Source organism: Parcubacteria group bacterium (assembly GCA_041660065.1).
In the GTDB taxonomy this organism is placed as follows: Bacteria; Patescibacteriota; Minisyncoccia; order Moranbacterales.
The window spans coordinates 57,672-173,014 of sequence record JBAZXC010000002.1; the positions used below are offsets into that span (position 1 = coordinate 57,672).

A 115,343-nucleotide genomic window follows, 5' to 3' on the forward strand; every position below is an offset into this window, starting at 1 on the left:
CTTCATCATAGGATTTTAAACTCATCGGCTCAATACCGGTACTATAGACATTATGCGAGTTTTCAAAAAACATCAGTGGAAAATTTCCCCAATCCTGCAAAAAGACCTTGTCCCTTCCCGTTGAATGCTCTTGTACCCATTGCGCCGCTTGCCGGGCGGGTGAATAATCATATTGCTGGGCAAGCGCATAGATATTGATCCCTGTATTCAAAAAAAGTATACCACAATACAATCCTATGCCAAATTTTAGAAACGTACCGAAAGAGCGTTCCATCGTGACTTTTTCGGTCATACCGATAAATGTCACCAAGAACGCCACAAGGACAAATGCGATCGGAATAAAAAAATCAAAGACACGTCCACTCATCGTAATTGTGGCTGACATCATGCTGATCATCGATACAAAAAGCGCGTAGATCCAGATCACCTGTTTTTTGTCCGTTTTTTGCAAAAAAGAATCCCCGTGCTTTTTTTGTGTTACATAGATAAAAATAACGGCGATACTGCTAAGAACGATCAGGAGGAGGAGCATTTTTTCTTCGGCAAAGTAATTCATAAAATCCTTTGATGCCATTTCCCCACCGCCAATCGACTGTGCGTTGCCGGTCTGCACATCTGTCTGCGCAGTCGTTTGCAGACTGATAATATTACCCGCCCACAAAAATAGCGACTGCGGAAATCCCGGAAAAAATGCCATGCCCACAACCGTTGCAAGTGCCGTGGATGCAATATTTCTCAAAAACATCTTATGCTCCGTCAAATATCGCGCAATTTCCACAACACCGACAAAAAAGATCGGCATGAAATATGTGGATTGATGCCACAACACATGAAATATGCACACCAGGAACAATTGCTTATACTTCCTTTCAACCGCAAAATATAATTCCAAAAAGATCAATCCAACCGCCAAAACAAACGCGCGACCCAATAGCAATCGCTCGATGAAATACATGGAGCTAAATAATGCCACGATAAAAAAGAGAGGATATCGCACATGCGCTTTTCGCAAGACATAATAGATTAAAGCAAGTGCCGCACTGAGATAAAATGCATCCGCAATATACAACCCCAGCAACCAATCGTGAAAATATGTAAATGGAATCAGCGACACTTGAAATAACGTTGCCGCATAACGACTGCCACTATCAGAATGCGACAAAAGATAGATCCAATCAAAATGATTTACGGCGTTCAATCCTTCCGTTCGAAGCAGATATGCATACTTGAAGTGAAAATAATGATCATCCATGCGCGGATCACCCGCCGCATATGCATAGATCAACGATATACTCACAAATATCCCCAAAAATACGACGAAAGCTGCACTGAGAGGATGAAGACTCCAGTGCTTTTTTATACGATCCCACAACATAAATTTATCATTAAAGCATGTATCCTGCACCAAAAAACTCTATCTACTTGCTGTTTACCATAAACAGCAAGTAAGAACAATCTTTTTGTACTAACAACCTGCGAAAGTTGTCGATGTTTCTGTAACTGTTGCACTTGTACAACCACCTGCTTCATTTGCATTTGCTGTAACAGTAAGTCGGAATGTACCACCTGCACACTGGTTGCCAATGGCGATGCTGCTGATAACCGGTGAAGCTGGATATGTTGCCTGTACTGCCGGGCTACAAATTTCTGCACCTGAAGTAGTTTGCAATGCGCCACCCACCTGATCACAACACAAAATTGCTGCTGGAGCAATTGATGATGCTGATGATTTGAATGATGCTTGTTTTGCTTTATTACGTGCACTGTTCAACGATACCAAAACAATAGATGCCAAGATACCGATGATCGCGATCACGATCAAAAGTTCAATCAATGTAAAACCTTTTTTCATCTATATGTCACCTCCATTCTTTTTTTGTTTTTTTCTTTACTAAACTATTATACACCCGAATGTCAAAATATGTAACCCCTCCATCCACAACTTATACCCATGCCAGTTTTCAATGATCAATTATCAATTTTCAAAAAAATAATTTCTTGCGCTTTCAATTTCTACTCCCTACCACCTACTTACTACCACCTACTCCCTAGATCACAATTGTCCCGCAATATTATAGATCGGCAACAAAACAGCCATGACCAATACACCCACACCCAATCCCAAGATCACGATAAGGATCGGCTCAATGATCGACGAAAGATTGCGCGTGATCTGATCGACTTCCGAAGTATAAAATCGCGCAACATCTTCCAATATCTCGCTGAGACGACCAGTCTCCTCACCAATCTTGATCATGCTCGATACCATTGGTGGAAATTCATCGTGTTTGAAAAATTCCTTATTGATCTCACCGCCAACTTTGACATCCTGTGCTGATTTAAGGATGATGTTTTTGTACACGATATTGTCCACGACATCCGCCACAACGATGAGCGCACGCACAATCGGGATACCTCCCTTGAGGAGAACGGAGAGATTGTCCGCAAAGCGCGTGATATAGACATACTGGAATAATTGACCGACAACAGGGATGCGCAATTTGATCCGATCCCACTCCTTTTTACCCTCTTCAGAACGCGCGTAATAGATCATCGAAGCAACAATGCCCGCAATCACAATAAGAACGGCCCACCAATACGCTTGCATGAAATCCCCGATCTTGATCATTAATTGCGTGTACCATGGGATCTCTACATTCAATTCTTTGATCACTTGTGTCAACCGTGGCAAGATCCACGTCATCGTCAAAAATCCGATAACCCCGGCAACACTGATCACAAAGACCGGATACATCAAGGCACCGCGCACCTTGCTTTTTAATTGATAATTTTGTTCAGCACTTTGGGCGACAAATTCGATCGCCCCTTGCAAATTACCGGATAATTCACCCGCTCTGATCATATGGACAGCAAGCGTCGTGAACACATTTTCATGTTTTGCAAAACTTTCCGAAATCGACATACCATCCTCCACATCGGCGGCAACCTCGGTAATGACGAGTCGTAACTGGACATTTTGCGTCTGATTATGAATCGTGCGCAACGCAGGCGCGATTGGAATTTTTGCACCGACAAGTGTCGACAACTCACGATAAAAAAGCAAAAGATCCTTCTGCGAGATCGATGATGTCATTCTCTCCAAAGCGGCGGCCAGTGAGGTTCCCGGCTTGTATTCTTTCAATTCCAACGGGACGAGGTCATTCTTCTGTAATAATTGTGTCGCTGTTTCTCTGTCGATCGCCTCAATTTTTCCCCGCTTCACTTCACCCTCGCGCGTAGTTGCCTTAAATTTAAATTGCATAAAAAATAGTTTATAAAGTTAAAAGTTTGTAAAGTTTAAATTTTATAAAGTAAATAATAATTCATATTTGTAATAGCATAAGATTGTTATTGATTGAAAAGACTTTATGAGCTTTTCACTTTCGACTTTATAAACTGCTTATTTATTCTTCAATATGTATTTGCTCTCCCCGCCCCACAAGCATACGGACATAATCACGATTCTTGGCATATGTCATTGCATAATCCAATGAGATGTCGCCGGACTGCAACAATTGCGCAAGCGCTTTGTCCAGAGAGATCATCCCTTCTTTTGAGCTTGTTTCGATCACGGTGTCGATCTGATATGTTTTGTCTTCGCGGATGAGATTCTCGATCGCATGATTCTTGATCATGATCTCGCATGCCGGCACGCGACCGCCATTTGTATGTGGGATCAAGCGTTGTGACATGACACCGAGAAGCACATTTGCAAGTTGCGCGCGGATCTGATTTTGCTGATGTGACGGAAATGTATCCACAATACGATCGATCGTTTGTGCCGCATCATTGGTATGCAGTGTGGCAAAGATCAAATGTCCGGTTTCTGCAGCAGTGATCGCCGTGCCAATCGTTTCAAGATCACGCATCTCTCCAATCAATATCACATTGGTATCCTCACGCAATGCCGCACGCAGAGCACCGGAAAATGTTTGCGAATCCTGTCCGATCTCCCTTTGATTGATAATGCAGAGATCCTGCTCATACATATACTCGATCGGATCTTCGATGGTGATCACATGACTTTTCTTGTTGTGGTTGATATAATCCACAAGCGCGGCAAGCGTCGTTGACTTCCCATGTCCTACCGGACCCGTTACGAGAAAGAGTCCCTGCGAAAAATTTGCAAATTCATAAACCAATTGTGGCACACCCAATTCATCAAGCTGTCGAATATGACTATTGATCACACGCATGACAATGCCGACATGACCCCTCTGATAAAACACATTGGTACGAAATCGCACTTTTTCTTCCAAACTGTACGAAAAATCAATTTCACCACTTTCGAGAAATTTTTCCTTATGATGTGCATTCATGAAGTAGTCCGCAAACGCTTTTGTATCTTCCGGTAACAAAACGGCCTCTTGTTCAAGCGGGATCAGCTTTCCATCGATCCTAAGGGTTGGATGTCTTCCTACGGCAAAATGAAGATCTGACGCATTTTGTTGTGCACCCAATCGCAATAAATTTTTCAACCGTTGTTCTACGTGTAAAGAGCTCATAATCCGTATATATTTTTATTTTAATTTAAGACTTTCTGCAAACATCTCCTATGTCATGTATTTTTGCACCTTTGCCAAAACTTCCGATGGTGTAAAATGTGATTTGATCAAAAAATCTTTTGCACCAAGCGCCATGCCTCGATCCACATCTTCTTTTTGTGAAAGATTTGTCAGCAAAACGACAGGGATTTCCTTCCATTCCGGACGATGACTGATCGCCTCCAAAACATCAAAGCCATCCATATACGGCATGACAATGTCCAAAAGCATGATATTGGGTCGCGCGCCGGCCTCCAACTTTTCAATTGCATCACGACCGTTACTTGCCAAAATGACGTTATATCCCGCATCTTTCAGCTTTACCTCATAAATATCGCCAATGAACGCATCGTCTTCCGCGATCATGATGGTTTTTTTTGTTGTTTCTTCTTGTGTCATAGGTTTTCTTTATAATGAAATAAGATTTTATCAATGCGCGTGTTTTTTATCCTTTTGCATCTGATCCTCATCAGTGACTTCATCAAGTTTTCCGCCAATGCTCATATCCCCTTCCGTAACGCGTTCGAGCTCAGACAACGTTGTCAATCCAAGCAGTACTTTCAGTATACCATCTTGTTTCAAAGTAATAAATCCCTTATTGCGCGCTTGTCTTTCAACCTTGACGATATTACCTTCTTCTTCTACGATCAAATTTTGCATGTCATTATCCACTTCAATTGCTTCATAGAGAGCGAGGCGTCCTTTCAATCCCAATTCGCCACAGTTCTTGCACCCTTTCCCATGATAAAATTTGAACCCCTGTGATATATCCAATCCGTATTTTTTCATTTCCTCCTCGGATACACCTTCCAAATCACGTTTGATCTGCTCCACGATATTATCCGGCATATGCATTTCCTCTTTACAATCCGGACAAATGCTTCGCACCAGGCGCTGCGCAGCGATCACGCGCAAAGCGGATGCGATCAGAAACGGCTCAATGCCCAAATCAATAAGTCGTGGCAACGCACCAATGGCATTATTTGTATGCACCGTCGAAAAAACAAGATGTCCGGTAAGCGCAGCATGTACAGCGAGTTCTGCAGTTTCACCATCACGAATCTCACCTACCATGATCACATTTGGATCCTGACGGAGAATACTGCGCAAACCGCTTGCAAAAGAATATCCGATTTCCGGCTTGACCTGTGATTGGTTGATGCCCGGAACAAAATACTCTACGGGATCCTCCAATGTAATAATGTTTCGTTCCTCCCCATTGAGAATCTGCAAAAAAGCATACAATGTGGTGGATTTCCCCGATCCGGTCGGCCCTGTCATAAGGATCATGCCATACGGATCTTTGATGCGCTTCAAGAACATCTCATGCTGTGTGCCCATCATACCAAGTTCAATAAGATCAAATGTCTGACGATCCTTTTCCAAAACACGCATCACAATTTTTTCACCCTCAACAACAGGCAAACTGGATACACGAAAATCAATATCATTTCCCTGATCATTGATGCGAAACCGTCCATCTTGCGGCTTGCGTCTTTCATCAATTTTCAAATTAGAAAGGATCTTAATGCGAGAAATTACCGCTCTACCCACATCCTCAGGAAATGTCAGAGATGCATGCAAAATACCATCCTGTCGAAAACGCACACGATATGTTTTGTCAATTGGTTCAATATGAATGTCTGATGCCTTTCCATCCAACGCATGCTTGATAATCACATGCACAAGCTTTGCCACAGGCGCATCTTGGATACTTTCTCTCTCACCGATAACATTAAGTGAGTCTTTTTTCTCCTCATCTTCAATCTCAAAAGATTGCACCACATCTTCCACCGCTTTTTCGGCACTACCATACAACGCATAGAGTTTCTCCAACAATTCATCCCCGGCGAGATAGATCTCAATATTCATATGATCCTTCTGCGCAATAAATCGCAAAATATTCAACGCATTGACATCCTGTATATCTTTCATGGCGACGTGCAGTGTTTTGGTTTTTTTGTCACGATCAAAAATCGCAATTCTATTTTTCTTTGCGATATCTTCAGACAACATCTGAATTGATTCTCGATTTGCATTCGTCGGTATATCTACCAGCACTTTCACTCCCAATTCCTGTGCACGCGCGACAAGCTGATCACGCTCATCGTGATCCTTTTGCCCGACATCATCCTGCGTTTCGTTTTCGCCTTGTGTCATAATTCTGTAAAAAAATTATGGTAAAAATGGGTTTGGTCTGTTCGTCGACTGCGACACTAACGGATTTGTCTGTGCTGTTGCTTTCATCACAGTATCAATAGAATCAAAATCCGTCTTTTGATCAAATGTCGATGGATTGACTTGTGCCTGTCCAGGGATATAGCCATATGCAAAAGAGATCACACCACTGAGCATTTGTTCTTGTTGCATGTCCACTGCAGCTCCCCCTTCACTTTTTTCTTTCTCAACTTTTGTCAATTCAAGTGTCTTGAAAGCATATAACCGTTTGAGATGAAAAAGCTCGTATGAAAACTTCTTGAATTCCTCATATGTACCACTTGCGATCATTTTTCCTTCGATCAGGTATGCTTGTTGATCCGCAGCTGCAGAAGATCGTACATCTTGCCGTCCTTCAGAAAAACCGACAGAAAACAAACTCACACCGGACTTCTCCGCAAGTTGCGAAATATCACTAAGAATAATCTCCTCTCGTTGATCATTTGGCACAAAATCCATAACAAAACTCTTTTCTTCTGGATGACTCTTTACCGTATCCACAAAAGCATTCACATTCTTTTGTTTTTCTTGCGCCTTCGCAAGCATTTCCTTTTTTTGGACAACGGTCTTTTTTTCCGTAGAAATTGAACGCGATGTCGGTACAACCAGTGCAATCACAAAATAAAGCACTAGCAGTAAAATAACAGGAAACAGGAGCATTCTAATGATCATATTTTTATTTTATTAGTAAATATACATTATTGATTTAGCGTCGTGTCACTTGCCGTTGCATCGCTTTGCGACGGCAACAAAACCTCATTGTTAACATTGTCCGGCACCGCTGCCACAACATCATCATATGGCGACGCTGTGGATGGCTTTACATCCATCGTAAGCGTAAAGATGATCCGACCGAAATCATCACGGTCCGTTGTACCCACTTTTACATTTTCAAAATATTCACTCTTTTTGAAAACATCGATTTGTTGTGCCATGACATCGAATGTATCTGAATCCGCAGTGATCGTTACCTTTCCTTGTCCGGTAATTGTTGAGCTGACAGTTCCCACCGTCTTTTTTTCATGTGCGCCGGAATCATGTTGAAACGATTTCAAAACCACGCGAGGAATCATGATCCTCTCGATCTCTTGGAAAATATCATTTGTGTCATATCCGCGATATAATTCCTTATCCATAACGTGTGATCGCACAGCAAAGTCCGATGTTTCACCGGATAGTGATTTGACAATTTCATCATTGACAGCTGTAATTTCTCCATCCAAAACATCTGACTCGGAGCGCAATGAACTTTCCCATAATTTCAAAAGTCCATATGATGCAATAACTACAACAAGCACGCCGAAAGAAACAAGAAGCGCCCTCGAAATCGTTCTCTTACGCGGTGTCCCGCCTTGATCATCTTCAACTGCTGTATTTTTAAAACCAATTCCTGAAACCATATTTTTATTTTTAATGATTTAAAAAAATATATATAAAAATTTATACATCAATGCGATCCTTTTTCATCGATCCCTCGCAAAGCAAGTCCAATTGCGACAGAAAATGCCGAGGAAAGATCTTTGATTTTACCGGAAGTATTCTCATCATATACGACATGGCTTAGTGGATTACCCATTGTCACTTTTAATCCTGTAAGTTGCGCCATATACTCTGGCAACCCCACAAGAAGCGACCCACCCCCGCAAAGGACCAATGACTCTACAACATCGCTTTTTTGTGTATCCAAAACGCGTTTCACCTCATTTGCCACGAAATTCAATGACGGAAATCCCACCTTTGTTGCCCCCGTAAAAAAATTTTCTCCCCCCTCTTTCAAAACAACAGCACGTTCTCGTGTGATATTCAAGCTTTGCATGATCGCATTGGTCATATCAGATCCGCCAATATCAACACTGCGACTGATATGCACGATACCATTCTCTACCAAAACGATATTTGTCGTTTTCGCACCCATATCCACCAGAATGAAGCGCCCTTTTGTATTGCCGATAATTGCACGCGCAAGTGAAAAAGATTCCAGCTCCAACGAATCGATCACTACTGGTACATCTTTGAATAAACTGTCATAATATTGCACTTCACTCTTTGGCGCGGCAACAAGTAGCACCTTCATCGTTGGATTTTCTTTGTCTTTTTCGGTTTCTTCCTCATCCAAAACATCCCAGCTGACATTCACTTCATCCAATGATGCGGGAATATATTTTCGTGATTCAAATTTGATCGCAGAAGCAACATCTTTTTCACTCATGCGCGGGAAATCCACGATCATCACCAGACCATTGAAACTCGGAATTGCAACGATCGCCTTTCTTGCAGTTGGCTTCATCTGAGAAAATAGCTCCCGCAATGCATCACTCAAACGCTTCGCGTAATCATTATCATATGCATCGGGAACTTCTTTGATATTTGTCACGTTCACCCACCCATAATTCGTCAAATACGGCCTCCCCTTGGAAACCTTTAACTCCACAGCCTTGATTGACTGTGTTCCAAAATCCACCCCAAGATAATGTCCTGACCGTGAAGAAAACAATGACATAACTTTTTTTTATTTTATATTTTCATTATCTGTATTGTACCACAATATTTTACAAAACCGCAAACGACCTACACTACTTCTTCTGAGACAATCTCTTTTTTACGTGCATCATTTACCACTTTATGCACTTCTTTTGCAATTGTATCAAGGAGTTTTCTATTCGCTTTTAGCGTTGCTTTTGCTTGTTCTCTCCCGACGCCGAGTTTTTCCTCTTTATAACTATATGAATTGCCTTTTTTCGTAATAACCTCATATAATGATCCCACATCCAAAACGTCTCCTGTGAGAGAAATGCCTTCATTGTACATAATATCAAACTCTGCAACCTTAAATGGTGGAGCCACTTTGTTTTTTACAATCTTCACTTTGGTACGGTTACCCACAACATTATCACCTTTTTTGATTTGTGCCGATCGCCGTACATCCATACGCATCGACGCATAGAATTTGAGTGCATTGCCACCAGTCGTTGTCTCAGGATTACCAAACATCACACCAATCTTCATGCGGATCTGATTGATAAAGATCACCACACAATTTGATTTTGCGATGATCGGCGTTAGCTTGCGCATCGCTTGACTCATAAGTCGCGCTTGTCGTCCCATGTGTTGATCACCCATTTCCCCATCGATCTCTGCCTGTGGCGTCAAGGCTGCAACAGAGTCCACCACAATCACATCCACCACATCCGATCGCACCAATGTTTCCACAATATCCAACGCCTGCTCTCCGGCATCCGGCTGTGACACAAGAAGGTCATTGATCTTCACACCAATATTTTTTGCATATTCCGGGTCAAGTGCATGCTCTGCATCCACAAAAGCCGCCGTTCCGCCATCTCTCTGCGCATTCGCAACAATATGCAATGCAAGCGTCGTTTTACCTGATGACTCCGGTCCGTAGATCTCGATCACACGACCGCGTGGCACACCACCGATCCCCGTCGCAATATCCAGAGAAAGTGCACCCGTCGAGATCGCAGCGACATCAACGCGTGGCACATCACCCAATTTCATAAGCATGCCGTCTCCAAATTTTGTCCTAATCTCTTTCACAACCGCATCAATACTTTTATTCTCTTCAAGATTCTCCGCTTTCTTTTTTGCCATATATTTTGCAATAGAATGATTACGTCAACAATTATTCCTCCCCCACCTCCTTATAATGCACTATATCATACCTTTCATTGTACTAAAAACACTCGCAATTGTCATCTTTTTTCTGAATCGTCATTATCATCTTTTGGGATATTGTCACAACGTGTATCCTTGTCATATACACGATCTTTGATGCTCTCATTACCCTCGCCAAGCGGTATGAAATTTTCACCATCACAACTCACAAGCGTTCCTCCTCCGTTATCAGTGGTGATCATGATCTCTTTTGCTGCATGAAATTCTTTATTGTCACCCATAACAATTGTGCCATTATACACATTTGTGCCATCAGCAAGAACACTGACCGTAATTGTTTCTTTTTTTGTTTGTACAAAAAGTCGCACGTCTTTTTCCGGCTCCTCGATCACATACTGCGCATCGACGATCACATCCATTGCACTTTCCTTATCAAATTTATTGGCACTTTTTACATGAATGATATTCACTCCTTGCAACAAACCTACGCTCTCTGTAAATGATCCGTCCATACCGACAAATACCTGTTGTCCGTTTATAAAAACTCGCGAGTTATTGCGTGTTTTACCCTGCACCACGATAGAATCTTGTGTCACAACACTGTTTTGCGCAGGAGATTCTACAATAAGCCACGGAGAGGATATGAAATTATCAACGCCAAAATACAAATACACTCCGATTGATCCCAGTATCAAAAACCCTACCCCTACCATGATCACGCGCGGAGTGAACACAAAACGTGGCACATACGGCAATTTGTTTACCGTTTCCTCCTCATCTTTACTGTTAATGTTGTTGTATACGCTATATTCTCGTTCAAAAAGATTGAGAAGCACGTGCTCAGTCACACCAAAGAATCGCGCGTACGAACGTACAAATCCTTTTACATACACCTTCGTCGGCAATTTATTATATTGTCCTTTTTCCAATGCTTCAATATAAGAATCCTTCACATTGATCTTGTGCGAAAGATCATACACACGCATATGACGCTCCTCCCGCAATTGCCGCAACTTCTCGCCGAGTGTCAGTGATTTTACCTTTTTCCGTACAAAACTTTTTTCAATCATAACGCATCATCAAAATTATCAACTCGTTCTGAATTTCTCCTTCCTTATATATTCTTACTGTACTGGATAATACGCCTTTTGTACAAGTTTATACGTCTTCGTCCATGTGCACCTCCACATTATCATTATGATTGTCAGTCAAAACCCGCCGTCCGCGCGATCCTTCCGCAGGACCGACCACACCATTGCTTTCCAACTCATCTATCAATCGCGCAGCACGCGAATATCCGATACGCAACCGCCGCTGAATATATGATGTTGACGCTTTACCTGTCTGAATAACCAACTCTTTTACCTCCGCATAAAGCGGGTCATCCGACTCCATAGAAGATCCTCGATTGAGATCAAGGGTCATCGCACCGCCGGAGACCTTGCCGCTACTACCCTCTGCCATAAAATCCTCATCAATTGCATATGCACCGACACTCTGCGCTTGTCTCTTAATGAAGTTTACCACTCTTCTTACCTCTTCCTCCTCTACAAAGGCGCTTTGTAAGCGATGTGGTGTGGAGCTTTGCGGACTGATAAAAAGCAGATCGCCATTACCCACCAACTTCTCCGCTCCCGGCACATCAATAATTGTACGTGAATCGATATTTGTCGCAACTTTGAGAGCGATTCGCGCAGGCAAATTTGCTTTGATGAGTCCCGTGATTACTTCAACACTTGGTCGTTGCGTAGAAATCACCAAATGAATACCTACTGCGCGTGATTTTTGTGCCAAACGAACGATCACACCTTCCACTTCTTTGCCGTGTGATGACATCAGGTCCGACAATTCATCAATGACGATCACAATTGCAGGAAGATTTTCCATTTCTTCTTCACACCGCTGTCCCGTCTCAGGATCGACGAAAGACCGCACACCTCCCGTTTCTCTCTTTTGTCCATATGATGCGAGATCGCGCGATCCTGTTTCTTCCAACAATTTATAGCGTCGCTCCATTTCAGAAACTGCCCATTTCAATGCATTGATCACTTTGCTGTTATCCACGATCACATCAGCCAAAAGATGCGGAATGCCATTATACAAAGTCAGTTCAACATGCTTTGGATCCACCAAGATCAATCGTAGATCATCCGGCGAATTCTTGTAGAGAAGCGATAATAAAATACAATTGATTGTCACGGATTTCCCGGACCCTGTCGTACCTGCGACAAGAAGATGTGGCATCTTACTGAGATTCTCAAAAACATAATCACCATTTACATCCTCCCCCAAGGCAAGAAGTAATTTCTTGTTTGGGTTGGAAAATTCATCAGTATTCAATAAATCACGCATACGCACGGTTGCCGGCGATTTATTTGGCACTTCGATCCCTACAAATGATTTGCCCGGAATTGGCGCCTCGATACGAATTGGATGTGCGGCAAGCGCAAGCGCGAGATCGGCATTGAGTGCTGTGATGCGCGAAAGTTTCACACCACTCTGCGGACGAAAGCTGTATTGCGTCACTGTCGGACCGGTGACAATATCATCCAACTCCATCGTAATTCCAAAATTGGCGAATGTTTCTTCAATGCGCGCAGCTCTCTGTTTTACATCACCACATTGTGCTTTTTCCCCGCCCTTTTTCAACAACTTGAGTGGTGGCAATTCCCAATCCACATCGCGTGGCAACGTCCTCACGTGCTCGATCATTTTTTGCTCGACGATCTCCTGCGCTTTTTGATGTGCTGACCCGACAAAAACAGGTGCACTGACCGCTGATCGCTCTTGTACATTTTGATATTCTTCATCATCAAAATCCGTATCATCAAGATCATCCTCGCTCGTATAATCATCCGATATGATTTCCGCTTGGCTCTCTTCCGGATCCATTGCTTCATTGTCATCATCTGCTGACTCATCATCTTTTTTCTTTCGCCAAAACATCCATGTATGTTCGGGTTTACTGATAGATACGCGATCACTCATGCCGACAAAAGACATGTTGAACGCCACAATGAGTCCGACAAGAATCACTGCAATAAGTACAACCGTTCCCGCAATTTTACCCATAAATGCCACCAAGAGATGCGCAAGTATATATCCCACATAACCACCACCTACGCCTTCCTGCGCCATCTTTGCATAGTGGCTTTGTTCAAAAGGCAACAAGTGAAGAAGGGCAAGAAAACCCCAAAACGCAAAAGAAATTCCGATGATCTTTGTCACATAAAATTGTGTATCAACTTTCTTGCGCAATAATATAAATCCGGCAAAAGCAAAAACAAACGGCGCAATATACTTTCCCCATCCAAAAATTTTTCCGACGCCAGCCGTCATTTTTGCACCCGCAATGCCCGCCGCATTAAAAAATCCCAAGATAAAAAGTAAAGCCACAACGAAAAGAACAATCGCCGCGATCGATCGTTTCGCATGACCGCTGAGCTGTAATGACACAAAGTCTTCCCCATCCCCCTCATATTCTCCTTCTTCTTTTTCTTTTTTTGATCGCATAAACATGTGAGATCATTACCCCATTAAAAATCATATTTCATTTTAACACAAAAAAGACTTTTTCTACAATAAAAGCCGGCGCGTACCAGCCCCGGCTTGTGTAATAGACCATCTGTTGTTATCCGATCATTTTTTGCCACATTTTTCGATCATGGATACCCAGATTTTGTGTAATCTCCTGTGCTTCTTCGTGACGGCCTTGTCGATGCAAATCACGCGCCTCGATCAACTGTGCAAATTTTTCCGCCGTATCGATCACTGCAACTTTGCGGGTACCGTTACTGGCACTATGATATGCCAGCCAATCGTGTGTATCTACGGCATTTTTTAGCACTGTACGACGATCAAATTGTGGATATGAAAATACATCGCATTCACGATCTTGCACGTCATGTGTTGCAATCGACTGCTGGATAGTACAGTACTTCTGCGCGATCATTTCAGATCGCACATTCCCGTACTTGGTATTTTTTACACCCATATATGACGCCTGCGCCATGTTGACCCCGATCGCACCAGCAGCAATAACTGTCACCAAAGAACTCATAAATATTTTTCTCTTTTTTTTCATAAAAAACAATTTACATATTACATGCACTAGTACGTATGTAATGCATGATTATCTTTCAAAAGAGTTACGCATGAACCATTAAAAGCAAAAGCAACCGCTAAAATACGGATTTTGCGTCTGATCATTCTTCTTCCGCAACGCGCCATCGCACTTGTTCATTGCAAATATACGACACGGGATGAGACATGACGTGAATACGCTCAATGATCTGTTCTCGTTCGTTTATTTCTCGCTCTTCCAATTCTGCGCGCAATTTGTCTTTGATCGTCTGACGCAAACCGTTAATTTGCCTCGTACGCACATCGCATGCGACAAAAACGCCCTCCTCATTGACCCTGCCAAGAAAAACCACTTGATCACTCGCTTGCAAATGCTCCTGTTTTTGCGGATCAATATTGCCCGTAGACACCGCCAACAAACGATTTTCCGGTGTCATGATCACAACAAAGGACGGATCATAGGATATGATCTGTCCCATAATAATTCCTTTTTCCGGCATATTAAAGAGCATCGTTCTCCTCTTGTCCACATTGTAATAATACCGCACATGCGTACCCAACAAATGATCCACATAATAGCTGACACCAACTTTATAAAACACCGCCCCCAGCGCGACACTCAGAAGAAAATTGATCGCGACAATCGCCCACAGAGGATATACATAACCGCGATTTGTATGACGTATGGACACGTCACACAATGTAATAAAAAGCCCCGTCAGTAGCACCCATACACCAATGATCACAAATGTAATCCGCGGCACCGCACAGCCATAGATCTCCTGATGCAGATCCATATCACTGTTTGTGATCGTGAAAATAATGATGCTCACAATAAGCGCACCGACAAAAACACTCAATACACCAAAAAACCACAAGGCAATATTGAACAAAACGAAACGCACGCGCGGTCGTTTGATCACCTCGCCTTTCATAATTTTTTCCATCGCTCGCTGCGCAGCGCTGTGTTGCGTCATATAATTTGATTACACATTAATATTACTTTTTTGATATAATTCTTTGAATTGTTTTTTCGCACGATTAATATGTGTCGCTACCGTGCCCGCCGGTTTTTTCAAAATGTCAGAAATCTCTTCATAATTTTTATCTTCGATATATTTTAAAATAAGAATGTCACGATATTTTTCATCCATCACATCAAAAACCTTCTGCACGACATCTTTTAAATGTTTTTTGTCCACATCGGCAACCATATCCCGCGCATCGGCAATACGTTCAAGAAAATCATCATCCACAAAAATTGTATTGCCATGCGGACGGATTTTTTTCTTACGCCAATAACTGATCGTTTCATTGTGCACGATACGATACAACCACGACGAAAAAGACAACTTTTCATCAAAACTGTTCACATTTTGATACGCCTTCAAAAAACTTTCCTGCAGAACGTCTTCCGCTTCTTCGGTTGTAACTGCCGAGATACGTTTAATATACAAAAGCATTTTTGCCTCATATCGTTCCATAAGCAACCCAAAAAACGATGGGTCATTCCGCGTCAAAATCACCAACTCTTCGTCAGATTGTTGTGTGTTTTCATGTGATATCATATGCAATCCTCTATATACCCATCTTGCACATTACTACGCATTCTATCCATTTTCCTTTCATATAATGCCATCTCCAGCAAATCACTTCTCATAAGTCGCAGTAAATCTTGATGAAAACAGTAGAAAAAATGCGGAGTATATCTGGATATATGAAGTATTTTTTATACTGTTTTCATCAAGATTTTCAAGACTTGGTGGGGAGTGATTTGTTGGAGATGGTATAAATACTATTTCGCCAATCCAATCCATCGTGCAATATTGTATACGCAATCATCAAAAACACAGGCTGCACGATCCCAGATAGAATCAGCCGCACAACGATAGCGTCGCACGCGAATATGCTCTGCACGAGAAAAGCGTGCAAAAAGACCGTCTGTAAGAAATTTATCACCGATCGCGATCACGGGACACGTCCCTTGCATGATATAATTCAAGACCTTTTTATTCGGCTTTTTGTGCGGTGATTCGATGTATGGCACATTGAGATCGTGCGCGATCATTCTACTGCGTACACCATTGTAGTTGTTGGAAAAAAGATACACCGCATTTGATCGTTGTAATACAGAAATTTTTTGCCGTACTGCATCGCTGACGCCTGTACTCGAACTGCATGTCAATGTCCCATCGATATCCAAAATCACCACAGAATCCCTAATAGCGTCTGTGGGTACATCATGAAAAAATTGCATGTCGCGCACAATCACCTATTTTTCTTTAATAGATCGCGGATCTCCGTAAGCAATTCCACCTCCTTAGTAACTTTTTTTTCTTCTTTCTTTTCATCGGCTTTTTTCTTTTTGATCACTGCACCCATCACCTTCACCGCAAGGAATATACACAATGCGATAATGACAAAATCTACAATTGTTTGAATGAAATTTCCATACGTCAATATTGCTTCCCCAAAGGTAAACTTGAGCGTTGTAAAATCAATCCCACCAAGGAGGATGCCCATGAGTGGCATGATAATATCATTGACAAGCGATGTTACGATCTTGCCAAATGCTCCGCCGATCACTACCGCCACTGCCAAATCCATGACATTGCCCCTAATGGCGAATTCTTGAAATTCTTTGAGAAACTTTTTCATACAAATACTATTAAATGAATTGGTGTCTCTAGCATAAAGGAAAAATCACAATAATTCAAATGTGATGATCTTTACGCGTGTTTTCGGACCAACCGGTTTTTTATAGTATTGTGTGAACGCGCGATACATTTTTTCATTACTGGCATAGCGATCATGTCCGCGCCAATCTTCTTCATTTACTTGATCAAAACATTTTTCCACAACACGCGTCAATTGTGCTTGTGCAAATAGTTCTCCCGTTTCCCACACAACAAAGGAGACCTCATCTCCTACACGGAGATCCTTGTCATCAAATAATCGCCACGTTGTTGTTTTTGCGCCGGCGAGGATCTGTTCACTCAAATACTTGCGGAATTTCAGCGTCTTCATATTTTATGTGATCAAAAATTGCATCCCTTTTTTAACCAATTGCGTGATTGCTTCTTTCTTGCAATCAGTTGATTCTCTCGCACCGCCGTATGTATGTAAAAAAATTATCACCAAAAGATTTATGTACATTATACACCATTAAACTATTTCATTGATCGTTTTTGACTACAATAAAGCCGGGTGTTTGCAAACAACCGGCTTTTCCTTTTACATATGATCTTATAGAAGATGCCTATATCCTCGTTTCCCGAGAAGGGCGACAACCTCTTTTACATCTTTTACGCGATCGCGATCAGCAACAAGGATCACATCACCGGACTGAACGATTACGATCCCCTTAAGCCCGAGCGTTGCGATCACGGACTTGTCATTGCCAAAAACAAAACAATTTTGCGTATCAACACTGACAACGTCGCCGCGCATATAATTATGATCCGGATTGCCAGTACAGTGCACATCATGCAACGACCGCCAATTGCCCACATCGCTCCATGTCAATGTTGCAGGAACAACAAAGAGTTCAAGGCTCGAAAGTTTTTCCAACACTACTGTGTCAATCGGATGATCCTGCAATGCAGAAAAAAGACTGCGTTGCTCATCCTCACTGGGACACGCATTGACCTGTTCCAATGTCTGTGAAATTTCCGGCACGTATTTTTTAATTTGATCGAGAAATACGCTCGCACAAAAAACAAAACAACCCGAATTCCACAAGAATTGCCAATCGGAAAAATATTCCTTTGCTTTATCGGAGGAAGGCTTCTCTGCAAAAGCAGAAACGTGATGCACAGAATGAGCAAACTTCTTTCTTGTTTCATTGCCCATTTTAATGTATCCCAGCTCCGTACTCGGTTCTGTAGGCTTGATGCCGATGAGCCCAATCCTTTCAGGATAATAATCCACCACACGAAACATTGTCTGCACAACATCGGCAAAAGTACCAACCTCCTTGATCATATGGTCCGATGGCACTGCGAGAATCACAGCGTTGGGATTCAATTGATAAATTTTATCAGCCACAAAAGCCAACGCCGGCGCAGTGTTGCGTCCGCACGGCTCGATGAGAATATTTTCTGGCGCAACTTCCGGCAATTGTTCCGCGATGATCTCTCTATATTCAGCAATCGTGGACACAAAAAGATGCTCCGGAAGCACGAGATCTTTGACACGCTGATGCGTTCCTTGCAACAACGTATAGTCCTCCGTGATCAAACGGTGAAACTGTTTTGGATTGTTTGCACGCGATTCCGGCCATAGTCTCTTGCCGGAACCACCTGCCATAATAACAACATAACGATCACTCTTCCCTTCTTTGCGATGCGGCATAAGTCCCAACCTCCATTGATATCCATGTATATTGATCTGTAAAACAACTCCGTATGTTTTCACACTATATCCTCTCGGTTGTTTTTGGTCAATATCATGAAGGATCGATGTCATTCGCACTGATCCGCACTTTTTTTTGCATAAAACGTTTGTATATCTCAAACCACGCAATACTTACAATCGCCACACACAAACTTAATAATATTTCATTCACTTTCAATGCACTAAAATGGAAAATATTTCTCAAAAATGGCGTATACAATATCACCAGAAGAAAAAATGCCGCAGAAATCAAAATGTATTTCAATGCCTTGTTGCCATTACCCAGGATCTGCATAAAATTTTTGTATTGCGCTAAATTGGTGACAATAAGCATTAAATTGCCAAAGACAAGTGTAACAAAAGTGATCGTCCGAATTTTTTCCTCGCTAAAATGCCAGTGTAATGCCAAAAAATACACTACCAGCGCAGCAATCAAAACACCAAGTCCTTGTAACAAACTGATCACAAAGGTCGAGCGATCCAGCAATCGTTTTTTTAGGTTGCGTGGATTGCGTTTCATGATGCCTTTTTCCGCTTTTTCTGATTCATACACCACCGAGCACGCCGGATCAATGATCAATTCCAAAAAGGCAATATGTGCCGGAAAAAGAACCACCGGCAAGTGAAAAATGACAGGGATAAGTGATATGCCGGCAATCGGTATGTGCACGGAAAAAATATATGAGATCGCTTTTTTGAGATTATCAAATATGCGACGACCCATCTTGACTGCCTCCACAATTGACAAAAAGTGATCATCCAAGAGCACAATGTCTGATGCCTCACGCGCCACATCCGTCCCGCGCCTTCCCATCGCAACACCGATATGTGCAGATTTTAACGCCGGAGCATCATTCACGCCATCGCCTGTCATCACCACGATCTCACCATTTGCCTTGAGTGCCTCAACGATCGCCAACTTCTGATCCGGAACAACACGTGTAAAAATATTCACATCACGAATACGCATTTGCAATGTTGCACGATCACATTGCGCCAGATCTTGTCCGGTCATGTGTTCACCGACATTGCGCAATCCGATCTTCTGTGCGACAAATTGTGCCGTGCCGGGATAGTCTCCCGTAACCATGATCACACGTATACCTGCCGTATAACATTCTTGCACGGCTTGTGCAACAGACGGACGAACCGGGTCCACGAAGCCGATCAATCCGACAAATTCATATGCATAATCGTGCTGATCTTGTATGCGATCAGAATGATCCACTGTGGCCTTTGCCACACCAAGTACGCGCAAGCCTTTTTGGGACATCGCATCCACCTTTTTCAAAACATCCTCACCATGCATGTGATCCATGTGGCACAATTCAATGATCGCTTCCGGCGCACCTTTGGCCGCAACGATGTGTGCATTTGTGCCCGCCAACATCCACACATGCGACAAAGCGAGTAGTTCTTTTGACAATGGAAATTCTCGCACCAATGTCCATCGATCATCAAGATGGACATCCCCATACGACAAAATATTACACACGCGATGAATCTCTTTCTCGATCGGATCAAACGGATCATGATGGCTTGCAAGCAAGGAATATTTCAGCAATGCATGATACTTTTCCGGCATCTCTTTTATATCAAACACATCGAGATCCATGATCTCTTGATCGATGACAACAGATGCCAACCGCATTTCATTAAGCGTCAATGTGCCTGTTTTATCAACACACAATACTGTCGCAGCTCCCAATGTTTCAATTGCCGCAGACTTTCTCACGAGAACGCGCTTGCGCGACATACGCCATGCCCCGATCGCCAAAAATACTACCAAGACAACGGAAAATTCTTCCGGCAAGAGCGCCATACTCAAAGACAATCCCGACAAAACGCCACGGATCCAATCATGATAATAAATACCATATGCCACCAAAACACCAGCGCACATGACCATACCGACAATCGCAAAATTGCGAACCAGTATGCGCGTTTCTTTTTTGAGGAGCATTTCTTCCTCCACAATTGATTGCAATGATACACCGATCTTCCCAATCTCAGTATTCACGCCAATCCGCGTCACGCGCACAAGTGCATGTCCCTGTGTCACCATTGTGCCAGAAAAAACAAACGGCAGGCCATCACCGCCAGGTTGCCCCAATTTTTCTTTACCATCCCACTCGCTTTTGCGCACAGATATAGACTCTCCTGTAAGCAAGGATTCGTCAATATATAAATGTGCAGATGACACGACCACAGCATCAGCCGGCACACGCGCGCCTTCGCGCAAAACGACAATGTCATCGCGCACCACTTCCCGACCGGCAACAGTATACTGCACACCATCTCGCACAACGGAAGCGCGCGGACTGGACAGATCGCGTAATGCTTCAAGAGCGCGTTCCGTCTTTCGTTCTTGATAAAATGTGATCCCCACCACCACACAGACAAAAGCAGAAAGCATCAATGCATCCTCCACCTCACCCAAAAAAAGATACACTCCGCCGGCAGCAATAAGTAAAAAAAGCATGGGATCTTTGATCACGCCGATAAAAATAGAAAATGCACTTTGCTTTCTTTGCGATGGTAGTTCATTGAATCCTTCCTGCGCCAATCGCTCTTTTGCTTCTTGGACAGTCAGACCCATTATTTGTTCAGACATGATGTTCTTATAAATACCTAAAAATATATGGCGTGATCCATCGCACGCATTTCTATATTATCATAAAAAGCACCTTTTTATACAAGAGACATCACAATAACATCCGCCGATACAAAAATCTATCGATAGATTGCGATGATTTGCCGAATGATCAATGTATCCGGTGTAATATATTCTCCAGAAAAATCGAACCACACACGCAGAAAATCCTCACGGACAATTTTTCGCACACGTCCTACTTCCGGATCTTGTAGATAAATATGCATATCATCCAATCCCGTCACCACGGAATAATGCCCATCCGCTACGTCATCTTCGTCATAATCCGTGCGTCCTCGCGTAAACCAATCCACAATTACCGGCACACCTTTTTCAAGCCATTGTGCGATTTCTTTCATCGATGATTCATTTTTGATCGTAACAGAAAATCCCAATGATCGTGCAACTCTTTCGATATCCACATCGGTGACGCCAAGGTTCGCATCAACCTCGCATAGTTGCGCAAATTCTTTCTCCGTCTTTTCAACACCATACTGCATCAAAACGATCTTGAGAGACGCGGGTCCGCACATACCGGCATGCAATGTCTCTTGAAATGGCTGTACATGTAGTTGTATGTTCATATTATTTTTTGTGACTGATATATATTTCTTTTTGTTTGAGTACCCAATCGCGCAAAACGATCCGCAATCCCAAAAGTTCCAAACCGATGATCGCCAACCATGACCCCGGCGTAAGTGGTGTCACAAGTGCGACAAAACCCACCACGATCAAAGCAACCCCCACGATCATTTTGAGTTTTGGACGCTCTTTGATGAATTTTTTGCAATTGTACAACACCCCATGTATTTTTCTTTTCATATGACATGATAACCTATTTTTTCTATATATCCACAGTACCACATTTCTACAAGATACAATATGCATTTGACAATGTGCTGCCTGCGCTTTATTATAAATGCAACAATAGTGCATTTATACAATTTTATGAATCTTGATCTCATCCTCACAAAGGTCCGCGCATGTGGTGGCCGCATTTCTCCTGTGCGCAAAGCGATCATTCATAGTTTACTGACAAAAGATTGTCTCGTATCTCATGCCAATATCGTCACGCAGCTCAAGAAGCACCACCTCACACCGGACCGTTCCACGATCTTTCGTGAATTGCGCTTTCTTACAGCACACAACATCATCTGCAAAAGTACGATCGCCGATGTTGATTATTACGAGATCCCCCACGACCATCATCATCACCTCATCTGCCTCCATTGTGACAAGATCACAAAAGTTGTCATGAAAGATCATATAAAATGCACTTCTGCGCACATCGCACGCAAAAATCATTTTACGATCACCGGACATTCCTTGGAGTTTTACGGCTATTGCGCGCAATGCCGTGCATAAATTTCCCCTTATTTTTTAATTAATGACCACGTATATGAAACAAAAGATCTTTATCGCCATCATTGTGATCCTCGCACTCATTGCCGTTGTATTCTTACTCAAAAGCAATCAAAAAAAAGAATCCCCTTCTGCGCGTATTTCCGTCGTGACCACGCTATTTCCACTCTATGACTTTGCAAAAAATGTCGGCGGTGATCATGTCGATGTGTCCCTCCTTCTCCCGCCGGGCGTTGAAGCACACTCTTTTGAACCAACACCCAGCGACATCATCACGATCAACCGGTCCGATGTGTTCGTATATACAGGCGCATTCATGGAGCCCTGGGTGGAGGATGTGATCGCCGGCATGCAAAATGACACCGTTACCATTGTAAATACAAGCGCACATATTGCATTGATCAACGAGAATGAGGATCATGGTGACGAATCATCCCATAGCGGTATTGATCCGCATGTCTGGCTCGATTTTGACAATGCGCAAAAAATGGTGGATGCGATCACGGATGCGCTTGCGCAAAAAGACCCTACACATGCCGGCGACTATCGCACCAATGCCGTGCAGTACAAAGAAACGCTTGCACAATTGGATCACACATATGCAACAACGCTTGCACAATGCCGGCGGAGAGACATCGTCTACGGCGGTCATTATGCATTCGGATACATGAGCAAAAAATATGATCTCCGCTATGAAGCAGCATATGGCATTTCACCGAATGCGGAACCCTCGGCACAAGACCTTGCGCAACTTGTGGAACAAATCAAAAAAAATGGTATCACAACGATATTTTATGAGGATCTCCTCAATCCAAAGATCGCTGAAACATTGGCGCGAGAAACAAACACAAAACTCCTCGCATTGACTCCGGCAGGAAACATTTCAAAAGAGGATTACCAAACTGGCACAACGTTTGTCATGCTTATGGAAAAAAATTTACAAAACCTCGCGCAGGGATTATCATGTAACTAATGGAAAAAATAATTTCTGTAGACAAAATTTCTGTCCAGTACGGACAAAATAAAATTCTCCATGATATTTCCTTTGCCATCGACAAAGGTGATTTCATCGGTCTCGCCGGACCAAACGGTGCCGGCAAAACAACACTTGTCAAAGCCATTCTCGGACTTCTGCCAATCGCAAAAGGCACGATCACCATTTTTGGAATACCACAAAGATCTTTCACGGGTTTTTCCAAGATCGGTTATCTCCCGCAAAAACATACCGGCATCAATAATCTTTTCCCCGCATCGGTCAAAGAGATCGTCGCATTGGGATTATTATCTTCAAAAAAACCACCCCGCAATCTCTCACATACGGATTGGCACAAGGTTACCACGGCACTCCATGAATTGGACATCATAGACCTACAAGACAAAATGATTTCCGAGCTCTCCGGTGGACAACAGCAAAAAGTATTGCTCGCTCGTGCGATCGTCGCAAAACCGGAACTCCTCATTTTTGATGAACCCTCCACAGCACTCGACCCGGAGTCTCGCAATGAATTTTTCACACTCGTCCAAAAATTCAACAAAGAAAAAGGTCTGACAGTGATTTTGATCACACATGACACAGGCTATATCGGCAGTTATGCGAATAAATTGCTTTATATCGACCACAAGCTCATTCATTTCGGACCAATTGCGGATTTTTGCAAAAAAGATGCTACAGCGGCATGTTTTGAGAAAATCGGAGAACACGTCGTTTGGCATCAGCACACATAACCTATGGATATATTATATTTTTTACAATACGCATTCATACAAAAAGCGTTCCTCGCAGGATCTTTTGTCGCGATCACCTGTGCTGTATTGGGCATGTTTCTGGTCCTGCGCAAGATGTCATTGATCGGCGATGGTCTTTCCCATGTCAGCTTTGGTGCCATCGCTCTTGGCTTATTTTTTGGCTTTTATCCTTTTTATATCGCTGTTCCCATTGTCATGATCGGCGCTCTGATCATCCTAAAAATCACAGAAAGAGCCCGCGTTTACGGTGACGCGGCAATCGGGATCGTTTCCGCCGTCGGCATTGCCGGTGGCGTGATTTTGGCGAGTGCATCCAACGGATTTAATATTGATCTATTCAGTTATCTTTTTGGCAATATCCTTGCAATCAGCACAACGGAAGTATTCTTGTCGATCATTCTTTCTTTTGTCGTACTCATAACCATTTATTTTTTTTATTGGGATCTTTTTTCCGCCACATTCGATGAAGAATACGCCAAAACAACAGGCATCAAAACCCACCTGATCAATACGATCCTTGCGATCCTTACAGCGATCACTGTCGTTCTTTCTATCAAAGTCGTTGGCGTTATGCTGGTTTCTGCGTTGCTCATTTTTCCGGCGGTCACAGCATTGCAGATCGCCAAGGGTTTTAAAAAGGCGATTTTGTATGCAGTGATGTTTTCTCTTCTCTCGGTTTTGATCGGTATCACGATATCGTTTTTTCTCGACTTCCCCGCCGGCGCAACGATCGTCATGGTCAATGCACTTTTCTTTGGTATAACATTTCTCTACAAGAAACTCGCCTGATAAAAAAAGATCACTTATTTTATTCGTATCAAAATATTTTTTGGCGTCACGACAAGCAACACTGCCGCAAGTACCACCCCAATAAGACCCAAAACACTAAATGCTCCCGGAATACCGAGAAGACCGGCCAGAACACCTGCAAAGACCGGCCCAAAAATATACCCGGAATTGAAAGATAAATCTTCCACACCTTCAATCTCACTATCTACGCATGGCGCTTCGGAAATATAGTCCGCATATGCCGCATTAATCGCCGGCAATGCAATACTGATAAAACACGCAGCGACAAAAATTGTGATAATTGCAAACGGTGCGTATGACACATGGACAAAAGATGTTAAAATCGTTGACCCGATCAGTATACCGAGAAGTGCCGTCCGTTTTTTCCCAAAACGTCGCGTGACATTCCCCACGATCCACCCGACAAAAAGCGCCGGAAGGATGTACGCTGTCAAAAACAACCCGCCAAATTTACCAAGATCGATCGTCTCCACATAGAGTGGTGCCAACGTCCAGAAAAATGCATCCACAAAAGAAAGAAAGAACGTGACACAGAGAACCGGCGTCATGATTTTGCCTAACTTTTTCCACAAATCAATCTCTCGAAAAAGACTTTTATGTTTTTGCTCCTTGTGTGCCGTCACATGCACATCTTTTCTGCCGTGTATATACATGAGAAAGAGCAGGATGATAAAAAGTCCGAGTCCAATACCCAAAAAGATCCAACTCACTGCAAATACGCGCCAATCGATTGCAGACACGATCACAAAACCGACAATGAGCGGTGCCAAGACACTGCCCAACGCACGGAAGATCTGCACAACACCAAAGTGCGATGCGTGATCGGATTTTTTGGTATAGCGACCGATAAAATTAAATGTCCCAAAACCGCTCAGGTCATAGTATAATCCCCAGACTGCCATCACAAAAAGATAAAACCATACGCCATTTGCTTGCGAAAGCAACAGCGGATACGAAGCACAAACGACAAACATAAGCCAGAACATATGGCGAAAATCCGCATTCTTGAAAAATTTGCAGATCAAAAAATCAAAGAACGCACCACTGATCGATGATGTCCCGATGATCAACCCGATCATGCCGATAGAAAAACCGTTTTCTTCCATAAGGATCGGCGTGATATATGTCAGCATGCAATCAAAGATCGTCCAAAAAAAGATCACCAATCCGAACAAAAAAACAGGTGGTAAATATGGGTCACGATGTTTGGTCTTATTTAATGCTGTCATGAGTGAGAAAAATATAAAAAAAATCTAGCCATCATATTATATCATTATCTCTTTTTTCCAACAAAAATAGGATCTTTTAGAACGAAATATCCGCTCACATAACTTGTAATATCTGTGTCCGCGCCACTATAGTCCATAGAGTTTTTATGATCGCGCACGACAAATGCCCGGTCATCGCCCACATATCCGCGCAGGAAAACCATGCACGACGGACAATCACATATGATATCATCGACCGTTTCCGACGAAAAATGCGCCAGCGCATCCAGACTCTTTTCATCCCGTGACAGTGTCGTTTGCACATCGCCATGATGGCTAAAATCCGAACTTACGACAAGAATTGTGTCGTCATCAGCCATGTGACGTATCTCTTTTCCCAATGCAGAAAGCATTTCTTGATCGGCTTTTGCATTTACTACAAGACTCGTAACTTCTACACCTGAGAAATATTTCGCAACAAATGGAACAAGTGTATACACGCCATGTTCCATAAAAAAAGGGGTGTTATTTATTTCAACGCCCGGCAGAGTATCAATCCGTTCAAAAAGAGCCGTGTCATTGGCCACTGCGCCAAACGGTGTATCCCATGACAATGCTGTGACATATGCGATCGTTTTTTGATCGTGAAATCGATTGAAGTGGTCCGGACTGACAATGATCACGTGTCGTGGGATATTTTCAACGCCACAAAAAAAGTTTGTGATAAGCCCCTGTGCCAAAAAATGATGTGACGTGATACCGGCGATCACATGCGACGTTGGCAGAACATCATCACATGTACTCGTATACAGCGACGCATTGTCATAAAAACTCCGCAATACTTTTTCATTCCCCTGTCCAAATCTCTCCTCATTCACAAAAGATCTTTGCACCATAAAACGAACGGCAAAAAACCCACCGATCACAACAAGCGGTGGGAGTAAATATCCGATCCAATGATATTTTTTTTGCATATCTTTTTATTTGACGAGTTCTTGTGTCCACGTCGGCACAGGCGATACCTGTGTTTGATCATTTGCATATTGCCACTCTTTCCACTTTTCATCCGTCAACCGTTCGCCGATTGGATGTGTGAATTCATAATATGCATACACCAACCCCTTGGTCAGACGCACACCGTTTGCATCTTTGACCGCGACATAGATATAATTTGGGATCCCTGTTGCTTCATAGAGGATCTCCCCCGAAATCATATCCGTATGCACATCTGCAATGAGTGCCGCACGTGCTTGGTCTTCTGTACCGTCTTCACCCGGCAGTGGACGGATCACGCTATTGAGTTGTGCCGGCTCCCTGCGCAATCGCTCAAACTCGTCATCGCTGATCGTTTGATTTGCCAATTCTTTAACCGCAATGTCGCGGAAAAAATTTACACTCGCGACAAAACTATCCGTACGTCCGACAAACTCATTTGGCAATAATTGTCGACTTTCCAAACCGGTACGCGTCATCTTTGTCAAAGCCAGTAAGCGATCATAAAACTCGATATTTGGCTCGACATACCCCTTCGGCACAGGTGGTGGCGTCTCCTCATTGAATCCCGCGCCCATTTCCGCATAGGATTGTTTTGCATAGAGAAGCGTATCGTGCTTAAGCTCTGTCCATGAGCCAAGTGCGCTCTGCAGGTTCTTTTTGTCCCACTGCGCGCTTTGCACAAACATCGGATATCCTGCGAGATTCTCATGATTTCTAAAGAGCGACGTGATCGTATACAACCATGACCAATAAATATTTTGCGTCCATGCCTTATCATCAAGTGCGCCAAAATGTTGTTCCAGTTGACCCATTTTTTTTGCAAGAACATTTTTTGATGCGGGCGCATTTTGTGCGATCCACTGATCCGTAAGTGGTTGCGCCGTATCATTGCCCAATACCGTCATCACCTGCAATGCCGTCGGCATTGATGGCAATTTCTCACCTGTTTCCGGATCCGGCTTTTCATCACCTTGTGTCAATGTGGAAAAGACAAATGCGTCCGGCGTAAACCTCTGTCCCATGAAACGGAAACCTTTGGTGGTGTTTTGCAATTCTTCCTTTGTCATATCTGTCACTTTTTGACCCACGGCAACCGATGACATAATTTGTGGATTTTTATAATTCTTCATTTTCTCTTGCATCTTGGCGATGCTCACCGTATCAAATGCGATATTTTTGCCAAAAACCTGCTCCATCGCACCGGCATATTCCGTGATGCCCAAGTCGTCGCTCTCCCCGACAAAAAATGCTGTCGGGATATAGATATCGTCCCATGCCTTACGCAACTGCGCGTCCTGCATCATGAGCGTGATATTCATCGCATCCCGCGTCAATTCCGGACTGCTTGCCAACAAGTTCTGTCGCCCATACCACATCATTGCACGAAAGTAGGTGCGAAGTACAGCATTTTTATTGTAATGACTACGCGGACCAAACTGCGTGTAATCCTCCGGCATCGCAACACCCTGCGCCTGGCGATACGCGCCATACAACGGTGAATCTTGTATTTCTTTTGCCGCCATGATCAATGTAATCTCCGCCTTTGCATCATTGTATGATCTTTCCGGAATGGATGCACGACGCTTCTCCACATTTGCCATGATCCGCTCTGCTGCGTCACTCTGCGTATTGGTAAAATTCTCAGCAGAAAAATCCTCATACGCAGATTCCAAAATTGCCGTCGGCACCAAGAAGTATGCGATCAGACGTTGGTAACTCTCTTTCTTATCCTGTTCATTGCTCTTGTTGTATGCCGTAATTGAATTCTCGAGAAGTGTCTGACTCAATGTGACCAAGCGTGGATAAAATTCTTTTTGTTCGATGTATTCGAATTCTTTTTCCAATAACCGATGATACACATGCAACAGATAATCACTGCTCACGAACACCGCATTTTCCGGCAGACGCCCTCCCGCATCCCATGCGCCTCCGATCTCATCATACAACTGCGTCCAATCATCCGTGCGCATACTGATCGCTTTCGGATCATCGCCAAAAAACCGATCTGTATTTTTTTGTATGAAAAAATAACTTTTTTCCAATGCGGTCTTTTGCTCTGCGCTAAACGCCTTTTTGGTTGCTTTTTCAAATGCACCGAGATTTGGCAGTTCTTTCACAGCGATCGTATATGATGGCACTTGCGCAACATACGGCGTCTCCTCCAGTTCAAACGGCGCAAAAACAAATTTACTGGACGTCATAAAAGGCACTTCTCCCTGTCCGGTCACCGCACCGGAGGTGACATCCTTGTCGGTCGATCCTCCATCATTCACAGTTCCCTGATCGCTTCTTTGTATAAAAAAGTAATACGCAAAGCCAAACGAAACCATGCACAAAAAAACAATACTCCCGACGATAATAGCTACGCGCATCCGTGATGACTTTTGTGTTTCCGCAGGCTGTTGCACACCTTGCTCGTTCTCGTTCATATTTTTTGTATTACATTTTATATGTGCATTATACCACATCAGAAAGCACTAAATTGAGAATTTTTCACGCAACACAACATTCATTTTTTTAAATCGCTGTACAAACATTTGAAAACCGAGAGAGAATACCGTTTCAAAATACAAAAAAAGGGCTCCAAGCAACACTCAGAGCCCTCCATTTCAGCGGATTTTTCCGCCTACTTTTTCTTTCTTTTCTTTTTTTTCTTACCGAACGTAAAGTTCAACGCTCCCCGGACAGCACCTTCTACGACACTCTTGGAGAACACATACGCTTCCGTGTTTGATATGCCGGTCAGACGGGCAAAGCGCTTAATGCTTTTCTTCACCCGTTTGGGATCAAAGGTGTCGACACCCTCATCCTTCATTTCACCTTTGACATAGCGCCACGCGATTTCGTTCCGTCTTTTTTTCTTCAAAACATACCTCCATTATATTTTTGAAAAAATTACCCTGTCCTTTGACCACCAAAGAACGACTTATCGTATCACAGAAAACGCATTTCGTCAATCATGCGCAAAGACTCTTGCCAAAAAGATCATACCGATTGGCAAAATGATCATTTGCATGACGGGAAGAAGCCCCACATGCGCCACTGGGATCAGTGGCATTGCGCTATTATACACCCACCGCCCTTGTGCAAGCGCGAGCTTTTCAACAAGAACGGCAAGTGCACATCCTACAAAAACACAATATAAAAATATCCACATATTTCGTTGCATCACCCACCGCACATCACGAAATATCATTGCACCGAAAAGATAGCCGATACCCACGATTACCACATCCCCAAGAGACGCCCTGACATGCACGATGATAAATTCATAGAGACCCTGATAATGCGGGGCATATAAAAACGACTGACCCATCTCCCATAGAAGGTTTACCACCAAAACAATAGCAAAGATCATTCCGTATGTTTTGATCTTTGTATATCTCATCTCATTGATCTTTGTCATTTTTTCATGTCATCCAATTTCATCCGCAGCGCTATCTCAAATTTTTGTATGATCCTCTGTTCTTCTTCATCAGTAAACTCTGTATTGCCATCCACACTGACCAGGAGGAAATAGTCCGGCACAGACACATCATCCTGCATGTACGAAGGAAAATGATCAAGCTTATACGCATGCCCGCCATACTCGAACGAGATCAGTTCGCCATTGAATTTTCTTTCTCTTTCCTGTATTTCTAGATTGTGTATATCGGAAACTATTTTCTGCGCTTCCTGCGCCAATACTTCTACACCCATATCAAACGCCGCCTCCCGCCCTTCCGCCAATCGTTCTTCTGACGGCTTAACAAACCCCATTTTTTTCTTATGGAAGTCTTTTTCTACATCAGCCATTTCTCTCGCTACGGCAGGATCCGCTATTTGATTTTTGTTGTAATCGATCTCCGCATTGCGTAATGTTTTAAATGCACTCTCTTTGCCTTCCATACTTTTTTTGATAATCAATAACTACTTACGCCATAAGGGGTAACCTTTATCCCTATTTTAACATACGCACACCATTCTTGTCAGATATGAAAGGGGGCAAATGATCGCAAACCTAACACCTCCTGTCAGTCCCGTGATGCCTGTCCTCGAGAAATCGGAGACGGGAATCCAGAATTATTCTGTGTACAACAAATAGCGATAATGATGTTTTCAGATAAAGTTAAGTGTTAAAGGTCAGTAATATAAAAAGACCGTAGATTTTTTTCGCATATTTTTTAAAATAAATGATATCACTCTCGCGCATGCGTGATCTTATAATAGAAAATCCTCGTAGATTTAATATAAATCTACGAGGATTTCTTTTGTGTGTGTTGATTACCATTACGCGAAAAAAGTTTGTTCACGATCTGGGCCAACACTGATGAGGACAATATTCACATCGGCACGCATTTCGATAAAATCGAGATAGTACTGAGCCTTTTCTGGCAGGTCATGATAAGTTGTTACGCCACTGATATCCTCATCCCAACCATCGAGGATCTCATAGATCGGCTCGCATTGTTCTAAAATATCATTTTCTGGCATCATAACTGTCAAAATCTGGTCATGCTCCAAGCCAATGGCAGGATTACTTAGACCGCGATATGTATATCCTACACACACAGGGATCTTTTTAATTCCAGTCAAAACATCAAGCTTGGTAATTGAAACATCCGGACCATTGAGTTCCACTGCATACCGTAGCGCGACAAGATCGAGCCAACCAATGCGACGCAAGCGCCCTGTTGTGGCTCCAAATTCTCCGCCAACACGACCGATTGCGGCACCTTGAATTATAGGATCCGGATCATTGATCAGCAGTGAAAAATCAGATGTAGCAGAGTATCTTTTGTAATCACGTACAAAGATTTCCACAGCATTGTGTCCACCGATCTCTGTAGGCATACATCCTGCACCAACGCGAGTCTGATATGCTTTGACCACACCAATCTTATGTGTGATATCCCCTTCTCTCAAACCTGCCCCATGTGCCAATCCGGCAACAGTGCATCTGGATGATGTCACAAATGGATATGAACCATCATCAATATCGAGAATCGCACCTTGCGCACCTTCTAGTGCGATTGTCACTTTTCCAACGTGAGACCGGACATATTTTTCCGCATCAGTGATCACAGCGTTGAAAAATTTTCCATGCTCGAGATATCGTACAATGATCGCATCTATATCCAACATTTCCGTTGGATGAAAGAAGAGACCATTCTCCAGATCATCATGATGCAGGAGCTCTTTGATCAGCATTGGATCAAGTGTTTTGAGAAATGTGATCCTGTCTGGCAACACATGCTGCAACTTTTGACACATCACGTCCGCGTCCAACATGTCACGCACACAAAGTCCCGTGCGTCCAACATGATCTTGAAAGACTGGTCCCACACCACGTCCTGTCGTACCAATTTTTTTGTCAGGATTGGCACGTGCTTCGCTTAAGCGATCAAATAAAATATGATACGGCATTGTGAGCTTTGCGCGAAATGAGATCTTCAGATTTTCCCATGTCACTCCAGAATCCATAAGCATCTCAAGTTCTCTGCGCGCAGTAAGCGGATTGAATGCAACGCCGCGTCCAATCACTGACACAATGCCCAGTGCATCATGCACGATCGATGATGGGATCATGTGTGTAACGATCTTTTGTCCGTTGGCAACGATCGTATGTCCACAATTATCCGCACCCATCGGACGCTCACCGATTCTAGCAATTGCCATAAGCAGATCCAAGATCTTTCCCTTTCCAGTGTCTCCCCACTGATTGCAGTACACAGAGATCACCGATCCAGTAAAAAAATAATTCAATAGCATGTCATACAGATCCTTTCTCATTACAACTTACCTCCTCTGTTGATGTACGTGCTTCTTTCACAAACGATCTATCCCTATTAAAGAACAACTTCCATTTATAACACGCTACCATGTCACTGTCAAAACTTTTTCCTTTGACCATCACAAAATTCATGTATGGACAAATTCATTAAATTGTGCTATAATAGACGTTCACATTAATAATCAGTACCTCAAAAACCAATTCGAGATAATACAAGGAGACACATGAAACCAGTTGAAATTACCAATTCAAGCGGTAAAACTGTCGGCTACCTAAAATATGTACACATCTATGATCTAAGAGATGAATGCATCGGTTTCATCAGCGGTTCAGACGTGATCGACCGTCATCAAAATATCATCGGTCGAATAGGTTGCCTACGGATCTATGATGCGCAAAACAACATCGTTGGATTTGTAGCTAGTACCAAAATATTCACCACAGATAATAAGATTGCCGGAACATGCAAGATTTCCACCCTCATCGGCGGAGGCGCTCTCCTGTTGTTATTATCAAAACAGACGCGATAGATACTTTTCTCAGTGAAGAAAATGAATATCTATCGCGTCTTTTGTTTTTTTGTGTGACTTGAGGTTGCTAAATAACTATAAACAGAGATGAATAATTCGTGGGCAATGACTCCTTACTTACTCGCACATATGTGCTAATATACTGTTTCTTAGTTCTTAAAAAAGTTGTTCGGCAAACGGCCAAAAAATGCATGCATGCATAAAAACAATCAATGGAGGGCTTATGACAGATATGACGAGAAAGACACCTTACACAACAGAAGAATTGTTCGCCATAATAAAAAATGGCAGTTTCAGGTCATGCGGTTGTCCTTGCGATGTCGGGATGAGTAATTGCTTTGCAATGAATGAACTCGGGATACAATACATGACCACAGAAGATTTCGACGAACGCACCATGATCGAAAAATTCTTCTGCACTGTCTTGCAGGATGATAGCTTCCCGCCCGAGATGCAATTCATCGCCATATGCGTTTTGAAAAATGAGAACTTGGTGTCGACCGAGTCCACAAAGAGGATCATGGATGATTTTGAGCATGATCCCGACAACGCCGAGATCATGCTCGAGGTTGCCGAGCGACTGATTCATCACTGATCTCGACAATTGACACACACAAGGGATTTGCTCCATGCTGGCAAATCCCTTTTATCATTTAACACACGTGCACAAAGTCACTTCCAATCTGTGATCACGATGCTCCTCCCCTTGATCGCGACCGCCACTTTCTGACCTTCTTTCATATTGAGAGCTTTTACGATCTCGATCGGGATCGTGAGCGAATAGCTGCCGGATTTTTTATAGATCTTGCGGATGTTCTTGTCGATGAGTTTTCTCATATATTTTTTTAGGTACCCACATGGGTACTGATGTGGGTACCCATATAAATATTTTTATATACAACTATAATTATATCGCATTTTTAATTTTTTGAAGACGTCCGATCTCGACAACATTGTTTTTCCCCAACAACATCACACCAAAAAACATCGGGATAAATGACGCCATCTGATATGCCGTAGGCGCATTTCCCAAAATCATCCATGCAAATATCAACGTCATAAGTGGCACGATGCTATTGATCGCCGTGGCCTTTGTGACACTGATGCGGTGGATGCCTTCGATCCACAGGATCTTTGACAAGCCCAGCATGACAAATCCATTGATAAACAAAAATCCCAGAGACCCCGTGAGATCGATTGTCAATACGCTCACGCCTGACATACACACGATCACCCAGATCACAGGGAGACTCACGACACTCCTCACAAATAGGATCGTTTCGCTCCCGACATATTTTCTCGCACGTCTCTGGAAATAATTGCCAAACGGCGTGACAGAGCACGCCAACAAGATCAACAGATCACCCAACTGAAAACGATGTATGTTTGGGAGAAGGACGATGATCGCTCCCGTCAGCATCAAAACAGCCCCTACGATATGTGCCCCGGAGAGATACTCTCTGCGCCATACGTTGAAAAATAAAAAACTGAATAACATTTCCGTCAGACCGATCAAACTGGCATTGCCGGCAGTTGTATAGCGAAGTCCGTTAAAGAACAACAAATAATACACGATGTTGATAATAAATGTCGCCGCCAAAATATCCGTAAATGCTTCCCTATTTTTGAGATCTTTCCACCCCTTCCTCATGATCAAGATCAACCCAAAAAAGACCGTCGCAAAGATCATACTCCAAAACAAAGCCAGCGAGGATGAAACATCCCGGAGAGCTAAAATCGTAATGATCGGGAAAAGACTCCACAAGAATGATTCGGTAAAAATAATGCCCTCACCCTGTCTTTCTTTCGTTAAACCGTCAAATCCAAACATACCCTCTTGTGCATAAAAAATGCCTCACATATTTACAAAAATTGATTCCCACCACAGATGTTTTTTATTGTAACACGAATGGACGAGTCGTTTGACAATCGCCCCACTTCTAACGACTTTCAATGATATCAATATTTTTTGGCAAGTCGGTACAATCCACTTCCACGATCTCTATAGGAACAACTTGCTCATTACTACGACAATCCAGCCCTTTGAAGTCAGAGAACCCCTCACTTTTTAATACATAGACTTTGCCTTTATGGTCTTTTACTTTTTCCAAAAGATCACGTGAGGATCGGTAATAAATATTGTTGTCATTATCAATACTCATGCCACATTCTGAACCGTCTCCCCCCAATCGTTCATTTATCAGAGAACGAAATATCGCCACGTCTGCAAAGCGCGTAGCAAAAACAGCCGACTCGCCATCTTTTTCATAGTCTCCATTTTCTTCGTTCTCGCCATATGCTTGCCTCGGTTCTAAAACATCAATATCGTCTGGTGAACCATGAAAAACATACTTACCCGCCTTTTCAAGTGAGAGCAGATATTCCCTTCCTTTTCTTTTTTCCGGAGTATATGATTTTTCAAAACCCATATATTTAAAAATCATGCATTACAAATTTATAATACACCAGGTAGGCATCATCGGTCTAGAACTTTTTTATTATAAACGAATGGTTTATCAATTTCTTGACATAAGCATGATTCATTGTATTTTTATAAAATTTTGAGTAAAATACTAATATGTTTCTAAAAAATAAAAATTAAATGATATGGGACTTTTACTTATCGGAATTTTTCTCCTCCTCCCAATTATCGTCATCATAGCCAGTGTCTCCCAAAAGAACAATCAGTCACAACCAACGGTCCCCCCTCCATCAAACCTGCATGGAAAAAGATGTTTTGACACATCAACGACTGGTGAACGTGAATTACTGACCCTACTAAAATCTACCTTAAATACAGACGAATATTATATATTTAGCGATATTATTATTCCTGACTGCTTTAATATCACAACAGAAATTGATCATATTGTCATTTCCAATCATGGAATTTTTGTAATTGAAAACAAGGATTATACAGGTTGGATATTTGGAAATCCTAACCATAAAAAATGGACAGAGGTGATCAGAGGAGGGAAAAAATACTCTTTTCAAAATCCTCTGCATCAGAATTATGGACACAAAAAAGCATTGCAAAAAGCCTTGCCATTTGTTGAGCCCTCACGTTTTTATTCAATTATTGCATTTTCTCGAAGAGCGGAGTTTAAAACAGACATACCAAATGACGTTTTCTTTTATGATGAAATACCGGATGTGATTAAAAGCATCACGGATGAACGCATAGATATGCCCCGAGTACTATTATCCATAGGTAAACTTTCATATCTATGTCAGTCACCATCATCGGATAGACAAGAACATGTCAATAACGTTGTAAAAAAGCAATCCCCTTCAGAAGATGTATCATAGACTTACCCCTCCCTATACAAAAACAGCCCATAAATATAGGCTGTTTTGTGCCTACAATTCTGTGACTTTAACGTAAGATTTCAAAGAGCATGTGACTATGTCATACATCGCACGATACATAAGGCGTATTTTTTCCTTTATATCCAATAATGTTTTCCTTGTAAATTTTAAATTGTACAAAAAAATGTTTCATGTTAGTGTTACATAAAATAATAGATAAATCCCTATCAACTTATAATAAAATATGAAAAACAAAATAATAACATCGTGTCATATATTTATAGACATAGATGCTCTTGCATGTATTTTTGCCTACAAAGAGCTCCTTGATTTAAAAAATGAAAAAGTAGAAATGATAACAACTGCAAAGTTCAATGCGAGCATCACTGCAAAATATAGAAAAATAAACTTCAAAAATAAACTTCCATATGCAGAAAATATGGAGTTCATAGTAATGGATATATCAGAACCCGATTATTTTGAAGAATTCGTAGATTTAAATTCGGTTTCCCATATTTTTGACCATCACTCCGGTTTTGAAACTTATTGGAACACAAAAATAGGCAAAAACGCTGTGATCGAACACGTTGGCGCAGCTGCAACTCTCATTTATAGAGAGTACAAAAAAGAAAATTTACTAAATAAAATATCCCCTCTATCCGCTGAATTACTAGCGGTTGCAATACTGTCTAATACTCTTAACTTTCAATCAAAAATTACAAAACAAGAGGATGAAATGGCATATGAAGAATTAAAGAAATTTTTTAACTACACACCTGATTTTGAAAAAGACTACTTTTTAGAGGTCCAAAAAAACATAGAAAAAAACGTCATTGATTCCTTAAAAAATGATTCAAAGCAAGTAAATTCTGAGCTTTTTATTGCGCAACTAGAAGTATGGGATTCAGAGCACATCATCCATAATTTTTCAAAAGAAATTCAAACATTTTTACAATCTCCCAATTCTAAATTTTCTTTTTTGAATTTAATAGAATTAAGTAAAAAAAATAATATTTTGATATTCAATGACAGAACAACACTGGAATACATAAAAAAGCATTTCCCAGAATTTAACTATAACCTTAAAAACAACACAGCCACAACTTCAAATGTTATTTTGAGAAAAGAAATAATCAAAAAGATTGATAATATAAACCATTCCCTTACTACATAAATCGGTAAGGGAATATTTTGTTAGCGGAGAGGGAGGGATTCGAACCCTCGAGCCGGTTTGACCCAGCTAACACATTAGCAGTGTGCCCCATTCGGCCTCTCTGGCACCTCTCCATAAGTCTCAAATAATTGTACAAAGCCTAGTGTATCACCGATTGACAGCCAAATCAAGCATTTGACACGTTATCCTGTTGTGTTAGTATAGTGCACAAATCGTACTTTATCAATGTAACCCCTACCATAATTGAGGAGATACCATGATCGGATCAGGACTAAGCAAAGGCACCATGCAATATGCCGGTTTCGGACCGCAACATGCATGGACACTTACAACACGTAAAAACGTATTACATGATGTGTGGAAGGTATTTCTCGAAAAGCTCCCACACCTGCAACAATCAACCTTTTACTTCGGCAGGGATCATTTTTTGATCAAAATATTCAATCCCTGGTCAAGACTAGACCCGCGAGATGCCAAACCCGCTCAGAGATTCCTCGCAGGCAAAAGTATAGCAGGATCGCGCCTGGCGCAGATCATATCATCAATCGATACAATTGCCGGCACATTACATGACAGAAATGTTCGCATATTCAACAACATGCTCATGCTCGAGATCATGAGCCAAGAGTATTATGATGAACTCAAAAGTGGCAATGAGGAAAAGACTCCCGGACTTTATGCCGATCAACACGGATACTGTCGGATCCCTCATCAAAAACGCACGTGCAAAATCTACTCAAACGATCGTTGCATCTTTGTCAGGTGCAATATATCGCACACGATCGGCGCACGCACAAAACAATATTATTGTGGCAAGTTTAATTACACATTTTCATCACGTCAGATTTCATTACTGGCAAATGGAAAAATTGCCGGCACTATAGGGTCATGCAAAAATTTACGTGGCTTCGAAATCGCATAAACGTCATTGATCCATAACAGATCATGACGTTTTTTTATTCCCTTCCAAGATTTTCATGCTATATACTTTTATAAAACTACTGTGAAAAACAAAAAATCCTGCACTGAGGCAGGATTCTTTATTTGTGTCCTTGGTAGGCCTGCCTGCCTCCATGCAAAATACCAAAAAAATAAAAATAAAACCTACATTAAATTTGCACAACAAAAGATGTTTTTTGTGTCCTTGGTAGGAGTTGAACCTACGACCTTTTGGACCGCAACCAAACGCTCTATCCACTGAGCTACAAGGACATGATGTATAAACTTGTGTTGTTAAATGTTCTTCTTGGAGTATTGTGATACTTTACCGAGCGTTCCACGCTCTCCGCCCTAGGCGGACAGGCCTGCCAGAAGGACATTACAACAAAAGTTATTTTATATCAAAACAACAAAAAGGTCAATGTTTCAAAAACGTTACCTTCATCACCCCCTACTCCCTAAAGCCTACTCCCTAATATCTACCCCCTAGATTTACATGCGCAAAAGTCGTTCTATTGTGTCGATCATGCTTTGCTCTTGTTCGATCTCCGGGATGAATTGCGACAGATTTTCATGGATGACGACAGGATCGATCTGATGCAATGGGATATGCAAATATGGACGGACTTGTCCTTTCAGGTGCAAACTGATCACGCGTATATGCGGTGGCTCATAAAAGATCCAGAAAGACTTGATATTGTCATAATCATACATCTCATCCCCGATCAACACACCATCATACGTGATCGCAAAATCGATCACTTTTTGCGGACGCGACAAGAGCAGATATCCCGTGAGACCGATGAGGATAAAGACGATCGCCATGATGATGCCGTTGGTAAAGATCGCATAGACGATGATCGCGCAAAGAATGAGCGCCGCACCGATATACCATTGTCGATCATGCGGATAGTGCTCAAACTCCGGACCGCGCCAATGCGTCACGATATCTTGCGGATGATTTTTGATATATTGGGAATGTTCTTCTATGTGTTCATAATGCTCTTGATAGTCCGGCTGTTCTTCTGTGACCGGACCCTCCGCCTCCTTACGGACCCACTGATCTTTTTGCGGTAATTCCATATGATCACCAGTTGCAGCCTGTGCTGTGCGATTCTGTTGTGAAACCTGCTCCGGTTTTTTTATCTCCGGCGTTTTTTTTAACATGCCAAAGAAACCTTTCTTGCTTTTTGTCTCAAATTGATCCATTTTGTTCTCACGCAAGTTCATTCGCATAACGATTTTTTATTTTCACGCATGTATCATATCATATTTACAAATTCTTCGCCACCTGTTATGATGAATGCTGTATCAGTGAAACGTGGCTCGCAAAAAGCCTATGCTGATACAATAGAAAATCTTGTTTGTATCACGTTTTTTTGTAGATTTAACAACACACGTGGAGGTGTGGCAGAGTGGTCGATCGCATCGGTCTTGAAAACCGAAGTCCCCTCACGGGGACCGGGGGTTCGAATCCCTCCGCCTCCGCCTTCGTCCGCCATAGCGGACTTCGGCGGACACGGTCCGCTGAAGTTTGCGACGGTGGATCAAGGTCGTCATGATTCAAAAAAGATCTTTATATTATGTATTATGTATATATCCTTCGTTGCAAGGACAAAAAACCATATATAGGGTGCACACAAAATTTACAAGAACGCGTTGACAGACACCGAAATGGTTTTGTTCCCGCGACAAAAGATCGTCTTCCTATAGCGCTGGAGTTTTACTGCGCATTCAAAAATAAATATACAGCATTTCAATTTGAAAAATATCTCAAATCCGGATCCGGACGTGCATTTACAAACCGTCATTTTTTAAAAAACTCCTAAAAATAATCATGCTCTCCATCAACAATCTCTCCGTGCAAGCGGATGAGAAGACGATCATTCATACTGTTTCTTATGATTTTGCACCGGGCAAGATCTATGCCATTATGGGCGTCAACGGCTCCGGCAAAAGCACCCTTGCCAAGACGATCATGGGCGATCCTTCTCTCAGAGTTCTCTCCGGCGACATTACACTGGATCAAAAAAATATTACATCACTTCCACCGCAAGAGCGCGCTCATCTCGGGATTTTTTTGGCGCCACAATCGCCTCTCGCGATCCCCGGCGTCACAGTGCAACAACTCTTGCGCACGGCAATCCCTCGCGACACACAGGATAGTGCTACATTGCTAAAAAGGATCACTGACGTGGCACAGGATCTTGATATGAAAAAAGAACTTCTCTCACGATCGCTCAACGAAAATTTCAGCGGTGGTGAACGCAAAAAGATGGAGATGCTTCAAGCGGCAATCCTCGATCCTCGCTACATCATCCTCGATGAGATCGACACAGGCGTTGATGTTGATGCTCTCGCGACGATTGCCACATTTATCAAAAAAATGAAAACGAACGATCCGCAAAAAACGTTTATCATCATCACACACTATAACCGCATCCTTTCACAATTACCGGTTGATGAGGTGCTCATCATGCACAATGGCACGATCACAGAACACGGCGACGCCGCACTTGCGGAAAAGATCGAGAAAGACGGCTACAAAAAATAGTTCGAAATATATCAGTTTTCTACAAAAAATGACAGATCACGATGCACAACCTGATAGCACGCCTCCTTTTACACACGGGTCTGACTTCGCCGTGAACCATGCGGAACACGACTTCGCCATGCCGGAGGTTTCCGTTTCAAAAACAAAACGCGGGATCAGTGCAGACATCGTACAGAAGATCAGTGCTTATAAAAAAGAGGATGCATGGATGCATGATTTTCGTTTGCGATCATATGACATCTTCACCCAGAAAAAACTTCCCACATGGGGACCGGATCTTTCACACATCGATTTTGATGATATGATCTATTTCCTCCGCGCCACAGATAAAAAATCACAGAGTTGGGATGATCTGCCACCGGAGATCAAGGAAACCTATGATCGCATCGGCGTGCCCGAGCATGAAAAGAAATGGCTTGCCGGCGTAAGCGCGCAATATGAAAGCGAAGTGATCTATGAATCCATGCACAAAGAATTGGAAAAGCAGGGCGTGATCTTTTGTGATATGGATACGGCTGTGCGCACCTATCCGGATATCGTCAAAAAATATTTCGGCAAACTCATTCCGCCGACAGATAACAAATTCGCCGCGCTCAATTCTGCCGTGTGGTCCGGCGGATCGTTTATCTATGTGCCAAAAAATGTTCATGTAACACTGCCTCTGCAAGCATACTTTCGGATCAACGCCGAACGATTCGGTCAATTCGAGCGCACACTGATCATTGCCGACGAAGGATCGTCCGTACACTATATCGAAGGATGCACTGCCCCGGCATATTCCACACAATCTCTCCATGCCGCAGTCGTGGAGATCTTTGTGCTCAAAAATGCAAAGATCCGCTATACGACGATCCAAAACTGGAGCAAAAATATTTACAACCTCGTCACCAAGCGCGCCAAAGCGGAAGAGGGCGCCACGATGGAATGGATCGACTGCAATCTCGGCTCCAGCATCACGATGAAATACCCCACGGTGATCCTCGCAGGAGAAAATGCGCGTGGCAGTATGATCTCCATGGCACTGGCAAACACCGACCAAACGCTTGATACCGGCGCAAAAATGATCCACATCGCACCGCACACCACATCACACATTATTGCCAAATCCATTTCCATCGGTAGCGGTGTGTCAAATTATCGCGGACTCGTCAGCATCGCATCCGACGCACAGAACACAAAAAGCTACACGCAATGCGATGCCCTCCTTTTCGACAACATTTCCCAATCCAATACCTATCCGACAATGGATATCAAAAATGATACGGCAAGCGTTTCCCACGAAGCAAGCGTCGAGAGTCTCGACAAGGAGAAACTTTTTTATGTCATGTCCCGCGGACTCACAGAAGCGCAGGCACGCAGTATGATGGTAAACGGTTTTATCGAAGAGATCACCAAAGAGATCCCACTTGAATATTCCGTAGAGCTCTACCGCCTCATTAATATGGAAATGGGAACTAGGGGGTAGGATTTAGGTGGTAGGGAGTAGGGATTAGGGAGTAGGTGGTAGGGGGTAGGAATTGGTGATAATCTGCAAGATTAGAGATAATATATTATATATGGAAAAACAGATTAAAAATTACAAAGACTTGATTGTTTGGAAAAAGTCAATGGAATTAGTCAATAAAGTATACACTCTGACGAAAAAATTTCCGCGAGATGAGCTTTTTGGACTCTCCAGTCAAATGCGCAGATCAGCGATTTCTCTGCCCTCAAATATTGCGGAAGGACACCGCCGTGGCACCAGAAAAGATTACGCACACTTTATTACAATCGCTTTTGGCTCTGGCGCAGAATTAGAAACACAAATACTTATTGCTAAAAATCAAAATTATTGTTCAAATAAAGAATGTGAAAGCATAGATATTCTGCTCGAAGAAATTATGAAAATGCTCAATGTCTTGCAATCAAAGTTGAAGAGTACGCCTCCGCCGTCCACTCCCCACCCCCCTACCCCCTAAATATCTACTCCCTATAGCACCCCTACCCCCTAATTTCTACAACCTACCCCCTAACATCTACTCCCTAAATATGTTTATACTCGTCGTCAACAAGCGAAAAAAAGAATACAAAATTACCACTCCCGGTAAGCATGTTTTTTATTTTGAAAATCTCACCGCTGATCTGACATTTGTCATTGCGGCAGAACACGCCGAGGTGGCGATCTATGGTCTTTATCAGGGCAAAGATACAGATGATTTTGTATTGGATATTTCACAAATTCATACCGCTCCGCATACAAAAAGTACAGCACTAATCAAAAGCGTCTTACGTGACAATGCACAGCTTCATATGCGTGGAAAAATTCGTGTAGAGCAAAATTCTGTTGGCACCGAAGCGCTTCTGACAAATACGAATCTCCTTTTGTCAAAAAATGCACACGTCATCAGTATGCCCCAATTGGAGATCCTTCCGCATGAGGTGCACTGCACACATGCCGCACAGACCAAACCACTTGATCCGGATCAGTTGGATTATCTCATCAATCGTGGCATCACACCGCACGATGCCCGACAATTACTCATTGATGGATTCTTACAAGAAATACTTCAATACAAAGAGTAATGTAAATCCCCACAAGAATGCTCTCGTGGGGATTTTTTTGTTACGTGAGCACTGGATGCGCTTGTCGAATAGCAAGATTTCATCGCCAAACCCTATAAGTGGGATTTTTCGTCACTCGCTCACATGTAACAAAATATCTATTTGCCAGTATAGAGAAAAATGTAAATAATTGCAAGCACACCAAAAAACACCCCGCTTTGAGCGGGGTGGTTTTGTGAAGTTCAACCCAAGGAGAAATACCGACTATTTCTTACCTTGACGGAATCCTGTTCCTGCCGGGATCAAGCGTCCGATGATCACATTTTCTTTGAGACCGCGGAGATGATCTTTCTTTCCGGTAATTGCCGCGTTGATAAGTACGCGCGCCGTTTCTTGGAAGGATGCCGCTGAGAGGAATGATTCCGTAGAGAGTGCAACTTTGGTAATACCGAGGATCATTGGCTCACCTTCTGCGCCACTACCCTTTGATTCTACTGCCTCGATATTTGCATCATTGAACTCGCTCATTTCTACGATCTCACCGGGGATAAGTGTCGTATCTCCTGCTTCCGTAATGCGGATACGAGAGAACATCTGACGGATGATGATCTCGACATGCTTGTCGTTGATACCTTCACCTTGTGATGCATAGATCTCTTGAATCTCGCGTACGATATAGCGATGCACTTCTTCCTTACCCATTGTTTCATAGAGCTTCTTGAGGTCGATGTGACCTTCATTGAGCTGTGTGCCCTTTGCCACGAGATCACCCTTCTTGACATTGATCGTTGAATTTGACGGTACATTGTATTTCTTTTGTTGCTTGCGCTTGCCTTCTTTCTCGATCACGATCGTTACAGTTTTTCCGCCATCATCCTCAATATCGACAACTGCACCATCAATCTCGGAAATGATCGACTCGCCCTTTGGCGTACGTGCTTCAAAGATCTCTTCTACACGAGGCAAACCTTGTGTAATATCAGATCCCGCAACACCACCAACGTGAAATGTACGCATCGTAAGTTGTGTACCCGGTTCACCGATTGCCTGTGCTGCGACTGTCCCTACAGCCTGACCAAGTGCAACCAATCCCTTGCGACCGAGATCGACACCATAACACTTTTGACAAATACCTCGCAATGTCTTACATGATGTTGTCGTACGAATTTTGACCTTTTCGATGCCTGCTTTATCGATTTCCTGCGCTTGCTTTTTGTCGATCAAAACGCCTGACTCTACGATCACCTTATCCGTCTTTGGATGTTTGATCGCGCCAACCGATGTGCGTCCTTCTACACGTGATCCAAAATTGATACCGATGCGATCGGAGTCTTGACGATAGACATATCCACCCACGCGATCACCACAGTTTTCTTCCGTGACAATCACATCTTGCGCAACATCCACGAGACGTCGTGTGAGATAACCGGCAGTTGCTGTACGAAGAGCCGTATCTGCCATACCTTTACGCGCACCATGCGTTGAGATGAAATACTCCAACACATCGAGACCTTCTTTGTATGAGCTACGTACCGGCAACTCCAATGTTTCACCTGTCGCGCCAGCCATAAGACCTTTCATACCGGTCATCTGTACGACAACGGATTCACTACCGCGAGCCTTGGAATACACCATGGAATATACAGGACCTTCTTTGTCCAATCCTGCACGCACAGCATCCGTAATGTCATCTTTTGCCTTGTTCCATGTATCGATCGTACGGTTCTTGCGTTCTTCGTTCGTGAGAAGTCCCATATCAAAGCTCTCTTTGATCCCTGCCACTTTTTGCTTTGCATCCTCAAGGATCGCTTTCTTCTCCACCGGCACGACGAGATCATCCATGCCCCAACTGATACCGGAAAGTGTAACGCTCTTGAATCCCAGATTTTTGACGCGATCGATAAACGCTGCTGTTTCCTCTTGTCCGACAGTGTCAAGCATCTTTCCAACAACATCTTTCAATTCTTTCTTTGTCATTTCTTGATTCAAAAAGCGCATCGATGCCGGCAAAATATCATTGAACATCCCGCGTCCGGCTGATGTCTTGTAGACTTTGCCCTTATAAAGAAGCGTGATCTCTGCATTGATCGCGATCGCTTCATTTTGATATGCCAAGATCGCCTCATCAATATTCGCAAAGATTTTTCCCTCACCCTTTGCGCCAGGTTTGATATGCGTGATGTAATAGATTCCCAACACAAGATCCAACGATGGTGTAGTGATCGGCTCTCCACTTGCAGGCTTGATCAAGTTTTTTGATGAAAGCATGATATTTGCGCTTTCCTCACGTGCCTTATCCGTAAGTGGCACATGTACTGCCATCTGATCGCCATCAAAGTCTGCGTTGAATGCGGCACACACCATCGGATGCAACTGGATTGCTTTACCCTCGATCAATACCGGTTGGAATGATTGAATTGACAAACGGTGAAGGGTCGGCGCGCGGTTAAGCATCACATAATGGTGTGAGATAATATCATCCAAAATTTCATATGCCTCTTCCGTCTCATTGTCCACCATACGTCCTGCCGTACGCACATTGTGAGCGTACTCGCGTTCGATCAACTTGTTGATGATAAACGGTTTGAAAAGTTCCAATGCCATGCGTTTCGGCAGACCGGCCTGATGCAACTTGAGTTGCGGACCAATCACGATAACGCTACGCCCTGAATAATCCACACGCTTACCCAAGAGATTCTGACGGAAACGTCCTTGTTTTCCTTTCAATGAATCTGCGAGAGAACGAAGTGGACGTCGTTGTCCGGTTGATGCCGCAACAGATGCTTGTCCACGTCGTGCTGAATTATCAAAGAGTGCATCAACCGCCTCTTGCAACATACGCTTCTCATTACGTGTGATCACTTCCGGTGCACGCAATTCGAGCAATTTTTTCAGACGATTGTTACGGTTGATGATACGACGATAGAGATCATTGAGATCGGACGTTGCAAAACGTCCACCATCCAATGCAACCATCGGACGGAGATCCGGCGGGATCACAGGAATGATCGTCGGCAGCATCCATTCCAAATGAATATCTGCTTTTTTTATGCCCTGATAAAATTTGATCCGCTTGAGAAGTTTTTTCTTGAGAATGGAGTCCGCATCGTCGAGATGTTGCACGAGACTTTTCATCATGTCATCCACATTCATATTCTTCAAGATTTTCTGCACAGCCTCCGCGCCAATTCCCGCAGTAAAAACTTGACCAAAACTCGTAGACAGATTGAAATATTCCACCTCGCTCAAGATCTGATACAAAGCAAGAGATCGCAACGCATCACGTTTACTGCGATATTGTTTTTTGAGTTCTTGCATTCTCTCATCATCACCGCTGGTTTTGATCTCCTTTTGCTTGTGCTTGAATTCACTCTCAAGATTTTCCATCGCTTTTTCACGCGCATCATCATCTACATCCGTCACGATATATGATGAAAAGTAGATCACTTTTTCCAATGCCTGTGGGGAAAGTCCGAGAGCGAGACCAATCTTACTCGGCACACCGCGCAAAAACCAAATGTGTGATACAGGCACAGCAAGCTGAATATGTCCCATGCGCTCACGACGAATGATCGAACGTGTTACTTCAACACCGCATTTGTCACATGTGATTCCTTTATAACGAATACGCTTGTATTTTCCACAATAACATTCCCAATCCTTTGACGGACCAAAAATGCGTTCACAAAACAAACCGTCCATTTCATAACGTTGTGTACGATAGTTGATCGTTTCCGGTTTTGTGATCTCACCATGCGACCATCCGAGAATATTTTCCGGACTTGCGAGTCGGAGTCGGACGCTGTCGAAATCACTTACTTTTGTTGCATTTTCCATATGTTTGATAAAGTTTAGATTTAATACATCGATGCATTACTTCTCTTCTTTTTTTGCATCTTGTGCATCCTTCTCATCTGACTCGACTTTTTGTCCGATGAGTTCCACATCCAAACACAAACCCTTGAGTTCATTCACCAAAACATGGAATGACGCCGGAAGATTTGGACTCTTGATCTCTTCGCCCTTGATGATTGCCTCATACGCCTTTGAACGTCCGAGTACATCATCAGATTTGATCGTCAACATTTCTTGCAATGTATGAGCGGCACCATAACCTTCCAATGCCCATACCTCCATCTCTCCAAAACGCTGTCCACCAAACTGTGCTTTACCACCAAGCGGTTGTTGTGTGATCAATGAGTATGGTCCGATCGAGCGCATATGCAACTTATCATCAACGAGATGATTCAACTTCATAATATACATCACACCGACAGTTGACTCATTATCAAACGGGCGTCCCGTCTTTCCATCGATCAAACCGATCTTTCCGCTTTCTGGAAGTCCCGCTGATTTAAGTTCTGCTTTGATATCTGCTTCAGATACACCGTCAAGCGCAGGTGTTGCTGCCGTGTAGCCATGCGCACGTGCTGCCCATCCGAGATGCGTCTCCAAGATCTGACCGATATTCATACGACTTGCTACACCCAACGGATTCAAGATCACATCAACCGGTGTGCCGTCTGGCAAGTATGGCATATCCTCCACCGGTGCAATACGCGAGATCACACCCTTATTTCCATGACGCCCTGCGAGCTTGTCACCGACTGCGATTTTGCGCAATTGCGCAACAGAAATCTGAATTTGCTGGCTTACGCCTGTTGGCAAACGATCACCCTGATCTCGTGTAAATACTTTGATATCCACAACTTTTCCATGTTCACCATGTGGTAAATACAGAGAAGAATCTTTTACATCACGGGATTTCTCACCAAAGATCGCACGAAGGAGACGTTCCTCTGCTGTGAGGTCACCCTCACCCTTTGGTGTGATCTTTCCGATCAAGATATCTCCCGATGACACTTCCGCTCCGATGCGCACGATGCCCGTCTCATCCAAGTTCTTCAGACGGTCTTCACCAATATTTGGGATATCACGTGTTACGATCTCAGGTCCGAGCTTTGTGTCACGCACATCCAATGAAAAATCTTCAATGTGGATCGAGCTATAACGGTCATCCTGCAATACCTTTTCTGAAATGATGATCGCATCCTCAAAGTTAAATCCTTCCCATGGCACGAAAGCCACGAGCATATTTTGTCCGAGCGCAAGCTCACCATGATCAGTTGATGATCCGTCTGCGAGCAATTGCCCTTTCTTGATCACATCACCCTTGAGTACACGCGGCACCTGATTCATCGATGTAAACGCGTTGGACTTCATAAATGTATGAAGCAAGTATTCTCTTTTATTTGTTTTTTTCTTCGCACCTGCCGGTGCTTCTTCTTCCACGACAATATGATTGCCATCCACAGAAATCACCTTTCCCGGGTTTTTTGCAATCACTGCCTGACCGGAATCCGCTGCCGCTTTGTCTTCGATACCTGTTCCCACAAGCGGTGCTTCCGGTTTGACACACGACACAGCCTGACGTTGCATGTTCGAGCCCATAAGTGCACGGTTTGCATCATCATGCTCCAAGAAAGGAATAAGTGCTGTCGCCACAGAAATACACTGCTTTGGTGACACGTCAATATATTCAACACTTGTCACACTTACCATATCCGGCTGACCGCTGACACGCGCTTCTACCATCTTTTCCACGATGTTGCGATGCTCATCAAGTACTGTGCCACCATGTGCGATCGTCAATCGATCTTCTACAGTCGCATTGATATATTCGATTTTGTCCGTTACAAACGGCACGACATGGATCATGTCTTTTTTCTCTTTCGCGATCTTTTTTGCAAGAGTTTCATCGATCAATGTACCGATAGCACAATCACCGATTTTCTCCGTTAAAATACGACCGACAAGATCATCTGCAGTATTTGCGACTTCTTGCGCCACTTTCAAGTATGGTGTTTCGAGAAATCCATATTCATTGATCCGTGCATATGTCGCCAAATGTCCGACGAGTCCGATATTCGGTCCTTCCGGTGTTTCTACAGGACAGATGCGTCCATAATGAGAATGATGCACATCACGCACTTCAAATCCCGCACGCTCACGCGTCAAACCACCGGGTCCAAGGGCACTTAAGCGACGCTTATGCTCCAACTCTGCAAGCGGATTTACCTGATCCATAAACTGCGACAACTGTGAGCTGGAAAAAAATTCTTTGATCGCAGCTGCAACCGGACGAGAATTGATGATCTGTCCCGGCACAACCGTATCCACATCACACGTACTCATGCGATCTTTGATATTGCGTGCCATACGCGCAAAACCGATACGCATTTTGTTTTGGATAAGTTCTCCCACACCACGCACGCGACGATTGCCCAAATGATCGATATCATCTGCCTGTGCTTGCGGATTATTGTTCATGCGAATGATCTCCTTGATAATGAGAACAAAGTCCTCCACATTTAAAATACGATTTTCTGGGTTATTTGCTCTATCAAGTTTCAATCGTTGGTTGAGACGGTATCGTCCCACCGCACCAAAGTCATAACGATCAAAGTTAAAAAACATTGCATCAACCATTTGTTTTGCATTCTCTTCTGTTGCAAGGTCTCCCGGACGTACGCGTTTATATACCTCCTTGTATCCCTCACCTTGCGATGTTGTAATATCTTTTGCAAGCGTTTCACCGATATGATCTACGTCGATCACTTCCACATCCTGTGCAAAAAGTGCACGAATCTGATCATTAGTACCATGCCCAAAAGCACGCAATAGCGCCGTCACCGGCAATTTGCGCTTACGATCGATCTTCACATAGATCACACCATCACGATCTGTCTCAAGCTCCAACCATGCACCACGATTTGGAATGATTTTTGCACCAAAAAACTTACGGCCTTTGATGTATTCCATCGAAAAGAACACGCCGGGGGATCGGATGAGTTGTGATACGATCACACGCTCCACACCATTGATAATAAACGTTCCACGATCTGTCATGATCGGAAATTCTCCAAAGTAGATCTCTTGCTCCTTTACTTCCCCGGTCTTTTTGAACACAAGCTTTGCTGTTGCGCGAAGCGGTGCCTCATAAGAAATATTTTTTGCGCGCGACGTCAACTCGTCGTATTTGGATTCGTCCAAGAAGTAATTGGAAAGAGAAAGTTCCATTTCCTTTCCGGCAAAATCAACGATTGGATTTACTTCATCCAATAGCTCCTGCAATCCTTTTTCCAAAAACCATTCATACGAAGCCGTCTGTGCCTCGATAAGATTTGGCAATGACACAGCTAACTGTTTCTTGAAAAACTTTCGTTTTGCAAGAGACGAAGAGGCGCTGAATTTCCCCTTTACCTTCATTTTCTTGTTTTCAACCATAAAAAGACCTCCCATCATCTCGGTATTCTTTACTTTGTTCAACGTCTTGAAAGTATAAGAAATACCTTTCTGATGGAGTTTTGAATGATTAACTATTTAATTGTCGCACAAAAATGTCCGATGTGATGCATCCAATTTGACACGAAATTCCCTGTTTTCCAACAAAAAATTCGTACCATTAAAGTGGATTATTTTTCAGTACCATGAATAATAGCAGGAAAAAAATATGTTGTCAACTATATTTTTGGTTATCATTACCGCATAATTGAACGGGATCTGCCTACATTATGCACAACTTATCCACAGCAAGCAAAAACCCCCACAAATCGTGAGGGTTTCTCGATTGTTTATAATCTCTGTGCAATTCTTATGCGCCACAATCTGCGGTTGTATTTGCGTTGGCTGCGGCAGCTGTGCCTGAACCGAATCCTGGTGCCGGTGCATCACTGGACATTTCTGTCTGACATGCTGCCGGTTGTGTATTGAATGCGGAGCAAATCGCTTTCATGAGACTTGCGCTATCACGACCGGATTGGATCAATTCCCCATTGATCACAAGAGTCGGCGATCCTTGGACACCATATTTCTCATTATCCGCCTTTGAGATGTTGAACTGAGGAAACTGTCCACTCACCCATGACGACTTATCATTGAACAATTCTGTAACTTTGAATGCTTTATCTGTTTGCGCCACGCACTGCGCCAAAAGCGTTTGATTGACCAATGCTGTCTGCATGCATGCTTTTTCATCCTGTTTTTCCAAAAAGCATCCAAGATACGCATGAAATTTTTGCGGTTCTTTTTCCTGGATGCAATACTGACGCAATTCTTCCTTCACTTCTTTCTCACCATGCATTGCATAATCCACAAATTTGAATTTTGCATTGACAGTTGTGCCAAGAGCTTTCAACACCGGCAAAATGCCCTTCTCGATCTGCGTACCATATGGGCAGTGACTCATCACAAAGATCTCAACTTCCGGTTTATCTGATTTTGTCTGCACTTCTGTAGTCTCAGTTGTTGTGGCATCCTCTTCCGCGCTCTTTTCTTCAAGTTGCTTTGTATCAACAAGCTGCGGAATAAACTTGGTCATATCTTTTGACATGTACGACGTCACTTCTTGACCCTCTACAGTAATGATCATTTTATAGAGACCGCTTTCTTCTGTGATTTTACCGATCTCAACCTTTGTGCCTTCCGGAACCAGTTGACCGGTGATCATTTTCATCGCATTATCCCGAACTTCCTGCGCCACCTTTTCTTTTACAGGACGTTCTTCGCCGACGTTGTCACGTTTTTGCATTTGGAAATATGCAATAGCACCCACTGCCAGAACGACGATCACAAGCCAAATAAAAATATTCTTTCCTCCTTGTATGCCACAGCACACATCACCGCATGTCTTTCCTTCGCATGAGCCTCCTTCGCATACACCATCCTTACATGTGCCACTCTCACACGTTCCTCCCTCGCATGAACCTTTTGCCTCCTCTTCCGGAGTTTTCTTTTCCTCTACCACTTCTTCTGTCTTTTTTTCCTCTGACATCATTTTGTAATTACAAATTATATTATGTATTGATATATATTATATCATTTTCTTGATCATTCTCAAGAAAATAGGTTTCTCTCATCATATCATGACTGCGCATGACGCGCAAAATTGAGCGTCTTGATGATCGTTCGCGCAATTCGCGCTGTGGTGTACCCCTTGGGAATGTCCGCCACAAGCACAAAATCGTCCACATCTTCCACGACACGCTCATTGCGCATGAGAATGTCCTCGATCGCCGGAAAGAATTTTTCCAATAGATCATTGTCATCCACCCACTGCATGCGATCAAGATCCTGATCGTTGTCACGTAATACGAGCGCGACATCTTTTTCTTTCAATGATAATTCTATTTGCATACCCATGTGCCTTATCAAAAATAATCACCCCTCTATTGTACTCATATAACACAAATACACAACAAAAACATTTCTACAGTTGGCTTGTGATATATTGCATTTCCATTTTTTCATCCCCATATGCAGAAAAAGTACTTTCAATAATGATTGGTCGCTCTTTCTGCTTCAGTGCACCGACAATCTCATTTTGACATGTTTCAAAAAGTGGCACATGCAACAACTCTGGGCCATATCCGCTGATATGATACCCCACAATACGATCGCCGAATTGTGCATGTAATTCTTTTGCCAATTGCATTGACGGGTCATTGACAAAACAATGTTGCAGATCGATCACAAGTCCAAAGGGATATCGATCCAGAAGAGACTGTACATCGTCAAGAGTTCTGAACGACTTTTTGCGATCATCCATATTCTCGATTGCCACGGGGATTTTGTATTGACTGATAATATCCCATCGCTTCACCGCATCTGGATGAAAGACGACATATGTAGCAGAAAATCGCGCACTCAATTCTTCCAACTGTTTCAATAATACATGTGACACGGCATCGTCATCATACGCAATTACAGGTGCATGAATGGAAATGTGATCGAATTGCATAATATGCGCATGTTCCCCCGCAGAAAGAAATTTTACATGTTCCTCTGTGTGACACATTAACTCAATCGCACGTGCACCGGTAGCACAAAAACGATCCACTAATTCTTTGGAAAATCGCTCATGACTATTATTTTGCAATCGATAAAAAACCCCGCACGAAAAACCAATGACCATACTATATAAAAGTTATGTTATCTTTCATTCACGGTATACACGTCATCATCAAATTCGATGAAAAAATGATGGCGTTCATGATCTTGAAAATATGCCGTTCCCTTATGTTTTGCATACCCAAAGATCGTGTTAAATTCATCCGTATCCAAATGATTTTCCAAATAAAGCATCAGATCACTTGCGTCATCGTTCATGTGAATACGGCATCCGTGCAAAATACTTTCTTTCATAATATTCTTTAAAATAATTACTTATGCCTCCTTTTTGCATTTTTCAACAATTTCTTCAACCGTCATAATAATGCTTTCAGATTCCGTACGACGACGCACTTCTACGCCACCCTGCTCAAGCGACTTTTTGCTCACAACCACGCGATATGGACAACCGATTAGATCTGCATCTGCAAATTTTTCCCCGGCACGTACATTCCGATCATCATAAAGCACTTCTATGCCGGCAACGGTCAACCGGTCATAAATTTTTTGTGCTTGCTCATCTTGCTCTAGACTGACCAAATGCACAAGGAAAGGCGCAATGATATCAGGCCAGACGAGACCTTTGTCATCTGCAAATAATTCCGTCACTACACCCATTACACGCGCAGGGCCAATGCCATAGGAACCCATGATCACCTTTTGTTTCGTGCCATCTTGTGTATCGTATGTGAGATCAAATGCATCACTGAATTTTGTACCAAGTGAAAAGATATTGCCCACCTCCGCCGCTTTTTTTTGCACAAGAGACTCTTTGCTCACGCCAAGATCTGCCAATACCTCATCAGTGTATACTTCTTGATTGATCGCCATGTTCTTTTCTTCACTGACATAAATGATGTCTTCTCCGGCATCGCACACTGTCTGGAATTCATGTGAATACTTGCTAAATGTGCCACCACCGGCAAATGTCAGATATGTGTGATCACCAATACCCACACGACGAAAGATATTGAGGTATGCTTTTTTTGCATTTTCGTAGAACATTTCATGTTCTTTTTGATCAGGTGAAAAAGAATATGCGTCTTTCATAATAAATTCCCTCCCACGCATGATCCCACTCTTCGCACGCGCCTCATTACGAAACTTCGTTTGAAATTGGTACACACTAAATGGAAGATTTTTGTACGACGACACATGATCTTTCATCATGGACGTTAACACTTCCTCATGTGTAAATGCCAAGCCTACCTCTGTGCCATTTTTCAGTGACGTCTTAAACCAGTTGTCTACCACCTCATCACTCCACCGTCCAGTCGTGCCCCACACGTCTTTGCTCTGCAATGATGTCATAAATAATTCCTGACACCCGATTGCATCCATTTCTTCGCGGATGATACCGATGACTTTATTGAGAACACGCAGCCCCAATGGGAGAAAGCTGTACGCGCCAGCCATTTCCTTGTGAATAAATCCTGCACGGATGAGTAGCTGAGCATTTTTACTCACTTCGTCTTGTGGTGCAAACTTTTGCGTCCTGGTAAATAATTGCGATTGTTTCATAAAATTGACATTAAAAAAATAAAAGATCGTGAAAGTTAAAGAATTACCCTCACGGGGATATAGTTGTATGCATTATAGAAAAAATGGGTATTGCAAAACATATCGTAATATTCATTACTTCATTGCTTCCATCATATTATCCAAACACCTTTTCGTCAAAGAAATCACAAGTAAACAAATATTTATACTGTATGCAATTTTGTAATTTCTTTTTTGCAAAACAAAAACATGATCAATAAAATGATCGCAACGACCACCGGTAATATAAAAAAGTATTGAGGCTGATTGATAGTGAATAAAATACACCCAAAAACTACCATACGACCAACTACCGTCGGCACTTCACGCAAGATGATAAATTCTTCTTCATTTTTATCTTTGACCGATTTGTAGATATAACTGAAATATGGCACAAGAAAAAATGTCATTGAGAACGCACCTACCAGCGTTAATACATACGCCATGATTTGTCCGTGAGAGAAAATCCTACCAACAGACACAACAATGACACACAGTGCTGCAATGATAATAAGTTTATGCGGATCTTTATTTGCTTTCTTCCCTATAAAAAACAAAAATAGAATTCCACCAATTGACGACAAGCTCCCTACTATGCCAGGCACTGCTAATGACCCGATCATGATGTACACATAAATACTCCAATACCAATGTGATTCTTCGATTACATTATCAAGTGACTCAAGAAAAAATAATTTCTTTCGTTTTTTTATTTTTGCAAAAGTCTCTTTCCAATGCAATGATAATTTTGATTCATGACTTTTAATGCCGTGAAGTGGGATAAATGACAAGATGAGTCCCAAGATTGCAATGATAAATATCGGCCAAAACCCGACAAAATAAACCATCACAACACTTATGAGCGGATTGAGTACTTGTAAAATTTTTGGTAAAGCAAAAAACGTTGCAAGATCGGTGCCCATTTTATCAAAATCTGTATGTTTTACCAAAAGAATATTTAATGGCACCCAATAGATAAATGTTGCCATTCCGCCGACCATTGCCACAATGCCAAATGGCATATGCCAGTCTTGCATAAAATACAAACTTACATAAAAAAGAATTTCCATCGGATAATAAAGTTGAAAAATACGCACCAATCCGATTTTTTGTATCAATGGTGAGATTACAAATAGAGTAAATAACAAACCAAATCCATGGAAGATTGCATAAAAAACAACGACATCTGTCAATGTATTGCCAATCGTCAATAAATACACCGGCACATAAATGCTCACAAAAGAAAGCGCAATTGATCGGATCGTGTGTGCAATATGGATGCGATAGATCTCTCGCTTGTCTTTTATGATTTTTTGGAAAATCAATTGTACTTCAAACAAATTTTTTATCATTTCTAATTTTGAACTTCCAATATAATTTTCATTTATTTTCCATAAATTTTTTAAGCCCCTCAACTGTAATTTCATAACTTCTCACGAAAGAATCATCCACGTGCGCATAAAGTAATCCCTTCCCATTTTGTTGATCCATAAAATAACTGGCAAAGGTAATCGTTTTTGCTTGACTGTCCCTGATAAAATAATTTGGAGAGATCCACTCAATTTTACCTTCTTCATAATTATAGATAAATAAACCTACAGAAAATTTTCCATATTTTACAAACGTCCCGTTTTTTCTATCCACCTCTCTGCCATTCATAAACCCAAGACACTTCCCCTCTCCTACATCAATAAATTTTCTTGACATCAACGGACCTGGTGAAGCATGTCCACCAGCCCATTCAATATTTTCTTTTTTAGGGTGAAAAACTGTTTTGCCAAATTTCCAATTTTTCCCCATGTCTTCCGCGATGACCGTTCTTATAGTCGAATACCAATATCCTTTGCCATGATCACTCGATTCAACAAGATTATATCTAAATCCACGTTTATTCATCGGAGCAATCGACACTTCTTTTGCTCCACAGTTATTTTTTTCCATCAAAACCGGTTGTGTCATTGTCAAATCACTCAGATCTGTCCCAAATGCATGCCCCAAGTGCACGACCGCATTTCCTGTTCGTTTATTAAATAAAGGGATTGTAAAATAGACATGCAGTGTATTATTTGTCTCATCCGCCCAAATATCCGGATCTTCAAATCCGATAAAGTCTAGTCCTTTTTTATTGAGAGAGTTTATGATTTCTTCTGTATTTTTCATGTACAGTTCACATGTGATCTCATAGATCCCTGCATCATTTTTTACTACTTTATACAAAGCACTTCTGTCAACATACCCTCGTTTTTCCACATCTCCCTCTCTGCTGACTACACATCTAATAATGCCTTCTTTCCAATCAAAATGTGAATTGAGAGTCAAAGCCATAATATGTTTAAACCTTCTATCAGATTTTATAGCTGTTTCTTTATTTTCTAAATACATTTTTTTATATACGCTTTAATATGCTTGTGCATTTACACATCCACACCGATTATATCATAAATACAAAGAAAAGAGGCGACTACAATTATGTAATCCGCCTCTCTTGTTGAGATTTATTGAATGGATGCCACCATCCAGCTGATCGCATTTGCGATCGCTTGTGCCGTGGCATGATTTGAATCTTCATGTACGGCATGTCCACTATGAATATGTTCTCTGCCAGGAATGGTATCGTGCGTCATTTTCAGTTGTACATAGACATCACCAAGTGCTTCATCACCCTTTGTGACTTGCACCGGGCGCCAATATTCTTGCGAGATCGTATATTCTTGCAATTGTGGAAAAAATTCTTTTGCAATGGCGACAACAGCATCAAATGCCGCACTCACAGGACCATTGCCGGTGCGCACGGCTGCTACTTTTTTACCGTGCAATGATGCGATGACGGATGCTGTTGGTATTGTACCCTTGCCACTCACAATTGTGGAACGATCGATCACAATGCTACATGGCACTTCCTTGATCACATCTGTTACAACTGCGACAACTTCTCGATCACTCAAAGAAGTACCGCGCCGTCCTTCTGAGATACGCTTGATCTCTACCATGATCTCTGCAAGCTGCTCTTTTTTTACGACAAAACCAAGCTCTTTAAGTTTTGTCATAATGCCCTCCTTGCCGGAAAATTGTGTCACCACAGTCTTCACGCCGGTGTGTCCATATTTTTTTGGATCCCAACTATAATATGGGCTGACGGTTGTACCGTTTTGCTTTGCTTTTTCTTCAATGGCCTGATGCGTACCGGAACTGCAAATGCCATTTTGATCTCCCACCACAACCCAGTGTCGTGGCACAGGCATGCCCAGACAGTTTGCGATCATGTGAACGATCTCCACAACAATTGCAGGATCGAAACGTATGTTATACCCACCAAAAATATCTTGGCGTGTATGCATGTTCATGATCACGGACTCAAATTTCGTCATACCGCTACGCTCACCCAGTCCATAAAATGTACCTTGCACTTCTGTGATACCATGTATAATTCCTTGCAAAGCATTTGTCGTACTGTGATCACTATCATTGTGACAGTGACATGCAATACGCGCTTTATGAATGTTTGACACATGCGCAAATACATATGCGATGAAATCGCCAAACTCGTTGAGAATACGCAATCCGGTTGTGTCAGGCAAATTGACACTCGTTGCACCGGCAGTGATCACTGCTTCCACGATCTTGCAAATAAATTCTTTGCCCGCTCGCGCAGCATCTTCCGGCGAAAACTGCACATGGTGGAAACCAATACTTCTGGCATATCGCACCATATCAACTGCAGTGTCAATCACCCATTGTCGTTTTCCCTCCGGCGAATCACCATATTTCTCAGCATCGAATTGTGCGAGCATAAGCTCGTCACTTACCGGAATATAAATATGAACCATGTCACAACCGGCGACTTTTACCGCATCAATATCTGCCTCCACAGCACGAGCCAGTCCTGAAAGAATAGGCTTATGATGTGTTTTTGTACCTCGCACAACGTCAACGATCTCTCGACATCGTTTTGGATTGCCTTTTGCACTGCCGGGAAAACCGATCTCGATGATGTCAATTCCGCCTTTCACCAACTTTCTCACATAGCGATCCTGGTCTGCAGGCGTGATCGCCCCACCGTCAACTTGCGCAGATTCACGTAGCGCCACATCATTCAACCAAATCTTCTTCTTTTCCATCACTCTCTCCTCATCCTTTTTTGAATTTTTTGATCTTCTCTTCAACTGTTAATGAACCCATGAATTGACCCATGTAAACAAAAAAACCTGACAGTGTCAGGCAGTATCAATGTTTTGTCCTATATTACTCGTAAAACATTACCCAACACAAAAACCTTCCTCAACGAGGAGTAGCAGGGCTAGCAGGTTTTGTGCTGTATAGTGTTTCATGCCGTCATTGTAACAAAAGATGTTTTTTTGTCAAACAGCTAATAAAAAATCTATGTGTTTTGTTGCTGCAAAAATTTCCTTAATTGTGCAATTGGTCTGATCTGGAGATATGTCTTTTCATAATCTTTTTCACTAAGTGACGCACGTGTCATTGTATACCCCGTGGGAATGAAAAAATGGTCCCAATCAAAACCGTTTTTCCCTGCCGGTTTTTTGGCAATTTCTCCCACTAATTTTTTTTCAAATATTTTTAACGTCTTGCCATCATAATATCCGATCGCACATCGCGCTGTTGCTTTGCGACTTTTGCCGTTGAGTAAATCACAAATATTGTGAAATGGCATTTGATCAACAAAAAAACGAATGAACGGTCCAGGCAATTTCCCCAATGCCTCAAATTCCAACGACACATCCTCCACGATCACAGGTTTCTTGATTTTTTGGTATGCCTGTCGAACCTTGTGCTCGATGATTTCTTTCAATCGCAAAGATTGGATCTCATCGAGATCGATCTTTTCGTGATCGATCGGATGACCCAAAAATTTTGCCAGATAATCCGCCTTGTTTTGATTGCCTGTTACAAATACAATATTTTTCATATGAGTTCTAATTTAAAAATATTTCCTATATAACCATTTTAATAAAAATGTCATTTTTTCTTTTATATAAAACATTTATTGAAAGCAAATCTATGTCATCCTGAACTTGTTTCAGGATCTCGCGCTTATGGTTTATATAGATCCTGAAACAAGTTCAGGATGACATAGATATCGATGAGTTCATGCGTCATCATAACAAATACATGATCGCGATGCAAAACACTAAATCATTGACGAACATCTTTTTATCATTATGATAGATATACTCACGTTTCGTGATATAATACCAACATTATGGCAGTGATCGCACTCAATAAGCAAGCAAAATTCGATTATGAACTCATTGACCACTATGAGGCGGGTTTGGCATTGTTCGGTCATGAGGTCAAATCGATCAAAACGGGACACATTTCACTCAAAGGCGCTTTTGTCACAGTAAAAGGTAGTGAGCTTTATCTCACCAATGCGATGATCCCTCTCTATAAACATGCAGCAAATATCAAAGAGTATGATCCAAATCGGTCTCGTAAGCTCCTCGTCAAAAAGTCGGAAATCCGCTCGCTGATCGGCAAAAAACAACAGGCTGGCTTGACATTGGTACCGATTCGTGTTTATACTAAGGGAAAGCTGATCAAGCTTGATTTTGCGCTTGCAAAAGGCAAGGCAAAATATGACAAGCGTCAGACGATCAAAAAACGTGAAACTGACCGCAATATCACACGCGCATTGCGCAGAGGTTAAAAAATATGAACATTGACAATCAAAAAGCAATCGCCGCATGCATCGCTTATAGACAAAGCGTTGCAAGCGGGGGGATGCTTTTAGCTTTCGACAGTTTGTCGTCTGCCGATATGCACGTCGGGCATGTATATTCACCCCGTAAAACTGGTATACACATTGATAAGTGCAAACTTCATCAACAAAGCAAAAGTAGCATTTGCTAACGCATTTGCTCCATCTTTTGCACCGTCTCTCGCGTAATAAACGCTTGAGCCATCACACAGTCGATATCTCATAGACTGATCGTGGTGTCATATTATGAGGTTCGTCACATTGGAGTATCATTGCTTCTTTATGACTAAATCTACAATGATAGATCATGGGATTTTTTGATCACTTTATCGCCCGTGATCGAACATGTCGATTTGCATCGACACGAAAAGTGCTCTAAACGTGTAAGAAGTATTGTCGGATCAACAAATTTGGACGTGGGTGCAATTCCCACCATCTCCACAAATTTAGTATATGAGACATGTAGACTTGTAGACCACTAGAAAAAAATCTACATATCTCATAACTTGAAGTACGATATGACCTCATTTAAATATTTGGACACATTGTGCTAGTATATATATACTTTACAAACTTTTTACTTTTAACTTTACACTGAATTTATGCGCAGACGATTCCGTAGAAAACCCAAGAGAACACCTCTCGTGCCACATATGCGTGCCAATGAAAAGATCTTTGCTGATCCGATCGTTTTGATCGATCACAACGATGAATTCATCGGCGAAATCCCTCTTTCGCAAGCACGTGCCCTGGCAGAAAGTTCCGGCCTTGATCTCGTGGAGGTATCACCCAAAGCAAATCCTCCCGTATGTAAAATTCTCGATTACGGCAAATTTCAGTATGCCCAAACCAAACAGTTCCGCCAAAGCAAGTCCCAACAAAAAGTCGTTACCACAAAAGGCGTGCGTATCGGTATTCGTACAGACACACATGACCTGAGCTTTAAAAAAAGCCAAACGGAAAAATTCCTCACCAAAGGCAATAAAGTGAAAATCGAGATCGTACTCCGCGGACGAGAAAAAGCCCACCAAGACCTCGCGAGAGAAAACATGCAAAACTTTATCAAATCACTGGAAGTGCCATTTCGTACAGAAGAAGAAATTAAACGTTTCCCCGGTGGTTTTAATACGATCATCGCCCCGGAATAGATATTTGACAAAAAATCCAAATTACTATAAAATCTTTTAATAGTCACTGATTTTTATTCAGCAGAAGCCGGAAGAGGCATTTTGCACTATATTTTATTAGAAAAAACACTATGCCGAAGATGAAAACCAATAAAGCGTTGAAGAAAAAGTTCTCTGTATCAAAGAACAAAAAAGTAACCCGCCGTTCAACAGGACAAAATCACTTTAACGCAAAAGAATCCGGAAACACAACTCGTAGCAAGAGAAGTGATAAACGTCTTTTTAAGACAGATGAAAAAAACGTCCTCAAAGCGTTAATAAACTAAACTTTATAAACTTTTAACTTTAAACTGAGTCGTATGGCTAGAGTAAAACGAGGTGTTGCCGCCAACAAACGAAGAAAAAATCTTCTCAAACTTGCAAAAGGATTCCGATGGCGTCGTAAGTCACATTATGTTGTTGCAAAGCAAGCAGTGATCAAAGCCGGCATCTACAAATATCGCGATCGTCGCACAAAAAAGCGCACGATGCGCAATCTATGGATTGTCCGTCTCAATAACGCATTACGAATCAATGAATTGAGATACTCCATATTCATCAACCTGATGAAAAAGAAAAATATCATTCTTGACCGTAAAGTACTCTCCCAACTTGCAATGGAAAACCCCGCAGTATTTACACAGTTTGTACAATCGATCAAATAAGATTTCCATTTAGAAAAACCGCTTTCGAGCGGTTTTTTTGTATGAAACTATATAAACCATCACGGAAATGGCAAATGGTCGTATATAGAAAAATATGAGAATAACGAGACCGCACACTTGACTAAAATATAATGATGTGCTAAACTCCTAACCTAGTGAGAGGATTTCTTTTTACATATCAAATCTGAACAAGTGGAGGAAGGATGAACGTATCCATAGAAACGGAGCGAAAAACGGGATTGACCGTGTCCGAGCTTCGTGCAAGGCTAAATGTATCTCCAGATCACTTACACGCCAATGAACTTGGCGTCATTTTTGTACAGTACGGTGATACGATCGCAGAACTAACATTGATCAATATGCTCGGAGAAAAAAACGCCAGCGTGCGGTTTGTGGCATATTGTCAATTAGTACGTGCGCATCGTTTATCACAAAACGCACACGATGCGTTGAAAAAATTTTGTTCCGCAAAAGAAAACTTTGACCTCATTACAGAAGCAAAGGAACGCTTCTGGCTTCACGTAAACTAATGTGAAGACCGCTTACAAAAGAAACAGCCTCTCGTCACAACATGATGAGAGGCTGATTTTTATTATTTTTTTGTGTGTTTTGCGATCGTGTCCCTTGTCAATCGAATAAGTGCATGAAAAGGCAACCAGAGCCACAGTGTGCGCTCCAGCCATTTACCGATGATCTGGTTGATATTTGTATATTGTGGATTTGCCATGTGTAAAATATAAAAGCCAAGAATATATAGCTTTTATTATATCACAGAATTCATTACTGCTGTATGTCCTGCGCTGTGCGATTACGTTTTTTGACCAATCGCACGATTACTTCTCCGAGCGATACAATATAAAGAAATACCACAATGCCTGCTGATACGAGAAACCCTATTCTTATCGCCCCACTTTGGAAATCCGTACCAATTGCCAACACATGTACAACAACGAGCGCAAAAACGGCAACATGCAAAAAATGCAATCCTCTCCACAGTTTCTGTGGCAACTTTGCACGTAATAATGATGTGATGATCAAAATGATCATTATATACAACGCGATGATGCCCCATGCAATTGCATGCACATTGATCACATCGGGATTTGCTGTAAATGGCACCAAAACCTCTATAAGTGACAAGTGTACAAATGTATCAAACATGAGCACAAGTCCATGCACGAAAATAAAGGCAAGAGCAAGAAATGAAAAATAGATATGCATATCGAGCTTGTAAATCGGCGCGACAAATCTTTTGAGAAATGGATTGCGAAATGACAGACCAAAAAAGGTCACTAGCCACAAGAGCACATAGGCCACAATGCCCGTTGCACGAGAAAAATACCATGAGATTGGTGCTCTCTCTGCTGTTGTGTCTGGAACCGTTTCTGCAAATTGAGTCACCAGCGGATCAGACGCATCGAGCGGATTAGTCCCATTAAGCACCTCCACACCATCAAAAAATCCATCATCATCCGTATCCGGATCATTGCTATCTGTGCCAAAAATTTGCACCTCTCCCTTATCGGTCAGTGCATCAAGGTCAGTATCAACGATTGGCTCTGTTCCATAATCTACCTTTTCTTGTGCATATACAGACCCTGCGATCATCATACTCAAAAAGAACACTACACTAACGCACAATATTTTGTTGTATATCTTCTGTTGCATATATCGTATTATTTTTATCAATAATGATCGCTTTGATGTGATGATCCTGTGCGTATTGCATGCCTTTATCCATGCCCATCAAAAATATCGTTTTTGCCCATACATCCGCCATCTCCACCGATCGCGCAATCACCGTAACAGTAGAGAGATCGAACGCTGACATTCCTTCATTTTTTGGATCGATCAAGTGATGTCTTTTTTGATCTCCGATGATCCATTGTCTGCGCGTCACACCAGACGTTGCAAGTCCCTCTCCATCCACACACAGCGATATTTGTGCATCCTTAAGCCCTTCTATGCCAACGTACCATGATTTTTCCGCAACATCCTTGCCTTCTACCCACATATCCCCTCCTGCATCGATGATATAACCTTCGCAACGTCCGCGCAAAAATGAACGTGCCTGATCGACCACCCATCCTTTTACAATACCAGACAGATCGATCTTTTGGTGTATGAGAATCATCGACGCCTCCTTATTGACCACAATATCTCCTGTGATCATTTGTCTGTCGCGATGCGAGATATTCACATTCTGTGATTTTTTGTGATCAAGCTTATCTATGTAAAAATCATGGTCATAACCCGATTGGATAAGTGCATCATAGATCCGCGGATCAAAATATCCTCCCGTTCTGTCATGATAGTATATTGCCCGCTCCACCACATCAATGAATTCTTCCGACACCTGCACATATGCACCCACATGGTTATTTACGAAAGACAATTCGCTCGCCACGCGAAACCTGCTGAATATCTGTTCCATTTTTTTAAAAAACACTTCGATATTTTCCATGATGTGCGTGATCTCCTCCTTTCCCAATTCTTCACTGACGATATCAATTACCACATCCGTACCCATCGCTTTGAATGATCCACTCCAGCGCTCGTTATTTTTCATATACATCAACAATGCCATTACGATCATCATCCTTTACAATAAAATGGTCATTTATGCTGGGATATTGATCTGTATCATCAAAAATACCATCGCCATCCGTATCAGCTTGTGTTGTGGTAACGATTTCTTTTGACACCGTTTCGCTTACAGTCACTATTTCTGTAACAACTGTTTCTTTTGTAACAGCATCGTCAGATCGTTTCTCATCGTCCTCCTCATCCTCATATTCTTCCTGGTCATCTTCTTCATTCTCCTGTGCAACAACGCGCTGTGCGAAAGAACTATACATAACAACAAAAAAAACAAGGCTCAATACAAGTGACATAATTACAGCTATTTTTTTGGATAAATGTTTCATAATATACACAATGAAAAAATTATGACGTTTTCGTTTTTTTTGTCGCTTTTGGTGTTGTTGTGACAGTCGGTGTCACAATCCTTTGTGGAGTAACTGTTGTCGTAGTGGTTTGTTGTGTCACCTGTTCCGTTGGTACGTGTGCTGATTTTTGCAATACTATATCCCTCTCTTTGGCAAAATCCCGTTGTGCGGTTACAATATCACTCTGCATCAATTGATCCATATAATCTTTGATATCACTGTATGTTTTGAGATTTTTTTGTTGTTCATAATGCACACGAAAACCCAAAACAGCTGCAAGTGTAGCAAATACGCTTGCAAAGAATATCGCGATCTTCAATGGAACATTTTGCATTTTCATCATAAATTAACAGCTTATTATATTAGCGCATACAATGCGATACCGGCAGCAACCGACACGTTGAGCGATTTCTTTTGTCCATACATTGGAATATCGATCATCACATCACATCGTGCCAATGTTTCTTCATCGATACCAACAGGTTCATTGCCAAGCACAAGCGCGATATTCCCGACAGGTTTATATGAACGAAAATCAATACTCCGCTCTCCTTGTTCCAGCGCAACGATCGTCACAGATCCTTTTTTCAATTCTGTCGCAACATCCGCAAAATCGTGATGTTGTGACCATGACACATATTCATTCGCACCCAGCGCCGTTTTGATGATCATACGCTCAGGCTTGGTTGTGTAAATCCGTGTGCCGTCCGGCGGTGCAGGCGTATATCCCGTGAGATAAATATGATCCACACCAGCACCGTCTGCCGTACGAAAAATCGCCCCGACATTATATGCAGACCGGACATTATGTAATACCAGATAAAATTTTTTTTCTTTCATACGTTATCAAAAAACCTTTTAAATGTGCATCTTTTTGAGATCTCTGCGCAACTCTTTATATCGCGGGATCGTCTGTGCCACAAGTATCCAAAATTGCTTAGAATGATTCATTTCCCACAAGTGACACATCTCATGCACTATTACATAATCGCGCAAATCATCAGATACACACATCAGTTTACAATTAAAACTCAATGTACCGTCAGAGCTGCAGCTACCCCATCGCGTCTTTTGATGTCTGATATGTATTTTTGTATATACATATTTATAGTGTGTATTGAAATATGCTAATCGCTCTTCAATGATTGGTCGCAAAACTTTTTTCATATGTTTCACAACACATGGATCAACAGTGACATTTTTATGTTTTGTCGTGATATTTTTTCTGATCCATTGTACATTGCGCGCGATCAAATCTTTCACCATCACCGTCGTACACGCACGTGGCACAGATACCACAAGTGATCCATCATGATGCGTGATAAATCTTACATGTTTTTGGCGTGATCGCCGCTTGATCGTAAAAGGGATTTTTTTATTATCAACAATAATATGCTCCATGTAAAAAATTTATTATTCAAGACTTCACTATTTTTGTGATCTGTTTTATGATCGCCTCTATAGATAATCCGGCATCCGTAAGTACCTCTTCACGAGATCCGTGTGTCAAAAAAACATCCGGCAAACCCATATTATGCACACGCACATCAATGCCCTGTGCCAATACGCATTCATTTACAGCGCTTCCCGCTCCGCCCATTACAGCATTATCTTCCACCGTTACAATGTGGCGATGCGTCTTGCATAATCTCTTGATCACTTGTGTATCCAATGGCTTGACGAATCGCATATTTACGAGTGTTGCATCCATTGTCTCCGCAACGACCATACACCGATCCACCATTGCGCCAAATGCAAGGATCACCACATTTTTTCCTTTACGCAATACCATCGCTTTGCCTAAAACGATCTCACTAGTATTTCCTTTTAATTGTTCTTGACCACTGCATCGTGGATAGCGCACTGCACTCGGGCCGACGTGGTCATATGCAAATTGCAACATCTTTTTACTCTCCTCCAAATCTGCCGGCGCAAGGATGACCATGTTTGGTATGCATCGCAAAAACGACAGATCAAAACTGCCTGCGTGTGTCGCACCATCCGGACCCACAATGCCGGCCCGATCGATCGCAAACATCACATCGAGATTTTGCAAAGCAACATCGTGAATGAGCTGATCGTATGCGCGTTGCAAAAATGTTGAGTAGATTGCTACTACCGGTTTAACACCACCTGTCGCAAGTCCGGCGGCAAATGTCACAGCATGTTGTTCTGCAATACCCACATCATGATGACGCTCCGAATATTTTTGATGGAATTCTTTGAGACCGGAACCCTCCAGCATTGCCGGCGTGATCGCATGAAGCCTTTTGTCCTTCTTTGCCGCCTCACAAACCCACTGCGCAAACACATCGGTATATGTTTTATTTTTTTTCTTTTGATCGCTCTTTTCTCCGGTTTGCGGATCGAACGGTCCCACAGCGTGCAACGACGTGCGATCATTCTTTGCATGGATATATCCTTTTCCCTTCGTTGTTACAATATGCAGAAAGCGCGGTCCTTTGATGTCTTTGAGATTATGCAACACCTCAGCAAGCGTTTTGACATCATGTCCATCAATTGGTCCGAAATACAAAAATCCCAATTCTTCAAAAAGCGTCCCCGGCGTCAGCATGCCTTTCGCATAAAGTTCCGTTTTGCGCGCAAGCTCGTGGATCGTTGGAGATTTGCGCGAGAGAAGGTCTTTGCTTTCCTTGCGCAAACGCTGAAATCGCCGCGATGAAATAAGCCGTGTTAAATATTTGTGCATTGCGCCTACATTTGGTGAGATCGACATTTTATTATCATTGAGAACCACCAACACGTCCGCCATTACATCACCCGCATGATTGAGCGCCTCAAATGCCATACCACCCGTAAGCGCACCATCCCCGATCACGGCAATATGTTTTTCTTTTTTATCCTTTGACGCAAGTGCCATACCAACCGCCGCACTGATTGATGTTGTAGAGTGTCCCACACCAAAAGCATCATGATCACTCTCTTCTCTTTTGGGAAATGGCGAGAGTCCATCCTTCTGACGGATCGTGCACAGATAATCTTTGCGTCCCGTAAGGATCTTGTGTGGATATGCCTGATGACCCACATCCCAGATAATTTTATCTCGCGGTGAATTGAACACGTGGTGCAAAGCAACCGTTAATTCCACAACACCAAGATTGGAACCAAAATGCCCACCCGTACGTGCTACAGATTCAATGAGAAAATCACGCACTTCATCACACAAGATACACAGTTGTTCATGTGTGAGTTTTTGTACGTCCCCCGGACCATTGATCTTATGCAGAATTTTATATTTTTCCGAACTTTGAGACATATGCGCTATTTTAACACAATTTGAAAATCTTTTGACATTTTTCAACACATAAAATACAGTACAAGATATGAATACAATAGCAAAAAAGGAGGATTTCCCTATTTTTACACAAAACCCACAACTTGTATACCTCGACTCCGCCGCGACAGCATTGACGCCACAGATCGTCATCGACAAATTGTGCGAATATTACACTACATACAACGCCAATATTGCACGCGGTCTTTATGCGATTAGCACGCGTGCAACGATTGAATTTGAAGCGTCACGACAAGTTGTTGCTCAATTTATCAATGCACGCGAAAATGAGATCGTTTTTACTTCCGGCACCACGATGAGTCTCAATATGATCGCATATGGGTTAGCCGATACGATCACAGCGCAAAACAATATCGTTACGACCGCCATGGAGCATCATGCGAATTTTATCCCATGGCAACAACTCTGCGAAAGAACAGGTGCCCAATTTCGTGTTGCCACGATCACAGAAGACGGAGAGATTGATCAAAATCATCTACTAGACCTCATTGACGCCGATACGTCCGTTGTTGCATTGACCCATGTATCCAATGTTCTCGGAACGATCAATCCGATCAAGGAGATCATCGCAAAAATCCGAACAAAAAAACCTGACACACTGATTGTCATCGATGCCGCACAGTCGATCGCACACTTACCGATCGATGTTGCTGATATTGATTGTGATTTCCTCGCTTTTTCCATGCATAAAGTTTTTGGCCCGACTGGTGTCGGCATCCTCTATGGCAAAAAGAGCTCCCTCGAAAAACTCCGACCCGTTTTTACCGGTGGCGACATGATCGAAAGCGTGTCCACTTGCACCACAACATTTCGCGAACTCCCGCATCGATTAGAAGCCGGTACACCACATATTGCCGGCGTGATCGCAACCAAAACCGCACTTGACTATCTCTCACGCATTGGTTATCAAGCAATTCGTGCACATGAAGAAGATCTCCTTGCATATTGTATCTCGCAATTGAAAGAACATTTCGGAGAGACAATTACAATTATCGGACCAAAAGAGATCGAAAAACGTTCCGGGCTTATCAGTTTTACGTTTGGCAATTTCCACCCGCACGACATCGCCACGATCCTTGATGACAGCGCCTCTGTCGCGATTCGTGCCGGACAACACTGCACGATGCCACTCCACATCGAAACCCTCCACATCAACGCTACCGCTCGCGCGAGCTTCTCTATTTACAACACCAGAGAGGACATCGACGCTCTTATCACCGGCCTCAAAAATGTTTCCGATACACTGTCAAAATAATACTTCCTATGACCATTTTTCTTTTCCTACCACCTACAACCTAACTCTTACCACCTATTTATATGAACATTTACCAAGAAAAAATTCTCGACCATTACCACAATCCGCGCAACGCCGGCACGATTGACGCACCTACACATAAATGTTGTGCCGACAATCCTACATGCGGAGATAAGATCTGTGTCACACTCATGATCGATGACGATCATATCACTGATGTAAAATTTACCGGTGACGGTTGCGCCATCTCTCAAGCGGCAGCGTCACTTGTCACAGAAAAGATCAGTGGCAATACAGTTGTAAACGCACTAAAACTCACACGCAATGATATTACAGAGATGCTTGGCGTAGAGATCGGCATCGGTCGCATTAAATGTGCTCTCCTCGGCATCGAAACCATTCAAAAAGCCATTCAATGCGGACAGGTCGATAAAAACTAAACCGTTCGTCATTTTTTCTAAAAAACCCAAGATTCTATAACATCTTATGTACATCGACAAAGACTTATTACAAAAACTACACACCGTTATCGATCCGGAGCTCAACATCCCCATCACCGACATGGGACTGATCTATGGCATCAAACAAGTTGACGATACTGTCCACGTCACCATGACACTCACAACGATCGGCTGTCCGCTCTATGACGTGATCCATGACGAGATCGTGCGCACACTCACCACAGACCCTTCGATCAAAGACGTGCAAATTGAACTCACATTTGATCCCCCATGGACACCGGACATGATGACCGACGCCACTAAAATGGAAATTGGATTTTTGTAGCATTTACTTTTTATGCCAAAAACAAAAAAATTGTCATTCCTGCGAAGGCAGGAATCTTTACATTTACAAAGTTTCATATAGATCCTTCCAATGCGGGTTTTCTTTCTCAATCAAATTGATTTTCCAATCTCTTTTCCATTTTTTTAATTGCTTTTCACGCACCAGCGCAGAGTGAACATCAGTCGTTTGTTCAAAATACATCAACCTATGCACAAAATATTTCTGCGTGAATCCGTCTGCTATATTATTTTTGTGCTCCCACACTCTTTTTTGAAGATTGGATGTTACGCCAATATACAATACACCGTTTTTCTTGCTTGCTAAAATATACACGAAATATTATACCATCCTCAACTAACCACTTCTCATAAGTCGCAGTAAAATCTTGCGCAAAAACTGGAGAAAAAATACGAAGCATATCTGGATATATGTAGTATTTTTTATCCTGTTTTTGCCAAGATTTTCAAGACTTGGTGGGGAGTGGTTAGTTGAGGATGGTATTACTTCATTTTTTTGATATGAAAGAAAGATTCCTGCCTGCGCAGGAATGACGCGTAGAGGGTTTGCTTATATCTTTTCTAAATCCCTACTGTGTCGGATTTCACTGGGTTTGCCCTGTGAAATTACTTCATACCGACCGAGTCGGATTTAACTGGGTTTACCCTGTTAAATTACTTTGTACCAACTGCGTTGGATTTAACAGGGTCAACCCATTTCCCTTTTTCTTTGATCAGTGCAACCAATGCATCAATTGCGTCTTCCTCCGGAAGATTTCTTTGTACCACTTCTTTGCCATAGTACAAACTGATCTTACCTGGTGCGCCACCGACATAGCCAAAATCTGCATCCGCCATTTCACCCGGGCCGTTGACGATGCACCCCATCACGGCGATCTTTACACCGGTCAGATGTCCCAGTTTTTGCTTGATCTTTTTTGTCACGGATGCAATGTCAAAAAGTGTGCGACCGCATGATGGGCAGGAAATAAATTCTGCTTTGGAAATACGTCGTTTTGTCGCTTGCAGAATCGTAAAACATACAGGGATCTCATCCTCTGGTGGCTCTGTGAGAGAGACGCGCAACGTATCACCGATTCCCTCCAAGAGAAGCGTGCCGATCCCAATCGTTGATTTGGCACGTCCATCCTCTTCGCTCCCCGCTTCCGTCACACCGAGATGGATTGGGTAATCCATATTTTCCTCATCCATTTTATGCGCAAGTAATCTGTTTGCCTCGATCATTGCCGTCGGGTCAGATGCTTTGATCGCGACGACGATATTGTGATAATCATTTTTCTGAAACACACGCAGATATTCCATCACGCTTTCCACAAGCCCATAAGGCGTATTGCCATACTTGCCCAACACGCGTCCGGAAAGCGACCCCCAATTCGCGCCAATGCGAATCGGTTTTTGTGTCTTTTTCAATTCAGCGATAAATGGTTTTAGTCCCTCCTCAATCCTCTCCAACTCTTGTTGATATTCTCTATCAGTCAAAATTTTGTCACCACTACCACGACTGTCCAACAAATTTCCCGGATTCAATCGGATTTTATCTGCATATATAAGCGCTTCAAACGCCGCCGCTTTGTCAAAGTGAATATCCGCAACGATCGGCACGGTGCAATGATGCTTTTTTTGCAAAATATCTTTGATCTCTTTGAGCGCGTGCACATGTTTGACCGTCGGCGTCGTGATCCGCACCAGCTCCGATCCGGCATCCACGCATCGCATAATTTGCGCAACTGTCGCCGCAATATCAAGCGTGTCCGTATTGGTCATTGTTTGTACGCGAATTGGATGATCACCTCCAATGCCTACATTTCCCACCATCACAACGCGTGTCTTACGTCTCGGTAATAATGCTGCAAATTGATCTGTGTTATTCATAAGCGCCTCATTTAATAAATTACCTTCGTTTGACAAACACCATGTGAAATACTACCGTAAATATACAGCGACACATAGAGCTCGTCAATTACATATATTTTGTCACATGAAGAATATCTCGATCATAAAAATTGGTGGCAGTATAATCACAGACAAAAGTTCTCACAAACTCATTGTGCATCGTGAGTTACTTCATGATATTGCAAAAGAATTGCATCAGTATCTTCTAAAAAAGCCACGCACAGAATTGATCATCATTCATGGCGCCGGTGGTCCCGGACACCATATCGCGCACCAACATGGTCTCGCCGACGGCACACTCCACGACCCTGTGAAAATCCGTGCTGTTTGTGACACACGTCTCGTAAACCAAAAATTGAACACGGAAATATGTGAGATATTGTTGCAAAATGATATTCCCGTCATCCCGGCGCATACGGGCACATTGATCACACAAAAAAACAAAGAAATTGTTTCCTGCGATCTTTCGATCCTACAATCAATTTTAGGATCAAACTGCATCCCGGTTCTTTACGGCGAAATGGTCCATGATGCCGTACTGGAATATTCGGTCTGCTCCGGAGACACAAGTGCGGCATATCTTGCACAACATTTGCCTGTAGAAAAAATATTTTTTGCGACAGATGTGGATGGCATTTTTGATAGGGATCCGCACAAATTTCCGGAAGCACAATTGATACCAAACATCTCCTTGCATGACATATATAATGATACGTCACTCTCGATCGAAAGATCACACAATACTGACGTTACCGGCGGACTACGAGGAAAACTTTCTGTATTTCAATCATTTGCTGATCACGCACACACGCTCAAAGAAATCATTATTTTCAATGGCACCGATCCAAAGAAATACCATGATGTTTTGACTGGAACCGCAACAATTTCTACACGAATTACTTTATAAAAAATAGAGACACGCCAATATGGCATGCCTCTCCTTCTCATTTTTCTTCATCCAAAAATATTTCGAGCGATGGACGTGTCTCTATACGGACAAAGCTCTTTTGCGATATAAGGTCAGCACAAGAGCACCAGCCATAATGCACAACTTCAGGATCCCGCGGAACTGACGTGAACTCCCTGTCACAATAACCCCATGCCACATGGGCACACACACCCGGAACGAGCATCAGCAGATTTGGACTAATGAATAATCCGGAGATTTGTTCAAAAGAACATCCTGTGATCTCTTCATCCACCATGCGCCTGATCGTGTCACAGCATGTTTCCCCCCTTTCAATGGTTTCCAATGGAAAAGATATCATACCCGCCTCTTTCCCGATCATTGGTTTAGCAACCAATTCTCGAATCGTATAGATCCGCCCTGTTCCATTGGCAACTAAAATCAGACCGATGCCTCTCACTATTTTTTCGCATATTTTCATATCGTGAGCCTCCATTTATCACAATATATATACGCACACCCTTACTGCGCCTCAAAAAGAACGTAAGTCACATAGTAACATTTACTCAATAACGTGTCAATTGTGCAGTGCACCATTTCATATAATGATGGTATAATGTTCCTGTAATCACAAAAATAAACTCTCTTATGCAAAATCATTATGTTGTCATCATGGCAGGAGGGTCCGGCACACGCCTCTGGCCGCTTTCACGCAAAGACAACCCCAAACAATTTCAAAACCTCACCAGCGAAGACCGCACGCTCCTCCAAGAAACCTATGATCGCATCTCCCCGCTCGCAGATGATCTCGAGCACATTTTTGTCGCAACTACGCAAAATTACGAAAACATCGTCAAAGAACAACTGCCGGATCTGCCTCCACAAAACATTATCCTCGAACCCTGCGGACGTGACACCGCACCGGCAATCGCTTTTGCCACACAGATCATTTACAAAAAAGATCCCGACGCAGTGATCACTACGACGCCATCAGACCACGCGATCAAAAATCCCGGCGCATATCTTTGCACCGTACAAACAGCATTTGCCGTGATCGCCGACCATCCGGAAAAATTCGGCCTCATCGGCATCACGCCGACAGAGCCGAGTACAGAACTAGGCTATATTCAGATGGGCACAGAACTGGAAAATTCATATAAAAAAAGAGTTTTTGAAGCTGTCGCATTCAAAGAAAAACCGGACGTAAAGACCGCAGAAAAATACCTCAACAACTGGTCATATTTGTGGAATGCCGCCTATTTTGTTTTCAAAGCGGATACATTTCTCCGCATGGTCCAAAAATTCACACCACACATCCATGACGCTCTCACGCAGATTGACGCAACCGATGATGCCGATGCGATCCATAGCCTTTATTGCGGCCTCCCCAAAGAACCGATCGATACCGTCATCCTAGAGCAACTCTCCGCAAAGGATCGCTTCGTTGTCCCTGCAGATCTGGAATGGAGTGACGTGGGCAATTGGCGTACGTTGCATGATTTCCACCGCTGTGACAATGGACAAAAAAGCGTTACCAGAGGTAAAGTTGTCGAGATCAACTCACACAATTGTTTGGTATTTGGACACCCTACCAAAACCATTGCCACGCTCGGACTCAATGACATCGTTGTGATCGACACTGATGATGCGATCTTGATCACGCACAGAGATCAAGCCCACGAGGTCAAAAAGATCATCGATCATCTCAAAGATCAAGAGATGGATCACTTGTTATAGATATAAGAAAATCAAAACAACACTCACATGATCGTGAGTGTTTTTTGATCTAAACATTCTTTGTAAACGCAACGCCATAAATTTTTATCTCCTCACCGCACAGCCAGTCATATGTTGTCCGTGAATCCATGGATTGTCTGCGGTCGCCATTTTCCAACCATACATCTTTGCGTCCCTCCACCCAATAGCAATCCCCTTCTTTTTTTGTGATTTTTTTGATATACGCACCATCGCACTTTTCGTCCGTGCATTCAAATGCGATCACATCCCCGACAAAAAAAGTACTTGCCGGCACAACATCAACAAGCGTACGATCATAAAAACCATACGACTCCATCGAATGTCCCTCTACTTGAAATGTCTGTGTTTTCATGAAATCATACCGCTCATTGCCGATATTCTCATTGTCATACGGCACATATTCCGCCGCACTTGCGATCGCACCAATTGGCGCAAAAACGCTAAGAAACAACATAAAAACTGCACTATAATAATACATATTTCACCCGTTATAGTCTTAAATTCCTGTTTCATTCGATCAAAAAATCGAACCATATACTATAGCACACTTTTGGTTTTTTGTCAAATATTTGCTTGGCATCCTCCGGGGTGTGCCAAAATACCATCTAAAATACCTACGTCTTGATAATCTCATGGGGCCATGTTACAATTCGCGTCACGCGAGATTGTCAAGGATTCTTTAATAACTCACAAATATTTACACAAGAAGGAGCGAACCATGATTACAGTATTAGGATATGTTCTTGCAATTATATGGATTGTGATCAAAGTCTGTGCAATTATATGTTTAGGAGTGATTCTATTTGACAAAGATCTCTATACGTCTATTTCCGATAATCCTCCATGGCAAATCTTGACACGATTAAAGGAAATCCGAGAAGGAACGAGTTGCTTTAATAGCAGAACCCACTATCTCCTTCTCGAAATTTTTCGCGTATTTTTACTTTCTTCAATGATCTTTCTCCTCGTACCAACGGTAATTAATTTGTTCGAAGATGGCATCCACCCGATGGATCCTGAACTCGTGATAACGGTCTGTTGTTGTATCGGCACGGCAATGATAATATGCCTAAGTTGCTATCTATATAGCTTTGCCACTTACGCGATCAAAAGATAGCATCCAACTATTTTATTGATTCAATGCTTAAAAAAGGACTGCACAAAATCTATTGTGACAGTCCTTTTTCATCTCCCAGATGATACTCTGCTAATCTAAAAATCAATTTCAAGCGCAATAAAACGTTTTTTATATTCTTCAAAAATACGCGGTCCGTGCGGTTTGGGTAAAAAGACGAGAAATTGATCAGAAAAGAGGATAATACCCCCTTTGTATTGGGTTTTTGGATTATTTTTGATCTTTTGTTCTTGGATCTTCTTGAGTCGCATTTCCATACCGCGATCACCAAAGATCAATTCCAGAAGCCGTCTGATGCTTTTTGTCACGATCGTATCTTTGACCGCCGTATCATAATATTTTTCCTGCATAAAATGTGGCTTGTATGAACGGATCCATTGATTTTGCATACAAAAATCTGCAAAAAAACCCAGATCAAAAACGGGAAAGATGTAGGAATATTCATGCGCAGCAAAAAGATCCTTGGTGGGCACGACGAGCGATTGCGTTGTGATGTGATAGTTGAGACACGCGCGATCGTTAACCTGTGCATCATGCCGGCGAAATCCGCACGCATGTGCCAGTATTGTGATAAAAAAACGTCCCGTCCAAATATGACCGTGCTTATAGGCAATAAGGAGATCAAGGTCGCTTTCTTTTTCGCAATGGTTATAAGAGAGACGCCCTGTCACACAGATCATGCGCACAAAAGGGCTCATACACAAAATTCTCACGATCTTTTCCACGCGCTTTTTCTTCTGCAAACTAATGATCGCTCTTGTACGGCGCACATCCACGAGCGTTTCGCGACCGTGCAAAAAATAGAACCCGTTTTTTTCTCCCACATACTGACGAACTTCCTTTGTGCGCAATGCTTCAAAGACATCCGCAAGCGTCCACATATCATCCGTATGATCTGCGCTGCACCTGATCAAATCCTTCCACACCTCAAAGGCAGTCAACGGCCGATCCAATACATCATAGTATGTGATCGTTGCCAAGATATTCTTATGAATTATATGATCCACATGCATGACTTACTGCTAAAAAATCCTCTCACCCACACGCCTGACAAATACACGACCGTAAATTATTTTTACATGAATTTTGCCGTAGGACTTTTTTTATTTTTCTTTAATTTTTCCGGCACGCCGGCGTAGATCAACTCTCCTCCACTCTGCCCACCATCCGGACCAAGTTCGATCACCCAATCAGAATGTTTGATCACATCAAGATTGTGCTCCACGACCAATACTGTATTGCCTTTGTCCACCAATCCATCCAACATGCGCAATAATTTTTTCGTGTCATCGAAATGCAATCCTGTCGTCGGCTCATCCAAAATATATAATGTCCTTCCCGTGGATTTGCGTGCAAGCTCTGTCGCCAACTTAATGCGCTGTGCCTCTCCGCCGGAAAGATTAGTCGCACTCTGTCCGAGATGAATATATCCCAAACCAACCTTCTTCATCGCAGAGAGTTTTTCTTTGATGAGTGCGTGACTCTTGAAAAATTCATATGCATAATCAACGCTCATATCAAGGACGTCAGCGATCGTCACACCATTGTACTCCACCTCCAATATGCGACTATGATAACGCTTGCCACCACATGCCTCACACGGCACATACATATCCGGCAAGAGATGCATCTCCACCTTGACAGAGCCATCTCCCTTACATACCTCACACCGACCACCACGCATATTGAAACTGAAATGACTTGCTTCGAGACTTTTTTCTTTTGCACTATCTGTACCGGCAAAAAGATCTCTGACATGGGTGAACACGCCCGTATACGTCGCTGTGTTTGATCGTGGCGTACGACCGATCGGATTTTGATCAATTGTGATCACTTTGTTTACATGTTGTAGCCCAACGATTTTTTTATATCGTCCCGGCTCAACGGTTGAGCGATGGAATTTTTGAGCAAGAATTCTCGAGAGTATCTTGTGTACAAGAGTTGACTTTCCACTACCGGACACACCACACACCGTGACAAACATTCCCAACGGAAAAGCCACGGTAATATCGCGCAAGTTATGTTCACTCGCCCCGACAACGACAACCTCCTTACCGTTTCCTTTTCGCTTTTTCTTTGTTTCTGCAACAGTCAATTTCCCAGAAATATATTTTGCCGTTGTCGTTTTTGCCTGCAACATTTTTTGCAACGTCCCGGAGAAAACAAGTTTTCCCCCTTCTTCCCCGGCGCCAGGTCCCATATCAACGATCCAATCAGCTTGTTTCATGACGTCCGCATCATGCTCCACGATGATAAGTGTATTGTGTGCTGCCTGCAATCGTTTCATTGCCCGAAGGAGTCGTGCTGTATCGCGACTATGTAATCCCGCTGTCGGTTCATCCAACACATAGATCACACCCGTGAGATCTGACTTGATCTGCACCGCCAAACGAATACGTTGTGCTTCACCACCTGAAAGCGTATTACTTGAACGCGACAGCGTGAGATATTCCACACCGACATCGCACAATGCACGTGCACGCGTATGCATCTCGGAAACCAGTGTATCCACGGTGATCTTTTCTTCACGTGAAAAACTACCTCCATCGCCGATGTGCTCGATAGCATCGAGAAAATCACACAGCGACAATGAGACCAGATCATTGATCGTACGTTCATTGACCGTCACGGCCAGATATTCTTTTTTCAAACGCTTCCCTTCACACGAAAAGCACACGCGTTCCACCATATAGCGCTCCAATTCTCTACGCATATACTCTGATTTTGTATTTCTATATCGCTCTTCTAAATCGGCAATGATTCCTTTGAAATCACCTTCATTTTTTGCATTTGGCACGCCATAAAAAATCACTGCAAGATGTGACTTTGAGATTTTCTTTACCGGTTCAGATAATGAAAAATGATATTTTTTAGCGATGCTTTCCAAACTTTTTTTATGCTTGCTGTATGCGGTATTTTTTCCGCCGGATTTACTCCATATATGGATTGCACCCTCTTCAATTGACAGCTCATCATTTGGGATCAGCAACGTCGGATCGATCTCATTTTTGATGCCCAGTCCATCACACTCAGGACATGCGCCATCGGGATTATTGAAAGAAAAACATCGTGGCGTAATCTCTGAAAGACGAAAACCGGATTCCTTACAGTAATAGTCACGAGAATATTCTTCATCCACCGCATCATCATATGACACAATACATAGTCCCCCGGAAAGTTTCATCGCCGTTTCGATCGAATCCATAAGACACTCGCGATCCAACTCGCTTATTTTATGTTCAAAACGATCGATCACAATATCAATATCCACAGAAACGGCATCACTCACGATCATTTCCGCCTCTATGACCGACATAATTTTGTGATTGAATCGCACACGAGGATATCCGTCTTTTTTGATCGACTGCAACACCTCCTTATTATTTTTTTTATCTGTATTTACCGGAGACAGAATTGTGATCAATTTTCCCTGTGCGGTCTTCATGATTTTGATCGCGATGTCACGCACACTTTTTCGTTTGAGCGGACGCCCCGTTGTCGGACAATGCGGTACACCGACAGACGCAAAGAGAATACGCAGATAATCATAGATCTCCGTCATCGTTCCGACTGTTGAGCGGATACTTTTGCTGACGCTTTTTTGATCGATCGCAATTGCCGGTGAAATATTTTCTATGCGATCCACATCAGGCTTGGTCATGACACCCATCACACTGCGAGCGTGTGTTGAGAGACTCTCCATAAATCGCCGATTACTCTCCGCATAGATCACATCAAATGCCAGAGAGCTTTTCCCGGAGCCGGACAGTCCGGTCACAACCGTCATCTTGTTGCGCGGAATATGAACGGAAACATTTTTCAAATTATTGACACGCGCATTATGTATAAAAATTTTATTTGGATCTGACGTTTGTTTTCTGTCAGGCATTTTTTTCTTACATGATCGTAATGGACTCATAGGTTGATATTATATTTAAGATAGAACAGCATTAGTTACCAATTTTAGACCATTTTTGCCCTATGGTCAAGAGAAAGGTCAAAACCCAAAAAAATCCACCGAATATTCCGTCGCAACCCCGACAGTTCATCCGCATCACATATTGCCACGCACTAGAGCGTGGTAATATGTGGCTATGTTTATACGAGAAAATCAAAATAAATAAAAAACCCTGAGATGCGTCTCAGAGTTTTGAATTTTGTTTAAAAAAGAAAAAATTATTTCCAAAAATGTTCCGCTGGCGATTGCGGTGACGGTTGTACGAATACAGAACGCGCAGCTACTTCTCTCTCAATAATGTCGCGATCGCGACCATATTTGAGTCGTGATAATTCTTTGATCGGGTCAACGATGTCCGGATTACCTTCTGTCGGAAGGGGTGCTTTCATATTGAACGGTGCCGTTGAAATATTATTGAGAAGCAATCGCGCAAAATAATTATAATTATCCACATTGATCAGATCCTGCGCAGTAAAGACCGGCGCAAACTGTTTTTCGAGAAATTCTGCATCCTCTGCACCGACGCGCAATACTGCCAACGAGCCCACGTTACCAAAAACCGCCTTGGAAATGCCCTCAGACAATTGTCCGATAAACTGATGTGCAATGATAAGTGCGAGCCGATATTTACGCGCCTCAGACAAAATTTGTGCAATTGAATCCGTCGTTACATTCTGAAACTCATCGATATACAAATAAAAATCTTTTCGATCTTTTTCCGGCATGTCCACACGACCCAATGCCGCCATCAATAGCTTTCCCACGATCACCATACCAAGCAAATGACTGTTTGTCTCACCAATTTTTCCTTTAGATAGATTGATCAGCAGGATCTTTTTTGTATCCATGATATTGCGAAAATCCAACGTGCTTTTTTGCTGAGAGATGATCGGACGCATCATGTCATTGGAAAGAAATGGCGTGAGCTTTGATGTAATATATGGCACCATATTTGCGAGAGCGGCTTCACCGCCGGCTTTTTCCGCTTCATTCATCCAAAAATCTTTGACTACCATATTGCGACAACGCGACAATTTCATGCGACGGAAATTTTCATCAGCCAAAACTTTCGGGATTTCCATAAGCGTTGACCCCGACTCCGGATCGTCCATGATCAGAAGCATGGCATTGCGCATGTACTGTTCAAACATCGGGCCGCCGGTTGCTTTGAGATCATAGAGCTTATCAAAGATATTGATGATCTCATTGATCACAAATGTTTTTTCTTCCGGCTTATTGTATTCCAACATATTCAAACCGAAAGGACGTTCTGTATCCGATGGATCAAAATACACCACATCCTCTGCCCGCTCTTTTGGTACAGCAGTCAGGATATCCTCGATCGCCTCTCCATGCGGATCCACAAAGCACAATCCGTGTCCATTGCGCACATCCTGCTTTGCCATTTCTTGCAACAATGTTGATTTACCGGTACCCGTTTGTCCAATCACATAAAGATGGCGACGGCGATCATTTTGTGACAGATAAATGTCCGTATTGACACCGCGATAATCATTCCATCCCAAATACACACCTTCTTTCGGCACATCGGTTGGTGGTGGCGCACTCCCTGCTTTGAGCCATTTGATCTTTGGCGTTTCTGTTGTCGATATAGGAAAATGGAAAACGCTCGCAATTTCTTCCACACCCAAAATTACACTCGCATCCTCATCAAATGCACGAAAAATATAGTTGAATGCTTGTTTTTTTGTTCTTGTGCCGAAACGTTTGATCAAAAAATGATTCACACCGGGATTTTCAAACTGCGAAAAAGCATTTTCCATATGCGACAAAATTTCCTCCGCACGCTCCTGCGTGCCTGCAGAAGCCACGAGACGAATGTTGGCAAGAAACGCTGCTTTTGATGTTTTTGATTCAATTGCCTTGACCAACTCCTGCTCTTCCGGCGTCAGTTGCACTCGCTTATCCATTGCATGTTGTTCAGAAACTTTTTTTGTTCCAAAGGCTTTCCCTGCTTCTTTGAAGACTTCCCCGGCAATGCTCCTATTTACATCTTTCAGTTGCTTTCCTTGTTGCATTTCATGTGCAAATTTACGCCCTTTTGCACGCCACCCAGATCCAACATCATGCAGAACAATCTGAATACTTGCACCTTCATCATGCGAATTTAATTTACTAAACGCCGTCGTAATTTCACTGAGCGGATCCTTCTCCATACGCTCATATGTACGAACCGGCAATGCGCTATGCCTCTTCAACGACACAACGCCCATCGCTGTTTTTGATCCCGGCGTAAATATTGTATAGTCCTCCACTTTCTCGATCGATGAATCAGAAAAATAACTATGCACTTGTTTTTCAAGAGAAGATCGATATTTTTTTGGCACAGAAATGTAAAAAAATATTTCTTCTTTTCCTGCAGGATTTGCGATCTCAAGAGTGATCGTCGGTTTGCCATACACAAAAGCCCTCCATGAGATCTTTTTATCTTTTAATTGCGCAAGGGAAATAAGAAGCTGTTCCATCACGCCGATTTCTTCTTTCCACATCTCCGGATTTTGCCGACCTTTTTCATTGCGGTGTCTATTTTGTGCAACGCGAATCACTTCCAGATCTTCATTCATTGATCTGTTCACAATAATTCGATACCCAAAGATACTTCTGAGCACTAAAAATGCTCCCGTAATCACACTGACCACCGCAGACATGCCAATCAAAACAATAAATATAAGACCAAACATAAAAATCGATTGTTGTACTTAAAAACAATTATTGTTCAATGAACCCCTTTGCAATAAGTGCTTGATAAAACTCTTCGGCGCGCATCCGATCATGCAATTGATCCAAAACATAATAATCCTCCACCCGTTGTGCCACCTTTACCGCATGTGCCACACCTTTTGTCATTGCCAAATCCATGAGATGCGATATTTGCGACTCACGATCTGCAATTTGATGCAATGCGCTTGCATCTTGCGTTATTGTGTCATCATCATGTTGATGCGATTGCGATTGTACTTGTGACAAAATCTGCGTGTACACTGTATCATTTTGCGCACGCGTTTTTTCCCGTGCATTCTCTTGTACGGGTTCTTGCTCTTCTTGAGCGTGCGATCCTTTTGCATCTTGCACGCCAAAACGGCGCTCCAGACTGACAAATTCTGGATTGAGTTTTTCACCACTTGGCGGATTTTGTTGATCTGGCATATTTCTAACTATTCATGATTGACTTATGTTGTGGCTGTTTCCGTAATGTGTTTTTTGAGATCGGCAATTGCCTCTGCAATGATACTGTCATAATCCGTGAGTTTCTCGCGCAAAAATGTTTCGATCGCGTTTGGATCGATATTCTCAATATTTTCCATCAAATCTTCAAATTGTTTGCGATCAGAATCGCTCAGCTTGGTATAGGCGTCCACTAAAACACGCTTGATTACCGATTCCGTCATACGTTCAATAAGACGTTCTTGTCTATCCGCATCCAAATCGGTAAAACCAAATTCTTGTGCGATCACTTGTTGAATTGTTTGTGGTTGTTGAATATCCTGTGTCATAATTTTGTTTTAATTAATTGTCTTTATTATAACTTAAACTCTTGTGGAGGAAAAATTGCATCAGTTTTATGCATCGCTTCTGCGCGTGCCGCAATACGCGTAAAATATGATTGCACCGTAGCATCTTTCCCTGGCGAACCGACTTCATCACCGAATGTTTGTTTTGCTCGTTCAACTATGCCGGCAAGTCGTGTCTGCATATTTGGCTCAACACTGCCCTCCGTTAAAAAAAGATCCAATTTTGTCCCGGCAATATTTTTGATCTGCGCCAATGAATCCAATCCAAATGTTTTTTGAATTTTTGCGCCAACCATAGTATTCATAAATTCCTTTTGATCGAAATCTGGTCGTTCTCGCAAAATGTTCATGATTTCTATGTCATCCATTTTTGCATATGCTTCAACACTTTCTGAAACCGCATGCTCGCCACCATCAACCACTTTTTCCTTCAAAATGTCATGCATATCACCACCCTTGCCACTGAGATAACTTTCCATATGCGTATTCAAATTCCGCATTGCAATTCTTTGCTGAGTATGATCAGAAAATCCACTCAAATCTCTCTTATAGCCGTCCGCCATCTTGCGCGCCGCATCCTCATCGATACCTCGTCCCATCAATTCTTTGGTAATATCATCCGCCGATGACTCCGGAGTAAATGTAAATGCTGAAGTCATGACACGATCACCTTCTTTAGGAACAAAATCATCAGCATTTGGCGAACGTCGCACAACATTTTCCTCTGCGTTACCTGTAGCAGTCCCTTCCTTAACCTCAGCTCCTTCATTATGGATTTCGGAAGTAGGAGCGATTGGTATTTCTTCAGAAGCTACCGGCATCTGCTCGATCGTTTGTCCTTGAAAATCAATCTCATGGGAACGCAACACATCCTCAACGGTTTTATTGTAAAAATCAGCATGATTTTCTTTGGCAAGGTTGATCAAGTACTGATCCATTGGCGTCTGCATGCCACCATTTGCATGCATGAGCTCATCAACATACTTATCAGCCGAAACTGTGGCAAAAAATTTATATTGATCATTATCCATGCCAAAGATCTTTTGGATATCTTCTTTTGTATTCACATCTTTGACCACTTCTGCATTTGAAACGTCTTGCTCAACCGCATGCGGTGCTTCCGTTTGAATATTTGCTTCTTCTGGTACAACGTGCGAACTTCCCGCAAGCTCAACATCCGGTTTGATATCGCCGAGGTTGTGGAGATCAAGTTTAATTTTTGTGCCAGGTTGTATGTGATCAATGTCAACTCCCGGATGTGCCTCTCTATACTCATTTGCCAACACAACCGCACGCGCCCTTGCCCACTCATGCACATTTTCATATTTTGCCGGATCCCATCCCATCTTTCCTTCAGTCAAAATCGTATGATTGTCCCCATTCTCGAGAAATTCTCGTATTGTTTTGATCACACTGGAACCCGCTTTAACAGTCAAAACCCCGGCAACACCCTCAGGATCAACAACGATTCCCTTGAGATCGTGCCACGACTCATTTTTCATCAGATCCTCATTTTGTGGAGTGGGCGCCTCACGATTATCGTCTACCGACTGTACATTTTCATTCTGAACTGCGTTTTGTTCTGCCATTGACGTATCAGCAGGGTCTGCAGGTATATTTGGTTGTTCCCCGAGAGATGTAAAAGTGTCACCAACAGGCGTTTGATCCGGCGCCACACCTTTGATAAGATCATCCAGAGAATCTCGATCAACACTTTGCCCGATGGACTCTTGTGCGTTCTGCACGGCATTCTCCGCAATCTGTGCATCGTCTATGCTATGCAATACGGATTGCACTTCTTCCGGATTGATATCTTTTAGCTCTTGCGCAAGCAATGGCTTCCCGAGATTATCCAAAAATTCTTTGTCCGGTGCATGAACGACAGCATCATGTGACGCAATGTCATTTATGCCATGCGTATCACCACCCATCAGCATAAAAACACTCCCGCCGGCAATCGCGCCCGTGATCAATCCCGCCAATCGTGCATTGCGCGTGATCGCTTCTTTTCTCTTCACATCTCCCACGATGTTCTTGTAATCAAAATCCATCAAGTGGAGAAATTGTTCTTCTTCGGTCATATTTTCAAATGCTTTCTTTTCTGTTGCCTTTTCTTTCGTCAGACGATTACTTTGCCATTTTTCTACAAGTTTTGTCGTGCCCATGCCTACTGCCACACCCGCCCCGATCGGTGCCAAAAACTTTCCCAAAGCAGCAACGCCCTTCAATGTCGACATCGTCGTTTCGCCGGCCCCAAACTTCATTGCAACTTTTGGAGCCATCTGAAGCATTGTGCGGACACTACCAGAGATCACGCCAAGCCCCACCGATCCTATCGCAAGCGCCTTCTGCACAGTCTTATTGCTCGCCCATCGTGCAATTGGTGAAAGATACTTTCCCATTGCCGATACATTCTCCGCCTTGATCTTTGTGCGTTGCTCTTGCAAGAGAACACTTTCATTCAAACGACCCTCTGCAATATCCTGTCGCACCGTTTTTTGATCTTCCGGAGAAAGATTTTGATAATTCTCTGTGAGAAATTGATCTAATTTTTTGCACGCAGATTCATATTCATCACGAAATATTTGTAATTCTTTTTGTGCTTCTGTATCATCATGTCCCAATGCAAATTTGCGCAGTTTTGCCAGTGATGCATTGACAGAAATATCTTTACGCATGTATATTTCACGCTTTTGCGCAATATCCACACGCAATTGTTCAAGCACTTCATTTTTGATTTCTGCTGTTTTGGCACCATGCGCTTCTGCACGCCTATTGACTTCACGGTCAAACTTTTCTTCTTCAGTCATATCTGTATCGCGGGATCCTTCTGCTCTTTCACTTGCATTTTTAACTTCGTCACGCCTGTTAACCTCGCGATCAAATTTTTCCTCCTCATGCATGTCTGTATCACGAGATGAACTCTCTCTATTTTCCGCATCTTTACGTCTATTGACTTCACGATCAAATTTTTCTTCTTCATTCAAATCTGTATCACGCGATGTTCTTTCACCTGCGTTCACACCGGATCCATTCTCTGGCCCCTCTGCTTTACTGCCATCATCACCTTGTGTCGATGCACTATTTTCCAGTAATGTCGCTATAGATGCAATTTTTTCAGCTTCTTCAATATCCTGTGTCAAGACTTTTGCATCTTTTTCATATTTTTCCAATTTCTTTTTTTCTCCATCAAATTTACCCTGCGCAATATCACTTGCGTCAAATTGTTTTTTACTTTCATAATTTTCACCCGCATCGACTATGCCACGCAACCGTGTAATTTCCTTCTGCAATTCTTGCAATTCTTCTTTTTTGCCACTAATATTTTCTCCTTTGCGCGCGTTGATATATTCGCGCAATGCATCCTGATCGATATCATGAAACGTCCCATCGGCATATTTTGCTTTTTCTGCCAAAAGTTTTTCTCTCTTCTTCTGGTATTTTTCCACATCACTTGCTTTTGCGACAATTTCTCCCGCCGAATCACTTGTTGCATGCAAAGCACTTTCTCTACCGGAAATTTTTACATCAATAAGGGCAATCTCTTGATCAATCTCCTGAGAAATTTTTTTTTGATCTCGATTGCCATTTTTTAGAAACTGTGCAACCTTTTCTGCAGACGCCCCATGCAAAACAGATGCAAAATGTTTTTGGTTTTTTACTAATTCATTTGATTCTGCTACTGGTTTCATTTTTTCAATATTCATATTAAATTTTGATTTTCCCTTACGCTTATATTGGTCATTATACTACATTTTATATTGTTCACCTAAAAAACACCCGCCAATTGCTTTTCACGCTCTCTACACTGTTTTTTCTAGTGCATTGTCCTGTAACAAACCCTCTCGCAATGCCACGCGAAAGAGATAATGCGCGACCTTTGTCTGTGTGTGAGGCGCACCAACGTGTCCGTATGTTTTTTCTGTGTGAGCAATGAGATCACGCAGACGCTTTTGCACTTCATTTTGATCATTTTGCGCCAAAAAATCGTGCACATTTGCCTGTGAGATCCGTTTAACAAATTGCTGTCGTTCTTGCATCGGTGCATTTTGCAATTCATCCGGTGCAAAAATTTCCATGATCCGATCAAAAACAATTTTTTTCATCTCCGCACCTTTTTGCGCATCAGACGTGATCTCTTGGATCTTTAGCAATTCTGCTTGCGGCGACATCGTGAGGTTTTCTTGCGTACCATTATCAAAATTTTTAATTTTTTCTCCTTGATCGCCTACATTGCCATGATCTGTCGCCAAAGATGCTCCTTCTGTCACATCAGTTTCATGCGCATCATATTCAGAAATTGTCTTGCCTTTTTCTTTTTCATATTGTCCACGTTTTGCGAATGTGATGTTGTCAATATGTACATTGTCAAATCCGCCATCCTGTGGTGCAAAAGAAAAGTCGATTGTTGTCCCCGGCTGTACATGATCCAAATCAACTTTTTTGCCTCCGCTTTTCTTTTTTAGATCTTTTGCATACTGCTGTGCGATGCGGTGAGCCATCTGTTCCGGCGTTTTATCAGAACCTTCCAACAGCTCAGGATGTGCATCCAAATGATTGCGCAATGATCCCTCAATACTACTCTTTGGCTCAACGGTAATAGAGAACGACTGTCCTGATTGATAAGGGTTTTCATTTGCAACGCTACCCTGCGTTTGTGTTTCGATTTTTTCCGGCTGCGCATTCTTTGCGTCCTCAACATATTCCTGCACGAGTTTTTGTACATCTCCTTCCTGCATATGCACAGCACCGCCGATGCGATCATCCCTCTGTTCTATGGTCTGCGTGTCAAAATTGATCTGTTTTTCTTGTTTGTGTCCATCTGCCATGCCGTGAATAATGCCTGCAACTACGAGAGTTGCAAAAAGCACGCGTTTTGTGTATCGTGGAAGCTTTATATATTGTGCAGAAAAGTTTTTGACGATTGTAAAAATTTTACCTTTACTTTTTTTTGCTCGTGCATCCGTGATCGCATCATACACCGCGATGCCTTCATAGGACTCTCCCAACATCATGTCAACTTCTCGCGACCGTCGATCTTCTCCATAGCCTTGCGAAGTAATATATTTACTATGAATCTCATTGTATGCATGTCTCGCTTTTTGGTATTCAGCATAGAAAATGCCCACGCTACCATCGTTCTTTTTTTGATCTTCACCCTGCAAGGAATTTGCGTTACGCCCATCTTTTGCAGGATCAACGTGATCAGTTTGCATAAAAAACTCCTTAACCCTATCCCATGCCGTTTCATATTCAACCTTTTTTTTCGCGTATAGCTCTCTTGCCTGAACCATTTTCTTTTTCATTTCTTCTACATCAGCCTCTCTGACAATTTCTGGTACCACGATCTCCTGGACAAGAAATGATTTTCCTTTTCCTTTCACTATATCATCCAATCGTTCCGCCTGAATTTTTTTAAGAATCACATTGATTTGCGCCTCGTTAATAATGCCGTGTTCTTCCCGCAAGTTTTGTCGCACTTGTTCAAAAAATTCTGCTCGTGCGCTGACATTTTCAATAGGAATTTCTTTAAAATCACGGATATATTGCGGGACAACTTGCGTCAAAATATGTCCATCGCGAGATCTCATGTCCGCATCATACCCCGCAGCAACATTACTACCATCCTCATTTTTTCGATCAAAGTCCAAACGTTGTGCAATAATAGATTCAATTTCTTTTTCTTCATCTTTTGTAAGATTTTCCCGCACAACAAGACCGGAAACCGCGTCATGAATGACTGTACGTTCTCCCTCTTGATCAACGTGATCCTGTGATTGTATTTCTTGTTTTATGTGCTCGACGAGACTGGCAACTTTTCTAATAACGTCATCGCTGAGCATTTCTCCATTACCATGATGATCATGCATATCCCATCATTTTATTCACTGTATTATCATTATTTTTGTTCCTCACCATTATACCACATCATAAAAACACATAACATTCTCCCGACAAAAACTATTCACCTATCATTACAGTTACGAGATCTTTCATCATCAAAACATCTATGTCAATTTGTGTTATAATGAAGAATATTATTCACCCCAAAACCATCATGACATATGCTAGCCACAAAAAAATACACTACATCCTTCTTACCTTGATCATTTTGCTCGGATTTTTTGTTCGTATCTACCACATTGATTCCGTGCCAAGTGGCATCTATCCGGATGAAGCAAATAACGGCACAAATGCCTTTGATGCCCAGCGGACAAATATTTACCCGTGGTTTTACCCCGACAATAACGGACGCGAGGGATTGTTTATTAATCTCATTGCAATTCTTTTTAAATTGTTTGGCGTAAATATTATTACATTCAAACTGCCGGCAATCATCATGGGAACATTGACGGTGATCGGCGTGTATTTTCTCTCGCGTGAATTATTTATCTCTCGACCGCGTCTTGCGCTCATTGCCGCCTATTTGACTGCTATAAGCTATTGGGCGGTGAATTTTTCTCGCATTTGCTTCCGCGCCAACATGATGGTGCCGATTCTCGTTTTTCTTTTTTATTTCCTTTTTAAAGCCCTGCGCACGCGCAAGCCCCTCCATTTTGCCATCGCCGGCGCTTTGTGCGGACTGGGATTTCACACCTACATTGCCTATCGCATCACTCCGGCGCTTGTTCTTGTCCTTTTTGTATTATTTGCGATCCAACAAGGTTTTTCCCATTTTATCAAAAGATATTGGAAAGGGCTGTTGCTATTTTTTGTCAGTGCATTCCTCGTATTTGCCCCAATGGGTTATACCTATTACACACATCCGGAATACCTCACATCCCGCACTGGCGATATATCGGTTTTTGCAGTGAAAGATGCCCCCCTTACACAAACACTTACATACACGATCACTCTTTCTCTTTTAAAATACAACGTAGCGGGTGACAACAATTGGCGCCATAATTTTCCACCGTACCCGTTATTGGAACCATGCGTTGGATTAATGTTTCTCGGCGGACTCATAACGTCGATTGGGCTCTTTTTCCTTTACCTCTTTCGCCGCTATCGTTTCAATGTGCGCAATCGTACTTTTGTTGTGCATGGATTTCTCCTTGCGTGGTTTGTCGGATTTCTCGCACCAGAGTTTCTCACCACGGAAGGATTGCCTCATGCACTGCGATCCATTGGCACAATTCCTGTGGTATTTATCTTTGCAGCATTTTTTATCACCATTCTTCTCGAACGCTCACAAAAACATTCGCACCTCTTATTCGTAGCCGCATCAGTCATGACAGTTACACTCCTTATTTACTCTGGTTTTTTTGACATGATCAAATATCATGTGTTTTGGGCAACAAACGTCAACCAAGCGTACGCATTCAACAAAAATCTCACTGATATGGGAAGATTTGCTCATGATTTGCCCCAAAGTGAGGTGCAAATCTACATTGTCGCCGGACACATGGATCTCTTGCCGGTCAAAATGCTCACCACAGACCGCACAGACACGCGTTACGTCTACGAAAACGACCTTGCGCAAATCGACACTACGCAGCCATTCATTCTCCTTTTGCCATATGAAAATATCTCTGTTATCGATTATGTTGCAAAACGTAGTGATGTAGTGATAGAAAAAATTCAAAAACCTCTCAATAGTTCATTTGTAATGGTCACGTCAATTAATAATCAAAAACTATGATCAGAAAAAACTACATCTTCATTATCATTGGAATTATGCTCTTTATGGGCATCACTTCTTTTCTTCTTGCTTGGAATGATTCGTTGACATTTGACGAGGTTGCGCATATTCCCGCAGGATACAGCTATGTTGTGTTACATGATTATCGCCTCAATCCCGAGCATCCACCCCTCGCCAAGATACTCACTGGTCTCATGCTCCTCCCTCTGCATCCACACTTTGATACTACGCAGGACTTCTGGACAGAAACTCACGGCACCGGCGAATACGGACAATGGGATGCCGGACGCTATTTATTGCACCATGCAAACAACGACACCGACAAAATTGTTTTTTTTGCACGCATGCCCTTTATCGTCCTTGCCCTTGCTTTTGGATTGTTCCTCTTCTATTGGGGCAAGAGAACTGGTGGCATCATCACTGGTCTTTTTGCTCTCATTTTATACGCATTTGACCCAAACATCCTCGGACACGATCATCTTGTGACGACAGATCTTGCCATTGCCATTGCCATGAGCATCGCATTTTTTTATTTTTTGCAATTTCTCAAAAACCCCACCTGGAAAAATGCTCTGTACGGAGGTATCGCCCTTGGCATTGCACAAATTACAAAATTCAGTGCGATCCTCCTCATCCCATTCTTTGGACTACTTCTCGTGATTTATCCCTTGCTCATAATCCTCCCCAAAGAACAAAAGCGTCACAAGATATTTGGCTCCTATCTACTCAAAGGGATATTTGCCATGTTCATAATGCTTGCAGTAATGTATGCAACATATTTACCCGTCACGTATAAGATGCCATCTGATGTCCTCCCCACGATTGCCGCTGTCAAAGGCCAGCCGAACAAATACCCGCGCGATAAATATCTCATCGCCTTCATTAATAAAACCAATCAAAGCACTCTTACCAGACCAATTGCGACGTACACCCAAGGGATTATGCAAGTATTTAATCGCGTCGATGATGGAAATGTTTCGTATTTTATGGGCACCGTATCAAGCAATGCATCTGTGTGGTATTTTCCTTTTGTTTTTATTGCAAAGCAAACCCTCGCACACTTATTCTTTTACATTGTCGCTCTCATTCTTGGACTGCTCCTCATCGTCCATTCAGTACAACGTGTTTTTACGCAAAAATTCGCACACTCACTCCACGCCTGCCGTCGTTTTTGTATACGCAGATTTCATGAGATTGCTCTTGGAGCATTTGTTGTTTTTTACGGTTATATTTCCATAACCGGCAATCTCACCATTGGCTTTCGCCATCTCTTTCCCATAATGCCCCTTCTTTACATCCTCACAGCACGCACACTGATCAATTCATACACCAAACTTCATAATCATTTCTGGCAAAAGATCGTACGTGGAATATTTGTCGGCATTATTCTCGTTCTTGCGACACTTACCATTAGCGCTTATCCCTATTATATTTCCTATTTCAATGAACTTTTTGGCGGACCAAAAAACGGATTCCATTATGTTACGGATTCCAATGCCGATTGGGGACAAGATCTTAAGCGTCTTAAAAAATATCTCGACGCGCATCCGGAAATCGACAAGATTCGCATTGATTATTTTGGCGGTGACAATGTCACTAATCGCATTGGCGATAAATATATCATGTGGTGGGATAGCAAACGACCGATCGAACCGGGCTACTACGCGATTTCCACGCTCCTCTTACAAGAGTCTCTCTATCGTACTGATCGCTCCTATGATGACACCTACCGCTGGACAGAAAAGCTCACACCATTTGATCACGTTGGCACATCCATTATTCTATACAAAGTTGAATAAAATCATTCACGAATTTGTTTGATATTTTTTCCAAAAAACTTTTTAATCATGTGCATCATTGATCTTCTCTTCCTTTATTTCCAAGGCTTCTTTTTGCTCCTTCTCTTTTTCACCAGTATCCTCTTGAATTTCCACACCATCTTTAAATTTATAAAAAATTTTTCCCGCAAAGCGTAAATCAACATATTCCAAATCATTGCGTGCAACCGGCAAAGCAACTTTGTGTGCAAAAAGTTTCGCCGTATCCAGCGTATCCTTTGTCGCACTTTCCAACGATGCGAGAATTTGCCATGACTCATCAGTGACAAACCGTATCTCTCGCGACCCTCGTACATCAATAAAATATGGCTGAACAATGCCAACATTAAGCGTGTAAATCAACTCTTTTCCCAAATATGCAATAGTATCAAGATCTTTTTGTAAAATCACACACTGCCCAATATCAACATGATCTCGCGCCTTGTCCACGACAACAAAATGATCATTTTGTTGAATAAGCGCAGAATTCATATCCACAGATCGCACAACACAACCGTCTGCAAGTTCATAACATGCCCCCTCCTCACTGCCAATGCACCACACCGAAAATAATGCATATTCTTCCACCGAAATGACAATCGTGTCCGGAAAAACCTTTTTTATAACAACGCTTTTAATTCGTTGATCCTCGGAAATTTTTTTTATAATGTCAGATGTATTTAGAAAAAAGTAATTGTTTCTTTTGATACGTCCGAAAATTTCCCCTGCAATTGTATCCTGTGTGCCATTGATAATATTCTGCGCATCTGTGCGATGTGATCCCTCCACAGCAATATGTGAAATCTCAGTAACAGGAGAATAAAAAAGCACATACCCAACACTGCATACAAAAATGATAACCATTAAAACAAAAAACCATTTTTTTGGATTTTTTTCTTTTTTTGCTGTTTCCTTTTTTTCACGACTGCTTCTGACCACCTTGCTATTTTGTTTTCGCACGATCATAGATTATGTAATATGAATCAAAAGATCCTCAATCGCCAATTGTTTATTGACATTTGTATCCTGTAGCAAAACAAGGACTGATTCAACTCGCTGTGCAATCTTCAATAAGTGAAATTTTTTTGTTTGCAGTGCTGCCAAACGCACACGATAAATCCACGCATAAAAAAAACAGGAGAGATACTTTTCATCTTTCTTTGACAACTCCGTAGCCAACTGCATTCTTTCCACCAATGACATCCGACTCAGCGTGCGCAATTGATCTCGCGCAAAAGAAATGATTTCTACAAACTCTGGATCATCTTGCAACCGATATGCATATCCGGGACGCCCTTGTGCATCATCAACACATTGTTGATCAAACCCCTGTGCATGGAAATCAGGATCATTCACAAGAGAAAAATGCACGACAAAACATCGTGAAACAATTGTTTCGAGCAACTGATCAGGACGATGCGCGACAAGAATGATAAAACGATTTTTTTGCGGTTCTTCCAATGTTTTTAATAACGCATTTTGCGCAGAGATCGTCATACGCTCCGCATCATCAATGATCAACACTTTGGCTTTTTGATCTGGGGCAAGTGCAAAAGAACGTCTCGCAGAAAATAACTGGTCAAGTGAAATGTCTTTATATACCATTTTTCCTTTTTTTTCTTCAACAATTGGCGCAATCGTGACAAGATCGCTATGTGCTACATCACAAATCATCCAGCCTTCATTAGTTTCGCCACCGATGAGCTTCTGCGCGAAACTGCGTGCAATCGTCATTTTCCCCACATGTTCAGGACCGCAAAACAAAAAACTATGATGCATTTTTTTCTTATGTAAAAAAGCATTAAGTAACTGTAATTGTGGATGATGTCCGATAATTGATTTTTTATTCACATTGTACATATTGATCAATTATTTTTTGAAAATTTTTACGGAAATTGTGGCAGGAAAATTCATTTGCTTTTGCGATCATTGTCGCACGATCATATCGTCCCTCCCGCTCTAAAAATCGCCGTACGCCATCTGCCATCATTTCAACTGTTGGCGCATCAAAAAGCTCGCCTGTTTTTCCATTTTCCACGATCTCACATGCACCGCCTCTGCCGAGAGCAATCACGGGAATACCGGCGGACAGTGCCTCCACACACACAATCCCAAAATCATCTTCTGCGGGAAAAAGCATCGCCCGTGCGCCGGCAATATATGACCATTTTTTTTCATCATCTACCCAACCGACAATTGTCACAGTCGGACCGGCAAGATTTTCCAGGTATTTTCGATCACTACCGTCCCCGATCACCATAAGTGGCAATTGCAGTTTATTACATGTTTCGATCGCCAATGCAACATTCTTACAACGCGAAAGTCGCGAAACGATAAGAAAATATTTTTCTTCCTGCTTGTGCTCTTTTATTTCTTCTCCACTTAGAGCAGATTTAACACCCGGATAAACCACATCTGCACTGCGTCGATAATATTTTGCAATTCTCTTTTGCGTATAAACTGAATTCGCTACAAGTACATCCGGCCGCTGTGCCGCTTGATGATCCCATACACGTAAATATGACAAAAATAATCTCGCAAAAAAACCGTTCTTTTTATCAAGCATTTTACGCAAATAATATTCATTTTCATCCCACACATATCGCATCGGCGAATGGATGTACGCAATATGTTTTGTATTGAGCCGCGTCACGATACCTTTACTCCATGCACCGGAACTGGATATGATCACATCATAATCACGCAAATCAAATGTTTCCACAGCCGTTCCATAAAACGGCAACAACCACCGATGGTGCGCCCGAATCCAGCGTGGCCATTCCTGTAGGAAACTCGTGCGCACTCTTTCCGGTGGAAAGATCTCTGCCATACACGCACTGTCGTACAAAAGCGTATAAATCGGTGCGCTGGGAAACATCGCCGCAATATCACACAGTACCTTTTCCGCCCCTCCCCGATATAAGAGAAAATCATGCACAATCGCAACTCTTAGCTCAGACCGTTGTTGACTTAGTGTTTCTTTTGTAGTACAATTCCCCATTGTCATAGTATATTTTTATAATACGTTCATTTTACCACCTTTACAAACGGAGGCAACCAATGCGCAACGAACGCGGACGTTACTTTACCAAAACCGGTCGCAGACTTCTTGTGATAATGTTGGCAGTGCTTATCGGTATTTTTTTGTGGCAATCAAAAAAAGAAACTCCCTCTAGGCAAGTGCACGCACTTCTCACACTGAAAGATTGCGCCCCTCCTCATGAGGGAATCACGTTTCACGAAAACATGGTCACCGTCAATAAGACGATCATATTTTGCAATTGTATCGCGGAATGGGAAAAAATTCCTGTACATACCATGATCATTCTCGCAAATGGCACAACCATCTTACCGATCGAGGAAAGCTCCACAGCAGCGGTTTTTCCGACATCATTGCACCATATTGCAAAAGAAAACTGGCATATTATCGCCAAATAAATCGTGTTCACACAAAGCCACTTCATACAGATTAACACATCTGCAAAGTGGCTTTTATTTTTGGTGCCCACCTATTTTCGCAAAAGCATCTTTGCCACCAAGCGCGCGCAACGTTCCCATGTGAAACGTTTGATATTTTCATATCCATGCGCAATCGCAGATTCGCGCACATCGTGATTCGCGAGAAGTGCATATGTTTTTTCTGCGATATCCGTAGCGCTGAGAGGATCAACCAAAAGCGCACTATCTCCCGCAACCTCTCGCAAAGAAGAATTATTTGATGTAACCACCGGCACACCAACTTGTTGCGCTTCCAATACCGGCAAACCAAAGCCCTCATAAAGAGATGGAAAAACAAAAACCGCCGCATTGCGCAATAATGCCCATTTTTCATCCACACTGATGAAACCCGTCAGAACAATATCATCTTTAAAAGGATGGCTCATGATCTCCTCTTGGATTCTTTCAAAACCAAAACCACCCTTACCCACCAAAACCAATTTATGCGAAAGAAGGAAGTGCCTGCGCAAAATTTCATACGCTTTCAGGATTTGTATAATATTCTTTCGCTCTTCCAATCGTCCAATAAATATAATGAATCCCTTCTCTTGCAAATGATATTTATGCAAAACTGTCGCTGTAAGCTCTTGTTGTTCCGGTGGCGCAACATTCATCCCTTCATAGGCTACGCGCACCTTTTCTTTTTTAACCTGATAGATACGCACGAGGTCGCGCTTGGTATTGTTTGACACGCAAACAATGTTACGCGCCCACTTGCAAGAATTTTTGATCCCACGACGCATAGACACTTGCTCATAACGTGAATATGCTTCAGGATTGATTTCAAACTCCAACCCATGGACAACGACGGTAGTTTTCTTTGGATGGATCGGTGGTGCAATGTGTCCCGGCACAAGGAGATGTGTCGGCCGATGGATGAGAAGTGCCAACGATAATCGCACATACGTCCAAAAACGTGGCGACCACAATTCTTTGACGCGCCATGTTTTTGGTAGAGAAAAATCAATATTTTCTCTCGTGCCACGACGAAGATAGAGTGTCACATGCTCTTGTCCCAATGGCACACGTAAATATTTGATCAGTTGATAGGAATATTCTTCTATACCGGTCCTTTCATGAAGAAATGCCCGCGATGCATCAATAGCAATTTTATTCATAATATGGGCGATCAATAGTTCGTCACTTGATAATAAATGGGTCGCATTTATCAATCCACTTGTCTATTGATCCAAATATCTACATGTCTAATAAATTATCTCCTCGTTGTTGCAAGGATCGTTTTCTTATAAATATCGAGATTGTCCAATACCTTGCCTGTACCACGCACGACACAACGAAGAGGATCGTCCGCCACATAGCACGGCACGCCGATCGTCTTGGTGATCAATTGATCCAAGTTTTTGAGAAGTGCGCCTCCACCGGACAATACTGTCCCCTTATCCATAATATCTGCTGACAATTCCGGTGGCGTATCTTGCAAAACTTTCTTTACCGCATTGATCACCTCACGCAACTCATCTTGCAATGCTTCCGTTACTTCGTTGGATGTGATCGTGATCGTCTTTGGCAATCCGCCCATCAGATCTCGTCCGCGAATATCCATGCGTTCTTCTTTGACTTGTTGCATCGCACTACCGATCTGAATTTTGATCTCCTCTGCCATCTGTTCACCAATCGCCAATGAGTATTTGCGCTTGATATAATCCGAGATTGCCTGATCGAATTTGTTACCACCCACGCGCGCACTATGCGACGCCACCACGCCACCCAATGAGATCACAGCGATCTCACTCGTACCACCACCGACGTTGATGATCATATTTCCCTGTGCCGTATGGATCTTGATCCCCGCACCGATCATGGCAAGGATTGGCTCCTTCACCACATATGCCCTTTTGGCACCTGCCTTTTCCGCCGCATCCACTACCGCGCGCCGTTCTGTTGATGTAATGCCTGCCGGGATCGAGATCATCACTTCTGGTCGCACAAGAAAAAATCGTCCTGTCACCTTTTTGATGAAGTATTTGAGCATTGCCTCGGTCACCCGATAATCCGCGATCACACCATCCCGCAACGGCTTGTACGCCGTGATTGTGTCCGGCGTGCGTCCCAGCATCTCTTTCGCCTCATTGCCCACAGCCAACACTCTATTATCGATCATCGACACAGCAACAACCGACGGTTCATCCACTACCACACCGCGCTTCGGCACAAAAACAAGCGTATTCGCCGTTCCGAGATCAATCCCAATTTTTCGCACGATCATACTCATAAATGCCTATTATTTACCTGTAACTCTGTATATTCCATTATCCAACATTTTCTTCTTTCTGTCCATGATCGTGCGATGTTTTGCCCAAAAAGCTTTGTCTACTTCTTCCGCGCACACACCCAGACTGATAAAATTTCCCATCACCAAATTGAGCAGGTCGATGTTTTCTTCGATCACTTCTTCACGCGATTTCCCCTTTGTGATCGCTTGCGCCAATTCCCCCAACTCCTCGATCATGAGATTGAGACGAAACATCATGTCTTCATTATTTGTACCTTTCATCGCAAATTTATCATGAAATTTTTGGATCGCGTCATAATACATGTGCATCCCACATGCATTCTTTTGGCGTAAATCGATGTAACGACCACTGCGATAATCCTCGATCGGCTCTCGTGTCGTTTGTGTGATCTTTTTCGGCAGTGCATCCAACGCAAACCATTTGATCTTATCGCACTTATCTGGCTCCATGTTTTTTGGCACGCCGGATATGATGCATGCAATATAATTAAATGCAACCCAATGTTGTTTTTCTTTATGTATAATATGATCCGTATGCGGTAAATATCCCCACACATCGATCTCGATATTTAATTCCTCCTTGATCTCACGCGTTATTGCATCGATTGCGTTCTCACCATGCTTTACACCGCCACCCGGTTTGGACCACCAACCGGATTCATTGCGCACATCTTTACCCCGTCGCATAAGAAGCGCCTCACCTTTTTCATTGAGGATCAGCACACCGCCACCCACGCCAATATAATCCACTGCTTTTTTACACGAACATTTTTTCATAAAATTCTTTCATTATTCTTCCACCAATGTTATGTCTGCACCGATACTGCGCAATCTTTCTTGCAAATTCTCATAACCACGACTGATCGAGTACACATCGCGCAAGATCGATTTTCCTTTTGCGCCAAGCATCGCGACAAGCATGATCGCTGCCGGTCGCAATGCCGGTGGCGATGTCAGATCGGCACCGTGAAATTTCGTCGGACCAGTGATATCCACGCGATGTGAATCAATGAGTGTCGCATGTCCGCCGAGACGATTAAGTTCTGTAAAATATACTGCGCGATTTTCGTATACCCAATCATGGATCAATGTCTTGCCTTTTGCCATCATGGCAATCGGCACAAAAAACGGCAAATTATCCATATTTAGTCCCGGAAACGGCAACGCATGGATTTTGTCTTGTAATGCGGTAAGTTTTGATGGGATCATTTTGATATCCACCAGTTGTGTCCGCTTATTGTATGATCGATATTTTTTAAGTATTTCATATTGCTGCCCCATTTTTTCCAATTTCAATAACTCCAATTCCAAAAATTCGATCGGACATCGCTTAACGACAAGCTCACTTTTTGTTGTGATCGCAAGAGAGAGAAAGAACATCGCCTCAATTGGGTCTTCGCTAATTGTATATTCCACTTTTTTCTTGAGATTCTTTTTGCCATAGATCTCCAATGTCGATGTGCCGATGCCCACGATTTTTACACCAAGTTCTTCCAAGAAAAAACACAGGTCTTGCACCATGTAATTCGATGTTGCCATTTTGATCGTTGTTTTGCCGGGAATTTGCGCCGCCGCCATGATCGCTGTTTCGGTCACAGTATCCCCTGACTCATAGAGCACATTGCTCTCTGCGGGATGCAAAACATCTATCGACATATCAAATCCGCATTTTTGCGACACGATCTCGATGCCATATTTTTCCAAGGCAAAAAGATGCGGACGAATTGTCCGTGCGCCAAGTTTGCATCCTCCGGCCTGCGGGATGAAATATTTTTTGTGTTGCCCGGCAAGTGCACTGATGAGCATGATCGCACTGCGCGTTCTTTCTGCCGCCTGCACATTGATCGTTTCCGGCGTTAATTTCTTTGCTGGTGTAAGCGTCAGTGTCGCACCGTTTTTTTCCACATGCATGCCAATACTTGTCAGCACTTCGATCCATCGATTCACTTCTTCGATCTGCGGCACATTTTTCAAAACAGTGACATCCTGATTGATCACTGAAGCGGCAAGAAGCGCCACTGCGGCATTTTTTGATCCATTGACACTGATCGACCCATGTAATTTCTTCCCGCCGTTGATCTCAAAATATTGCATAAAATTCTCAAAATAATTACCCCCATATCTTCGTCAAGTATAGGGGAAACACCCTTTTTTTACAAGATAAATGACTTTTTCATTCTTGAATATTTTAAAAACCCCAATGAGAAAATCCTTTGTAACATTAGATTACGAATTTACTACATTTTTAATGTCAAATGCACAGCATTATATTTTGGATCAGTTTTTGATTTCTCAACGTCCGTTATTTCATAATTTCTTGTCAAAAGCAATTTAAGCATTTCTTTTGACACATTATAAACTTTTACTGTTATAGATTCATATTTATTTTCTCTGGCAAATTGCTCATTTCGTTCAAAAAGCTTAACAGCGATTCCTTTGTTTCTATACTCTTCCAATACCCCCATGATCCACAGGTACAGAGAGTTGTTTTTCTCAAAAGAAATTGAATCACCAATAATTTGATCATTAACCTTTGCCACAAATATTTTTGGTTGTAAATTTTTTAATTTCTCCTGATATTGATCTAAAGAATATGGATCTTTCTCATACATACCTTTAAATATCTTGTCATTTACAAAAACAATTTGCTCAAGTTGATCAATGCCACACTCTGTTATTTCATATTTATTGGATCGCTCAATATTTGCACTTGGAAATTCTTCTCTCATAAAAAATGTCATTAAATAAAATATACGAATACTTATTATATCGACTTCAGTTTACACCTTATCATTAAAATACGAAATCTTCCACAATCTTTATAAATTATTAACCGTTTTTACAAGATAAAAAGCCATAAGCGAATTTTTATTGCGCGTATGGCTTGATAAATATTATTTCGTCAGAAAATGCCCTTTGTGACGAATAGATGTAAAGAAATGAACATCTCTTTTTTTATTTTTCATAGAACTTGCGCGTTTGCGTACAGTTCGAGGCGCAATCGAGGAGCGGAGTAAGCTGTAGTATATGCTACTGCGTCGAGCACCGCAGATTGCAAACAAAGAAATGTGCCAAACGCGTAAGTTCTATACATTACAACGTTGTGTAATGATCATATATTCAATTGTCAAATGAACAAAAAATCGGGCTTGAGTTATAAATAACTCACCCGAATTTTCATCTCGTAGCGTTGCCCAAAAGCAGACTACTCCATAAGTATAGCACGAAATCGTGACGAAGTCAATCATGCACTCTACAACCGATCTTTATAATTCTCCGCCCAATATTTTACCTTATTGCCATATTGTTTGCACACAGTACGATTAATATTTGATCCGCAATAATAACGACGTGCCGCATCGTACTCCCCCTTTTCGCTTGATGCACCATCATTCGCGAGTTTGATCGCCATCGCCATCACGCCATCGGTGAGGCTCCATGGATTTGCCGGGCTGTTTCCGGTATAACTCTTGATCTTGGATTCATATCCTACCCACGTTGTTGGCATGAATTGCGCCACGCCCATTGCTCCGCCAATCCCGTAACTGAGCGCACACGACACCTTCTGCTTTTTATAATCATAATCCAGATCTTTGCAAATACGCTTAAAGATCTCTAAATTTTTGTCACCCATCTTGCTTTGTTTATATGTACACCCGCCGGTAAATCGACCAAGATCTGTTTCCACCACAAGCATGCCAAGAATAAAGCTCTTACGCACACCCGTTTTTTTGCTTGCAAATTTTGCCGCTTCGACGATATCATCCGTGCTGAACGACTCGCCCAACAACGATGACAATTTTGACTCGACCGCAGAAAGCTTTGCGTTCAAATCCGCCAGTGTCGTATCTACCTTAACGATCTCTGTTTGCACAGCGACGGATTGCGCCAAAAGATCTGATTCTTTTTCCTTATGCTCCTCTAAGAGCTTCTCTTTTTCGCTTTTGAGCGCGGCAAGTTCATTTTTTTTCTGCTCTTGCAAATCCTTTGTGGATTGCACCTGTTGCACCATCTCAACGATCTTTGAACGCAGTGACCCGAGATCATCGGTCTTTCCCATGAATCTCTGCATGCCATCATTATTTTCTATAACAGAAGAAAACGTGCGACCATTTTGCGCATAATATACATTGCGCATTGTCTCCGCCAATGATCGTTGATAAAGAAGAATCTGTCCATTCAATGACTGGATCTGTGCATCATGCCGATCAATATCCGCTTCTTTTGCTTCAATATCACTGATAACCATATCAATCGTACGCTTGGTTGCGCCAAGCGACTGTTGCACGACATTCAAATTTCCCTGCAAAGATGATTTTTGTGCTTCCACTTTTTCCACTTTATCCTCGTATTTTTCTTTTTTTTCTTCGTATTCTTCTTGTTGTTCTTTTTCTTCTTCCGTCAATTCATCTTCTGAATCATCTGCATAGAGAACATTCCCATTGCACAAAAAAAGCCCCGCACATAAAATGCACATCCAGATCAATAAATATATATTGCGCCTTCTTTGTCTTTTCATAGCATACCTATCATACCACAAAATGCGCAGACAAAAAACCGACCCACAGGATCGGTTTTATGTACATCGAATGAAAAATACTGCTATTTTTCTTTTTTCTCTTCTTCTACCACCTTATCAGCCACACCTTCGATCTTTGAGACATCAGCATCCACTTCCGTATTGAGGGATGCAAGCTCTTCCTCAGATCGCGGTTCAGAAACCATTGCAATGATTGTTTCCGGATCAGCCAATATGTGCACCTTATCACCAAGTGTGAGATCACCGACCGTGATATGATCGTCAAATGTTTTTAACGTCTCAAGATTTACCTCAATTTCATGTGGCAAATCTGCAGGCAGTGCGCGAACCTCTAGTTCATCGAGCGTCTTGACCAATGTGCCGCCCAATTCCTTTACTGCCGGTGCGATACCCACAAATACAAGCGACACACCTGTTTCAACTTCCTCTTTCATATTGAGGACATACAAGTCGATATGTGTAAGCACGCCCGATACCGGATTGTTCTGATAGTCGTAAATCAACACATTGACCGGTTTTTTTTCTCCATCAATTTCCAATGTTACCACTGTACTCATACCAGCCTGTGCAAACACGCGCGCAAACTCCACGCTATCGATCCATATACTCTGCGCTTTCACGCCATCGCCATACACCACTGCCGGAATATTTGTCCCAGCCTCCGCACGCATCTTTTTACCGGTCTGCTCACGTTTTTTTGCCTTCAATGTGATCTTTTCCATATCATGTAGAAATAATTATTCTTAAACTTAAAACATTTCACTCGTATATCCGTCAAATCGATTGAGATAATCATGTACAGCGATCACATCATTATCCGAAACCGTTTTTGCATCAAAAAAACTTTTTGCCTCCAATGGTGTTGCGTCCGTCAGAACGCCAACCGTCATCATTCCCGTATCATTTTGCGATACAAAGATCATCGCCGCACCGGCGCATTTTGCGCATGAAATATGCAAGATTGTACGGTCTTCATCATGGCCAAGTGGCATATACGACAAATGATCGCGCGATGCTCCGCACACCGGACACTTTTGTGGAATTACACGGTCATGGTCTCGTGAAAAGTTCATATAGGTTGTATGCTACTACAAAAAAGAAAAAATTGCAAGATAAACACTCTGCCACATCTCTCAGTCTTCATTATGACAAAGATCAGCACTTCGTCAAGCTGTGCATCCTGAACCGTGCTCTATACTCCACTCAAGGACAGTCTTCAATTCACTCTTTTTATAAATGATCCCAAATAAACTGAAACCAGATACGATAGTTTTCAGCCAATTCTTTGTTTTTCATGACAAAGATCGTGCCTCCCTCTCCAAAGTTTCCCACGCCCACACTATTAAATGTAACCACATAATCACCGAATATATCACAAACGCCCGGCGTGGAATATTTTTTAGGTAAAATTTTATAGGCACCGCCAACCTTCCTGATCGCCTCGGGCATTTGTTCTTTCACCCGGTGATCAAAAATTGTACGGTACTTCACTTTTTTCTTTTTCATCTCTTTCTTGAAATTGTCGAGAAAATAACTAGGGATATTTGGCGTAAACCATAGCGCCTTGGCTCCCAAAAAATCGACGGGCTCACCAACGCGCACCAAATCTCGCATATAATTTTTATACCCTTCCACGCCTTTATAGATAAATGCGATTTCTTCTGTCGGTTTTTTGCCATACGCCTCTCTCAACTGTGGCAAGATCTTTTCTATCTCAGTTTCTTTTTCATGGACAATTTCCAACAATTTGTCCGGATTGACGGCGCTATAGATATTTTCCCCTGCTTGAAAGATCTGAAAAACCAAACCTTTTTCAAGAAGACGATTCAGAGAATCATAAATATTTCTCCGATGAACATTGCTTTTTTTGGCAATGTGAGAAACAGAGGATTTTCCCAGATGGATCAGGGCTTCATAGATCTTCGCTTCATTCGGAGAAAGTCCGATTTTTTCCAGACTATTTTCGTACATACGTTTGACTAAATTATTATATGGTGATAGTTACCACCTCATGGGATAGTTGACCACTCTTTATATATAAATAATAATAAACTTAGTGTTTCATGTCAACTAAACTGTTTCGATGTTTCACAAATCCCAAAAAGTGCCTGTCGGCAAAAGGAGGAAATTATGTTCTTTCAGTCAATTCTATACATAGTCTTCATATCTATTGGATATTCCGCTCCAATTACGGAACCTGTTATCCTAATGTCAATGGGAATGCTACTCTTGGGAGTAGTATGTGCGTCCCTAATAATCCCATTTGGTGGTTTGGACAAAAAAACGGAACATATTTCTGAATCAGTGTTGCTATATGGTCCAATTTCTTTTATCGGTTGGCACATTGGAAATACTGCTGCCTTTATAGGTCATGAGTTTGACCCAGCTATCCTTGGTTCAACTACGTTTGTTGCCATAATATTGCTGTCCTTTTGGAGAACTTCCTATCATAGTAGAGAATACCGATTCAGTAATTTTCTACCCATCAGCAACAAACTTCCGACTACAACAAAAGTTGTTGTTAGTCTAAGGATTCGTAAGCTTTCTACCTTAGCCGATAAGATAGTCGTGGCTATAGCGGAAAATAATCCCCTACCAACAGATTTATTAAAAGAGGCGGGAGTTACAGAAAAAGAAATGGACGAGATGAAAAAAGAATTGTCTAACGAATAACTCCTAACAAGGACGATTTACCATAAGCCATGTGACTCCGCATATTCAGTTTCACATGGCTTTTTTAATCTTCGGAAATCCTCATGAAACAAAAAATGGTTTGCAATGACCATCCTTGCAAATACCGATACGTAGATTTGGAACTTTGTACTAAAATAAATGCAATAATATTTTGAAAGAATATGAGTTGAACTGGATATAAAAAAGCCACCATATACAATTTTGGTGGCTATTATGCAATATACAAAATAAAAGCAATGAGGAAAATTACTACTCTATGACCTCCACTTTTCGACGTCCTCTGGCCCTGCGAATCGTGCCTTCGACGAAATTTTCGCCAAATGTATCAGGAATTATTCCGCAGTAAAATCCATCCTCTAACCATATTTCAAAATGATCTTCTTGACCAGGGGGATCAGCACATACATCCTTACAGATACCTTCTGTAGGAAGGAAAATCGAGTCCTTGTGAGTTATGCGAACTTTTTTACCGATGAAAAATCTCATTTTTGTTTCTTTGCTGGAATTTGTCACTGGTCTATTCCTCCTTTGAAATAATTTAAGTAATTTATACAGACCGGCAAAAAAAATAATCAGCATTCTCAATTATTTAACCGCCAGTTTGTGATTTATGTTGTAAATGAACCAACGAAATAGCATAGCACAATTCTACAGTCTTGTCAAGTTCTGGCTTCACCTACTGAACAAACTTAGAACTTTTGATTGGATAGAATTTGAAATAACTTTAGCAAAATTAAAATGTACTTTTTTTATAAAAATAAAAGCTACCCCTTGGAAATCCCATGGGGTAGCTCTGAACTCATTAATTAATTGATTTTTTAGGCGGCAGTTATCCTTACAGGCAAGAATGTTCTTGAATTATCTTTAAACATTCTTACCACCTCCTTGAATAAAAAAAGATTTTTGCCTGTCTTCGGCAAATTATCTAAAGAGACTTTCAAATCGTCATCTTGAATCACGAGGACTTTTAGAATGCGCCTCCGCTTATCCTCTGAACGATCATTTACCATGACAACCCAGCATTTCTTTTCCTTAAATGGAAACCCAAGCGCCCTCTTGATTTCTCCGATAGAGCATTTCGCAGCAATGCGATCCCTAAAGGGAGCCAGAGCTGCGTAGGCGTATTCCTCAAAATCTACAACGGGTTTCGCTCTTGCCGATCTAAAGACTACTCTCCAGAAAAGAAAACGATTGTCATATGCTTTCTTCAAAAAAACCGGACCTTCAATAGTCCGAAAATGAAGAGCATCTGACCCTGACTTCCCTGGATTATCGTTTCTGGTGAAATACACCAGCTCAATATTTACTCGTCCGAAGTTACGCTTCGTGAGAAATAAGAAAATATCGATTGAGAAGTAAAACAGAAAGAATATAATGGCTGATGCCAGTCCAATGACAAACCTCCCGGGAAAAGCCACTAAGAAATCAGATATACTAGCCATATCACCCTCCAAGTAATATTGGTTAATGGATCAATTATCATAGATTGTCAAAAAACTGCGATATTAAACAATAGCATTGTAATATTTATCAGTCAACATCAATCAATATCAAAAGGCGCTAATGAACCTTAAGGTTATGATGATCGTTTGGCAGGACAGCTTTCGAACTTTTGAGTGGCTTAAAGGTTTGCCAGATCCACCGACGATTATTAAGCAGATAGGTCAACTTTTAGAATTAATATAAAAAAAGCGCCGTACCAATAGGTCGTGCGCCTCATAGAAATTTTTGATGCTGAGCTGTTTGAGTTAGGAAGCCCGGCTAACCAGATCTTCGTTAATGATGTAGAGGTCACCACCCACATGATGCACATGGTCGAAGTCAGCCTGACTTTGAATGAGAAGAGCTACGAGACCGTGAGGTCGCTCGGCAACTGCTGACAGACCCTGTCCATTGCTTAGTTGTTCTTGCGCTTCATTCCAGGATGCAGGAAAGCTAATTCTTTTTCCCTTTTCTTGAACCAGGGACGCTGGACGAATATAAAGACCCATAATTTTCCTCCTCTTGAAATATCTTATTTAAGATAGAATGTTGCTGCTGAGATGCCCAATGCTCGCAACAGAACATCGGATGAATATAGCATATAATTTGCCCTTTGTCTAGCTTTTGTTCGAGTTTTGTTTAGGGCAGTAAAAACAAGGCTTATAAAAGCCTCGTTTTTTGGGAGCTCCGGTTATTGGAAAGATTTAGAACTATTGATTGGGATAGGTTCAAAAAATTATTGAAAGAATTTAATATAATGTACAATCTAGTATTTAAAAAAGAAAAGCCCGCACAACAGATGGACTTTTCCTTTTCTGTTGAGCGAGCTACTTTTTAACCCACGGATAATGCAAATTATTACACCCGTGACCATCTTCTGCTGTGATCCATGCGGGCTTTGAAGCTCCTGTTTGATCTTGCCAAAACATATATTCTTCACAGGCCTGCTCAATATCATCTGGAATAGACTCTTCTTTAAGTGTAAATGCATGGGAAATGCATGCATTTGCAAATCTAGCTTGATGTAATGAGTCATTACTTCTGTGTGATCCCATTGTCAATGCCCATGTCTGAACCAAAAATAAGAAGGCTCCTTTCTTTGTGTTAATATCACATATCATGGCTTTTCTCCTCTGCAATCTGTAAATTAGGTTCATTGAAAAAAGATGGTGGATTGTACAAATAACTAACATAACGAAAAAGCATAGCACAAAGCTATACTTTTGTCAATGCTCCGCGAATAGGTTTCGAACTGAATACTACGCTTTTCAAATCTATTCAATAGTGGACTGTACCGGACTCGAACCGGTGGTCTTCTCCATGCCATGGAGACGCTTTACCAACTAAGCTAACAGCCCAAAAAGTGCATTAGTACGATTCAATATAATTTTTCATCGTGACTTCGCGTCGTAAGTATACACTCATTACCATACCGCATGCAATGAGGATACTAATTAGCGCACTTCCTCCATAACTGATAAGAGGAAGCGGGATACCCGTAACGGGCATCACGCCGATATTCATGCCGACATTGATCGTAAAATGGATAAAAAACAACGCCATCACACCCACGACCAAAAAATACCCGAACGTATCCCGCGATTGCCCTGCGATGACAAAAAATCGGAAAAATAACGTGAAGAAAAGCCCACATAACACCAAAACGCCCAAAAATCCCACCGACTCCGCGATCGTTGCAAAAATAAAGTCCGTGTGTTTTTCCGGCAAAAAGTTCAATTGCGATTGCGACCCATACCCAAACCCCTGACCAAACATACCGCCGTTACCCACCGTAATGATCGACTGCAAAACATTATACCCCGTGCCTTGCGGATCACGTTCTGGATGGAGAAAATTGACGATGCGCGCACGCTGGTACGGCGCAAAAACTTGCCACGCAAGCACGGCAAACACACATCCCAAAACAACAAATGATAATAGGAAACGCTTCTTGATCCCCGATACAAAGATCATCCAAAACCATATACCGTATAGAACGATCGCCGAACCAAAGTCCGGTTGCAAAAGCACAAAAAACGCCATGATGCTCGTCAAAATAAATGACACAATGATCGTAGTGATCTCTCCCAGCTCTCCCCGCTTCTTGGAAATAAAATGCGCCAAAAAGATGATTATAAATACTTTGATAATTTCCACCGGCTGGATATATGTGAATCCGAGATTGAGCCATCCGGACGTGCCACGCAACGTTGTCCCAAAAAGCACCGTAATCCCCAAAAGGCCAATCGATACAAAATAAAGGAATGTACTATACGCCCGCCAGATTCCATAATCGATCAAACTAAATATGATAAAAATACCTATTCCTATAACAACATACGTGAGATGTTTGACGAAAATCGTGCGGTCCCATCCGTCCCCATAAGAAAAAACACTCCACAGTGCGATCGTCCCAAAGATCAAAATGAGAATCACTGTAAAAAAATAGATAAAATCAAAAGCAAAAAATTTGCGAATCATACCATACAATGTTTATCACAACAAAACCGCGCTATTCCGTCACAGGAATGTATTTTGTCATATAATTCAACGAATCAAACACATTTGCCTCCGCCTGCATTTCTGCCGATGCGATTGTCCCGGGAAATTTGTGTGGCCATGTCAGCCGAAATTCCCGCTTTGAATCCGCATCAAGTGTTTTTTGGACAGTTTTATTTGCGGCAATTGGCACACCTCGTTCATCTAGGAGGATAACATTGATTGTCACATCATGGAAGTCATACGGACCTTCATTGGATACAAGCCCAAACGCCTCGGCATAATCCGTGGTGTTTTGCACCAATCCAAATCGCTGATTACGCACAAAGATCTGCGGACTATCAAAATTTGTGAACTTCACCCAGTCAACCTTGTCGATCGTCACATTAGCACCCGATGCCTGTTGCATTGAATCCAGACCGATCTCAACAATATATTTGTTTTCATTCGGCAAGATAAACGTCACGTTGTCCCGCTTTGCCAAAACATTTTTACCACTATCATAAATTTCTACCGTGTAATGCACTTTTTCTCCTCCAAAAAACCCATTCGGATTATGAATCTCCGCAACAACATCATATGTATTTTCTCCGCCATAAAGCACCTGCGCTTCTTTGACTACGATATCTTTGCCTACCAATTCTTCTTTGCATGCACCACACACAGGACCCCCACAATCAATCTCTATTTCTTCTCCATTTTTCTTTCCATCATCACAGCGTGGTTTTGGTTGCATTGCCATTGTGATAAGCCCCGCGATCACAAGGAAAATTGTTATGTAGATCGCAATAATGATCTTTTGCTTGAGAAATCGATTCATAATAATATATGTTTTTACGCGAATACACCTGTATTATACCGCACACGTCAAATAAAACAAAAACCCCTCCTGTACAGAGGGGTTTTAGTTATTTTCAAAAAGAGACCTTTACATCATTGCTGTATGTGCCACACTTTCCTCCCTTGTATATACACACGCGAAAATGATACGTTTTGCCCTTAGGAAATCCTTCCCATGTATATTTGCGCACATCACGATTGGAAAGATACTGATAATCATCACCGGGATAGACAGGGTTAGGATCTTTGGATTTTACAACTTTAAATCTCAACGGCGCATCGCCACCGGAGATCTCCCACGTCAATTTTACATCACCATTATCTTCTTTTGCAGAAAGCGAAACTGATGACGCATACTCGCCATCACCGTCATCTTTGCCACTCGGCGTATCCACATATATATCATTGCTATATTGTAGACACTTTCCCGACCCATCATATATACACACTCGAAAATGGTACTTTTTTCCCGTGGTGATCTCCCACATGTACTCCCGCACGGAACTATCCGTGAGATACTGATAATCATCACCGGGATAGACAGGATTTGCATCGGTGGATTTTACAATCTTAAACCCATGTGGCGCACTCACACCTTTTGTACCCCAATGCAATCGCACGCCACTACTTGATTTTTCACCACTGAGCGTGATCGACCCTGTGACAGTGTCATTATCTGCATCTTTTTTCACATTATCTCCATCCGTTTTCTCCCCATCCTCATTTTTTGCCGTACTCCACACGATAAAGTCATCCGTGAGATCTGCATCAGCGATCACGGTCTTCTCCACATGGTCATTCACTACTTTTGCTTTATTGCCTTCCTCAATGCGATCGAGAGTGTTGCCAGCATCATTTTGTACCTCCACAGCACTTTCCACGACAAGCACTGACGTTGTGTCGCCCGATTCTGTCACGCCAAATTCCGTACCAAGCGCCTTGATCGCATAACGATCTGTTTGAACGATATATGTACGCGCATCATTTTTTGCAACACTATTGAAAATCTCCCCTTGTTCAACATCGATCTTTATATCCTGCACATTATCGACAAAGACAATGTGCGTATTCTCATCCAATCGCACGATACTGCCATCCTCAAATGTTACGATCGCACGTGATTTCCCAAGCGTACGTAATTCATTGCCTTTTGCAAAAATATTACCCTTTGCCGCAGTAAACCATCCAGACGTAGCACTCTCTCGCACTTCAACCGTACCTTCAGCATATTCCACCTGTCCATTGATCTTTTTTGTGGGTTGCTCCGCAGGAATTTCTGAGATTATTTGTGTCGATGTGCCTTGTGGCATATACCACAAAGCATAAAAACGTCCCGCAAAAAACGCCAACGTGAACAGAAGGATAAAAACGATCATAATAATTATAAAGATCTTTCGTCCTTTTTCTTCATAAAAATCCAGCATAGACTTTATCATTAAAATTAAATCTACTTTTGAGAAGCGACCAGCGCACTGCGGAGTACACAGTTTGAACCGCGCAGATACATCGGTCGTTGATCTTTTTTGTAAAAATCGACACGTTCTTCAAATGTCTTTCGTTTTGCGTGCGCATAAAAGACACCCAGTGGCAATCGATCCGTTTCTGTTGCACGACGAAATGCATCCACCCGATCAGTCACATCACGATCATCTTCCATATAATACGTATGCTCTTTGAACCATTGATAGGTATTGATCTTGTTGAAAACAACACATGGCTGGAATAGATCCACCAAAGAAAATCCCTTGTGATCGATCGCTTGCGCGATGATCGCTTGCATTTTTTGTGGATCACCGACACTTGCGCGCGCCACAAACGGTGCGTCAAGAGAAATTGCCAGAGCGATCGGATTGATCGGCATATCGATCACACCGTATGGTTGTGTTGGTGTGACTGTGCCTTCCTCTGTAGTCGGTGACGCTTGCCCTTTTGTCAGACCATAGATCATATTATTGTGGACGATGACGGTAATATCAGGATTGCGACGGATCGCATGGATGAGGTGATTACCTCCCTCGCCATAGACATCCCCATCCCCACTGGTAACGATCACCGTTTGCGTTGGATTTGCAATTTTAACCCCGGTCGCAACAGGCAACGCGCGTCCATGCAGTCCATTGAAATAATTACAATTGATATATTGCGGTAATTTTGCAGCCTGCCCGACGCCTGATACGAATGTCACATCTTGTGGCGCAAGATTTTTTTCTTGCAAAACATTTTTGATCGTTTGCAAAATAGGAAAATTACCACATCCCGGACACCACTGGCATTCCACGGATTGTGGAACTGTAAAATTATTTTTGATATGTGCCGATCCGATCATAATATTTAGTTCAAAGTTTATAAAGGTCAAAAGTTTATAAAGAAAAGAATATCACATTACATTTTTTTTATTTGCTCCACAAGTTCTTCCACATTGAATGGTTCACCATTCCATTTGAGAATGGTTTTATCTATCGCGATGTCACATTCTTGTGTCAAAAGATGCGCAAATTGTCCCGTGGCATTGTTTTCCACAACAATTACTTTTTCCGCTTTTGCAAAGATCTTTTTGATCTTCTTTTTATCAAGAGGAAATAATTGCACAAAATGTACGACAGTCATATCCTGATTGCCGGCTTCACTCACCGCCTCAACAACCGTGTTGCGCGTCGATCCCCAGCATACGATCAATTTTTTGCCGGATTTTTTACTGCGTCCCGTTGTAGTTTTTTGCGTAATAACTTCCGGCAAAAGCATCACTTCTTCAAGAAGAGCACGTCTTTTGAAGAGACGCTTTTCTGCCATGTGCATATGAATTCCACGTGTGTCCTCGGTAATACGACCGGTTTCATCATGCTCATCACCATCCACACACACCAATCCGTCACCGAACCCCGGCACGCCACGCTCGCTTACACCATTTTCCGTAAGTGCATATCGCTTGTAATCGCGTGTTGTTTCTATAATATGTTTTACGTTGTTTTGTTCCACAAAATCATTTTTTTCAACTTTGTACAATGCATCCACAAAATACTGATCCGTAAGCACAAATGTCGGAATCTGATATTTATCGGCAATATCA

The 115,343-nt window shown here is 42.3% G+C and carries 111 protein-coding genes, 4 tRNA genes and 1 other RNA gene (2 of these 116 cut by a window edge); 29 read left to right on the forward strand and 87 right to left on the reverse strand.

The window, feature by feature from the left end:
* The 22 genes from WC819_02765 to WC819_02870 all read right to left on the reverse strand — a co-directional run.
* Nucleotides 1–1,375, reverse strand: partial view of a hypothetical protein gene (locus WC819_02765; GenBank protein ID MFA5986244.1) — the 5' portion only. It extends 323 nt beyond the left edge of the window; the window shows 1,375 of its 1,698 coding nt (coding positions 1–1,375); it begins with the start codon at nucleotides 1,373–1,375; its stop codon lies off the left edge, out of view.
* 90 nt (nucleotides 1,376–1,465) lie between these two features.
* Nucleotides 1,466–1,852, reverse strand: coding sequence for a type II secretion system protein (locus WC819_02770; GenBank protein MFA5986245.1), 387 nt, complete (start codon nucleotides 1,850–1,852; stop codon nucleotides 1,466–1,468).
* A 201-nt stretch (nucleotides 1,853–2,053) separates the two neighbouring features.
* Nucleotides 2,054–3,262 carry a type II secretion system F family protein gene (locus WC819_02775; protein MFA5986246.1) on the reverse strand — a complete coding sequence of 403 codons (1,209 nt, stop codon included), beginning with the start codon at nucleotides 3,260–3,262 and terminating at the stop codon, nucleotides 2,054–2,056.
* 142 nt (nucleotides 3,263–3,404) lie between these two features.
* A complete protein-coding gene (locus WC819_02780) occupies nucleotides 3,405–4,505 on the reverse strand; it encodes a type IV pilus twitching motility protein PilT (GenBank protein MFA5986247.1) in 1,101 nt (366 codons plus the stop codon).
* A gap of 48 nt (nucleotides 4,506–4,553) precedes the next feature.
* Entirely contained in the window at nucleotides 4,554–4,943 is a 390-nt protein-coding gene (locus tag WC819_02785) for a response regulator (protein ID MFA5986248.1), read from the reverse strand.
* A 30-nt stretch (nucleotides 4,944–4,973) separates the two neighbouring features.
* Nucleotides 4,974–6,704, reverse strand: a complete 1,731-nt coding sequence (locus tag WC819_02790) for a GspE/PulE family protein (GenBank protein ID MFA5986249.1) — start codon at nucleotides 6,702–6,704, stop codon at nucleotides 4,974–4,976.
* Nucleotides 6,705–6,719: 15 nt separating this feature from the next.
* On the reverse strand, nucleotides 6,720–7,433 hold the full coding sequence (pilO, locus tag WC819_02795) for a type 4a pilus biogenesis protein PilO (protein ID MFA5986250.1): 714 nt from the start codon (nucleotides 7,431–7,433) through the stop codon (nucleotides 6,720–6,722).
* 26 nt (nucleotides 7,434–7,459) lie between these two features.
* Nucleotides 7,460–8,161 (reverse strand): hypothetical protein, encoded by a 702-nt coding sequence (locus WC819_02800; GenBank protein MFA5986251.1) that lies wholly within the window; start codon nucleotides 8,159–8,161, stop codon nucleotides 7,460–7,462.
* A 47-nt stretch (nucleotides 8,162–8,208) separates the two neighbouring features.
* Nucleotides 8,209–9,261, reverse strand: a complete 1,053-nt coding sequence (pilM, locus tag WC819_02805; protein ID MFA5986252.1) for a type IV pilus assembly protein PilM — start codon at nucleotides 9,259–9,261, stop codon at nucleotides 8,209–8,211.
* A gap of 68 nt (nucleotides 9,262–9,329) precedes the next feature.
* Complete coding sequence (gene recA, locus WC819_02810) at nucleotides 9,330–10,370, reverse strand: recombinase RecA (GenBank protein MFA5986253.1); 1,041 nt, start codon at nucleotides 10,368–10,370, stop codon at nucleotides 9,330–9,332.
* A gap of 101 nt (nucleotides 10,371–10,471) precedes the next feature.
* Entirely contained in the window at nucleotides 10,472–11,464 is a 993-nt protein-coding gene (locus WC819_02815; GenBank protein MFA5986254.1) for a helix-turn-helix domain-containing protein, read from the reverse strand.
* A gap of 88 nt (nucleotides 11,465–11,552) precedes the next feature.
* Nucleotides 11,553–13,907, reverse strand: coding sequence for a DNA translocase FtsK 4TM domain-containing protein (locus tag WC819_02820; GenBank protein MFA5986255.1), 2,355 nt, complete (start codon nucleotides 13,905–13,907; stop codon nucleotides 11,553–11,555).
* 118 nt (nucleotides 13,908–14,025) lie between these two features.
* Nucleotides 14,026–14,478, reverse strand: a complete 453-nt coding sequence (locus tag WC819_02825) for a hypothetical protein (GenBank protein MFA5986256.1) — start codon at nucleotides 14,476–14,478, stop codon at nucleotides 14,026–14,028.
* Nucleotides 14,479–14,599: 121 nt separating this feature from the next.
* Nucleotides 14,600–15,454 carry a hypothetical protein gene (locus WC819_02830; protein MFA5986257.1) on the reverse strand — a complete coding sequence of 285 codons (855 nt, stop codon included), beginning with the start codon at nucleotides 15,452–15,454 and terminating at the stop codon, nucleotides 14,600–14,602.
* Nucleotides 15,455–15,463: 9 nt separating this feature from the next.
* Complete coding sequence (locus WC819_02835) at nucleotides 15,464–16,045, reverse strand: RNA polymerase sigma factor (protein MFA5986258.1); 582 nt, start codon at nucleotides 16,043–16,045, stop codon at nucleotides 15,464–15,466.
* 227 nt (nucleotides 16,046–16,272) lie between these two features.
* On the reverse strand, nucleotides 16,273–16,734 hold the full coding sequence (locus WC819_02840) for a hypothetical protein (protein ID MFA5986259.1): 462 nt from the start codon (nucleotides 16,732–16,734) through the stop codon (nucleotides 16,273–16,275).
* An 11-nt stretch (nucleotides 16,735–16,745) separates the two neighbouring features.
* On the reverse strand, nucleotides 16,746–17,135 hold the full coding sequence (mscL, locus tag WC819_02845) for a large conductance mechanosensitive channel protein MscL (GenBank protein ID MFA5986260.1): 390 nt from the start codon (nucleotides 17,133–17,135) through the stop codon (nucleotides 16,746–16,748).
* A 45-nt stretch (nucleotides 17,136–17,180) separates the two neighbouring features.
* Nucleotides 17,181–17,504, reverse strand: a complete 324-nt coding sequence (locus WC819_02850; GenBank protein ID MFA5986261.1) for an ASCH domain-containing protein — start codon at nucleotides 17,502–17,504, stop codon at nucleotides 17,181–17,183.
* A 219-nt stretch (nucleotides 17,505–17,723) separates the two neighbouring features.
* Complete coding sequence (locus tag WC819_02855; GenBank protein MFA5986262.1) at nucleotides 17,724–18,893, reverse strand: sugar phosphate nucleotidyltransferase; 1,170 nt, start codon at nucleotides 18,891–18,893, stop codon at nucleotides 17,724–17,726.
* Nucleotides 18,894–18,924: 31 nt separating this feature from the next.
* Nucleotides 18,925–21,486 (reverse strand): cation-translocating P-type ATPase, encoded by a 2,562-nt coding sequence (locus WC819_02860; GenBank protein ID MFA5986263.1) that lies wholly within the window; start codon nucleotides 21,484–21,486, stop codon nucleotides 18,925–18,927.
* A 119-nt stretch (nucleotides 21,487–21,605) separates the two neighbouring features.
* The gene (locus WC819_02865) at nucleotides 21,606–22,109 is read right to left on the reverse strand and encodes a cysteine peptidase family C39 domain-containing protein (protein MFA5986264.1); all 504 of its coding nucleotides are present in this window, start codon (nucleotides 22,107–22,109) and stop codon (nucleotides 21,606–21,608) included.
* 1 nt (nucleotide 22,110) lies between these two features.
* Complete coding sequence (locus tag WC819_02870; protein MFA5986265.1) at nucleotides 22,111–22,347, reverse strand: hypothetical protein; 237 nt, start codon at nucleotides 22,345–22,347, stop codon at nucleotides 22,111–22,113.
* Between the two features lie 126 nt (nucleotides 22,348–22,473).
* Between WC819_02870 and WC819_02875 the strand changes: the two genes are divergently transcribed.
* From WC819_02875 to WC819_02890, 4 genes are read left to right on the forward strand one after another with little or no spacing between them, the layout of a single operon-like run.
* Nucleotides 22,474–22,890 (forward strand): transcriptional repressor, encoded by a 417-nt coding sequence (locus WC819_02875; protein MFA5986266.1) that lies wholly within the window; start codon nucleotides 22,474–22,476, stop codon nucleotides 22,888–22,890.
* Between the two features lie 34 nt (nucleotides 22,891–22,924).
* Nucleotides 22,925–23,860 carry a metal ABC transporter substrate-binding protein gene (locus WC819_02880; protein MFA5986267.1) on the forward strand — a complete coding sequence of 312 codons (936 nt, stop codon included), beginning with the start codon at nucleotides 22,925–22,927 and terminating at the stop codon, nucleotides 23,858–23,860.
* A complete protein-coding gene (locus WC819_02885) occupies nucleotides 23,860–24,612 on the forward strand; it encodes a metal ABC transporter ATP-binding protein (protein MFA5986268.1) in 753 nt (250 codons plus the stop codon). Before WC819_02880 ends, WC819_02885 begins: the two co-directional genes overlap by 1 nt.
* A gap of 3 nt (nucleotides 24,613–24,615) precedes the next feature.
* Entirely contained in the window at nucleotides 24,616–25,422 is an 807-nt protein-coding gene (locus tag WC819_02890) for a metal ABC transporter permease (protein ID MFA5986269.1), read from the forward strand.
* 14 nt (nucleotides 25,423–25,436) lie between these two features.
* Here WC819_02890 and WC819_02895 read toward each other — a convergent pair whose 3' ends face one another.
* From WC819_02895 to WC819_02925, 7 genes are all read right to left on the reverse strand, one after another.
* Nucleotides 25,437–26,672, reverse strand: coding sequence for an MFS transporter (locus WC819_02895; protein MFA5986270.1), 1,236 nt, complete (start codon nucleotides 26,670–26,672; stop codon nucleotides 25,437–25,439).
* 44 nt (nucleotides 26,673–26,716) lie between these two features.
* Nucleotides 26,717–27,625, reverse strand: coding sequence for an AmmeMemoRadiSam system protein B (gene amrB, locus WC819_02900; GenBank protein ID MFA5986271.1), 909 nt, complete (start codon nucleotides 27,623–27,625; stop codon nucleotides 26,717–26,719).
* A 6-nt stretch (nucleotides 27,626–27,631) separates the two neighbouring features.
* Entirely contained in the window at nucleotides 27,632–30,076 is a 2,445-nt protein-coding gene (locus tag WC819_02905) for a DUF3160 domain-containing protein (GenBank protein ID MFA5986272.1), read from the reverse strand.
* Nucleotides 30,077–30,273: 197 nt separating this feature from the next.
* Nucleotides 30,274–30,513 carry a hypothetical protein gene (locus WC819_02910; GenBank protein ID MFA5986273.1) on the reverse strand — a complete coding sequence of 80 codons (240 nt, stop codon included), beginning with the start codon at nucleotides 30,511–30,513 and terminating at the stop codon, nucleotides 30,274–30,276.
* A gap of 87 nt (nucleotides 30,514–30,600) precedes the next feature.
* A complete protein-coding gene (locus WC819_02915; GenBank protein ID MFA5986274.1) occupies nucleotides 30,601–31,053 on the reverse strand; it encodes a hypothetical protein in 453 nt (150 codons plus the stop codon).
* The gene (locus WC819_02920; GenBank protein ID MFA5986275.1) at nucleotides 31,050–31,535 is read right to left on the reverse strand and encodes a hypothetical protein; all 486 of its coding nucleotides are present in this window, start codon (nucleotides 31,533–31,535) and stop codon (nucleotides 31,050–31,052) included. Before WC819_02920 ends, WC819_02915 begins: the two co-directional genes overlap by 4 nt.
* 381 nt (nucleotides 31,536–31,916) lie before the next feature.
* The gene (locus WC819_02925; GenBank protein MFA5986276.1) at nucleotides 31,917–33,419 is read right to left on the reverse strand and encodes an adenylosuccinate synthetase; all 1,503 of its coding nucleotides are present in this window, start codon (nucleotides 33,417–33,419) and stop codon (nucleotides 31,917–31,919) included.
* A 225-nt stretch (nucleotides 33,420–33,644) separates the two neighbouring features.
* On the opposite strand from WC819_02925, the gene WC819_02930 reads away from it, so the two are divergent.
* Entirely contained in the window at nucleotides 33,645–33,950 is a 306-nt protein-coding gene (locus WC819_02930) for a 5-fold beta-flower protein (protein ID MFA5986277.1), read from the forward strand.
* A gap of 298 nt (nucleotides 33,951–34,248) precedes the next feature.
* On the opposite strand, the gene WC819_02935 is transcribed toward WC819_02930, so the two are convergent.
* The 4 genes from WC819_02935 to WC819_02950 form a co-directional block, all read right to left on the reverse strand.
* Entirely contained in the window at nucleotides 34,249–34,539 is a 291-nt protein-coding gene (locus WC819_02935; GenBank protein ID MFA5986278.1) for a hypothetical protein, read from the reverse strand.
* An 83-nt stretch (nucleotides 34,540–34,622) separates the two neighbouring features.
* Nucleotides 34,623–34,787: an AbrB/MazE/SpoVT family DNA-binding domain-containing protein gene (locus WC819_02940; GenBank protein ID MFA5986279.1), complete on the reverse strand. Its 165-nt coding sequence runs from the start codon at nucleotides 34,785–34,787 to the stop codon at nucleotides 34,623–34,625.
* Between the two features lie 70 nt (nucleotides 34,788–34,857).
* Complete coding sequence (locus WC819_02945) at nucleotides 34,858–35,781, reverse strand: DMT family transporter (GenBank protein MFA5986280.1); 924 nt, start codon at nucleotides 35,779–35,781, stop codon at nucleotides 34,858–34,860.
* A 109-nt stretch (nucleotides 35,782–35,890) separates the two neighbouring features.
* The gene (locus tag WC819_02950; protein MFA5986281.1) at nucleotides 35,891–36,379 is read right to left on the reverse strand and encodes a hypothetical protein; all 489 of its coding nucleotides are present in this window, start codon (nucleotides 36,377–36,379) and stop codon (nucleotides 35,891–35,893) included.
* 178 nt (nucleotides 36,380–36,557) lie between these two features.
* Between WC819_02950 and WC819_02955 the strand changes: the two genes are divergently transcribed.
* Both WC819_02955 and WC819_02960 read left to right on the forward strand, forming a co-directional pair.
* Nucleotides 36,558–37,259 (forward strand): nuclease-related domain-containing protein, encoded by a 702-nt coding sequence (locus tag WC819_02955; GenBank protein MFA5986282.1) that lies wholly within the window; start codon nucleotides 36,558–36,560, stop codon nucleotides 37,257–37,259.
* A gap of 244 nt (nucleotides 37,260–37,503) precedes the next feature.
* Nucleotides 37,504–38,433 (forward strand): DHH family phosphoesterase, encoded by a 930-nt coding sequence (locus tag WC819_02960; GenBank protein MFA5986283.1) that lies wholly within the window; start codon nucleotides 37,504–37,506, stop codon nucleotides 38,431–38,433.
* 24 nt (nucleotides 38,434–38,457) lie between these two features.
* On the opposite strand, the gene WC819_02965 is transcribed toward WC819_02960, so the two are convergent.
* Nucleotides 38,458–38,546 (reverse strand) — tRNA-Ser (locus WC819_02965).
* 143 nt (nucleotides 38,547–38,689) lie between these two features.
* Between WC819_02965 and WC819_02970 the strand changes: the two genes are divergently transcribed.
* The gene (locus WC819_02970) at nucleotides 38,690–39,355 is read left to right on the forward strand and encodes a hypothetical protein (protein ID MFA5986284.1); all 666 of its coding nucleotides are present in this window, start codon (nucleotides 38,690–38,692) and stop codon (nucleotides 39,353–39,355) included.
* A 217-nt stretch (nucleotides 39,356–39,572) separates the two neighbouring features.
* Here WC819_02970 and WC819_02975 read toward each other — a convergent pair.
* A tRNA-Arg gene (locus WC819_02975) sits at nucleotides 39,573–39,645 on the reverse strand.
* A gap of 219 nt (nucleotides 39,646–39,864) precedes the next feature.
* Nucleotides 39,865–40,581: a hypothetical protein gene (locus WC819_02980; protein ID MFA5986285.1), complete on the reverse strand. Its 717-nt coding sequence runs from the start codon at nucleotides 40,579–40,581 to the stop codon at nucleotides 39,865–39,867.
* Nucleotides 40,582–40,773: 192 nt separating this feature from the next.
* Between WC819_02980 and WC819_02985 the strand changes: the two genes are divergently transcribed.
* From WC819_02985 to WC819_03010, 6 genes are all read left to right on the forward strand, one after another.
* A tRNA-Ser gene (locus WC819_02985) sits at nucleotides 40,774–40,860 on the forward strand.
* Nucleotides 40,861–40,955: 95 nt separating this feature from the next.
* On the forward strand, nucleotides 40,956–41,201 hold the full coding sequence (locus tag WC819_02990) for a GIY-YIG nuclease family protein (GenBank protein ID MFA5986286.1): 246 nt from the start codon (nucleotides 40,956–40,958) through the stop codon (nucleotides 41,199–41,201).
* 8 nt (nucleotides 41,202–41,209) lie between these two features.
* Nucleotides 41,210–41,926: a Fe-S cluster assembly ATPase SufC gene (sufC, locus tag WC819_02995; GenBank protein ID MFA5986287.1), complete on the forward strand. Its 717-nt coding sequence runs from the start codon at nucleotides 41,210–41,212 to the stop codon at nucleotides 41,924–41,926.
* A 118-nt stretch (nucleotides 41,927–42,044) separates the two neighbouring features.
* Nucleotides 42,045–43,391, forward strand: coding sequence for a Fe-S cluster assembly protein SufB (gene sufB, locus WC819_03000; GenBank protein ID MFA5986288.1), 1,347 nt, complete (start codon nucleotides 42,045–42,047; stop codon nucleotides 43,389–43,391).
* Nucleotides 43,392–43,482: 91 nt separating this feature from the next.
* A complete protein-coding gene (locus WC819_03005) occupies nucleotides 43,483–43,884 on the forward strand; it encodes a four helix bundle protein (GenBank protein MFA5986289.1) in 402 nt (133 codons plus the stop codon).
* Between the two features lie 70 nt (nucleotides 43,885–43,954).
* On the forward strand, nucleotides 43,955–44,488 hold the full coding sequence (locus tag WC819_03010; GenBank protein MFA5986290.1) for a SufD family Fe-S cluster assembly protein: 534 nt from the start codon (nucleotides 43,955–43,957) through the stop codon (nucleotides 44,486–44,488).
* A 243-nt stretch (nucleotides 44,489–44,731) separates the two neighbouring features.
* Here the strand turns inward: WC819_03010 and rpoC are convergent, their stop codons facing one another.
* From rpoC to WC819_03065, 11 genes are all read right to left on the reverse strand, one after another.
* On the reverse strand, nucleotides 44,732–48,304 hold the full coding sequence (gene rpoC, locus WC819_03015; GenBank protein MFA5986291.1) for a DNA-directed RNA polymerase subunit beta': 3,573 nt from the start codon (nucleotides 48,302–48,304) through the stop codon (nucleotides 44,732–44,734).
* A gap of 36 nt (nucleotides 48,305–48,340) precedes the next feature.
* Nucleotides 48,341–51,754, reverse strand: coding sequence for a DNA-directed RNA polymerase subunit beta (locus tag WC819_03020; GenBank protein MFA5986292.1), 3,414 nt, complete (start codon nucleotides 51,752–51,754; stop codon nucleotides 48,341–48,343).
* A gap of 367 nt (nucleotides 51,755–52,121) precedes the next feature.
* Nucleotides 52,122–53,300, reverse strand: a complete 1,179-nt coding sequence (locus tag WC819_03025) for a thioredoxin domain-containing protein (protein ID MFA5986293.1) — start codon at nucleotides 53,298–53,300, stop codon at nucleotides 52,122–52,124.
* An 89-nt stretch (nucleotides 53,301–53,389) separates the two neighbouring features.
* Complete coding sequence (locus WC819_03030) at nucleotides 53,390–53,668, reverse strand: hypothetical protein (protein MFA5986294.1); 279 nt, start codon at nucleotides 53,666–53,668, stop codon at nucleotides 53,390–53,392.
* Nucleotides 53,669–53,735: 67 nt separating this feature from the next.
* Nucleotides 53,736–54,440: a hypothetical protein gene (locus tag WC819_03035; protein ID MFA5986295.1), complete on the reverse strand. Its 705-nt coding sequence runs from the start codon at nucleotides 54,438–54,440 to the stop codon at nucleotides 53,736–53,738.
* Nucleotides 54,441–54,457: 17 nt separating this feature from the next.
* On the reverse strand, nucleotides 54,458–54,670 hold the full coding sequence (locus WC819_03040; GenBank protein MFA5986296.1) for a hypothetical protein: 213 nt from the start codon (nucleotides 54,668–54,670) through the stop codon (nucleotides 54,458–54,460).
* 21 nt (nucleotides 54,671–54,691) lie between these two features.
* Nucleotides 54,692–55,936, reverse strand: coding sequence for an aminoacyl--tRNA ligase-related protein (locus WC819_03045; GenBank protein ID MFA5986297.1), 1,245 nt, complete (start codon nucleotides 55,934–55,936; stop codon nucleotides 54,692–54,694).
* A 182-nt stretch (nucleotides 55,937–56,118) separates the two neighbouring features.
* Complete coding sequence (locus WC819_03050; GenBank protein ID MFA5986298.1) at nucleotides 56,119–57,306, reverse strand: hypothetical protein; 1,188 nt, start codon at nucleotides 57,304–57,306, stop codon at nucleotides 56,119–56,121.
* 28 nt (nucleotides 57,307–57,334) lie between these two features.
* Complete coding sequence (locus WC819_03055; protein ID MFA5986299.1) at nucleotides 57,335–58,279, reverse strand: hypothetical protein; 945 nt, start codon at nucleotides 58,277–58,279, stop codon at nucleotides 57,335–57,337.
* 170 nt (nucleotides 58,280–58,449) lie between these two features.
* On the reverse strand, nucleotides 58,450–60,072 hold the full coding sequence (locus tag WC819_03060) for an alpha-isopropylmalate synthase regulatory domain-containing protein (protein MFA5986300.1): 1,623 nt from the start codon (nucleotides 60,070–60,072) through the stop codon (nucleotides 58,450–58,452).
* A 260-nt stretch (nucleotides 60,073–60,332) separates the two neighbouring features.
* Nucleotides 60,333–60,881, reverse strand: a complete 549-nt coding sequence (locus WC819_03065; GenBank protein ID MFA5986301.1) for a non-canonical purine NTP pyrophosphatase — start codon at nucleotides 60,879–60,881, stop codon at nucleotides 60,333–60,335.
* Between the two features lie 294 nt (nucleotides 60,882–61,175).
* Between WC819_03065 and smpB the strand changes: the two genes are divergently transcribed.
* The 6 genes from smpB to WC819_03095 all read left to right on the forward strand — a co-directional run bounded on the left by smpB (nucleotide 61,176) and on the right by WC819_03095 (nucleotide 64,034).
* Nucleotides 61,176–61,622 carry an SsrA-binding protein SmpB gene (gene smpB, locus WC819_03070; protein ID MFA5986302.1) on the forward strand — a complete coding sequence of 149 codons (447 nt, stop codon included), beginning with the start codon at nucleotides 61,176–61,178 and terminating at the stop codon, nucleotides 61,620–61,622.
* Nucleotides 61,623–61,692: 70 nt separating this feature from the next.
* Nucleotides 61,693–62,117, forward strand: a transfer-messenger RNA (tmRNA) gene (gene ssrA / locus WC819_03075).
* A 158-nt stretch (nucleotides 62,118–62,275) separates the two neighbouring features.
* Nucleotides 62,276–62,821, forward strand: a complete 546-nt coding sequence (infC, locus tag WC819_03080) for a translation initiation factor IF-3 (protein ID MFA5986303.1) — start codon at nucleotides 62,276–62,278, stop codon at nucleotides 62,819–62,821.
* Between the two features lie 110 nt (nucleotides 62,822–62,931).
* Nucleotides 62,932–63,126: a 50S ribosomal protein L35 gene (locus WC819_03085; protein MFA5986304.1), complete on the forward strand. Its 195-nt coding sequence runs from the start codon at nucleotides 62,932–62,934 to the stop codon at nucleotides 63,124–63,126.
* Between the two features lie 33 nt (nucleotides 63,127–63,159).
* Nucleotides 63,160–63,504 carry a 50S ribosomal protein L20 gene (gene rplT / locus WC819_03090; GenBank protein ID MFA5986305.1) on the forward strand — a complete coding sequence of 115 codons (345 nt, stop codon included), beginning with the start codon at nucleotides 63,160–63,162 and terminating at the stop codon, nucleotides 63,502–63,504.
* 203 nt (nucleotides 63,505–63,707) lie between these two features.
* Nucleotides 63,708–64,034 carry a hypothetical protein gene (locus tag WC819_03095; protein MFA5986306.1) on the forward strand — a complete coding sequence of 109 codons (327 nt, stop codon included), beginning with the start codon at nucleotides 63,708–63,710 and terminating at the stop codon, nucleotides 64,032–64,034.
* Between the two features lie 62 nt (nucleotides 64,035–64,096).
* Here the strand turns inward: WC819_03095 and WC819_03100 are convergent, their stop codons facing one another.
* Genes WC819_03100 through dxs form a run of 8 tightly spaced genes read right to left on the reverse strand, consistent with a single transcriptional unit; the run spans nucleotide 64,097 to nucleotide 69,729 of the window.
* The gene (locus WC819_03100; protein ID MFA5986307.1) at nucleotides 64,097–64,231 is read right to left on the reverse strand and encodes a hypothetical protein; all 135 of its coding nucleotides are present in this window, start codon (nucleotides 64,229–64,231) and stop codon (nucleotides 64,097–64,099) included.
* Between the two features lie 53 nt (nucleotides 64,232–64,284).
* Nucleotides 64,285–65,115, reverse strand: a complete 831-nt coding sequence (locus WC819_03105; GenBank protein ID MFA5986308.1) for a ferric reductase-like transmembrane domain-containing protein — start codon at nucleotides 65,113–65,115, stop codon at nucleotides 64,285–64,287.
* 19 nt (nucleotides 65,116–65,134) lie between these two features.
* On the reverse strand, nucleotides 65,135–66,103 hold the full coding sequence (locus tag WC819_03110) for an FAD:protein FMN transferase (GenBank protein MFA5986309.1): 969 nt from the start codon (nucleotides 66,101–66,103) through the stop codon (nucleotides 65,135–65,137).
* Nucleotides 66,063–66,398: a hypothetical protein gene (locus tag WC819_03115; GenBank protein ID MFA5986310.1), complete on the reverse strand. Its 336-nt coding sequence runs from the start codon at nucleotides 66,396–66,398 to the stop codon at nucleotides 66,063–66,065. The genes WC819_03110 and WC819_03115 overlap by 41 nt, the downstream gene beginning before the upstream one ends.
* 52 nt (nucleotides 66,399–66,450) lie before the next feature.
* Nucleotides 66,451–66,795 carry a hypothetical protein gene (locus tag WC819_03120; GenBank protein MFA5986311.1) on the reverse strand — a complete coding sequence of 115 codons (345 nt, stop codon included), beginning with the start codon at nucleotides 66,793–66,795 and terminating at the stop codon, nucleotides 66,451–66,453.
* A 14-nt stretch (nucleotides 66,796–66,809) separates the two neighbouring features.
* Nucleotides 66,810–67,292 carry an RNA methyltransferase gene (locus WC819_03125; GenBank protein MFA5986312.1) on the reverse strand — a complete coding sequence of 161 codons (483 nt, stop codon included), beginning with the start codon at nucleotides 67,290–67,292 and terminating at the stop codon, nucleotides 66,810–66,812.
* Between the two features lie 18 nt (nucleotides 67,293–67,310).
* Nucleotides 67,311–67,853 (reverse strand): M48 family metallopeptidase, encoded by a 543-nt coding sequence (locus WC819_03130; protein ID MFA5986313.1) that lies wholly within the window; start codon nucleotides 67,851–67,853, stop codon nucleotides 67,311–67,313.
* A gap of 16 nt (nucleotides 67,854–67,869) precedes the next feature.
* On the reverse strand, nucleotides 67,870–69,729 hold the full coding sequence (gene dxs / locus WC819_03135) for a 1-deoxy-D-xylulose-5-phosphate synthase (protein ID MFA5986314.1): 1,860 nt from the start codon (nucleotides 69,727–69,729) through the stop codon (nucleotides 67,870–67,872).
* A 67-nt stretch (nucleotides 69,730–69,796) separates the two neighbouring features.
* Here dxs and WC819_03140 point away from each other — a divergent pair, with 67 nt between their 5' ends.
* The 3 genes from WC819_03140 (at nucleotide 69,797) to WC819_03150 (ending at nucleotide 71,809) form a co-directional block, all read left to right on the forward strand.
* Nucleotides 69,797–71,023: a SufS family cysteine desulfurase gene (locus tag WC819_03140; GenBank protein ID MFA5986315.1), complete on the forward strand. Its 1,227-nt coding sequence runs from the start codon at nucleotides 69,797–69,799 to the stop codon at nucleotides 71,021–71,023.
* Between the two features lie 62 nt (nucleotides 71,024–71,085).
* A complete protein-coding gene (locus WC819_03145) occupies nucleotides 71,086–71,463 on the forward strand; it encodes an SUF system NifU family Fe-S cluster assembly protein (protein MFA5986316.1) in 378 nt (125 codons plus the stop codon).
* Between the two features lie 46 nt (nucleotides 71,464–71,509).
* Nucleotides 71,510–71,809, forward strand: a complete 300-nt coding sequence (locus tag WC819_03150; GenBank protein ID MFA5986317.1) for a metal-sulfur cluster assembly factor — start codon at nucleotides 71,510–71,512, stop codon at nucleotides 71,807–71,809.
* A gap of 63 nt (nucleotides 71,810–71,872) precedes the next feature.
* On the opposite strand, the gene WC819_03155 is transcribed toward WC819_03150, so the two are convergent.
* Nucleotides 71,873–72,142 carry a GIY-YIG nuclease family protein gene (locus tag WC819_03155; GenBank protein MFA5986318.1) on the reverse strand — a complete coding sequence of 90 codons (270 nt, stop codon included), beginning with the start codon at nucleotides 72,140–72,142 and terminating at the stop codon, nucleotides 71,873–71,875.
* A 338-nt stretch (nucleotides 72,143–72,480) separates the two neighbouring features.
* The gene (gene ispG, locus WC819_03160) at nucleotides 72,481–73,698 is read right to left on the reverse strand and encodes a (E)-4-hydroxy-3-methylbut-2-enyl-diphosphate synthase (protein ID MFA5986319.1); all 1,218 of its coding nucleotides are present in this window, start codon (nucleotides 73,696–73,698) and stop codon (nucleotides 72,481–72,483) included.
* 106 nt (nucleotides 73,699–73,804) lie between these two features.
* Here ispG and WC819_03165 point away from each other — a divergent pair, with 106 nt between their 5' ends.
* Nucleotides 73,805–74,626, forward strand: a complete 822-nt coding sequence (locus tag WC819_03165) for an isopentenyl phosphate kinase (protein MFA5986320.1) — start codon at nucleotides 73,805–73,807, stop codon at nucleotides 74,624–74,626.
* A 37-nt stretch (nucleotides 74,627–74,663) separates the two neighbouring features.
* Here the strand turns inward: WC819_03165 and WC819_03170 are convergent, their stop codons facing one another.
* The gene (locus tag WC819_03170; protein MFA5986321.1) at nucleotides 74,664–75,107 is read right to left on the reverse strand and encodes a hypothetical protein; all 444 of its coding nucleotides are present in this window, start codon (nucleotides 75,105–75,107) and stop codon (nucleotides 74,664–74,666) included.
* A gap of 167 nt (nucleotides 75,108–75,274) precedes the next feature.
* On the opposite strand from WC819_03170, the gene WC819_03175 reads away from it, so the two are divergent.
* Nucleotides 75,275–76,363, forward strand: a complete 1,089-nt coding sequence (locus WC819_03175) for a sugar phosphate nucleotidyltransferase (GenBank protein MFA5986322.1) — start codon at nucleotides 75,275–75,277, stop codon at nucleotides 76,361–76,363.
* A 49-nt stretch (nucleotides 76,364–76,412) separates the two neighbouring features.
* Here the strand turns inward: WC819_03175 and WC819_03180 are convergent, their stop codons facing one another.
* The 8 genes from WC819_03180 to WC819_03215 all read right to left on the reverse strand — a co-directional run bounded on the left by WC819_03180 (nucleotide 76,413) and on the right by WC819_03215 (nucleotide 90,880).
* Entirely contained in the window at nucleotides 76,413–76,838 is a 426-nt protein-coding gene (locus tag WC819_03180) for a S26 family signal peptidase (protein MFA5986323.1), read from the reverse strand.
* 758 nt (nucleotides 76,839–77,596) lie between these two features.
* Nucleotides 77,597–78,532 carry a hypothetical protein gene (locus WC819_03185; GenBank protein ID MFA5986324.1) on the reverse strand — a complete coding sequence of 312 codons (936 nt, stop codon included), beginning with the start codon at nucleotides 78,530–78,532 and terminating at the stop codon, nucleotides 77,597–77,599.
* A 62-nt stretch (nucleotides 78,533–78,594) separates the two neighbouring features.
* Nucleotides 78,595–81,408, reverse strand: a complete 2,814-nt coding sequence (gene uvrA / locus WC819_03190; GenBank protein ID MFA5986325.1) for an excinuclease ABC subunit UvrA — start codon at nucleotides 81,406–81,408, stop codon at nucleotides 78,595–78,597.
* Between the two features lie 287 nt (nucleotides 81,409–81,695).
* A complete protein-coding gene (locus WC819_03195; protein MFA5986326.1) occupies nucleotides 81,696–84,179 on the reverse strand; it encodes a DUF87 domain-containing protein in 2,484 nt (827 codons plus the stop codon).
* Between the two features lie 28 nt (nucleotides 84,180–84,207).
* Nucleotides 84,208–84,645: a hypothetical protein gene (locus tag WC819_03200; protein MFA5986327.1), complete on the reverse strand. Its 438-nt coding sequence runs from the start codon at nucleotides 84,643–84,645 to the stop codon at nucleotides 84,208–84,210.
* Between the two features lie 23 nt (nucleotides 84,646–84,668).
* Nucleotides 84,669–84,992: a DUF5663 domain-containing protein gene (locus WC819_03205; GenBank protein ID MFA5986328.1), complete on the reverse strand. Its 324-nt coding sequence runs from the start codon at nucleotides 84,990–84,992 to the stop codon at nucleotides 84,669–84,671.
* A gap of 26 nt (nucleotides 84,993–85,018) precedes the next feature.
* On the reverse strand, nucleotides 85,019–88,717 hold the full coding sequence (locus tag WC819_03210) for a hypothetical protein (GenBank protein ID MFA5986329.1): 3,699 nt from the start codon (nucleotides 88,715–88,717) through the stop codon (nucleotides 85,019–85,021).
* 96 nt (nucleotides 88,718–88,813) lie between these two features.
* Nucleotides 88,814–90,880 (reverse strand): hypothetical protein, encoded by a 2,067-nt coding sequence (locus WC819_03215; GenBank protein ID MFA5986330.1) that lies wholly within the window; start codon nucleotides 90,878–90,880, stop codon nucleotides 88,814–88,816.
* 158 nt (nucleotides 90,881–91,038) lie between these two features.
* Here WC819_03215 and WC819_03220 point away from each other — a divergent pair, with 158 nt between their 5' ends.
* The gene (locus tag WC819_03220) at nucleotides 91,039–92,652 is read left to right on the forward strand and encodes a glycosyltransferase family 39 protein (protein ID MFA5986331.1); all 1,614 of its coding nucleotides are present in this window, start codon (nucleotides 91,039–91,041) and stop codon (nucleotides 92,650–92,652) included.
* Nucleotides 92,649–94,451: a glycosyltransferase family 39 protein gene (locus WC819_03225; protein MFA5986332.1), complete on the forward strand. Its 1,803-nt coding sequence runs from the start codon at nucleotides 92,649–92,651 to the stop codon at nucleotides 94,449–94,451. The genes WC819_03220 and WC819_03225 overlap by 4 nt, the downstream gene beginning before the upstream one ends.
* Nucleotides 94,452–94,493: 42 nt before the next feature.
* Here the strand turns inward: WC819_03225 and WC819_03230 are convergent, their stop codons facing one another.
* Genes WC819_03230 through WC819_03240 form a run of 3 tightly spaced genes read right to left on the reverse strand, consistent with a single transcriptional unit; the run spans nucleotide 94,494 to nucleotide 97,476 of the window.
* Nucleotides 94,494–95,435 carry an FtsQ-type POTRA domain-containing protein gene (locus tag WC819_03230; GenBank protein MFA5986333.1) on the reverse strand — a complete coding sequence of 314 codons (942 nt, stop codon included), beginning with the start codon at nucleotides 95,433–95,435 and terminating at the stop codon, nucleotides 94,494–94,496.
* A 3-nt stretch (nucleotides 95,436–95,438) separates the two neighbouring features.
* Nucleotides 95,439–96,320 carry an AAA family ATPase gene (locus tag WC819_03235; GenBank protein MFA5986334.1) on the reverse strand — a complete coding sequence of 294 codons (882 nt, stop codon included), beginning with the start codon at nucleotides 96,318–96,320 and terminating at the stop codon, nucleotides 95,439–95,441.
* Nucleotides 96,313–97,476: a glycosyltransferase gene (locus tag WC819_03240; GenBank protein ID MFA5986335.1), complete on the reverse strand. Its 1,164-nt coding sequence runs from the start codon at nucleotides 97,474–97,476 to the stop codon at nucleotides 96,313–96,315. The genes WC819_03235 and WC819_03240 overlap by 8 nt, the downstream gene beginning before the upstream one ends.
* Before the next feature lie 53 nt (nucleotides 97,477–97,529).
* Between WC819_03240 and WC819_03245 the strand changes: the two genes are divergently transcribed.
* Entirely contained in the window at nucleotides 97,530–97,907 is a 378-nt protein-coding gene (locus WC819_03245; protein MFA5986336.1) for a hypothetical protein, read from the forward strand.
* Between the two features lie 71 nt (nucleotides 97,908–97,978).
* Here WC819_03245 and WC819_03250 read toward each other — a convergent pair whose 3' ends face one another.
* The 9 genes from WC819_03250 to WC819_03290 all read right to left on the reverse strand — a co-directional run bounded on the left by WC819_03250 (nucleotide 97,979) and on the right by WC819_03290 (nucleotide 106,732).
* Nucleotides 97,979–99,085, reverse strand: coding sequence for a glycosyltransferase family 1 protein (locus tag WC819_03250; GenBank protein ID MFA5986337.1), 1,107 nt, complete (start codon nucleotides 99,083–99,085; stop codon nucleotides 97,979–97,981).
* A gap of 95 nt (nucleotides 99,086–99,180) precedes the next feature.
* The gene (locus WC819_03255) at nucleotides 99,181–100,194 is read right to left on the reverse strand and encodes a rod shape-determining protein (protein MFA5986338.1); all 1,014 of its coding nucleotides are present in this window, start codon (nucleotides 100,192–100,194) and stop codon (nucleotides 99,181–99,183) included.
* Between the two features lie 15 nt (nucleotides 100,195–100,209).
* Nucleotides 100,210–100,998 carry an NUDIX domain-containing protein gene (locus WC819_03260; protein MFA5986339.1) on the reverse strand — a complete coding sequence of 263 codons (789 nt, stop codon included), beginning with the start codon at nucleotides 100,996–100,998 and terminating at the stop codon, nucleotides 100,210–100,212.
* Between the two features lie 12 nt (nucleotides 100,999–101,010).
* Nucleotides 101,011–102,315: a UDP-N-acetylglucosamine 1-carboxyvinyltransferase gene (locus WC819_03265; protein ID MFA5986340.1), complete on the reverse strand. Its 1,305-nt coding sequence runs from the start codon at nucleotides 102,313–102,315 to the stop codon at nucleotides 101,011–101,013.
* A 143-nt stretch (nucleotides 102,316–102,458) separates the two neighbouring features.
* Nucleotides 102,459–102,950, reverse strand: coding sequence for a GNAT family N-acetyltransferase (locus WC819_03270; protein ID MFA5986341.1), 492 nt, complete (start codon nucleotides 102,948–102,950; stop codon nucleotides 102,459–102,461).
* A 524-nt stretch (nucleotides 102,951–103,474) separates the two neighbouring features.
* Entirely contained in the window at nucleotides 103,475–104,740 is a 1,266-nt protein-coding gene (locus WC819_03275) for a lytic murein transglycosylase (GenBank protein ID MFA5986342.1), read from the reverse strand.
* An 83-nt stretch (nucleotides 104,741–104,823) separates the two neighbouring features.
* Nucleotides 104,824–105,483, reverse strand: coding sequence for a 50S ribosomal protein L25 (locus tag WC819_03280; GenBank protein MFA5986343.1), 660 nt, complete (start codon nucleotides 105,481–105,483; stop codon nucleotides 104,824–104,826).
* Between the two features lie 27 nt (nucleotides 105,484–105,510).
* Entirely contained in the window at nucleotides 105,511–105,834 is a 324-nt protein-coding gene (locus tag WC819_03285; protein ID MFA5986344.1) for a hypothetical protein, read from the reverse strand.
* Between the two features lie 157 nt (nucleotides 105,835–105,991).
* Entirely contained in the window at nucleotides 105,992–106,732 is a 741-nt protein-coding gene (locus WC819_03290) for a helix-turn-helix domain-containing protein (GenBank protein MFA5986345.1), read from the reverse strand.
* A gap of 243 nt (nucleotides 106,733–106,975) precedes the next feature.
* On the opposite strand from WC819_03290, the gene WC819_03295 reads away from it, so the two are divergent.
* Complete coding sequence (locus WC819_03295; GenBank protein ID MFA5986346.1) at nucleotides 106,976–107,434, forward strand: hypothetical protein; 459 nt, start codon at nucleotides 106,976–106,978, stop codon at nucleotides 107,432–107,434.
* 839 nt (nucleotides 107,435–108,273) lie between these two features.
* Here WC819_03295 and WC819_03300 read toward each other — a convergent pair.
* The 9 genes from WC819_03300 to WC819_03340 form a co-directional block, all read right to left on the reverse strand.
* Nucleotides 108,274–108,897 (reverse strand): hypothetical protein, encoded by a 624-nt coding sequence (locus tag WC819_03300; protein MFA5986347.1) that lies wholly within the window; start codon nucleotides 108,895–108,897, stop codon nucleotides 108,274–108,276.
* A 306-nt stretch (nucleotides 108,898–109,203) separates the two neighbouring features.
* Nucleotides 109,204–109,446, reverse strand: coding sequence for a hypothetical protein (locus WC819_03305; protein ID MFA5986348.1), 243 nt, complete (start codon nucleotides 109,444–109,446; stop codon nucleotides 109,204–109,206).
* Nucleotides 109,447–109,764: 318 nt separating this feature from the next.
* Complete coding sequence (locus WC819_03310) at nucleotides 109,765–110,058, reverse strand: hypothetical protein (GenBank protein ID MFA5986349.1); 294 nt, start codon at nucleotides 110,056–110,058, stop codon at nucleotides 109,765–109,767.
* Between the two features lie 164 nt (nucleotides 110,059–110,222).
* Nucleotides 110,223–110,295 (reverse strand) — tRNA-Ala (locus tag WC819_03315).
* Between the two features lie 10 nt (nucleotides 110,296–110,305).
* Nucleotides 110,306–111,418 (reverse strand): rod shape-determining protein RodA, encoded by a 1,113-nt coding sequence (gene rodA, locus WC819_03320; protein ID MFA5986350.1) that lies wholly within the window; start codon nucleotides 111,416–111,418, stop codon nucleotides 110,306–110,308.
* A 31-nt stretch (nucleotides 111,419–111,449) separates the two neighbouring features.
* Nucleotides 111,450–112,256, reverse strand: a complete 807-nt coding sequence (locus tag WC819_03325; GenBank protein ID MFA5986351.1) for a hypothetical protein — start codon at nucleotides 112,254–112,256, stop codon at nucleotides 111,450–111,452.
* A 94-nt stretch (nucleotides 112,257–112,350) separates the two neighbouring features.
* On the reverse strand, nucleotides 112,351–113,700 hold the full coding sequence (locus tag WC819_03330; GenBank protein ID MFA5986352.1) for a FecR family protein: 1,350 nt from the start codon (nucleotides 113,698–113,700) through the stop codon (nucleotides 112,351–112,353).
* 23 nt (nucleotides 113,701–113,723) lie between these two features.
* Nucleotides 113,724–114,602, reverse strand: coding sequence for a thiamine pyrophosphate-dependent enzyme (locus WC819_03335; protein ID MFA5986353.1), 879 nt, complete (start codon nucleotides 114,600–114,602; stop codon nucleotides 113,724–113,726).
* A gap of 56 nt (nucleotides 114,603–114,658) precedes the next feature.
* On the reverse strand, nucleotides 114,659–115,343 hold the 3' end of the coding sequence (locus WC819_03340; GenBank protein ID MFA5986354.1) for a 2-oxoacid:acceptor oxidoreductase subunit alpha. Its footprint extends 1,046 nt past the window's final position; 685 of the gene's 1,731 nt are visible here — the last part of the coding sequence; its start codon lies beyond the right edge, outside the window; the stop codon is at nucleotides 114,659–114,661.

Bases quoted from the DNA above. Each gene is read 5' to 3' on its own strand.
- WC819_02770 (MFA5986245.1), bottom strand. From the start codon at position 1,852: ATGAAAAAAGGTTTTACATTGATTGAACTTTTGATCGTGATCGCGATC.
- WC819_02775 (MFA5986246.1), bottom strand. From the start codon at position 3,262: ATGCAATTTAAATTTAAGGCAACTACGCGCGAGGGTGAAGTGAAGCGG.
- WC819_02780 (MFA5986247.1), bottom strand. From the start codon at position 4,505: ATGAGCTCTTTACACGTAGAACAACGGTTGAAAAATTTATTGCGATTG.
- WC819_02785 (MFA5986248.1), bottom strand. From the start codon at position 4,943: ATGACACAAGAAGAAACAACAAAAAAAACCATCATGATCGCGGAAGAC.
- WC819_02790 (MFA5986249.1), bottom strand. From the start codon at position 6,704: ATGACACAAGGCGAAAACGAAACGCAGGATGATGTCGGGCAAAAGGAT.
- pilO (MFA5986250.1), bottom strand. From the start codon at position 7,433: ATGATCATTAGAATGCTCCTGTTTCCTGTTATTTTACTGCTAGTGCTT.
- WC819_02800 (MFA5986251.1), bottom strand. From the start codon at position 8,161: ATGGTTTCAGGAATTGGTTTTAAAAATACAGCAGTTGAAGATGATCAA.
- pilM (MFA5986252.1), bottom strand. From the start codon at position 9,261: ATGTCATTGTTTTCTTCACGGTCAGGACATTATCTTGGGGTGGATTTT.
- recA (MFA5986253.1), bottom strand. From the start codon at position 10,370: ATGGCAAAAAAGAAAGCGGAGAATCTTGAAGAGAATAAAAGTATTGAT.
- WC819_02815 (MFA5986254.1), bottom strand. From the start codon at position 11,464: ATGATTGAAAAAAGTTTTGTACGGAAAAAGGTAAAATCACTGACACTC.
- WC819_02820 (MFA5986255.1), bottom strand. From the start codon at position 13,907: ATGCGATCAAAAAAAGAAAAAGAAGAAGGAGAATATGAGGGGGATGGG.
- WC819_02825 (MFA5986256.1), bottom strand. From the start codon at position 14,478: ATGAAAAAAAAGAGAAAAATATTTATGAGTTCTTTGGTGACAGTTATT.
- WC819_02830 (MFA5986257.1), bottom strand. From the start codon at position 15,454: ATGACGCAACACAGCGCTGCGCAGCGAGCGATGGAAAAAATTATGAAA.
- WC819_02835 (MFA5986258.1), bottom strand. From the start codon at position 16,045: ATGATATCACATGAAAACACACAACAATCTGACGAAGAGTTGGTGATT.
- WC819_02840 (MFA5986259.1), bottom strand. From the start codon at position 16,734: ATGCAATTTTTTCATGATGTACCCACAGACGCTATTAGGGATTCTGTG.
- mscL (MFA5986260.1), bottom strand. From the start codon at position 17,135: ATGAAAAAGTTTCTCAAAGAATTTCAAGAATTCGCCATTAGGGGCAAT.
- WC819_02850 (MFA5986261.1), bottom strand. From the start codon at position 17,504: ATGAAGACGCTGAAATTCCGCAAGTATTTGAGTGAACAGATCCTCGCC.
- WC819_02860 (MFA5986263.1), bottom strand. From the start codon at position 21,486: ATGTCTGAACAAATAATGGGTCTGACTGTCCAAGAAGCAAAAGAGCGA.
- WC819_02865 (MFA5986264.1), bottom strand. From the start codon at position 22,109: ATGAACATACAACTACATGTACAGCCATTTCAAGAGACATTGCATGCC.
- WC819_02870 (MFA5986265.1), bottom strand. From the start codon at position 22,347: ATGAAAAGAAAAATACATGGGGTGTTGTACAATTGCAAAAAATTCATC.
- WC819_02875 (MFA5986266.1), top strand. From the start codon at position 22,474: ATGAATCTTGATCTCATCCTCACAAAGGTCCGCGCATGTGGTGGCCGC.
- WC819_02880 (MFA5986267.1), top strand. From the start codon at position 22,925: ATGAAACAAAAGATCTTTATCGCCATCATTGTGATCCTCGCACTCATT.
- WC819_02885 (MFA5986268.1), top strand. From the start codon at position 23,860: ATGGAAAAAATAATTTCTGTAGACAAAATTTCTGTCCAGTACGGACAA.
- WC819_02890 (MFA5986269.1), top strand. From the start codon at position 24,616: ATGGATATATTATATTTTTTACAATACGCATTCATACAAAAAGCGTTC.
- WC819_02895 (MFA5986270.1), bottom strand. From the start codon at position 26,672: ATGACAGCATTAAATAAGACCAAACATCGTGACCCATATTTACCACCT.
- amrB (MFA5986271.1), bottom strand. From the start codon at position 27,625: ATGCAAAAAAAATATCATTGGATCGGATATTTACTCCCACCGCTTGTT.
- WC819_02905 (MFA5986272.1), bottom strand. From the start codon at position 30,076: ATGAACGAGAACGAGCAAGGTGTGCAACAGCCTGCGGAAACACAAAAG.
- WC819_02915 (MFA5986274.1), bottom strand. From the start codon at position 31,053: ATGACAAAGATCAATGAGATGAGATATACAAAGATCAAAACATACGGA.
- WC819_02920 (MFA5986275.1), bottom strand. From the start codon at position 31,535: ATGGAAGGCAAAGAGAGTGCATTTAAAACATTACGCAATGCGGAGATC.
- WC819_02925 (MFA5986276.1), bottom strand. From the start codon at position 33,419: ATGAGAAAGGATCTGTATGACATGCTATTGAATTATTTTTTTACTGGA.
- WC819_02930 (MFA5986277.1), top strand. From the start codon at position 33,645: ATGAAACCAGTTGAAATTACCAATTCAAGCGGTAAAACTGTCGGCTAC.
- WC819_02935 (MFA5986278.1), bottom strand. From the start codon at position 34,539: ATGAATCAGTCGCTCGGCAACCTCGAGCATGATCTCGGCGTTGTCGGG.
- WC819_02940 (MFA5986279.1), bottom strand. From the start codon at position 34,787: ATGAGAAAACTCATCGACAAGAACATCCGCAAGATCTATAAAAAATCC.
- WC819_02945 (MFA5986280.1), bottom strand. From the start codon at position 35,781: ATGTTTGGATTTGACGGTTTAACGAAAGAAAGACAGGGTGAGGGCATT.
- WC819_02950 (MFA5986281.1), bottom strand. From the start codon at position 36,379: ATGGGTTTTGAAAAATCATATACTCCGGAAAAAAGAAAAGGAAGGGAA.
- WC819_02955 (MFA5986282.1), top strand. From the start codon at position 36,558: ATGGGACTTTTACTTATCGGAATTTTTCTCCTCCTCCCAATTATCGTC.
- WC819_02960 (MFA5986283.1), top strand. From the start codon at position 37,504: ATGAAAAACAAAATAATAACATCGTGTCATATATTTATAGACATAGAT.
- WC819_02970 (MFA5986284.1), top strand. From the start codon at position 38,690: ATGATCGGATCAGGACTAAGCAAAGGCACCATGCAATATGCCGGTTTC.
- WC819_02980 (MFA5986285.1), bottom strand. From the start codon at position 40,581: ATGGATCAATTTGAGACAAAAAGCAAGAAAGGTTTCTTTGGCATGTTA.
- WC819_02990 (MFA5986286.1), top strand. From the start codon at position 40,956: ATGTATTATGTATATATCCTTCGTTGCAAGGACAAAAAACCATATATA.
- sufC (MFA5986287.1), top strand. From the start codon at position 41,210: ATGCTCTCCATCAACAATCTCTCCGTGCAAGCGGATGAGAAGACGATC.
- sufB (MFA5986288.1), top strand. From the start codon at position 42,045: ATGCCGGAGGTTTCCGTTTCAAAAACAAAACGCGGGATCAGTGCAGAC.
- WC819_03005 (MFA5986289.1), top strand. From the start codon at position 43,483: ATGGAAAAACAGATTAAAAATTACAAAGACTTGATTGTTTGGAAAAAG.
- WC819_03010 (MFA5986290.1), top strand. From the start codon at position 43,955: ATGTTTATACTCGTCGTCAACAAGCGAAAAAAAGAATACAAAATTACC.
- rpoC (MFA5986291.1), bottom strand. From the start codon at position 48,304: ATGGAAAATGCAACAAAAGTAAGTGATTTCGACAGCGTCCGACTCCGA.
- WC819_03020 (MFA5986292.1), bottom strand. From the start codon at position 51,754: ATGGTTGAAAACAAGAAAATGAAGGTAAAGGGGAAATTCAGCGCCTCT.
- WC819_03025 (MFA5986293.1), bottom strand. From the start codon at position 53,300: ATGTCAGAGGAAAAAAAGACAGAAGAAGTGGTAGAGGAAAAGAAAACT.
- WC819_03030 (MFA5986294.1), bottom strand. From the start codon at position 53,668: ATGGGTATGCAAATAGAATTATCATTGAAAGAAAAAGATGTCGCGCTC.
- WC819_03035 (MFA5986295.1), bottom strand. From the start codon at position 54,440: ATGGTCATTGGTTTTTCGTGCGGGGTTTTTTATCGATTGCAAAATAAT.
- WC819_03040 (MFA5986296.1), bottom strand. From the start codon at position 54,670: ATGAAAGAAAGTATTTTGCACGGATGCCGTATTCACATGAACGATGAC.
- WC819_03045 (MFA5986297.1), bottom strand. From the start codon at position 55,936: ATGAAACAATCGCAATTATTTACCAGGACGCAAAAGTTTGCACCACAA.
- WC819_03050 (MFA5986298.1), bottom strand. From the start codon at position 57,306: ATGATAAAAAATTTGTTTGAAGTACAATTGATTTTCCAAAAAATCATA.
- WC819_03055 (MFA5986299.1), bottom strand. From the start codon at position 58,279: ATGGCTTTGACTCTCAATTCACATTTTGATTGGAAAGAAGGCATTATT.
- WC819_03060 (MFA5986300.1), bottom strand. From the start codon at position 60,072: ATGGAAAAGAAGAAGATTTGGTTGAATGATGTGGCGCTACGTGAATCT.
- WC819_03065 (MFA5986301.1), bottom strand. From the start codon at position 60,881: ATGAAAAATATTGTATTTGTAACAGGCAATCAAAACAAGGCGGATTAT.
- smpB (MFA5986302.1), top strand. From the start codon at position 61,176: ATGGCAGTGATCGCACTCAATAAGCAAGCAAAATTCGATTATGAACTC.
- infC (MFA5986303.1), top strand. From the start codon at position 62,276: ATGCGCAGACGATTCCGTAGAAAACCCAAGAGAACACCTCTCGTGCCA.
- WC819_03085 (MFA5986304.1), top strand. From the start codon at position 62,932: ATGCCGAAGATGAAAACCAATAAAGCGTTGAAGAAAAAGTTCTCTGTA.
- rplT (MFA5986305.1), top strand. From the start codon at position 63,160: ATGGCTAGAGTAAAACGAGGTGTTGCCGCCAACAAACGAAGAAAAAAT.
- WC819_03095 (MFA5986306.1), top strand. From the start codon at position 63,708: ATGAACGTATCCATAGAAACGGAGCGAAAAACGGGATTGACCGTGTCC.
- WC819_03100 (MFA5986307.1), bottom strand. From the start codon at position 64,231: ATGGCAAATCCACAATATACAAATATCAACCAGATCATCGGTAAATGG.
- WC819_03105 (MFA5986308.1), bottom strand. From the start codon at position 65,115: ATGATGATCGCAGGGTCTGTATATGCACAAGAAAAGGTAGATTATGGA.
- WC819_03110 (MFA5986309.1), bottom strand. From the start codon at position 66,103: ATGATGATCGTAATGGCATTGTTGATGTATATGAAAAATAACGAGCGC.
- WC819_03115 (MFA5986310.1), bottom strand. From the start codon at position 66,398: ATGTCACTTGTATTGAGCCTTGTTTTTTTTGTTGTTATGTATAGTTCT.
- WC819_03120 (MFA5986311.1), bottom strand. From the start codon at position 66,795: ATGATGAAAATGCAAAATGTTCCATTGAAGATCGCGATATTCTTTGCA.
- WC819_03125 (MFA5986312.1), bottom strand. From the start codon at position 67,292: ATGAAAGAAAAAAAATTTTATCTGGTATTACATAATGTCCGGTCTGCA.
- WC819_03130 (MFA5986313.1), bottom strand. From the start codon at position 67,853: ATGGAGCATATTATTGTTGATAATAAAAAAATCCCTTTTACGATCAAG.
- dxs (MFA5986314.1), bottom strand. From the start codon at position 69,729: ATGTCTCAAAGTTCGGAAAAATATAAAATTCTGCATAAGATCAATGGT.
- WC819_03140 (MFA5986315.1), top strand. From the start codon at position 69,797: ATGAATACAATAGCAAAAAAGGAGGATTTCCCTATTTTTACACAAAAC.
- WC819_03145 (MFA5986316.1), top strand. From the start codon at position 71,086: ATGAACATTTACCAAGAAAAAATTCTCGACCATTACCACAATCCGCGC.
- WC819_03150 (MFA5986317.1), top strand. From the start codon at position 71,510: ATGTACATCGACAAAGACTTATTACAAAAACTACACACCGTTATCGAT.
- ispG (MFA5986319.1), bottom strand. From the start codon at position 73,698: ATGAATAACACAGATCAATTTGCAGCATTATTACCGAGACGTAAGACA.
- WC819_03165 (MFA5986320.1), top strand. From the start codon at position 73,805: ATGAAGAATATCTCGATCATAAAAATTGGTGGCAGTATAATCACAGAC.
- WC819_03170 (MFA5986321.1), bottom strand. From the start codon at position 75,107: ATGAAAATATGCGAAAAAATAGTGAGAGGCATCGGTCTGATTTTAGTT.
- WC819_03175 (MFA5986322.1), top strand. From the start codon at position 75,275: ATGCAAAATCATTATGTTGTCATCATGGCAGGAGGGTCCGGCACACGC.
- WC819_03180 (MFA5986323.1), bottom strand. From the start codon at position 76,838: ATGTTGTTTCTTAGCGTTTTTGCGCCAATTGGTGCGATCGCAAGTGCG.
- WC819_03185 (MFA5986324.1), bottom strand. From the start codon at position 78,532: ATGCATGTGGATCATATAATTCATAAGAATATCTTGGCAACGATCACA.
- uvrA (MFA5986325.1), bottom strand. From the start codon at position 81,408: ATGCCTGACAGAAAACAAACGTCAGATCCAAATAAAATTTTTATACAT.
- WC819_03195 (MFA5986326.1), bottom strand. From the start codon at position 84,179: ATGTTTGGTCTTATATTTATTGTTTTGATTGGCATGTCTGCGGTGGTC.
- WC819_03200 (MFA5986327.1), bottom strand. From the start codon at position 84,645: ATGCCAGATCAACAAAATCCGCCAAGTGGTGAAAAACTCAATCCAGAA.
- WC819_03205 (MFA5986328.1), bottom strand. From the start codon at position 84,992: ATGACACAGGATATTCAACAACCACAAACAATTCAACAAGTGATCGCA.
- WC819_03210 (MFA5986329.1), bottom strand. From the start codon at position 88,717: ATGAATATTGAAAAAATGAAACCAGTAGCAGAATCAAATGAATTAGTA.
- WC819_03215 (MFA5986330.1), bottom strand. From the start codon at position 90,880: ATGCATGATCATCATGGTAATGGAGAAATGCTCAGCGATGACGTTATT.
- WC819_03220 (MFA5986331.1), top strand. From the start codon at position 91,039: ATGAAGAATATTATTCACCCCAAAACCATCATGACATATGCTAGCCAC.
- WC819_03225 (MFA5986332.1), top strand. From the start codon at position 92,649: ATGATCAGAAAAAACTACATCTTCATTATCATTGGAATTATGCTCTTT.
- WC819_03230 (MFA5986333.1), bottom strand. From the start codon at position 95,435: ATGATCGTGCGAAAACAAAATAGCAAGGTGGTCAGAAGCAGTCGTGAA.
- WC819_03240 (MFA5986335.1), bottom strand. From the start codon at position 97,476: ATGACAATGGGGAATTGTACTACAAAAGAAACACTAAGTCAACAACGG.
- WC819_03245 (MFA5986336.1), top strand. From the start codon at position 97,530: ATGCGCAACGAACGCGGACGTTACTTTACCAAAACCGGTCGCAGACTT.
- WC819_03250 (MFA5986337.1), bottom strand. From the start codon at position 99,085: ATGAATAAAATTGCTATTGATGCATCGCGGGCATTTCTTCATGAAAGG.
- WC819_03255 (MFA5986338.1), bottom strand. From the start codon at position 100,194: ATGATCGTGCGAAAAATTGGGATTGATCTCGGAACGGCGAATACGCTT.
- WC819_03260 (MFA5986339.1), bottom strand. From the start codon at position 100,998: ATGAAAAAATGTTCGTGTAAAAAAGCAGTGGATTATATTGGCGTGGGT.
- WC819_03265 (MFA5986340.1), bottom strand. From the start codon at position 102,315: ATGCAATATTTTGAGATCAACGGCGGGAAGAAATTACATGGGTCGATC.
- WC819_03270 (MFA5986341.1), bottom strand. From the start codon at position 102,950: ATGAGAGAAGAATTTCCAAGTGCAAATATTGAGCGATCCAATAAATAT.
- WC819_03275 (MFA5986342.1), bottom strand. From the start codon at position 104,740: ATGAAAAGACAAAGAAGGCGCAATATATATTTATTGATCTGGATGTGC.
- WC819_03280 (MFA5986343.1), bottom strand. From the start codon at position 105,483: ATGGAAAAGATCACATTGAAGGCAAAAAAACGTGAGCAGACCGGTAAA.
- WC819_03285 (MFA5986344.1), bottom strand. From the start codon at position 105,834: ATGAACTTTTCACGAGACCATGACCGTGTAATTCCACAAAAGTGTCCG.
- WC819_03290 (MFA5986345.1), bottom strand. From the start codon at position 106,732: ATGTACGAAAATAGTCTGGAAAAAATCGGACTTTCTCCGAATGAAGCG.
- WC819_03295 (MFA5986346.1), top strand. From the start codon at position 106,976: ATGGGAATGCTACTCTTGGGAGTAGTATGTGCGTCCCTAATAATCCCA.
- WC819_03300 (MFA5986347.1), bottom strand. From the start codon at position 108,897: ATGGCTAGTATATCTGATTTCTTAGTGGCTTTTCCCGGGAGGTTTGTC.
- WC819_03305 (MFA5986348.1), bottom strand. From the start codon at position 109,446: ATGGGTCTTTATATTCGTCCAGCGTCCCTGGTTCAAGAAAAGGGAAAA.
- WC819_03310 (MFA5986349.1), bottom strand. From the start codon at position 110,058: ATGATATGTGATATTAACACAAAGAAAGGAGCCTTCTTATTTTTGGTT.
- rodA (MFA5986350.1), bottom strand. From the start codon at position 111,418: ATGATTCGCAAATTTTTTGCTTTTGATTTTATCTATTTTTTTACAGTG.
- WC819_03325 (MFA5986351.1), bottom strand. From the start codon at position 112,256: ATGAATCGATTTCTCAAGCAAAAGATCATTATTGCGATCTACATAACA.
- WC819_03330 (MFA5986352.1), bottom strand. From the start codon at position 113,700: ATGCTGGATTTTTATGAAGAAAAAGGACGAAAGATCTTTATAATTATT.
- WC819_03335 (MFA5986353.1), bottom strand. From the start codon at position 114,602: ATGATCGGATCGGCACATATCAAAAATAATTTTACAGTTCCACAATCC.